The organism is Treponema sp. UBA3813, from assembly GCA_002368605.1.
Taxonomy (GTDB): Bacteria; Spirochaetota; Spirochaetia; order Treponematales; family Treponemataceae; genus Treponema_D.
The window spans coordinates 1,028-91,260 of the sequence record DFEB01000078.1; the positions used below are offsets into that span (position 1 = coordinate 1,028).

A 90,233-nucleotide genomic window follows, 5' to 3' on the forward strand; every position below is an offset into this window, starting at 1 on the left:
GACTTGATTATGAACAAGGAAGTATGTTTGGTAATCAACACGCCTAAGGCTAAACGCAACTACGCCGAAGACAGGAAGACGATTCGTAAGGCCTGCCTTAAGTACAAGGTTCCGTATATTACAACTCTCGCTGGTGCGCTGGCTGCGGTTAAGGGTATTGAGAGTGTTAAGAATGGAAATGGTGGTGAAGGTGGAGTTCGTTCACTTCAGGAGTACCATAGCATGATTAAGTAATATTCTTACCGAATTATTCAACATTAATAACAAAATGAAAATCGTCAGCCACGGCTGGCGATTTTTTTATATCATTTGCAGAATATCATCCAAATTACTACTTATTTTATTTATGATTTCCTTTTTTATATGATTTCGGATTCTTTCTTTGCGTTCTAGTTCTTTTTCATTTTCATTATTCGATAGGATATCTGTCTTTTCAGATGACGAAAATAACTCTAATACCGGCACATCTAAAGCTTCTGCAATTCGCTCAATTGTAGAAAGTTTTGGAATATTTTTATAAGTTTCCATAAGACCAATATAACTGGCAGAAGTACCGCAGAAAATTGAAAGCCTAAGCTGCGAAATTCCTTTCTCCTGTCTAATCCTTCTGATGTTATCTATTACAGTTTTCTCTAATTTTGTTGGCTCGTTATCCATACTATCAATTTTGATATGTTTCGGACACTTACAACTTGTCTAACTGATAGTGTTTGATATATAGTGTAATTGATAGTTTTGATTAATATCAAATTTAGGAGTATCTATAATGAAAAAATCTACAAAATCTCTTCTCTATCTTTCAATAGCCTTAAATTGCTTTTTTGTAATAGCTTTTACATTTCTATGTATATATAAATGGAATTCAATAACAACTAGATTAGAAAAACTATTTTCAAAGAATCAACCTTCTGAAAAAGTGCTTTCTCAATTCAATAAAGAACCTTATCGATTTTTAAATGAAGAAGAAATATACAGCGATTCATCAGAAACAATTACAATTTTGTTTTTAGGCAACAGCCTGACTTATACAGGGGTTCCAGAAGAAGAACCTGATAAAACTCCAAGAGGTTTAACTTCAACTTCTAAGGATAAAGATTATGTTCATTTACTTGTAAAACGAATTTCCAAAGAAAAGAAAGTAAACATTGTTTATTCATTAACAAATATTGCCGATTTTGAACGACATTTCACAGAAGACGAATTAGATTTTACCCGATTTTCGCAAGCAACAGTACAGAATCCCGATTATGTTATTTTTCAAATTGGCGAAAATGTTTCAAAAGAAGAAATGCTGCAAAATAAAGATATTTTTATAAATCGTTATAGTAATGCAGTTTCACATTTCAAAAATTCAGTTAAAATTGTATGTCTACCTTGGTGGCAGGATCCAGAAAAAAATAATCTTATTACTCAAGTTGCAATTAATTCAAAAGCTTATTTAGTTGATATAAGTCATTTAGGAAGTGGTGCAGATAAGCAAAACTATGCTGAATCATATAAACATTATAAGCAACCAGGTGTAGGAACTCATCCTGGAGATTATGGGATGCAGAACATTGCCGATTGTCTTTGGACTGTTTTTAATGCAGCGGTAAAATAATGGTGTTGAAATTGGAATACTGATAGGCATTTTGATTTTCATAACCTTATAATAAAATTCATAAAATTTTATGAAATCTCCAAAGGTCAGAAATTCAAGCAAGACCCAAACTGGACAATCATTAAAGGCAGTAATTTTATATTCATTGCGGTTTTTCTGGCTATTAGGTCAAAAGTCGAGTTTTTGCAAAAAGTATGTCATTGTCGTGCAATGTGCGGCAAGGCTCTTTTTTGTTACCAAAAACTAACTCAATTTCTACCGAATCGTTTCAATCACGCCGTCAAGTGTTTTTTCAATGATTGAATCGCTCAATTTGCTGACTTTTTCTAAAAGACGATTTTTATCAACATGTACGAGTAAATGCGGTTGCGTTACCGAATCTTTTGGCAAGCTTGTCAGTTCTTTTGAAAGAAACACATTGTTGGGAATTTCCGCGTAAACGGTGTTCGTCGTCAAAGGAAGCACAACCACCGTCCGAAGATTGCTTTCGTTTAAGACATCGCTTTGCAAAATGATTACAGGACGGCGGAATCCGACCTCGCTTCCGAACGGCATGCCGAAATCAACCCACCATACCTCACCACGAGTCATTTTTCAAAGCCTCCCTCACGCTCTCCAAGCCAGCATCACAATACTGCATTTGTTCCGAAACGGGGATTTTTTCAAGCACGGCGTTTATTTTTTCAACCTCAGTTTTGTCTGTCGGTTTTGCCTGCGCCTGTGGAAGCGATTTCACGAGAAATGTGATGAGTTCTATCCGCTCTGGCACATCAAGCAACACGGCTTGTTGTGCGAAAGTTTGAAATTCCGCATACGACATGTCTGCCTCCTTTTGGATTTATTATACCGCATTTTCGCGGAATTTACATTAAGTTTTTACTTTATTGACACGGTTTTCGCCGACTTTGCGCTTGACTGGGCAACAAATTTTTGTAAGGCGGCGGAAATTCCTTTTAATTCCATTCATTCATTTCTTCTATGGGAAAGGCAAGTTGAGATTAAGAAAAATGAATGTGAAACTTGATTGAAAAAATAAGAGGGAACTTTTAAATAAAAATATTAACCTTGGCATTAAGATTTATGGTATTATAATTCATAAATTCATAAGTCGTAGGTATCAAAATGTCGCTTGAAATATTCAAAAAAGATAATCTCCTTGTCTTGTATTTTTCAATTGAATACCCAGAAAATAGCAATATTGTATGGGTGTTTGATAAAATTGAAGAAAGAGGCTCTTGCAAACTAGCAAATACTTTTTTGCTAACAAAGAATGATATTCTCGATTATGATAAGGAAACATATTCTTATGGGGAATTTATTATAGCACAACTAGAACAAAATGGAGATGAAGAATACTATAAAATTAACAAAAGAATTCTTCAAATTTCATTTGACTTATATTTTGAAAAATCTTGTGATATTTCAAAGATGTATTTTCTGACCGCCCGAAAGACTTCAATTTTTAAAATAATAGACGAAATTGGAATAGACATTCCATTGGTCATTGGCGGAAATACAGATAATGCAATCTCAGAAGCTGATTATATAAAACTATTGCAAAGCTTGCCTAATGGGTATGAACACAGTCTCTATGATAAAGCACGAGTTTGCACGGCTTTGAAAAAATTCTTTTGCGTTGAAAAAGATAAAGAAACCACATTTCAAAAATATGTTAATTCAAAGAATTTGTCAGAAAACGATTTGTCAGATATTTATTTTGAAGATTTTGACATACAGCGTTATGAGTTTTTGTTAAAGAAACTAAAAAAGATGTTGAAAACTGAGAATGAATACAGTGAAAAAGATTGGCAAAATGAAATAATTAAATTCATAAAAATTATATTTCCAAAATATGTACTTAGCGAAAAGGAAGCCATTATTAAGAAAAATGATTATCATAATATGAAAAGAATAGACATAATTTTGGGTGACTATGACGGAAACATTGATATAGTTGAAATAAAAAAGCCAGAATCTGCGGAATTGTTAAGAGAATATAAAAATCGAGATAATTATGTTCCGAGCGTTGCATTGCAAGCGGCAATAATGCAGGCAGAAAAATATATTTATTATTTGTCAAAAGACGGTATTGAAGCAGAAGAAAATTTGAACAAACAGTTTAGTAAAAAAATACCATCTTGCTATGAATTTAAAATCAGAAATCCACGCGCAATAATAATTTTAGGAAGAAGTGAAAACTTTTCAGAAGAACAAAAAGAAGATTTTGAAATTATTAAACGGAAATACAAAAACATTGTTGATATTATTAGTTATGATGATTTGTTAAATCGATTAAAGACAGTGGTAAATCTCTTAAAAAATCAAAATTTTTCGTGACAGACATTTTGACAATTCTTTTTTGGAGATTCCAGTAACCGCAGAATTTTACAGACAGACGAGTGCGGACGGAAATTATTGGCTTGAATTTTCAGAACCATTTTTGCGCGACATAACTTTCATAAAGCACACGCTTGGAAACGGAAAGCCAGGCACGAAGGAATTCATAACTTGGTCAGAAGAAAAAATCACGCTGCTTTTTTACACGGAAGAGGAAAAAGAAAAGGCTTTTAAGGTTTTTGTTGAAGAATATGATGTACAGCAAGAGCAGAATACACGGATAGCGGAAACTAATCGCCTTGCGGAAGAAAATCAGAAAAAATTATTCAATGCCGCAGTCGCATCAAAAAGCCTTTCAAAACTCACGGATTACATAAAGAAAAACTGGGATGAGGCGCATTTCCAATATTCTGCATTTGAAGAGGTTGCAAAATTGCTCGCACAAGATAACAGCATAAAAATGAAAAAACTGCCGTACAGCATTACAAATCCATATAATTTAGACAGAAATTGCATATACATTGAAGACCAATTATCAGTTTATCAATGGACTGGGCGGGGAACTTTCTTGGCACAAACTTCAGAGGGAATTATGATTTATATCCGAAACGTTTACGATTTGTCTGCAATAGACAAACATGCGGACTGTGTGTATTTGCGATACGCAGGTACTTTTGAGTACAATTCAATTTCCGCAGGTGTGCAGGTCGTCCCGCAGTTTGACTTGATTTATAACATTGAAGATGTTGTTTTTCCTTCTTATGGGAAATAAATTTCGGGGGCGTTGCGGGCGGCGTTTGAGCCCGCAGAGGGGGTAGCGTAAAACGCCGAAGGCGGTTGGAGCGAGGGGGAGACTTCCCCCACCTGCTGAAATGTTTTCCACAATCCAGTATACTTTCCGCAGAAAGCAGGAGCAAATTATGACTTTTATTTCATGGAACATAGATTCAATTAATGCGGCGCTGACTTCTTCTTCGGACAGGGCAAAACTTTCGCAGGAGGTTTTAAAAAAACTGGGCGGCTACGATGCGGACATAATCGCCATTCAGGAGACTAAGCTTCCGGCGGAGGGGCCTTCGGATAAGCACCTTGAACTTCTGGCAGGCTATTTTCCCGGTTACAAAATTGAGTGGCTTTCTTCCGTACCGCCTGCAAAAAAAGGCTATGCGGGTACGATGATTCTCTATAAGGAAGGGCTGACTGCCCGCCGCGAAGTTGTACGACTGGGTGCGCCTGACACAATGGACGATGAAGGCCGCCTGCTTGTCCTTGAATTCGACGGATTTTATTTTGCTAATGTCTACACTCCCAATTCCGGGGACGGCCTCAAGCGGCTTTCCGAGCGCCAGAAGTGGGACGAGCTTTACGCCGAATACCTTTCCAGCCTTGATGCAAAAAAGCCTGTGATTGCCTGCGGGGACTTTAATGTTGCCCACAAGGAAATCGACCTTGCAAACCCGGCTTCAAATCATTTTTCAGCGGGCTTTACTGACGAGGAGCGGGAAGGATTTACAAAGCTTTTAGCCCGGGGTTTTACCGACAGTTTCCGATATGTGCATGGTGATGTAAAGGATATTTATTCCTGGTGGGGCCAGCGAATCAAGACTTCGAAGATTAACAATTCCGGCTGGCGGATTGACTACTTCCTCGTCAGCGACCGTATCAAAGAGCAGATTAAAAAGTCAGAAATGATTGACTCAGGCCCGCGACAGGACCACACGCCTATTCTTCTGGAAATTGACCTGGCTTGTTAGAAGACCTTTTCAGAACAAAAAAAGCTGCTCGTCACGGAAGGATTTTTGCTTTGCGTTTTTTATGATGTCGCCTTCTTTTGATTCGCCTAAAATGAAAGTGGAGTCAGGATTGTGCAGCGCCCGATTTTTTTCCACAAGGCGGGCATCATAGTTTGCGTAGCAGTATTTGCAGAGGTGAGGACAGGAATTGTAGGCTCCGATGTCGTTTGTGGGAAGGCAGAGGCAGTGCTTTCTTAGGACGGAAAGGCCGATTTTGGGCAAAAGGTGAATACCGGCCGCTTTTTCGACGATTTCTCTGGAAACACAGGCCCCCTGCTCAACTCCGCATGATGTTAAATCGACTTTTTCGGCACAGGACTCAATCTTGATTCCGTTCTCAAATGCGATTCGTGAAAGCGAAGATGCCAGGAATTTCTGGTCGGACTCGGAAACTTCTTTTACGCCGGGAAAATTTTTCTTGGTCTTTTCGTAAAGGTCGATAAAGCTGATGATGCAACGGTCGCTGTAACCGCGCAGTTTTTCTGCCATCTGACGAAAGGCTTTTATATGGAAGGAAACAGAATATTTTGAATCGACAAAAATCGGGTCGTATCGCCAGCAGACCCGGTCTTTTCCCAAAATTCTGCTTAATTCACAAAATGAATCCATGACACTGCCCTTTTCGGGAACATTAGGCTCGACATCCTTTTCGTAGGGCGTAATCGTCACAAAAAAGTAGAGGCCCAGCCCCATTTCTTTTAGTTCTTCAAGATGCGGAATCATGGGGGCTGGATTTTTCGTGCAAAAAACGATACAGTCCACGACATCGCGGGTGAGTTTGTAGCGCGCGACTTGCTCCCCATAGTAGGGATTTCGCACATCCACAAAGCCAGCGCGGACTCGGTTCATGAACCACTCTGAGTAAAAGGCAGGAATGTCTGTTCGTCCGCTCGCAAAAATCAGCATGGGGAGATTATAACAAAAAAGCCGGCTTCCATAAAGGATAACCGGCTGTTAAAAACGTTACAGCGTTACGCCGTCTTTGAAAATCGCAATCTCACGGTAGCCGTTCTTTTCGTTCTTGGTGACGGCTCTTCCCGAAACGATGTCGATAATCTGCTTCAAGAGGGCATCGCGGACTGAATCGCTTGGCTCGTCCAGAAGGCGGGCTGCGTCAAAGTCAATCCAGCCGTGCTTGTTCTGAGCCAGCGGATGGTTTGTAGCGATTTTGACAGTTGGAACTGGAGCTCCCAGCGGTGTTCCCCGTCCTGTTGAGAAGAGGATGATGTTTGCACCCGCTGCTGTCATGTCTGTCGTTGAAACGATGTCGTTGCCTGGTCCTTCAAGCAGGGTAAGTCCTGTAACATTCTGTGGGAGTCGCTCGCCGTACTTCAAGACGCCTGTGACAGGAGCCTTTCCGCCCTTCTGGACACAACCCAAAGATTTGTCTTCGAGAGTTGTGATTCCACCGGCCTTATTTCCCGGTGAAGGGTTTTCGTAGCAGACCTGATTGTGTCGTGCATAGTAGCCTTTAAATCCGTTGATAAGGTTTACGGTTTTGTCGAACCGGTCTTTGTCAACGCAGCGGTTCATGAGCATCTGCTCGGCACCGAACATTTCCGGCACTTCGGTGAGCATAACGCGGCCGCCCATTCCTGTCATGGCGTCGCAGATTCGGCCAATCAATGCGTTTGCGGTGATTCCGCTCATTCCGTCTGAGCCGCCGCACTTCATGCCAAGCACGATGTCTGTGAGTGGAGCTTCTTCACGCTTGAATTTTCCGGCGTATTCAGCGAGTTCGGTCAAAAGCTTTTTGCCTTCTTCCATTTCGTCCTCGAACTGCTGAGTGACCATGAATTTAACTCGCTTTTCGTCGTATTCGCCCAAGAATTCCTTGAAGTAAGGAACATTGTTCTCTTCACAGCCCAAAGATACGACCAGAACTCCGCCTGCATTGGGGTGATGAACAAGGTCAGAAAGGATTTTTGCAGTTGTTTCTTTGTCGCCGCCCATCTGAGAACAGCCGTAAGGGTGAGTCCATGTGAAGAATCCTTCCAAGCCGCCCTTCTCGCTTGGTTTTGGCTCGCCGCCACAGAATTTAGCGTTTGCCCACATGGCGAGATTTTCAGAAATTTTGTTTACACAGCCAACGAGAGGTATAATCCAGACTTCGTTGCGGCTTCCCACGCGGCCGTCTGCTCTTTTGTAAACATTGACTGTCGGTACATTTGCACGGAGTTTTTCTGTCTCCTTGTACCATGCGTCGTAAGCGGCCTTTGCTTTTGCCTCGTTGTAGGTGTAAGAGAGTTCGCCTTCAAGCAAAGTGTGAATGTTGTGTGTGTGAACATGCTTGCCGACGGCAATATCTTCTGTTGCTGAACCGATTGGATAACCGTATTTGATAACCGGTTCGCCTTTTTTGATTTCTTTGATTGCGAATTTATGACCCGCAGTAATATCTTCCTGAAGAGTGACATTTACTTCAGGAACATCGTCCATTGCCTCAAGAGTTACCTGAGTTCCTTTTGAAAGCGGTTCGAGTGCAACAGCAACTACATCCGCTTTGTTGATTCTGATGGCGATTTTGCTCATTAGATACCTCTAATTGAAAAAAATGATGTATCTATTATAATAGTAAATAATAAAATTGTATATGGAGAAAATTATGCAGATTTCAGACACAATCAAATATGTAGGTGTAGACGATCATAAAATCGATCTTTTTGAAGGACAGTTCGATGTCCCGAACGGCATGGCTTACAATTCCTATGCAATTCTTGACGATAAAATTGCGATTATGGACAGCGTTGACGCGGATTTTGGCGAGGAGTGGCTTTCGAACATCAAGAGCGCGCTGGGCGGAAAATCACCAGACTATCTCGTGGTTCAGCACATGGAAATGGATCACTCGGCAAATATCAAGCGATTTACCGAAACTTACCCGGATGCAAAAATCGTCTCTTCAAAAATGGCCTTCGTGATGATGAAAAGCTACTTCGGCTCGAACTTTGCAGAAAAACAGGTAGTCGTTGCAGAAGGAAGCAAGCTGGAGCTGGGAAAGCACACGCTCACTTTCATCGCCGCCCCCAATGTTCACTGGCCTGAAGTAATTATGACTTACGATTCTTTTGACAAAGTGCTTTTCTCTGCTGACGGATTCGGAAAATTCGGCGCGAACGACTACGATGACCCGGAAGGCTGGGCTTGTGAGGCCCGCCGCTACTATTTCGGAATCGTGGGAAAATTCGGGGCAAATGTGCAGGCAGTCCTCAAAAAGGCCGCAAATCTTGAAATCAAGACAATTGCTTCCCTTCACGGCCCTGTTCTCGCTGGAGACGATGTAAAAGAAGCCCTCCGCCTCTACGATATTTGGTCAAGCTACGGCGTTGAAAGCGAGGGAGTCTGCCTCCTTTACACTTCTGTCTATGGAAACACAAAGCGGGTTGCCGAAAAACTTGCCGAAATCCTAAAGGCAAAAGGCTGCCCGAAAGTTGCGATTTCCGAACTTGCCCGTGAAGACACCTACGAGTGTGTAGAAGATGCCTTCCGTTACGGAAAACTTGTTTTGGCAACAACAACTTACAACGGCGGCGTCTTCCCCACAATGCGGGAATTCATCGAGCATCTTACCGAACGCAACTACCAGAACCGAAAAATCGCCTTCATCGAAAACGGCAGCTGGGCACCGATGGCAATCAAGGGCATGACAGCCATGTTCGAGCAGAGCAAAAACATCACGATTTGCGAAAACAAAGTCACCGTGAAGATTGCGGAAAGCGCCGAAACAGAAAGCCAGCTTGAAAAGCTCGCAGAAGAGATTTTGAAATAAGGAGAATCTCCCATGAACAATTTCACCTACTACGCGCCCACAAAAGTTATTTTCGGAAAAGGCACGGAATCTCAGGCTGGAAGTCTTGTCGCTTCTCAAAAGTGCAAAAAGGTCTTGCTTCATTACGGAAGTGGCTCGGTCAAAAAGACTGGGCTCCTTGGCCGCGTAAAAAAATCTCTGGACGAGTCGGGTGTTTCTTATATTGAGCTGGGTGGAGTTGTTCCAAATCCTAGGTTATCGCTTGTTCGCGAGGGAATTGCGCTCTGTAAAAAAGAGGGAGTTGATTTTATTCTAGCTGTGGGTGGTGGTTCTGTAATTGACAGTGCAAAGGCTATCGGTTACGGCGTGACTAATGATTTTGATGTCTGGGATATTTTTGAGAAAAAGAATTCGCCCAAAAACTGCCTGCCGATTGGTGTCATTCTCACGATTGCAGCCAGCGGAAGCGAAATGAGCAACAGCGCAGTCATCACAAACGAAGATGGCTGGAAAAAGCGGGGCTCAAATTCCGACACTTGCAGGCCGAAGTTCGCGATTATGAATCCTGAGCTTACAATGACCCTTCCTGAATACCAGACCATGTGCGGCTCAACCGACATCCTCATGCACACTATGGAGCGATATTTTACCAGCAATGGAAATATGCAGATTACAGACAGTATAGCCGAAGGACTCATGCGGACAGTTATCGAAAACACGCTGATTCTGCTCAAAAATCCAAAGGACTACGACGCCCGCGCGGAAATCATGTGGGCCGGAAGTCTCAGTCACAACGATTTGACAGGCTTGGGTAACGGCGGAAATGATTTTGCAAGTCATCGCCTTGAACATGAACTTGGCGGAATGTTTGATGTGGCTCACGGAGCGGGGTTGGCTGCAATCTGGGGCAGTTGGGCGCGCTATGTCTACAAGGACTGCCTTGCCCGGTTCAAAAAATTCGCCATCAAAGTCTGGAATGTGGAAAATTCCGGCTCTGATGAAGAAATCGCCCTCAAAGGAATCGAGGCAATGGAAAATTTCTACCGTGAAATCAAAATGCCGACGAATCTTCGGGAGCTGGGAATCAGCCCTACTGACGAGCAAATCACCGAACTTGCGAAAAAATGCTCAATCGCGACCGGCGGCAAAGTCGGAAGCGCGAAAGTCCTCTACGAAGAAGACATGCGGAAGATTTTTGATGCGGCACGGGTGTAACTGCAAAATTTGCGCGATAATTACTCTAGATTCAATTTATTGCGCAGAATCAGTAAAGTGATTCCGGCACAAGCTACAGCAAAGAGAATGTCGAAACCGATTGAGGCATAGCACATAGTCGAAATGATATTCCAAACTTCGGCGGGCGAGTCAGAGTTAAAGTTTTCGATTTTAATCAGAAGGAAATTTGTTGTAAACTGGCCCTGAATTGTATTTATGATGGAAAGGCCGACAACTGCAACGATAAACTGAACAAGGGCACGACATTTTTTTGCGAGATGACCGACCGCATAAACCATATAAATGAAAGTCGCGATGAAGAAAATCGTAAAAATCCCTGCAACCCCAAAAAGAAAACAAGCATTTACAATCGAATGTCCGGTAAATTCAACGAATCTTTGAGCGAGATCGGCAAAATTCTTGTCTTCAAGCAATTTGTCTATGACATTTCGATATAAAAGAAAAGTCGAGACCCCTACGACGAGTGTATAAATCAAAAGCCAGACGAAAGCCGAAAGAATTCGTGCCAGCAAATGACCACAAAGGGAAACTGGAAGCGTAAGATTCAGATAAGCTTCGTTACCGAGCATTGATTTTTTGAATCTTCGTCCTAATTGGAGCAAAGTAATGATTGCAGAAGCAACGACAAAAATCATCATGACCGGATAAAGTACAAAATAGAAAAGCATGACTTTATCGCCGCCAAAATCATCGAAAAAATTCTGAGAAAAATATAAAATTCCCGCAATAAAAGCGATTGCAAGAATTACCGAATAGACAGGCACAAAAACTCTGGCCGTAGAGATAAACTCGTATTTGAAGACCTTTCCAATCATCGGAAGCTGGCTGACTTTATTTTCGTTTTCCATAATATTCTCCATTTAGCATCTGAATTCTTCGCGGAAAAGTTCGTCAATTGTTTTTCCGGTGGCATCCCGTGTTTTTTCGGCATTTCCCTGTCGGATAATTTCGCCGTCTTTCAAGAAAATAATTTCGTTCAAGATGCTTTCAATATCAGAAATCAAGTGTGTTGAAATAAGAACGGTTGAACCGGCCGGAGTATTTGTAAGAATCGTATTGAGGATATAATCGCGGGCAGCAGGATCAACTCCGCCAATCGGCTCATCAAGGATATAGAGAGGAACTTCGCGGCTCATCGTAAGAATCAGCTGAACTTTTTCTTTCGTTCCTTTTGACATTGCTTTGAGCTTGTCTTTGAGGCTGATTTTGAGACGGCTGAGCATATCCAGGGCTTTATCTCGGTTAAAATTTGAATAAAAATCTTGCATCATTTTGACAAGCTGCTCAACATTCATCCAATCGTTGAGATAAACACAGTCCGGCTGATAAGCAACAAGAGCCTTAGATTCAGGACTTACAGGAAGCCCGCAGATGGTGACTTTTCCGCTCGTAGGGTGAAGAAGACCTGATGCGAGTTTTAAAAGCGTGGTTTTTCCACTGCCGTTTGGACCTAAAAGTCCGACAATCGCACCGCTAGGTACAGAAAGATTGACATTTTTAAGTGCCGTTTTATTTTCATATTTTTTTGTAACGCCTGTATATTCCAGAACGGAATCCATGAAATTCTCCTTTTAAAATTATTATAGAAAATAATCGTCTGAATGTATATTGTTTGACGAAGAAGTAAAATAATTCTACTATATTGTTATTATTTCATTTTTTGATTTGCACAGGGGATTTTCATGAAAAAATTTATTTCACTCATTCTTACATCTTTGCTGGCTCTCTCTGCATTGTCAGCTCAGGATTCTGGTACTTATGCCGTGAAAGTTTCTGCTCCAAATGGCGCACCAGCTCTTTCTCTCGCAACTTTGGTTGCAAAAAATCCGGAAAATTACACTTTCGTTGCCGCTGAAACCATTTCTGCTGAATTCGCCAACAATAACGCAGATTTCATCATCGCTCCGATTAACGCCGGCGCAAAACTCTACAAAATGGGAAAGTCAACTTACAAACTCGCGGCTGTAGTCACTTGGGGAAATTTGTATTTCGCTTCTCAGAAAAAGAATTTTAAGCTCAAGGACATTAAAAAAGCTGAGCTCACCCTTTTTGGCGAGAACACAATCAATTCATCAATCGCCCTCGCTGCTCTCGAAAAAAACAAAATCAAGCCAAAATCAGTGAACTATCTCGCAGGCGCGGCAAATACTCAGGCGCTTCTTCTTTCTGACGCAGACTCAATCGTTCTTACGGCAGAACCTGCTCTTACTGCAGCTAAAATGAAGAATCAGAATATTACGGCATATCCGCTGAATGCGCTTTATAAAAAAGCAACAGGATTTGACGGATTCGCTCAGGCAGGTCTTTTCGTCCGGGCCGAGACAGTCGAAAAAAATCCACAAATTGTTGAAGATTTTCTTGTCCGTGCAGAAGAATCATGCAAAAAATGCAGTGCAAATCTTTCAGAAGTTGTTTCTGCAGCAGTCGAATTAAAAATTCTCCCAAACGCAAAAATCGCAGAAACGGCAATCCCGAATTGTGCGATTCGCTTCATGAGCGCAAAAGAAGCAAAATCACAGGTCGAAACAGCGGCAAACATCGACATCAAACAGTACGGTGGCGCGCTTCCTGCTGACGACTTCTACTATGGAAAATAAGATTGCCGAATAAAACAAAAAATACACTCTTTTTCTCCATCGGCATTATTCTCATCGGAGTTTTGATTCAAATTCTGGGAAAGGCAAAAGGCGATCCTCTGGTCTTTCCCGGAATTCTTGAAATTCTCAAAGCATTTTTCAATCTTTTAAAAACCCCCGAAACCTACAGGCTTATTCTCACCACATTCTGGCATTTGTTCGTCGCGCTGATTTTTTCTACGGTTTTGGGAGTGGCAATCGGCATGGCGGAGGGATTGAGCAATTGTGTCCGTCAGATTTTTAAGCCCCTGATGATTATGCTCCGTTCGATTCCTATGATTGTGCTTGTAGTGATTATCATGGTGCTTACGAAATATCCCAAAGTGCCATATATTGCCGCCAGTCTCGTTCTTATCCCCATGATTAGCGAAGCGACTTGCGAGGGCTGCATCAGAATCGACCGGGATTTAATCGATGTTTACAGATTGAACAGCAATTTTTCCCCGCGGATTTTATTTTCGGTATATTTGCCTTTGATGGCTGGATATTTGAAACAGGCCTTTATCAATGCAGTCGGCACGGGAATAAAAATCATCGTAACGACAGAATATCTTGTTCAGAGCAGAAATTCTCTCGGAAAGGCAGTTTATTCAAGCGCGTATTTTAATGAGTACGAAGAGATTTATGCCTACGCGCTGATTATGGTGATTCTTGTTCTTTTGGTGAGCGGACTTCCTCTTCTTTTCGTAAAAAAAGCAAAATCCTAGAATTTTACGCTTGTAATCGCCGAGTGAGGGCAGGCCGCCTTGCAGTCTCCGCAGCGAATGCAGTCCGCGCTGTCAGGCTTTTCGTAGACAGGAATGTTGAGCTTGCAGATTTTTTGGCAAGTTCCGCATTTTGTGCATTTTGAGTCATCGATTTTAAATCGGTAGAAGGAAATTTTATTGAAAATTCCGTAAATTGCTCCCAGCGGACAGACATATCGACAGAAAGGACGGTAGATTATAATAGAAGAAATAATCGTAAGAATCAGAATGGCAAGCTTCCACCGGAAGATAAATCCCGCCGCTCCCCGCATGGCTGAATTCAAAAGAACGAGGGGAATTCCACCTTCAAGCGTGCCTACAGGGCAAATCCACTTACAGAACCAGGGCTCACCGAAGCCCATAAAATCCGCCACAAAAGCCGGAAGTAAGATTACGAAAACGGCGAGAAAGACAAAGCGAAGATAACGCAGGGCTCTCTCACCGGGAAGAGAGCGAATCTTTTTTACGAAGGGGATTTTATAGAACAAATCCTGCACAAGACCGAAAGGGCACAAAAATCCGCAGACAAAACGACCGAGGAAAGTGCCGAAAATGACCAAAAGCCCGACGATGTACATGGAGATTTTGTAGTCCCGGCTGTTCAGAGTGGCTTGAAGGGAGCCGATCGGGCAGGCACCCAGCGCGCCAGGGCAGGAATAGCAGTTCATACCTGGAACGCATACATATTTCGATGCCCCTTCAAAAATCTGACCGTGAGCAAAGCCCTTGATGTAGCCGTTTGAGAGCGCGGTGAACAAAGCCTGGATTATGAGACGGATACGACTGTGTCGTGCGCGTTTTTCCGCGATTGAAGGTGCTTTCTTTTCCATCTCACCCAATCCCGATACATTCCATGCAGATGTGAGTCGCCTTGTTAAAAACAGCCTGTGCCTCGCCACGGAAAATGCCCGCAAAGACAAGGGCAATTCCAAGAACAAGGACAACAAGAGCGACAAGGCGACGATGTTTTTCGGTCAGTTTCATAAAAACCTCTGTGCAATCAGATTTAATCCGCGTTTATCTGCGTCCATCTGTGTCTAAATTACTTCTGCTTTGCCAGCAAGTCGTCGATGATTTTCTGCCAGTCTTTTTGGCTTCTGGCTCCCAAGTAGACCTGGCCGATGATTTTGCCATCTTTGTCTACAAAAATTGTTGCTGGAACGGCCTGAATATTGCGCAAAAGTCCGTTCATCATATCTTTGCTGGGAATGATGTGAGTGTAATTCGCCCCGGTTTTTGCGATGATTTCTTCACCGTCAGCTTTTGGCTTCGGGAGAATATTTCCCATGCGGTCAACGATGTCGATAGGAATCCCCACCACTTCAACGCCCTTTGACTTGTTGGCTTCGTTGAGTTTTGCAAGGTCAGGCATTTCTTTAATGCAGGGCGGACAGAAAGTTCCCCAGATGTTGACCATGGTGATTTTGTTTTTTGCGAAAATTTCGCTTGTAATGGCTGTGCCATTCATGTCTTTTGAAGTGAATGTGACTTTATCGCCGGCTTTTTGTGCAAAAGAGAGAGTCGCGACAGAAAGTAAAGCGAGAATTGTAAGAATCTTTTTCATAGTGTCCTCCTCCAAGAGTAGCTTTTGTTTTCATTATAACTATAGCACATTCTCTGGTAGAAGACCTTAAAAAAAGATTAACGAAAGATGAAAAAAAAATTCAGATTTCTATTTTTGTTGAGATTGGCAAAGAGATGTCAGAAGTTCATGAAAAGTCGGGTATTCTTTTTTTATCATGACGATTTTGCCTTCTGCATTTACGAAACAATGTTCACTGTTGCCTTCACATACAGATTCACCATTTTCATTTTGCATAGAGTATTTGAGTTTAAGTTTGATACCACTGTATTCTTCAACAGCAACGGAGATTGTAACTGTGTCAGAAAATGTAGTGCTATGTTTGTATCTGCAACTTACTCCGACAACAGGAGAGATAATTCCTTCAGATTCGAGGCGTGCATAATCCCAGCCAATTTGCTTCAAAAAATCAACGCGGGCTTCTTCCATCCAGCGTACATAATTTGAATGGTGGGTAATTCCCATTTTGTCTGTTTCGTAATATTGAACTGTGTGTTTGTATGCTTTGACTTCCATTTTTTTATTTTATCACATACTATTAAGATATAAAATATGACTTTCATAAAATCGATGATTTTGGCTTTCTCAACCTTCTCTTCCCTTCCCGCTCCCAGAGTTGAATGGAACGAAAAAAACATGCGCTATATGATGTGCGCTTTTCCCCTCGTGGGGCTTGTGATTGCGGTTTTCTGGCTTGCTTGGTTTGTTTTCGGGATTCAGCTGCTTTTTGTCTGGCAGCGAACGATTTCCCTTCATTTGATTGCCCTTGGCTTCACTTTGATTCCTGTTTTCATCAGCGGGGGGATTCACCTCGACGGTTTTATGGACACTTGCGATGCTTTGGCAAGTCACGCCAGTCGTGAAAAAAAGCTTGAGATTTTAAAAGACAGTCATTCCGGGGCTTTTGCAGTTTTGGCTTGTGTTATTTATTTTCTTTCTTATTATGTTCTTTCTTATGAAATCTGTGATTACTTTTTCGGCTCGGCTTCTTCTCACCGATTCGTAAATTTTTTCGTCCGCCTTATGAATTTTCTCCCGATTGTGAGTATTTTTATCATCAGCAGGCTTTTAAGCGCATTTGCCGTTGCCACTTTTCCCATTGCGAAAAACAGCGGTCTTGTCCACACATTCGCCTCTGCAAGCGCAAAAAGATTCACGGCGCTTTGGTGCTACATTTTCTTTTTATTGATTTCACTCGTTCTGATTTATTTTTACAGATTTTTGGGAATCGCTTTGGTGGGGGCAAGTCTTTCAGTTTTCTGCTTTTACTTCGTCGTCGCCGTAAAAAACTTTGGCGGAATCACCGGAGACACGGCAGGCTGGTTCGTTCAAATGTGCGAGATTCTCGGACTTGTCGTTTTAGTGATTTCAAATTGCTAATTGAAAAAAATCTTCTATAGTGATACTCTTTTTTCATTGAGCTTTAAGCGAGGTAAAAAAATGGCGAAAGATTTGGATTGGGCAAATTTGCCTTTCGGTTACATGGAAACTACAAAAAGTTTCGTTGCAAATTGGAAAAACGGTGCGTGGGACGAGGGAACTCTCACCAGCGACCACACAATCACAATGTCAGAATGTGCTGGCGTCTTGCAGTACGCTCAGACTTGTTTTGAAGGCCTCAAAGCCTACACCACCGCAGACGGAAAAATCGTCACATTCCGCCCTGATTTAAACGCTGACCGCATGAAGGATTCTTGCGAGCGTTTGGAAATGCCAGTCTTCCCAAAAGACCGCTGGATTAAAGCCGTCATCGACACAATCAAAGCAAATATCGACTGGGTTCCGCCTTACGGAAGCGGAGCAACTCTTTACATCCGTCCATATATGTTCGGTTCAAGCGCAGTTATCGGCGTTAAACCGGCAGACGAATATCAGTTCCGCATTCTTGTTACACCGGTCGGCCCATATTTCAAGGGCGGCGTAAAACCAATCACAGTGCGCATCTCTGACCTTGACCGCGCGGCTCCCCACGGAACCGGCGACATCAAGGCTGGTCTCAACTACGCAATGAGCCTTTACAACATCGTTGACGCTCACAAAAAAGGCTTCGCCGAGAACATCTACACAGACCCGGCAACACACACTTATATAGAAGAAACTGGCGGCGCAAACATCCTTTTCGTCACAAAAGACGGAAAACTGGTCACTCCGAAGTCAAACAGCATTTTGCCGTCAATCACTCGCCGCTCCCTTATTCAGGTTGCAAAAGACTATCTCCACATCGAAGTCGAGGAGCGAAAGGTCAACAAGAGCGAGCTTAAAGACTTCGTGGAAATCGGTCTCTGCGGCACCGCTGCTGTAATCAGCCCAATCGGCTGCATCGATGACCACGGCACAAAAATCAATGTCCCAAGCGGCATGGATGAAATCGGCCCTGTCCTCAAAAAACTCCGCGAAACTCTCACGGGCATCCAGATGGGCACCGAAAAAGCTCCTGAAGGCTGGATTTACGAAATAAAGTAATGGAAATTACTTACAAAACAAGCGGCACCTGCGCTCGCCTAATTCACTTTGAGCGCGATGCCGAAAATCGCATTCACAACATCTCTTTTGAAGGCGGCTGCAACGGCAATCTCAAGGCAATCGCCAAGCTCTGCGAAGGCATGAAGGCCGAAGAAATCAACGCGAAGCTTTTGGGAAATCTCTGCGGCAACAAGCCGACTTCCTGCGCCGACCAGCTGGCAAAAGCCGTAATGACTGCATAGCGTCTTCTATGGCATTCTTAGAATTTTCGCACCAATGAAAGATTTCTACAGAACTAAATCCCTTGCAGAGCTGACACCCGAAGAATGGGAATCCCTCTGCGACGGATGCGGCCGCTGCTGTTACCGGAAGTACATCACAGGCTACGGAAAGCGGGAAAAGACACATTACACCCGCGTGGCCTGTGACCTGCTGGACCTAAAGACCGGAAAGTGCCGCGACTACGAGAACCGCTTCAAAATCATCAAAGATTGTCTCCAGCTCACCAAAAACAATGTCTCCCAATTCGACTGGCTCCCTGAAACTTGCGCCTACCGCCTTGTCCACGAAGGAAAGCCACTTCCCGACTGGCATCCCCTGATTTCTGGCCGCAAAGAAAGCGTGGGTGAAGCGGGAATCTTGATTCAGAATGGAATCCACGAGCACGAAGTGGACGAATGTGACTGGGACGAATACGAGATTTGAAAAAGCAAAAACACTTGAAATTTCTGCACTTTTTGTGGTGAATTATTTTTCATCCCGCTCGCGATTCTATTTCCGAATCTTTTCCTTCAATTTAATTCCCAATTTTTCAAGCTCCTCGTCAATCACTGAGTCAATTCTGGCAAAAAGGCTGTCATCGCCTGAGAATTCTTGCGCCGTGTAAAAGAAACTTGCTGGCGTTGTATTAAAAATGACACAAAGCGCGTCCAGAAGTTCTGCCGTCACAAAAGATTTTCCGTTTTCTATGCGGCTGAGATGTGTCGGGATAATATCTAATTTTTCAGCCAGTTCTTCCTGTGTCAGTTTTCTTAGTTTTCTGAAATGCTTTAGATTCTCGCCAAAAATTTCTTTTACATTCATATAATGAGGATTTTATAGATTGAACTGATTACAAAACATAGCACTTAATGAAAATATTCTTAACACTTTTGGCATTTAATGCCAAATTTCGCTTGATTTATTGATTTTTAATGTTATAATTTTTGAGAAACAAAGCATTTTATGCTAAGTTTAAGGAGGAATTTTACTATGCGAAAAATTATTACCGTATCATCAGATGATGTAGAATCAAGAACTTCAGCCTTAAAGATTCTGTCATCATTGTTTTCTGAGACTTCTGAATTTGAAGAAATTTGGCGTGACTGGGGTACTGACAGTTGGGGCTGGTTTAAAATCAATGGCATCACGATTTTTGTAAGCACAACAGGTTCTGATGCAGCATCTTTCAAAAAGAATATCGAGTATATACAGAAATACGACTGTTCAATAGGTGTAATGGCAGCTCCAAAATCAGCGGCAGCAGCTACAGATGAAATAGAAATTGAGCACTTCGATATGGATAAATATAAAAAATCAATAAAAAATTCCGCGAAGGATAGCACTGAAGCAAAAAACAGAATTGTTGCGTCCGCACTTTTCACAAAAATATGTTGTGACTATGGTGTAATTCCTGTTGTATAAAGAAGGCATAAGAGAATAATTGAATGGATTTTATCCTTTTGTTTAGGAGAAAATAATGATGAATAAAACAATAATTATAATTTTTTCATTTTTCTGTTTTGTTTTAGCAGGATGTAGCTGTTCACCAACACTTACAGCAAATGGAATTACCGTTCCTTTAGAAAAAGCAGAGGAGCTTGTAAAAACAATAAAAGAAGATTCTGAAGTCATAGTAAAAGGAACTGTAACAAAAGAAGATTTGGAAGAAATTGCAAATGCTTTTTATGTACCTATGGGTATTCCAGATCCAACGGTGTTAAGGTACTTCCTTCCAAAAAATGTGAAAATTGTTTTGAATTTATCAAATGCAAAAGGAATTAGAGAAATAAGCGATGAATTTAGCGAGCTCTATAATCTAAAAAAAATAATTTTGCCGTTGGGTATCAAAAAATTAGGAAAAGGTTTTAATATGGGTACAGATGTTAAAAAGTTCATAGTTCCTTCGTCTGTGACAGAAATTAATAACGAGTTTGCACCTTGGAATCAGGAACTCAAATTTATAGAAGTTTCAGAAAAAAATAAAAATTACAGTAGCTATGACGGAGTATTATATAGCAAGGATATGCAGATATTGATTTGTTGTCCTGCTAGCCACAGTAGAGAACTAAAAATACATGATGGTACAAAAACAATTTGTACAGGAGCTTTTTTTGGTTGTAAAAATTTAGAAGATGTAATAGTTCCTGAATCGGTGACGAAAATTGAACAAAGTGCATTTTTTAATTGTAATAATCTCAGAAGCGTTACACTTCCATCAAGCATTCAGTTAACTGAAGACAACCTTTCAAATATTTTTTATGAATGTGAACGGCTTTCCACTATTTATTACGATGGTGAAACTTATAAATGGGAATAGTAAAGCAAATTTAGGTGTTATTATGAAACATTTAGCTTTTGCAATATGTGGTATTTTTATTCTTCTGCATCTTTCCTGTGAGAGTGAGCAAAGTAAACATGAAAAAATATCTGAACAATTACTGGAACAGGCAAATGAGGGGGATCTTTGGCTTTTATATGATGATTTGCTTGGTTATTTTGAAAAAGATGAAAATTACGCTTTTGTTAAAGAAGAGAATGGTTTTCGGTTAAAAAATGAACCTATAAAACATGTGATGTTAAGCCTTTATGATTTCCACAAGAAAAATCATCTTCCCATATTGCAAGATCAGGAGCATCCTGAAAATGCTGAAAACTGGTTTTACTTTTACAATTTGTTGCTCCAAAATGAAGATACTTTGTCAGAAGAACAAATTGAACACTATGATTCATTAACTACAGAATGTGATTATTGCCGTCTAGCATTTAAAAACAATTTAGATATAGCTTGGCCGGAAATAACATATGATTTGATAAATAATTTTCCTAAACTAAAAGAAGAAGCTCTTTATAATATTAACCGCTTAAACGCAGCAAAAGAAAAAGCAGATGCGGAAGAGGCAGAAAGACGGAGAATCGAAGCTAGTAGATTGACTGGAGTACAAGATTACAAATTTGGTATGTCTAAAGCCGAAGTGAAAAAAAAATGGAGTAAAGCCCATGAAAAAGAATGGGTGCCGGAATTAAAAATAGTCGACATAGGTATATTAGGTTCTGAACCGTATATTGCAGAAGTTTTAGTTGGTAACTCGATTTCCTACGGACAAATTTCTTTTGATGCTGTTAGTTTTCTTTTTATTAATGACAAACTTTATAAAGTATATTTGATTTATGATGGAAATACTTACAATACAAATACAATCGCTGCGATAAAATCATTGGTGAATTCTATTGTTTCGAAATATGAATTTAATGGCAGACCTGTCGATGGGTCTACTAATATAGGTCCCCTTAATATGTACGGAAAAACTTACAAGAAATTTGATAAAACTGAAGTTTTTTACGGCAGTTCAGAACAAGGTTTCGGTGCTTATAGTGCACTTATTACTTTTGAAGATATAAAAATTAGGGAAAACAATTATAATCAAGCTTTACAAAAATACAAAGATAGTATGACCAATCGCAATGATTTTTAACCTAGAGGACGAGGATAATGAAAAATTCTGATTCAAACAGCGCAAAGCTAAAATCTCTTCTTGTAAGCAATGGTCTTGAACACTGTATTCCGTTGCTTGAAGAGAAAAAACTGTTGGACAAATCGCTTCTTGCCAAAATGACAGAAAGCGACTATGAAAAAATCGGCATAACTGAAATCAGCGACCGAAAAAAATTGCTTACGCTATTCGGCAAAAAAGAAAAAGGCTGCCTGATTCCAATTCTGATTGTCATCGCTATAATTGCAGGTGTATTGATTTTACTTCATTATTTAGGCATATTGGGCTCGTTGGTCAAAATCGTGGAAGGCGCAGGTCTATTATTGCTTTTGGTTTTTATCCTTGCATGTGCTTTTTTGTTTAGTTGACAGCTAGAGAAGGTAAAGTGGTCTGTACAGAAGGAGACATGATTCTATTTAATTGAGTTATAAAAATTAAATCTATAATCACTTCTCATACTGCACCACGCTTTCTCCAGTAGAGAGCGTGGTTTTTTCTTTTCGTAACAATGTGTACTTAATCTGCCCGACAGTGTAATCTTTGTCAGTTTTGGGAAAGAACGAGCGACAGAAATAATTTTGGGCATGTTCCTTTTTGTCAAGAAAGATGTACACATCATTGCCTTGAAAATCAGCAGACAAAAGAAATTCCGCAATTATCGTTGAAGTCGGATTATTTTGTGGGCGGTAACGGAATGTCAGATAATTGCTGTCGAGTAGTTCTTCAAGGTGAGAAAGTGGCTCAAAACGATTTTCGATTTCTTGAATGGATTTGCTTTGCTTGATTGTGTCGTAAGTGATTTTTCCGCTCAAAATTTTTCTGAAAACTTCGGTGCGGTTATCTCGGTGAATTCGCAAATCTTTTAGTTTTCCTAAGCCCATCAAGTGGTGGAAGTCGATTGCATTAAAGTTGATTTTCAAATCGATTTGATTGTTCTTGTGTGCAATAAGGATGCGATATTCCGTATTAATTAAGGACTCAAAAGTTTTTGCACATGCAAGAAGTTTATCCATCAGCTCTCCGACAAAAAAACCCGTCGCAAGGACGGGCTTAAGGGGCATTTTCTTTCGGTTTGCACCTACTCCAGGTTGAGGTTATTGCACAACCCCTACTGAAAGCTCTGCACAGCAAGGCTTCCTGGTACGCTGCTATGCTTCATCGCTTGGACGAACACACGAGTTGTCCGCCACTAAATACAATATAAGTTACGCTTGGCGAAAAGTCAAGTGTAAGACTTGCCTTATTTCACAATCTCAGCCAGTGCTTTCTTCATACGTCGCACGCAAGCGTGCTTAACGAGTTTGCTTTCGCAAACTCGCGGCATTTATTTTACAATATTTGCCAACGCAACTTTCATTCCGTTTTTCTGGATTGATTCCAAGTGACCAGCCACAGCGGCTTCAAGTCCTGCGACCTTTGTCAAATCTTCTTTCCAGAAGTCAACATTGCTCAAGACCTTGTTTGCGATAACTTTTGCGTCTTTTGTCTCTTTGTTGAGAGCAGCGAAGAATTCGAGGACTGGAAGAGTATCCAGGTTCTCGTATTCGCCTTCTTCTCGTTTAGAAATAAGACATTTCTGGCCTTTTGCGTTCTCTTTGATTTCTGTACCGTTGTAGAAGGCGATGAGGGCTGCGATTGAGAAGCCAAGCAGTTTTGGAACTGAGCCGTTCTTCTTGACAGACTGCAATACAGAAGGCAAACAGCGTGTCCAGTATTTTGCCACAGAGTTCAAAGAAATCTCAATCAAGCGGTGTGGGTTGAATGGATTCTGGAAGCGAGTCCAAACATCCTGTGCGTATTTCTTCAAGTCTTCCTGATCGCCGTCGATTGAAGGAACGATTTCATTGAAGATGATGTCGTGCATGAATTTCTGTGCATCAGCGTTCGGTGTGTTGAATCCGCTTCCGACTTTTTCAGAACATACGATATCCTGAACATAGTTTGAGCCTGCCAAGAATGCTGCCAAAACTGAAGATGTGTGTGCGCCGTTCAAGATGCGGACTTTGCGTGTGTGGTAGTAGTCCATGTTCTGAACCCACTTAACCTGCAAGCCGGCCTTAACGAGTGGAAGCTCGTCTTCGTGTGATTTTTTAGATTCGATAACCCAGAAGTGGAAGAGCTCAGCTGAGTCAAGGAGTTTGTCCTCGTAGCCCAGTTTTTCGCAGAGGTTTTCTGCCTGAGTCTTGCCGTTCTCTTCTTTTGCGAGGAGTGGGAAGTAGCCCGGAACGATGCGGTCAACCAAGCATGAGCAGACATCACAAGCCTCGTCGAACCAGTTGATGAAGTCCGGTCCCAGCTGCCACATTTCAGCGTAGCGGAGGATGTTGATGCGAAGGTTAAGACCTGCCTGGTCAGAAAGTTCACAAGGAATCAAAATCAAGCCCTTAGAAGTGTCGCCCTTGAATGCCTGGAAGCGTTTGTACAGGAATGCGGTGACTTTTGCAGGATAGTTTTTCTGTGGCTTCTGGTCGAGAGTTACTGGAACGCCGTCGATTTCTGTGTCAAAGCGGATACCAGCCTCAGTTGTGTTAGAAACGAGGAAGCGCAAATCCGGGCTAGAAGCCAGGGCGATATAGTCGTCATAGTTTGTGTATGGGTTGATTGAGCGGCTTACAGAAGTGATTGCTCGTGTCTCAACAGTTGGTTTTCCGTCTTTCATGCCGCGGAGAACTGTTGTGTACAAGTTGTCCTGAGCGTTCATCGCGTCAATCATGCCTTTTTCAAGTGGCTGAACGATTACGATGCTGCCGTTGAAGTCTGTTTTTTCGTTGACGATATCAATCTGCCAATCTACGAATGCGCGCAAGAATCCGCCTTCACCAAACTGAAGGATTTTCTCTGGGCGTTTTACTGTCTTTACTACATCTTTAATTGACTTAAGAGCCATACTAATTGAACCTCCGGAAGTTCATTAAAAAAATTTGTTCTATTCTATCACTAATTATAATTTGTGTCATGTGTTAATGAAGAAGTGAATAATTAAATGCAGAATCATAAAAAAGTATTTGTAAAAAAAATATATAACTTGTAAAAATACCGTCATCGTTGTAGAATATAAAAAAAATGGATATTTCCCACAAAGAACGAAGACTTGGCTTTATTCTCTCAACAATTCACGCTGGCTCCGCGCTCAAACTTTGGCATGAGCTCGCGACAAGAGCAATGGAAGATGGCGGGGCTTTTTTCATTTTCCCTGGCGGAAAGTTAGAAGCCTCCGATAAGCCTGAGCATCTACGAAACGAAATATACAAGCTTGCGAATTCTTCAAATATTGACGGCCTTATCAGTTGGGCATCGAGTTTGAGCGGTTCAGTTCCTGTTTCTGATATCGAAAATTTTCACAAAACATTTAAAGATATTCCCTTTGTCACAATCGGTCAAAAAGTCGAGGGTCATCCCTGTGCTGAATTTGATGCTTACACTGGCATGAAGGAGTTGGTTCAGCATTTTATTAAGGTTCATAATGTAAAAAAAATTGCATTTTTGCGCGGTCCAGAGACACACACTTCTGCTGAAGAGCGATTCCGTGGTTATAAAGATGCCCTTTCCGAGTCTGGTATTGATATTTCTGCGAAACTTGTAACAAGGCCTTTGGGGTGGTATGACGGTGTTGCTGGCGCAATTCAGTTGGTCGAAGAACGGGGACTTGTTCCGGGGAAGGATTTTGAAGCGCTTGTAACAGCAAGTGATTTAATGACTTTTGCTGCGGAGGGCTATTTTAAACAGCATGGAATTCGCATACCAAAAGATTTGCTTATCGCTGGATTTAACGATACCGAAGAAAGTCGCATGTCGATTCCTGCTTTCACCACGGTGCACATGCCCCATTCGGAATTGGGCGTTGTTGCCTACGACAAAATAAACGAACTTTTAAACGGTGAACTGGGTGTTTCAGATATTAATTTGCCAGCCTATCCTGTGATTCGCGAGAGTTGTGGTTGTACACATGCAAAGATATGGTCTTCAGATGTTAAAATCAGAATCCGTACAAGAGAGCAATTTTCAGAGGAAGTTTACAAAATTTTCCGCACGGACCCTAAATCAAACAAATTTGAGCCGATGCTTGCGGCGTTATTCGAAAATGACAGAACCCGCTTTTATGATTTGTTGACTCAAAGTGTTACGGAATATTTTAAAAATGACGGGGACTTGCTTAATCTTTTTACGGTCCTTTCGTTATTCCGAAATCTTAACTGTCTTGCTCCAGATTACATCGAAAAGATTATTCGTCATATTACGGTTCTTATTCCTCGAATTCAAGAAAGGGTTCTTATTCAAAAAAGATACGAATCCGAAAAAACAAATTCAAGTATAAGCGCGTTAAAAAATGATTTGCTTTCTGTTTTTGAACGACATAAAGTTGTTCCAATATTAAAAAAACGGCTTGTCGAAATCGGAATTCACACATTTGCCCTTGTTCTCTATGAGGATGAAACATATTCTACCTATGTCGGCGGTTTTGGCGGTGCCGAGGATGTTCACTCTGATGAAATTCGCTTTCCGCGAAGCAATTTCGTTCCAGAGCGATACTCTTCTGATTTTGCTCACGGCGCTTTTATAATTCAGCCCTTGTTTGTGGAAGATTGCTCTTACGGATACATCATTTGTAATTATTCTGGTTGCCAAGGAATTGCTTATGAAGATATACGATCCTCTCTTAGTGCGGCTCTTCAGAGTATTTTGCTTTTTGAACAGACGAATGAGTCAAGAAGGATTGCCGAACAGGCAGAATTTGCAAAAACAGAATTCTTTGCGAATGTTGGAAGTGATTTGTGCGACCCGCTCAAAAATATTTCATCAAAACTCCAACAAATGGAGGAAAATGTCGAAAAAAACATTCTCGACAAAGATATTCTTGCCGAACAGCTTTTGTTCCTTCGCTCTCAGATTGATTCTCAACTCGAAAAAACCGAAACTCTCGTTGATTTGACTCGTTCTCAGGTTGATGATTTGCCGATGGATAAAAAACTCTTTGATATCCGGCAAGTTCTTCACGGAAGTGCTGTCGCAGATTTGAATCGTGATATGCCGCTTCTTTTTGGAGATGCAGAACGGCTCAAGCGGGCTCTTCAGACGATTTTTGAATTTGCAGAGAAGACTCCGTATATTTCAGAAAAAACAGATGGAATTCACATCGAATTTTACTCAAGTAGATTTGATTGGCAAAAACCGGAGTTGCTTCTTGCGGAAAAGATTATCCTCCTGCAATTTGGTGATGTAGAAAAATCAGAAAACTATGCTGAGGTTACCTTGCCCTGGCCGAACCTTGCGGGGCTTCCTCCGGAAGGTCGTTCTATTGAAAATCTTGAGATGTATTCAGTTTCAGACTCAACATGTGAAATGAGGCTTGGTCTTAAGCCCAAATATGTTTTTGAGACTGGGGTGGTTCCCGAAAACATCGAAAATGCCATTCTTGTTTGGGAGCCAGATTCTGCCCCTATAGATGAATGGATAAAAGTATACGGTTTACGCCATAATGACGCTTTGTTCCGTGCTCCACTTGTTTGCTACAGCCGCAATATGATTGGGCATACTTTTATTGAAATGCTTGAGCAAAAAATAAAATCTCAGCGTGCGGCTCCGGTACTCTTTGTAAATGCCAAGCATACTCACTATGGAACTTGGGCTACTGATTCAAACACTGTAAGCATCTCTTCCATGGAAGAATTTGATCATATCCTTGAAGAAATCACACCGTCTCTGATTGTTTTTGAAAAAATCGATGAAGATACAATCCGACGAATCCGACAGAATCAAAAAACCGTTCTTGTTCCAATCTTGGTTCTTCCTGACACTGTGTCTACCGACGAAGAAATAGAGCTGCTTTGTTCGCATCCTCGAATTATTTTGTGTAACCGCGGGGCCGCAGAATCTGAGCAGTTTAATGAGCGTGTAAAAGGAATCCTTGCCGGTGAAGAAATTCTTCCTCCGCACACTGGCGCACTCGTAAAAAAGGCTATATTATATTTAAATAGAAATGCTTCCCAGCAAATTGTCCGATGGAAACTTGCAGATACCGTTCATGTGAGTGAAGATTATCTTACACGAATTTTCCATAAAGAAATTGGATTAAGTTTGTGGGAATACCTAAATAGGTATAGAATATATATAGCAACGAAAATGCTTCTGGAAACGAACGACACGATTTATGAAATCGCAGAGAATTCGGGCTTTCAGGATCAGGCGTATTTCTGCAGGGTCTTTAAAAAGATTTATGGTGTTCCTCCGGGCAAAATTCGTTCAAAATAATCATAAGAGAGTTCGGTTTTGTCCAATAAGGCATAAGGATTTTTAAAGTATAATTAGGTTACCAAGTGGTAAAATAATATATTGAGGTTAGGTATGAACGCACAAGAAACAAATGTTTTAACTGCACCGAAAAAGGATCTCTGGAAAAATGTAAAGAGACACTTTTCGGTCTATGCTCTTCTTATCATTCCTGTTGTGTACTATGCTATCTTAAAGTATGGTCCAATCGTTAATGGTCAGATTGCTTTTAAAAACTTCGCTCCTGTTGATGGTGTTTGGGGCAGTGTTTGGGTTGGTTTTAAGAACTTCAGCACATTTATCCATTCATTCTACTTTAGCGAACTTTTAAGAAATACAATTTTGTACAGTTTGGCAAAATTGTGTATTTCTGTTCCACTTTCAATTATATTGTCAGTGGCCTTATACGAATGTACGCACAATGTGCTTCGTCGTGTTGTTCAGACTTTGGCTTATTTGCCACACTTCCTTTCTTGGGTTATCATGTATGGTATCCTTCTTATTTTGCTTGCTCCTGGTGACGGTCTTGTAAACGACATCATCAAAGCTGCAGGAGGTACTCCAAAAGACTTCCTTACAAATACTGGCGTGTTCCCGATTGTAGTCGTTCTTTCGGATGCATGGAAGGAAATGGGTTGGGCAGCTATCATCTTCATCGCCGCTCTTATGGGTATCGACCCGTCATTGTTCGAGGCTGCAATGGTTGAGGGTGCTTCCGCTGTTCAGCGCGTTTGGTATATCACTATTCCTTCAATCAAACCAGTTATCGTTACGGTTGTTCTTCTTAAGCTTGGTACCGTTCTTGACGCTGGATTTAACCAGATGTTCATGTTGTACTCTCCTGCTGTTTATTCGGTAGCTGATATCATTGATACATGGGTTTATCGTCAAGGTCTTCTTCAGTTCGAGTTCGCTCTTGCAACTGCGGTAGGTATCTTCAAGGGTGTTATCGGTATGATTCTTGTTATGGTTTCTAACAAAGTCGTCAAGAAGTTGACGGAATCTTCACTCTTGTAATTTGAGGTGGTGCATAAAATGGAAAAACCAAAGACAGTAAAATTAACATCAGGTGATCGTGCATTTTACATTGGTGTAAACAGTTTCCTTGTTTTCATCGGTGTAATCATTGCTATCCCTATTATCAGTACAATTTCTTCTTCTGTAACTCCAAACGGTTACATTGGAACTACATTTGACAAATTCATCCTTATGCCATGGAAGTGGGATTCTTCAGCATATAAGGCTCTTCTTGGAAACAATGGTTTTACTCTTGCGTTCTGGAACTCAATTAAAATCATGTTGTTCGGTGTTGTAACATCTTTGTCCCTCACTGTTCCAATGGCTTATTGTATGTCTGTTCAGGATTTGCCAGGTCGCAAAATCCTCAACTACTTCGTTCTTATTCCATATTTGTTCAACATCGGTGTTATCCCAACATTCTTGGTTGTAACAAATCTTCATCTTACTAACCACTTGTGTTCAATCTTCTTGCCAGGTGCAATTGGTACATACAACTGTTTGATTATGCGTGGCTTCTTCGAGGGCATCCCAGAGTCTCTCAAAGAGTCAGCTCGAATCGACGGTGCGGCAGAATGGTATGTTCTTGTTTCTATCATTCTTCCTTTGTCAAAGCCAATCATCATGACAATCGGTTTGTATTATGCGGTTGGCTACTGGAATGACTTCATGCACGCCTTGCTTTACTTAACAGAAGCATATCTCCAGCCACTTCCAATTCTTACTCGAAACATCTTGTTGGGTGCTTCAATGAGTGATACATTGGATACAGGAACTGCGTTCGGTGCGGCATCTATTTCATCTATCAAGGCTGCTTGTGTATTCCTTTCAGCTATTCCGATGATGCTTGCTTATCCGTTCATCCAGAAATACTTTACAAAAGGTACAATGCTTGGTTCTGTTAAGGGCTAAGTTTAAATAAAAAATTAATTTCATTTGTTTTCAATTAAGGAGGAAAAAATGAAAAAGTTAATGAAGGGTGTTGTCGTTTCGGCAGCCGCTCTTGCAGCTTTGGCCATGGTTTCATGTGGCAATGGTAAAGCAAAAGGCAATGCAGTAGACATCGAACTTTGGTATGGTGCAGCCGCATCTGAAGCAGGTCCGATTCCAGCTGATTGGGTTGGCTATCAGATTATAAAAGATAAGCTTAACATCAACCTCAAACTCACAAACTTGCCATCATCAGAAGCAGATCAGAACACAAAGATCAACGCTGCTGGTGCTGCAAACACTTTGCCAGATCTCTTCATGGTTTCAAATGAAGTTTATGCAACTCTCGTTCAGAAAAAGTTGCTTGCTCCAGTTGATTCTATTTACAACAAAATGCCAAATCGTACTGCAAAATTGTACGATAAAGACTCACGCGCATTCACAACTATCGACGGACACTCTTACGCTCTCGCTCAGCCAGGCTCAATCGTTCGCAACGAAGGCGTTCTTATCCGCAAAGACTGGTTGGATAAACTCGGTCTCGCTGTACCAAAAACAACTGAAGAGTTCTTCAATGTTATGAAGGCTTTCACAGAGAAAGATCCTGATGGAAACGGCAAGAACGATACATACGGATACGGCGGATACCTCGAAGTTTCTGCAACAAACGAAGGTCTCGGACGACGCTTCGACCCACTCTTTGGTGCATTCGGCGTTGCTGGTACTTGGAACTTGGCTTCTGCTAAAACAGCTGGTCTTAACATCTACAAACCAGAATACTATGACGCAATGGTCTATGTAAAACAGATTGTTGACGCTGGTGTTATCGATCCAAACTGGTTGGCTTATAAGAAAGATGACTTCCGCGCTGCTTGGAAACAGGGACGCTTTGGTATCATGCGTGAGCAGAACGCTGCTTATGCAAACGAAGGTAACTACAAACCATTCGATAATAACTTCCCAGATGGTGAATGGATTGTTGTTGAGCCTCCAGTAGGACCAAAAGGTCAGTCAGCTGCTGGTACATACTCACAGGCTTATCGTATGTATGCTGTTTCAGCAAAAGCTGCTAAAGACGGAAAACTTGACAAAATCGCTGAACTCCTTGAATGGATGTCTTCTGACGAAGGCTACTATCTCCTCGGATGGGGTCAGGAAGGTGTTAACTATGTATTCGACAAGAATGGCGTTCCAACAACAGCTGGTCTTGCTGATCCATCAAAGGGATACACAGAATCTGCTATGATTCCTCTTACACAGCTCCGCAACATGGTTTACTACAATGGCGATATCGAATTGGCTTCACGCTACCCGACATGGTACTCAAAGAACGGCAAAGAGATGTCTGCTCTTAAAACTCTCCGCGAAATGCAGGCTAAATCTTGGACAGCTTGTATCGGTCAGGACAAAATGCCACAGCCAAACGCAGATGTTAAACGATTCTACGAGCAGGGCGTTGTTGAGTTCATGACTGGAAACCGCACTCTTAACCCAACTGAATGGCAGAAATTCCTCGATGAATTCTCTAAGATCGGTGGTAAAGAATGGAACGATGCAGGTATCCAGACTGCTAAAGAAAAGAACCTCATCAAATAATTAATTAAACTTCGTGTTTAATGAAGAGGGCACTAGATAAATCTGGTGCCCTTTTTTCATTTTTAAATTGTGTATAAGTGAGATTGTTTTTGTGGAAAAAGTCTTTAGTTTTCCACAAAATATGCAAAATTTGTTAAAAACTTGTGGATAAATTGGTGAAAATTAGCTACTATTTCCACATGAAGAATGATTTTAGAAATGAACTTGCAGTTTGTGGTTTTGAAGCGGTTAAAGCTCTCGTGAAATGTAATCCGCAGAAAATTCGTCGTTTTTATTATACACGCGATCGAATGATGGATTTTAAGGATTTATTTAAGCAATTAGCCGAACGAAAAGTACCTTATAATAATATCCCGGAAGGGGAGCTTGAAAAATTGAGCGGCACAGTGCATCATCAGGGGGTAGTCGCCATGATAGAGCAGCCGGAAATCCCTCATTTGAACACCGACATAACTGACGGCTGGCTTCACAATAAAGAGAGTGCGATTTTGCTTGATCGCGTAGGAAACGCAAATAATCTTGGTGCGATTGTACGCAGCGCGGCTTTCTTTGGATTCAAGAATATTGTAATTCCGCGGGATGAAGAGCAAACTTCGGTAACGACGAGTTCTTATCGAGTAGCTCAGGGCGGAATGGAATATGTCAATGTGTATTCGATTCAGTCTATTGAGAAATTGCTTGTCTCTATGAAGGGGAAGATGATTCGCTTTGGAACAGATGTGCGAGGCGACACCCCGGTGGAAGATATTCCGGAATTATGTTCAGAAAAAACCAAGCCTGCTCTTATTGTTCTTGGAAATGAAGAGCATGGTATTTCAGGGCTTGTGCGAAGAAACTGTGACGCGCTTATTCGGATTCCATTTGCTGCAACGCTTGATACAGACAAGACCCAGCCAATTGAGAGCCTGAATGTGGCGCAAGCGGCGGCGATTATTCTGTATGAGTGTAGGAAATTAACGAAATAAAAGAAGAGGGGATGACCAATAATTATGAGTCATCCCCTTAACTTTATCGGTTCATTTCGGATTGTTTGCCTTTTGTTTTGTGAGCCTTAATGATTGAGCTTATTTCGGCAAAATCTGAAAGGGGAAGGTCACCGAAGATTGTATTCTTGGTGGCACAAGTTGCGTTTCCGAATTCAGTTGCTTTTTGAGGATCATCGTATTTGAGAAGACCGAAGAGAACTCCGGCACAGTATGCATCCCCGCTACCAATTCGGTCAACGACATCGATGTCTTTGTAAGGCTCTTCTGTGTAGAACTTGTCGTCTTTTTTTGAGTAAACGACAGATGTGAAAGAATGGACTTTCGGGCTGATGACTTCGCGCATTGAAGAGGCAATGTAGCTGATATTCGGGAAATCTTTGCAGAATTCTCTGTGCATATCTTCGAGGGAGCCTGTTTTTTGGAACATACGGCGGCAGCTTTCTTCGGAAATGAAGAGAATGTCAACGAAGGGGAGAATTGACTTGATTGTAGTGCGGGCTGTGTCTTCGTCCCAGAGATTTGCCCGATAGTTTACATCGAAAGCGATTTTTGCGCCTGCTGCCTTAAATTTTTTAATCATTTCGATGGCAAGAGTGCGTGTGTTTTCGCTGAGGGCGAGGGTGATTCCAGATGTGTAGAACATTCTTGTTTTTGTGTAAATGTCATCAGGAATTTCTGACGGAGAAATTTTTGTGATTGAAGAATTTTTGCGGTCATAAACGACTGTCGGTTTTCGCGGATATGCGCCGTTTTCGTAATAGTAAATGCCGACGCGGGCTTCTGGCGAATCATCAAAAATAATGTAGTCATCGCTGACGCTTGAAGCACGGATTCGATTCTTGATGAATGTACCCAGCTGGTTTTTTGGGAGGCGGGTGATAATACCTGTTCGCAAGCCTAAGAGAGAGACGCCTGAGGCAACATTGAGTTCTGCGCCACCAGCGTGCTTTTTGAAAGAATCGCTTTTGCTGATAAGTTCATTAACCGACGGTGAGAGGCGAAGCATGATTTCGCCGAATGTAATCAAATCAAATTCTTTGTGTTCCATATTCTTCTATTTTATCCTTTAATCGGTCTGTAAACAAGTGGAAATCGTTTCATTTTCGTCTTTATCTTCCGATAATAAAAATATGAGTGAAAAGGGAAAGAATAATAAGAAGAAAACCGGGCTTGGACTTGCAATCTGGATTCTTTTGATTTTGATTATATTGATTGTTTTTTTGGTTAAACAGGAAGAAATCAAGGAAAATTTTGATAAATCGGGAGCGACGGCTCTCATCGAAAAGAAAATCGGAAAAGAAATTTTTGATGATAAAAAAGACTCTAAGAAATCAGAGGACAGCGGCGAAATCATTATCGATTTGACGAAAAATTCTAAAAAGACTGAGCCAGTCGCAAAAACTGATACTCCTGCAAAAAAGGAAATTACCGAAGCAAAAAGCGAAAGCAAATCGGAAAATACAGTAGATTCTTCGAAAAAAGATTCAAATTTGAAAAAAGAGCAGGAATCAACGGAGACAAAAAAAGACAAGCCCTCAGCTAATACGATTAATGCAGAAAAGAAGCCGGTTGTAACGGCAAAATCTTCGCCAAGCGTAACTTCGGCTGAGAAAACCGTAACTAAGACTGTGACAAGTGCGCCTGCTAATACGACAAAAAGTAAAATCTGCTTCGTGGCGCTTGATTCTGATGGCCTTGTCGTGCGAAAGGAAGTGAGCAGAAGCGTTGCAAAAGACTCTCCATTGGCGGAAGCTCTGAAAGAACTTTTAAAAGGTCCTTCTGCCACGGAGGCAAAAACCGGCTGTCAGTCTTATATTCCTGAGGGCAGTAAATTGCTTGGGATTTCGATTAAAGACGGAATCGCGACATTGAATTTTAATGAGGAATTCCAGTTCAATAATTACGGCCCGGTGGGCTCGAATGTTCAGTTGATGCAGGTTGTTTATACGGCTACAAGTTTTTCAACTGTAAAAAAAGTGCAGTTCTTAATTGAAGGGAAAAAACTTGATTATTTGAGCGAGGGTGTTTGGGTTGGAAGTCCTCGCGGACGAAATGATTATTAGTTTACGGTAAAAGCCGCCCCGCTATGGAGCGACGCGCTTGCGCGGTTCGAAGCACTGAGCGTTAGCGAATCGCGGAACAGCGTCAGTGAGAAATAGCGGCGCAATTATAATTATTCAAAGCTTGCCAAAATCGCATTGAAGTATTTTTTGTTCGGCTCGTAGGCACCCGCAAAAACGGTGAGGGTATATAAAGCTACAGTTTTTGAATCGATTTCACGCAAGAATTTAAAATCATAGGTGTAGCTGTCGTTTTCGGCATGATAGGAAATCTGTGTGTAAAGAGTTCCATTTAATTTTTCTTCGATTTTTTGGTTTTGCCAATTCGGATAAATCATTTGATTTCCCAAAAGAAGACGACGCTTTAGTACATCGATTTGATTTTCTTTTTGAGAAGTGACTTCATTTACAGAGAATGCTGCCAAATTTCCCAAAGTGAGAAAATTTTCTGCTGCTGCGTTCCATGAAGAATCTAATTTTGCCTTGAGTTCTGTAGAGTTTTCCGTTGCCTTATAATTTACTTCAAGAGGTTTGGCCTTCTTGTCTTTTTTGAATTTGTGATTTTTATCGGTGAATTTTTCTTCAATTCCTGTGAACTTGGCGAAACTCTGGTCTTCGGCAGAAATTAGCTGACCTGCCGTTACGATTTGCAGAACAGTTTTTTTATCGACGGAGACGATTTTTTCGAGATTGAAAATCGGGATAAGCGGATTGAAATAAAGTGTGACTTTACCGCCAAACTGTTCATAATCCTGATAATCGTTCTTTTCCTTCGAGATATCACCGACATTTTGGCGGCGTTTTGTCATCTCGTAGAAAAAATCATGGATATAATTGATTAAATCCGTGTCGTCAGGCTGAATTGTGCTCATAATTCGCTCGCCGGTAAGTTCAAGGTCTTTTTTTTCAGAGTCAATGGTAAAGAGAATATGAATATTTTTTTCTGGTTTTAAGGATTTGCCCTTGCCTGTGACAGGAGCGTAATAGCGAAGGGCATAAGTTGATTCATCGTAATAGAGAATACCGATGTAAGATTCCCGCTCAAAACTCGTGTCCCGGTAGTAGACATACTGGCCGGAAAAATCTGGCACTGATGGCGTGACTGCTGGCAGAGCGAAGGAAAGCGAAAGATGAAAAATGAAAATTAAAAATATAACAAGTGATTTTTTGAAAAGATTCATGGATTGTCCTTTTTGGCGATTTAAGGGAGAGAAAGCCGTGCTCAAGGGCGACAAGTAATGTCCTTGAAACACGGCAATGACAGGCAATTTATGCGTTCAGCTGGGCGAGCGCGTCTTTTACGAACTTGATTGCCTTTGCGGCGGCTTCCGTGGCTGGAACAAGTTCGGCTTCGCTTGCGGCGCGGGGCTTGAACTCAATGTTCGGAAGATTTTTGTCGCCCACGGTGATTCGAAGCGGGATTCCGATAAGCTCCATGTCGGCGAATTTTACGCCAGGACGCTCATTGCGGTCATCCAGCAGAACTTCGATTCCGGCGGCTTTAAGTTCGTCGTAGATTTTGTCTGCGGCTTCTTTCATGGCGCCTTCGTATTTGATTGGAACGATACAGACCTGGAATGGAGCGACGGTCATTGGCCAGATGATGCCTTTTTCGTCGTTGTTTGCCTCAATGATTGAAGCGAGGGTGCGGTCAACGCCGATTCCGTAGCAGCCCATGGTCGGCTCGGTTGGCTTTCCGTTCTGACCAAGGAAGGTGACATGCATTGATTTTGTGTATTTGTGACCCAGCTTGAAGATGTGACCAAGCTCGTTGCCTTTTTTCTGATAGAAAACGCCTCCACAGCAGGCACATTTGTCGCCTTCTTTGACGGTGCGGACATCTGCGTTAATGTAGGGAGTGAAGTCACGGAGTGGTTCAACATGCTTTACATGGTAGCCGTTTTTGCCAGCACCGGTGATTGCGTCGTGCATTCGGGCCTGACCGTCCTTTACGACAGAATAATCCACTACAAGCGGGCATTTTGATGTCATTGGGCCGACAAAGCCGTGGCCTGCCTGAGCGTATTCGAGGATTTCTTCATCTTCTGCAAGAACGACTTCGCTTGCTTTGAGAGTTGCGGCAAGTTTTGCTTCGTTTACATCCAAATCAGAGCGGATACAGACGCAGGCGTAAGAAAGAGGATAGTAGTCACCGGCCGGATCCTTGACACGCTTCCAGTTTTTGGCGCAATTCAAGGCCGAATAGTCAAGGGAAGAGTTGATTACGCGGTAAATGAGACACTTGATGAACATTTTTGGCGACTCATCGAAGAATTTTTCCATGTCTTCGATTGAGAAAACATTGGGAGTCTCAACTTCTTCAAGAGCCTTGTCTGTTGCGGCGACTTTTTCGCCCTTTTTGTTTGTTGAGTCGTCCAAGGCGCACTCGGCCTTTTCCACATTGGCGGCATAACCGCACTTTTCGTTAGGACAGATGATAAGGGTGTCATCGCCGATTGGAGACTCAACCATGAATTCTTCTGAGCCGCTTCCGCCCATTGCACCTGAATCAGCCTTTACGGGAATGATTTTGAGCCCAAGCCGCTTGAAGATGCGGAAATATGCCTTTTCGTAGGCCTTGTATGACTCGTCCAAAGATTCGTCATCGGCGTTCATGGTGTAGCCGTCGGCCATGATGAATTCACGGCCCCGCATAACACCATATCGGGGGCGGATTTCGTCCCGGTATTTTGTGTTAATCTGATAGAGGTTCACGGGAAGCTGCTTGTATGAGTCGAGGCCGTCACGCACGATGGCAGTGTAGGCTTCTTCGGCAGTGGGGGAGACGACCATGTCCTGCTCGCCCCGGTTCTTTGCCTTGAGCATCTGAGGCCCCATTGTTTCCCAGCGGCCAGATTCTTTCCAGAGTTCGCCCGGTACAATTACGGTTGGCTTGAATTCCAAAGCGCCGGCGGTTTCGTTCCATTCCTCACGGATGATATTTTCGAGTTTATAAAGAGAGCGTACGCCCAGCGGAAGATATGTATAAAGACCGTTTCCAAGTTTGCGTGTGATTCCTGCCCTGAGCATGAGTTTGTGGCTCGCGATGACGGCCTCAGCCGGTGCCTCGCGTAGAGTTGAGATATAGAATTTTGAAGTTTTCATGGAAGATATTTTATTGAAAATTTGAGAGATATACAACAAGAAGGATTTTTTAATGCAGGGCGGTCCGGCACTTCCGTGCCGTCGCTATGTCCGCCCTTCGCTAGCGCTCATTCCTGCGCTCAGTCATTCCGACAAAAGTCGGAATCCCTTCGCTACGGAACTTCGGGGCTCCCAGCGCTACCGCAGCCCTACATCGATAAATGCAAATGCCGTGGTAAGCCGTCTACCATGATTGGTGAAAGCTCTGCCTGGATGAGCGGGTGGATGTAGTGAATCAAATCGTTGGTGACATAATCATCGTCGGTAATCCAGTCCATTGGAACCTTTTTTTCGACATTGGCGATTTTGCTTACATCCGCTGTTTCGGTGATGCACATGTAAGGATCGTCTGAGACTCGCTTTAAGACAACGACTTTGCCTGTTTCGCCTTCAAATGCCGCTTTGACTGCCGCACCGCCTACATTGTATGCCTCGGTGATGTCAGTTCGGCTGGACATGTGAGCCGCACATCGCTGGAGGGTAGAAAGTTCGATTGCACGAGCTTTAGTTCCTAATTCCGCGGTGATTTTGTTGGCTAGGAATTTTGCCGTACCGCTCATCTGCTTGTGACCGAAGGCATCGACGAATTCAACATGCTCAGCAAGTTCGAAAACGAAGCGACCGTCTGCAACCCGGACACCTTCTGAAACAGCGACGACGATTGATTTGCCTGTTTTTGAAAGCTCTTTGATTTTGTTGATGAAGTGGTCAACATCGAAGACTTTTTCTGGCAAGTAGATTAAATCTACGCCTTCACAGTCATCTGATTTTGCCAGAGCCGCCGCCGCCGTGAGCCAGCCTGCGTTTCGACCCATGATTTCAACGACGGAAATTGTAGGATAGTCGTAGACATGGCCGTCGCGGATGATTTCCTTCATTGTTGCGGCGATGAATTTTGCCGCGCTTCCGTAGCCCGGAGTGTGGTCAGTGATTGCAAGGTCATTGTCGATTGTTTTTGGAACACCCATGAAGCTGATGTCGCTGTTTACGGTTTTTGCGTATTTTGAGAGCTTATCGATGGTGTCCATTGAATCGTTGCCACCAATGTAGAAGAAGAATTTGATGTCGAGTTTTTTGAGGATTTCAAAAATCCGCTCGTAAGTTGCCTTGTCCTTTTCGACATCTGGGAGCTTGAAGCGGCATGAGCCAAGGAAAGATGACGGCGTGCGTTTGAGCAAGTCGATTGCCATTGTTGAGTTGAGCTTGTCGGTCAAATCGACATATTTTTCGTCGAGAAGACCTTTGATTCCGTTGCACATTCCGTAGATTTTCTTTGCGCCACGGTCAAGTGCCGTTTTGAAAACACCTGCCAAACTTGAGTTGATTACTGCTGTTGGACCACCTGACTGTCCGACGATTACATTTCCGTTCATATCTTGCTCCAAATTGAATAATTGATTACCTGAATTTTCAGATAAAATCACTAATTACATTTTACCACGAAATTCCATAAACACAAGGGTATCGAGAAAATTTGGAAATAAAAAAAATCCACTCCGATGTGGAGTGGATTTACCGCAAAAAAGCGTTTTTTACGACGGTTGTTTTCCGATGTAAGCGAGGATACCGCCGTCAACATACAGGATGTGGCCGTTTACAGCGTTTGAAGCGTCTGAAGCCAGGAATACTGCAGGACCTGCGAGTTCCTCTGGGTCGAGCCAGCGTCCAGCCGGAGTTTTTGCGCAGATGAACTGGTCGAACGGATGTCGGCTGCCATCTGGCTGTTTTTCGCGGAGAGGAGCTGTCTGTGGAGTAGCGATGTATCCAGGTCCGATACCGTTACACTGGATGTTCTGTCCGCCGTACTCAGAACAGATGTTGCGTGTGAGCATTTTGAGACCGCCCTTAGCTGCTGCATAAGCAGAAACTGTCTCACGGCCGAGCTCTGACATCATAGAACAGATGTTGATGATTTTTCCGTGGCCTTTTTTAATCATGCCCGGAAGAACTGCCTTAGAAACGATGAATGGTGCGTTCAAGTCAACATCGATAACCTGACGGAATTCCTCTGCTTTCATTTCGAGCATTGGGATTCGTTTGATGATACCAGCGTTGTTTACGAGAATATCGACTACGCCGACATCTTTCTCGATTTTTTTGACTGTTTCCTGAACAGCATTTTCGTCTGTAACATCACAGATATAGCCGTGTGCTTTGATTCCAGCCTCTTTGTAGTTTTTGAGACCGTTGTCGAGCTGTTCCTGTCCGCGGTCATTGAAAACGATTTTTGCGCCAGCAGCAGCGAAAGCCTTAGCGATAGCGAAACCGATTCCGTAAGAAGCACCTGTTACCCAAGCGACTTTTCCAGTGAGGTCAAAATCCTTCATTTTGAATTCTGCCATTTAAATCCTCCAAAAAATTATTTCGATTCAGGAAAATCCTAAAAATCTACCATTTAAAGATATTATATTTGGGCAAGGGAATCAAGATAGTTAGGATTCCTAATTCCCTAGTTTGTAAGCCCTTTTTTCGTTCATGGGCGATTTTTTTTTGTATATGAGGACAAATTTTGTAATTTTGAAATTGTTGAATGAAAAGTGTTTTTTTTGTTATCTTTAAGATATGCGAAAATTTTCTTTTTTATTCTTAATCTTCTGTTCGTTTGCATTTTTTTCATGCTCAAAACCTGGCGATTTGACTGTAGGACGGGCAATGAAATCTTATCAGAATCAGAATTATGATGAAGCACTCAAGCTTTTTAAGGCCTCCTTGGAAGAGGAGACAAATTATTCGCCTGAGTTGATTTATAATTTTATTGCTACAATCTATCTTCAGCAGGATGATTTGGAAAATGCACTTGTCTATCAAGAAAAGAGCACAGAACTTAGACCAGAATACCGAGGTCTTGTTTCTTTGGGAATGACAATGCATTTGTTGCAGCGAGATGCAGAGGCGGAAGGTGCATATCGAAAGGCGATTGATTTGAATCCACAGAAGGGCGAGGCTTATGCGAGTTTAGGCGCGCTTTATCTTGGGCAGGGAAGGGCAAAAGACGCAATCGTAAATTTAAAAAAAGCCTCTGATTTGGAGCCGAAAATTGCCATGATTCACGCGAATTTGGCGGTTGCTTATGCGGCGGACGGTCAGGCAGAACTTTCCGAGGCAGAATTCAAAATCGCTGAGGAACTTAAATGCGAGAATCTTGAGGAATTCCGTTCCCGCGCAGAAAATTTTTCTGAAAATCGCTAAATTCGTTGACATGTTACCGAATGTTCGGTATATTTTTGTTACCGTATGTTCGGTAACAAAATGGCTAAAAATTTAAACTCAAAACCAACAAAAGAACTGATTCTCGACGCCGCTTTTTCTTTCCTCGAAAGGCCTTTTTTTTCGTCTTTTTCTATGAATGAGCTTGCGGCAAAAGTCGGAATTTCAAAGCCTGCCATTTACCGCCATTTTAAAAACAAAGATGATTTGCTTGACGCAATGGAAAACCGAATCGTCGATAATATGGCAGATTTGCTCAAAGATATTGCCTCAAAAGATTTTGAAACTACAAAAAAATCCTTGGCGGGCCTGATTCGGTATTTCATTGAGAATCCCAGCCATATCAATTATTTTATCGCCCAGATGTCGCAGAATCCGAATTATGAGGATCGTCTTTTTAAAAGACTAAGCGAACGGAATGTTTCATTTACTGATATCGAAAAAGGTCAGCCCTTCTATCTTGATAATTTCAAAACTGACATGAGCCTTTTCGCCAAGCACATTTTTTCGGGCATGTCGCTTATGTATTTCGTCAAGTTGCAGGAAAACCTTCGCAGTGAGGGCAAAATCGCAGGTATGCCGCATGATTTTTCTGAAAAAGTCGTGAATCTTCTTTTAAATGGCTTTTCCGGAACTTGTGAAAAAGATAATCCGATTTATCCTCAGGAAATCACCAGGGAGCGTCAGAAAGAGCTGTTCGATTTGTGCAAAATTTCAGAAGATTCTTTCCCGGCAGAAAATCGGATTTTTACGGCACTTGCGGCTGTTATCGAAAAATACAAGATGGGCGGCGTAACTGTCGAGCGTATTGCTGATGAGCTTGGTATGGCAAAAAGCAGTCTCTACGAGTATTTCGACAACAAAAATCAAATGATAAAAACTCTGGTCAATAAAGAGCTTTTGCTCTTGGAAACAATTGCCAATGAAAATACGGTCGAGGCAAAGAATTTTACAGAATATATTCTGATTCAGATGTATTCGGAATTGGAGTATTTTATGCATCGTCCGTCAATCATTCCGATTTGCGGCTGGCTTTTGATGAGCAATGACAATTCCTTTGAGGAGAATCAAAAAAAATCCGAGGAGTGTAACGATTATCTGGAAGTTTGGGTAAAGTGGCTTCCTGAGCGGATTAACTCTCCTGATTTAGGATTTCCTTATTCGCCGAAAATGCTTACGACTTGGGCGGGGGTTTTGCCGGTCGCATTTCTTGTGGAGGCAAAAGGCAAAGATTTGAGCAAGGAAAAGTTCATGGAAGGTTTTAATTTCATGATTGATTATATATTTAATGGAATAAAATAACGGAGGAATAAATGAAAAAAATCGTAAGTCTGATTTTGATTTTTTTTACGGCAGTAACTTTTACTTTCGCGCAAGAAGATTCAAAATCTGAGACAAAAGAAGAAAAATCAGAAGTCATAAAGCTTTCGATTGAGGACGCTGTGAGCTACGCGCTTTCACACAACCGCACTCTCAAAAGCAACGACATCGATTTGGAAATAAAAAAACGGGCTTCCAGCAATTCTTGGAATGTGTTTTTGCCAAATGTTCAGGCTTCTGGAACGATGAGCCGCGCAAATGAGTATAACCCAGGAACAGCGGCTACAAACAAAATGATGAGCCAGCTCACTGGTGGCGCATATCCCGCTAAAACGGACTACGACAAAGAAGAGGACAGATGGTCTACGGTGGGAACGGTTTCTGCCAGCTGGAATTTTACGCCGGCATACATTGCCCAGATAAAAATTGCAAAAGCCCAGTACGAGGCAGGAAAAATCTCCTGGGAACAGAGCCAGCGGGAGACAATCACCAACATCAAAAAGATGTATTATGGCCTTCTCTTGCAGCAGGAAAGCCTGAAAATTCAAAAGACATCTCTGGAAAATGCCCGGCAGCGAATGATTCAGGCGCAAACAAACTTCAGAAACGGCGCTATCCCCGAAATCCAATATTTGCAGACTCAGGTAAACTATGAGAACGCAAAACCTGATGTTGACAGCGCAGAGCAATCACTGACCCAGCAAATGGATTTGTTTGCCTTTATGATTGGTATGCCGGTTGGAACAAATATAGAACTGACTGATTCAATCGAGCCTGTGTATGTTGATGTCTCGGCAGATGATTTGCTTGCGAAATATTCCGACAACGATCTCCAGATTCAGAATCTCGAAAAGAACAAACTTGCGGCAAAATTGGGAATTACGGCTTCTGAACTTGCGACATGGCTTCCTACCCTTGCCCTTAGTTATTCTTATCAGCCGGTGTACATCGGTTCGGAAGGAGCATGGCATTTTTCTAAAGACATTGGAGACGGTGAAAAATGGTATGATTCAGGCTCTTTCAGTGCAACTCTTGTTTGGAACATCACAAACATGCTTCCTTGGTCTTCTAACCGTCAGAAACTAAAGGACTACAAACAGCAGCTTGTCCAGCTTGATCTTTCAATCGAAAGTCTCAAAGAGAATCAAAAAGTGCAGGTCAGAAAGGCTGTTGACACCCTCACTCAGGCAAAAGAGCAGATTGATGTCATGGGAAGAAATGTTACCCTTGCTCAACGGGCTTATGATATGACGGCTCGTTCTTACAGAAACGGTACGACAGAGCTTCTTGATTTGCGTGACGCCGAGGCTTCCCTCAATCAGGCAAAGCTCGGTCAAATCAATCAGAAATTCCAGTACATCTCGGCTTTGATGGATTTGGAAAATACGCTGAATGTAAGCCTTACGGAATCAAAATAAAAGATATTCCGAAATCGTTTCGGAATCTAAACAGGAACTAATTGGAGGAAAATATATGAAACGAACAGCAAAATCAGTAACCACTGTGGCAGCGATAGCCGCAGTCCTTACACTCATCAGTTGTGGAAAAAAATCTGCTGCGAATACAGAGGATAACAAAGAGGTTGAGACCTTGTACGCCGTTTCAACATATAAAACTGTGGCGGGAAATCTTGACGATTACCTTGAATTTGGCGGTGATGTGGCTTCTGTGAATGAGGTTATGGTTTTACCGGATCAGGCAGGAAAAATTACGAATATCCTTGTAAAAGTCGGGGATATGGTAAAAAAAGATCAGGTAATTGCCTATGTAAATCCGCTTCGTGTTGGAGTTGTTTATAACGACAGTCCCGTTAAAGCTCCTATTGCGGGTCGAATCACTTCGCTCCCTGTAACGGTCGGCTCAACCGTCTCTCAGTCATCGTCTGTTGCAAAAGTTGCCCGCACGGATGACCTTGAAATCAGAATAAATATCGCTGAGCGTTTTATCAGTCGAATTTCAAATGGACAAAAAGCGACTGTTACATTTGACGCATATCCTAGCGTTGAGTTCGGGGCAAAAATCTTTGAAGTTAGCCCTGTTTTGGACACTTCAACACGCACGATGGGCGTAAAACTTCGGCTTAATCCGCCAGATCCACGGGTAAAAGTCGGTATGTACGGACGAGTACGCCTTGTCACGGACAGCGTAAAGAATGCGATTGTCCTTCCGTCTTCTGCATTGGTTACTCGTGATGGGAAAAATTATGTTTTCGTTATTTCAAGCCCAAAATCAGGAAAAAATGCAGCTGTAGTCAGTCTTGTCCCAGTTACAAAGGGAATTGCGGTTGACAACAAAGTTGAAATAACAAAAGGTCTTGAGGTCGGTGATGAGGTCGTCATAAAAGGACAGACTTTGCTTAATGACGGCTCAAAAGTCAACATAGCTTCGTCTAACTAGGAGAAAGTATGACAATTTCGGAAAGATGTGTTAATAAACCGACAACGACATTCCTTGTTTTTTTGATGTCGGTTTTGCTTGGTCTTTATTGTATGTTTAAACTTCCGGTTGATATGTATCCGGAAATGGACTTGCCTTACATGATTGTCTATACGACTTATAGCGGTGCGGGTCCAGAAGAGGTTGAGCAAAGCTTGACCCGAACAATGGAAAGTTCTCTTTCGGGACTTTCTGGTCTTAAAAAATTGCAGTCACGCTCAATGTCGGGCGTCAGTTTGATTATTCTTGAATTGAACTATGGCGTGAATCTTGATGCTACGGCAAATGAAATTCGTGACAAAATCGATATGGTACGAAGTTATCTTCCTGACGATGCGAGTTCTCCGATTACGATTAAGATGGATCCCGCAATGATGCCGATTATGATGCTTTCATTACGGGGCAGCCGAACTCCAGAGGAACTTCGTACTTATGCGGAAGATGTTGTCCAACCACGGTTGGAGCAGCTTGACGGTGTTGCTTCGGCAAATGTTTCTGGTGGTCGTGAACGCTCCATAAATGTTGATATTCCACGAGACCGATTAGAGGCTTACGGACTTTCAATCTCAACTGTGGCTCAGCTCATCGGTGCTCAGAATATTCAGTCTTCAGGTGGTACAATCACTTCGGGCGACACTAATTATACCATTAAAACTAGCGGTAAATATCAGTCAATCGATGATTTGAAAAACACTGTTATTTCTTACAAGCCTTCTTCAGAAGGTCAGATTCGCACAATTCGATTGCGTGATGTCGCTGATGTTTATGATGGCTACAAAAAAGAGTCAACGCTTGCATATATTGACGGTGAGCCATGTGTCGTCATTATGGTTCAGAAACAATCAGGCAAAAACTCTGTAACGGCGGCAAAAAATGTCCGGAAGACAATTCCGTCGATTAAGGCGGAACTTCCCAGTGATGTTGAGCTTGTGGAGACTTCAAACACAACTGATATTATTGAGCAGACAATCAATGAGGTTGTAAAATCTGTAATTCAGGGAGCTTTTCTTGCAATTGCCGTTTTGATTATCTTCCTGCGTTCTCTTAAATCCACTATTATTGTCGGTCTTTCAATTCCGATTTCGGTATTCATCACGCTCATGCTCATGTATTTCCAGGGGCTTACGCTCAATATGGTTTCATTGGCAGGTTTGCTGCTGGGTATCGGTATGTTGGTCGATAACTCCATCGTTGTATTGGAAAATATTTATGCTTATCGCCAGAGAGATGCAAAACCGCGCGTGGCTTCAATTCTTGGTTCTCAGGAAATGGTTATGTCAATCACCGGCTCAACACTCACATCAATCTGTATCTTTGCGCCGATGCTTATGTTCAAGAAAACTTTGGGAATCATGGGACAGATGTTCAATGATCTGGCATGGACAATCATCTTCTCGCTCACCTGTTCACTTCTCGTCGCAATGTGTCTCGTTCCGGTTTTGACTTCAAAATACCTCAAAATCGACAAAATTGACACGACGAAAAAAGGTGAGGGAAAAATTGGCGAAATTATGTATGCGATTAATGGTGCATTCAATACTTTCTTTGCCAAACTTGATGAAAAATACGCAAAAGGAGTATCATTTGTTCTTCATCATAGAAAGGCTAGTCTCCTTACACTCGTTGCCGCTTTGATCCTTTCATTTGTCTCAATTAAATTTATCGGTTTCATCTTTATGCCTTCTTCTGCCTCAAACTCTGTAGCCGTTGAATTCACGCTTCCTCAGGGAACTAAGCTTGAAATCACTGACGACACAATGCATGAATTTGAGAATATAGCGACACAGGAGCTAACAGGCGTTAAATATGTTACGATGACGGTTGGTGGAACTAGCGTATTCTCTGCCGGCTCTGAGACGAACAAAGGCTCTATTACATTTACCCTTTATCCTCCAAGCGAGCGACTTGATGGTTATGACAACGAGAAAACGGCAAAAGCCAAGCTCCGTAAGCATTTTAATGACTTCCCTGGCGTTGATATGGCTTTCTCGGCTGGCGCGAATCAGGCATCATCTTCAAGCGATATCAATATTACGGTTAAGAGTGATGACTTGAAACTCGTTCGCGAATATGCTGCGATTGTTGAAAAAATGCTCAAAGAGAAGGGCGGTGATTTTGTTCAGGAAGTTTCTTCTGATCAGGAAGAAGGTTTGCCTGAAGCTACGATTACTGTAAATCGTGAGAAAATGTATGAATTCGGCTTGAACATTCATTCTGTCGGTGCGGAGATTCAAGGTGCAATCAACGGAACTACGGCAAGTCGTTACACTGACCGCGGTAAAGACATTGATGTCGTTGTTCGACTTGCAGAAGCAGATAAAAAACGACTTGATGATTTGGACTCGATTTCTGTGTTGAATTCTCAGGGACAAAGGATTCCGCTTTCAAGTTTTGCAAAATATGAAGAGACGACGGCTCCTGTAACAATTTACCGTGAGAATCAGGCCCGAATTGTTCATGTTACGGCAAATCGTCTTGATGGAATGTCTCTCGGAGTTTGTCAGGAAGGTGTAAGAAAATTGCTCGCTGACAATATTCCAAAAGAAGATGGCGTTACGGTTCAGCTTGGTGGTTCTATGGAAGAATTGCTTGAGATTGGTCTTAACTTCGTTATCATCATATTGATGGCAGCCCTTTTGGTCTTTGTAGTTATGGCTTCACAGTTTGAGTCACTTTTGGATCCTTTCATTGTTATTCTTACGATACCTTTGTCATTCATTGGTGTCATCATGATTTACGGACTTACCAGAACACAACTCAATCTTATTACTATTATGGGTATGTTGGTTTTGGTCGGTACAATCGTAAACAACGGTATCGTTTTGGTTGACTATACTAACTTGCTCCGTAAGCGTGGTATGGAACTTGAAGAGGCTTGTGTTGAGGCTGCACGAAACCGCTTGCGACCGATTCTCATGTCAACTTTGACGACGGTTATTTCTCTTGCCCCGATGGCTTTCTTCCCTGGCGAAGGCTCACAGTCAATGCAGCCGATTTCACTCACCGTTTTCGGTGGTATGACATTCGGTTCTATGATGACTCTCTTTATCATGCCGACCATTTACTTCATCTTTAATAACCGCCGACTTAAAAAGGCTGAGAAGAAGCGAATGAAGCAGCTTATAAAGGAAGGCAAAATCAACAAAAACGAGGAAAAAATGCGTCTTCGTGAAGAAAAGAAACGGGCAAAACTTGAGGCAAAGGCCGCTAAAGCCGCAAAGAATCTGGAGGACTTCAAAAATGGGTTATCTTGAGAATATTAAAATTCACGCAGGCGTGCAGAAAAGAGTCGAGATTATTTTCTCACAGGCTGTCGAAGAGGACTTCATCGCTGAATTCAAAGAAGCTGGAGTCGGCGCAAAATATACTAAGATGGCAAATGTAATGGGTGCGGGTTTCTCAAATCCGCGTTTGGGGGATGCAATCTGGCCTCAGCTCAATATGATGTATATCATCTATTGCAGTGAGGAAGATTGCGCCAAAATCATCGCAATTGTTGAAAAACTCCGCGAACAGTACATGGGCGAGGGAATCGCCTGCTTCGTGAGCGAGTCAACAGAGGTGTAGCCTATGGCAATTATCACTCTTACAAGACAATCGGGATCATTCGGCGATGAAATCGGAATGTTGATTGCCCGCCGTCTCGGTTATACTTTTTATGATAAGAAAGAAATCGAAAAGCGTATTATCGCAAAAGGCTTGCCAAAGGAAGAGTTTATTAAATTTGATGAGCGAAAGCCAAGACTTCTAGATCGATTTACAAAAAACCGTGACAAATATCTAAATTATTTGAGCATGGTAATTCTTGAAATCGCTCAGGAAGGAAATTGCGTAATTATGGGGCGGGGGGCTTTTCTCTTTTTGAACAGCCTGCCAAATCATATTACGCTTCGTTTCGTTTCAACGCTAAAAGAGAGACTTAATCATATAAAGGAAATTACGGGGATTACGACTGATAAAGTTGCTCTCAAATTGATTGCTGATTCCGACAAACGGCAGGCTCAGTTTTATAAAAGTTGCTTTAAATACGATTTGCATAATCATGATGCGATTCAGGCAACGATTAATACGGCCTTGGTTCCGCCAGATATGCTGTCTGAAATGATTGTCGCTGGAGTCAAAAACAATCTTTCAGAACAAATAGAAAATGCTGGTAAAAAACGAGTTGATGAATTGATTCTCGCACAGCAGATGACTAATAAACTTATTTTCGAGCATGGTCTTCACATCGATGAGTTGTGGATTAGTGTAGAGGATAAAAAAGTTCTTTTGAATGGTCTGACTTCATTCCATGCGACAGTTGAGCGAGCGATTACAATTCTTGAAAGTGAATATGCTGGCTACAAAGTTGAATCAAAAATCAAATGTGTTCAAGATAATAGATTTTCAAAGGCTTGAAAAAAATCTGTTTCGTGTGAAAATGCGAAACAGATTTTTTTATATATATGGGCTATACTTACATAATCACGAAAACTTGTTATAATAAAAGAATAGAGAAATCTAAAAAAGGAATTTTATTATGGAAAAATTACGAATATTGTTGGCAAAAGGCAGAATCTACGAGTCTGTTTACGAACTTTTGAGCGATGTGGGCATTTCCCTCAAACTTGCTGACCGCACATATTTTCCTACGACCAATCAGGATGATTTGGCTTTTCAGGTCGTAAAACCTCAGATTGCAAGCGCCCTTCTGGCCTCAAACAAGGCAGATGTTGGATTTTCCGGCAAGGACTGGGTTTACGAGAACGGCGTTCAAGACGGAGTTGAGGAAATCATGGATTTGGGATTTGACCCCGTCCGAATCGTAGCGGCAATCCCCAATACCGTTGATTTTGAGGCTTTGGTTCAGAAACCGGTCACAATCGCCACCGAATATCAGACTTTGAGCAAAAAATGGCTCGCAGACAAAAAAATCGACGGAACGATTTTCCGCACCTGGGGAACCAGCGAAGGCTTCGTTCAGGACAACGAGGATTCTCTGGCCCAGATTTTGATTGACAACACTTCCACAGGCTCAAGCTTGCGTGCAAACAATCTCAAAATCGTGGACACCCTCATGACTTCTTCAACGAGGATGTATGCCTCAAAAGAAGCCCTCAAAGACCCGGAGAAAAAGCAGAAAATCATGGAGCTTAAAATGCTCTTCGAGTCAGTCTTGAACGCCCGCGGCCGGGTAATGCTTGAAATGAATGTGGCAAAAGACAAATTCGACGGACTGATTAAGGCCCTTCCATCAATGAAAAGCCCCACAGTCAGCCCTCTCTTCGGCGACGACGGCTATGCAGTAAAAATCGCAGTCAAAAAAAGCGAAGTCCCCACCCTGCTGCCAAAATTGCAGTCTCTGGGCGCCACAGACATCCTTGAATACGCATTGCGCAAAGTCGTGAGATAGCAAACTGAAAACGGAAAGTTGAAGATTGAAAGTTAGGGTTGGGGGAAGTCTCCCCCTCGGCTGCAATGGCTCCGCCATTTCCGCCTACCCCCTCTGCGGGAGGACCCGCAACGCCCCGATATGGCAGGAGAAATTTTTATGGCAAGAACGGCTACTATTGAACGAATTACCGGGGAGACTCAAATCTCTCTTACACTTAATCTTGACGGTACAGGGAAGTGCAGCGTGGAGAATCCTATCGGATTTTTTGACCATCTGTTGCGCTCTTTCTGCAAGCACGGACTTTTTGACCTTTCGGGCTCTATCAAGGGTGACTTGAATGTTGACCAGCACCATACAATCGAGGATACGGGAATCGTTTTGGGTATGTGCTTTGCAAAGGCTCTGGGCGACTGTGCCGGCATTTACCGAAGCGGCTCTTTCCTTTACCCCATGGACGAGGCTCTTCTCCGTGCGGCCGTGGATTTTGGCGGCAGGCCTTTCTTGGTCTGCGATGCTGAGCTTACGGGAATTCCTCTGGTGAGCGTTCAGGACGGAAAAGAAGGCACTTTCCAGACCGATTGCTTTGAGGATTTCTGGAATGGCTTTGTTCAGGCAGCAAAATGCAATCTTCACTTGGACACTCTCCGTGGCCGAAGCGACCACCACAAAATGGAAGGTCTTTTTAAGGCGGCGGCTCGTGCAATCCGTTCTGCTGTTGAAATTGATCCCAGGCGAAACGGCGAAGTTCCCAGCACGAAGGGCGTTATAGTATAAAACTGAAGGAGATAATTATGGACGGAAAGGAAGAAATCTTGGATTTGTTGCGTGAAAATGCGCGTCTTGCAGTAGAAGACATTTCGGCGATGACAAAAAAATCCGCCGATGAAGTAAAGGCAATCATCAAGTCTCTGGAAGACGAGGGAATCATCTTAAAATACGCCGCCATTGTGAATCCTGAAAAAGACATCAACACAAAGGACAAGGTTCGGGCTGAAATCGAGATTCAGTGCCAGCCGGAGCGTGAGCACGGATTTGATGCCCTTGCCGAGCGAATCTACCGCTTCCCCCAGGTCAAGTCACTTTATCTTATGAGCGGCGGTTATGACCTTAAAGTCGTAATCGAAGGCGATGATTTGCGCGAGGTCGCTCTTTTCGTGGCGCAGAAACTTTCTACTCTGGAAGGCGTGCGCTCAACAAAAACCCACTTCCTCCTTAAAACCTACAAGGAAAACGACGTTCTTTATGTGGAAGACGAATCTGACCGCCGCGAAGGAGTGATGGCTTAAAATGAATACTAGACCAGACAGACTTTCAAAATCAATGCAGAATATTCCGCCGTCGGGCATCCGTAAGTTTTTTGAGATGCTCATCGGCCATGACGATGTAATTTCCCTTTCGGTGGGCGAGCCGGACTTTCCTACGCCCTGGGTTATCCGCGAGGAAGCCTACTATCATCTTGAAAAAGGTCACACTTCTTACACATCAAACTGGGGCCTGATTGAGCTTCGTGAAGAAATCGCCAAATACATGGAGCGCTACCAGCTTTACTACAATCCCAAGAACGAGATTTTGATTACCGTGGGTGCCAGCGAGGGCGTTGACGCGGTTTTGCGGGCAATTTTGAATCCCGGAGATGAAATCATCGTGGTTCAGCCCTGTTATGTAAACTACACGCCGCTTGCCGAGCTTACGGGGGCAAAAGTCGTTCCAATCGACACCAGCGTAAACGGATTTTACCCTACGGCAGAGCAGATTGAAAAGGCAATCACTCCCAAAACAAAGTGCGTAATGATGTGTTCGCCCAACAATCCTACGGGAACCATGATTCCAAAGGAAGAGCTTGAAAAAATCGCCAAAGTCGTGGTCAAAAATCAGATTTGGTGCATTTCTGACGAGATTTACTGCGAGCTTGCCTACGATGACGCAAAGCACACATCAGTGGGTTCTTTCCCCGGCATGAAGGATTACGCCATTATCCTCAACGGATTCTCAAAATCTTTCGCAATGACAGGCTGGCGAATCGGCTATATTGCCGCTCCCGCAGAAGTCCTTGCTCAAATCGTAAAATTGCACGGCTACAACACAATCTGCGCCCCGATTTTCAGCCAGTACGCGGCAGTCGAGGGCTTGAAGCACGGCTGGAAAGATGTTGAGAAAATGCGGGTCTCTTACCAGCAGAGGCGAAATCTCATGTACAAGGCTTTCTGTGACATGGGGCTTGAAGTTCCTGAGCCGACCGGAGCCTTCTACATGTTCCCCAGCATCAAAAATCTCGGTATTTCCAGCGAAGAATTCGCCACTCAGCTTTTCCAGAAGCACAATGTTGCCGTCGTTCCGGGAAGCGTATTTGGTCTTGGCGGCGAGGGGCATATCCGCTGCTGTTACGCCACCGCCGTGGACAAAATGAAGGTCGCCCTGGACAGAATCGCTGAGTTTGTCGAAGAATTAAGGAAATAGGCATTTTTTGCCGATAATAAAGGCGATATGAGTAATTTAATTGCTGTTGTTATCATTGTGGCATTTGGTGCAATTGTCGTTTCTTTTGCCACCAGAAAAAAGTCTGGGAAGAAGGGCAAACAGAAGACTCGTGCCCAGATTATAAAAGAATCTACTCGTAAACTTGCTCAGGATCCTCACAATGCGGACGCACTCATTGCGCTTGGAGATTTATATTATAATGAGCGTGCCTGGGATAAGGCATTTCCGATTTATGAAACTCAGATGGGAATCGCTCCTGCTCATAGAGAAATTGATATTTTCAAGGCATCGCTCCGTCAGGGAATTTGTGCTGTTAAATTAGAAAAAATTCCAGAATCATTTAAGGGATTGAGCGCAGCGGCTCAGATAAATCCAAATGATTTTGAAGTGAATTATTATCTTGGTGTTGCTTTTTATAAAAACAATGAATTTGAAAAAGCCGTGCCAAGATTCAAAAAAGCCGTTGTTGTAAAACCAGAAGCAAGTGGAATTAACTCTCCGCTTGGACTGGCTCTTTATAAAGCTAAGCATTACAAAGAGTCTTTGCCGTATTTAAAGCGTGCCCTTGATGAAAATCCAGAAAATAAAGAGGCTCTTTTTGCCATGGCTGATGGCATGAATGAAAGCGGATATGGTGAAAAAGCAATCAAAGTCTTTATGCACTTGCGTCCAGATCCTGAATTTGGCGCAAAAGCTTGTCTTGCAGCCGGAATTTTCCATCTTAAAATGGGGCAACCAGATAAAGCTGTTCAGGATTTTGAAATCGGTCTCAAGCATCAAAATGCAACTCCTGAGATTGCGATAGAAACTCGCTATCGTTTGGCTAATGCTCATTTCGCGATGAAGGCAATTGGAAAAGGAATAGGTTATTTGCAGGAGATTCAGGCAGTCAATCCGCAGTATAAAGATGTTCCTCAATTGCTTTCTAGATATTCGGAATTAAATCAAAATAAGAACCTTCAGACCTATCTCATGGCAAGTTCAAGCGATTTTGTTGCGCTTTGCCGTCGAATCGTCATGAAATATTATCAGCGTGTTGTTGCAAAAATCATTGATATATCAGTTAAACCTGAAAATGTTGAGATTTTGATGAACATCGACTTTGTACGCTCAGAGGAAACTCATATTTTCCGTTTTTACCGAACAACTGGTGCAGTAGCTGATTTGTATGTCCGTGAATTCCATGCTCGTGTCTCAGAGGCTAAAGCGGATAAGGGCGTGTGTATTACGGCAGGCTTGTTTAGCGAAGAAGGTCGCAAATATGCAGAAGGCCGCCCTATCGATTTGGTAGATAAGAACGGCCTTGTTAAGATTTTAAAGAAGATTGACAGCTAGCTTTTAACGAATCTTTTCGATTTTTTCGTGCTGCTCGTCAAATATCTCCATGATATGATCGATGACCTTTTGCTTGGGATCTGCTTCGTCGGCAGGAAGTGAAGCCAAATAGTCTTTACGGAACTGTTTACAATCAATAACAGGGCTTGCGCCAAAAATCTGGACGGCTGGCTCAATCAAGTCTGCCAGCATGTCGTCTGGATTGTTCATATCGATGGTGAGGGCGCTTCCGTTAATCGTAACCAAAATCATGACATCAAACATTCGCAAGTAAGAGTCGATTTCTCGGAGGCCTCGTTTTGTCTCTGGATGGCCAGGTCGGTAGCGGGTTCCGCTGGGGAAGACCAAGATGACTTCACCGTCTCGCTTGCATTTGTCCATAGCGCGCATTGCGGCCAGGTTAATCGTGCGGGCGCGTTTTTCTTCTTCGAGTTTTTCTTCTTCGGTCTGAGCTTTTTCTTCAGCCTTTGTGAGCGAGCGGGTGGGGTAAATGACGACTCGCGTAAAACTTTCTGCAAAGGCGCGGACAAGGGGATTTGCCTCGTTGAGTTTCATTCCTGCGATTGCGACGATTCGTTTTGAAAGGTCTTTGCCTTCCTCGCCCAAATCATGCTCCAGAAGATAGCAGAGAGCGGGCAAGTCAGTGTTTGAGTAGTGCTCCATGAGAATGAGACCGTGCTTGCCAGATTTGACCGCATCTAAAAAAGCGCGGAAATTTTCTTTGCCTTCAAGACGGCTTCCTTCCGCCATATTGTCCTCAACGAGCTTGTCCATAAATTTGCGCGTCTGGGGATTTTCTTTTTGATAAACATTCGTCTCATCGATTTTGGCCGCTGCAACCGAAAGATTTGCCAGCGACTTGAACATGTCAGCGTATTTTTCACGAATTGAAAGTGCCATAGTTTCCTCTATAAATGTAGTAATCTCTATTTTAAGTCCTAGAAGAGAATTTAGCAAGTTGTTAGAATCATTTATATGGAAATCAAAAGAGTTACGATGATTGGCGTTGGTGCCGTGGGTGCGGTGCTTGCCTCAAAATTAACCGGCTATCTCGGAAAAGAGAATGTGGAATGTCTGGCGGACGGTGAGCGAAAGGCGCGTTATGAGCGGGACGGAATCTTCTTGAACGGCGAAAAACAGGATTTTAAATTCGTAGAAAGCTCAAATGCCCGTGAAAGCGATTTAATCATCATTGCGACAAAGAATTTACAGCTGAATCAGGCGATGGAAATGATGAAAAAGGCTTGCGGAAAAAAGACTTTGATTCTCTCGGTTTTGAACGGAATCCAGAGCGAGCGGGAAATTGCGAAAGTCTACGGCGAGGAAAACCTGCTCTACGGATTCGTAATCAGCCTTAACTCTATCCATGAAGGAAAGAATGTCCTTTGCTCTGACTTCGGAACTGTGGTCTTTGGCGAAAAAAATAATGCTAAAAACGAGCGGACACAGGCTTTGTGCGAGCTTTTTGAAAAATCAGGGATGCGCTACAAAAATCCCGATGACATTCATTTTGAAATGTGGAAGAAATTCTTCATAAATACGGTTTTCAACACTCTCTCAGCCATTACCCGTTCTCCCTATGGAGGATTTAAGTATGAGGTCATGCAGAATCTGGCCCGGAAAGTGGGAGATGAATTCCTTCGAGTGGCAAAAGCAGAGGGAATTACGCTGCCGGAGACGATTTGTGAGGACGCAATCAATATGATGTGTCACCATGACAGCAAGGGAAAAACGAGTATGCTTCAGGATATGGAAGCGGGCCGCAAGAGCGAGAATGACTTTTTCTGCGGAACGATTGTCCGTCTTGCAAAATCTCACGGAATTTCAACGCCTTATTGCGAATTTTTAAGGGATTTAATCGAGGGAAGCGAATCTGTAAGAAATATCTGAAAATGATGTATAAAGAAAAATCGCTTTTGTTCCATTGCACTCAGGCTAATCGAACGAGCAAGCCTTGCGCCATATCCTGTCGAACTTGAATTCTTTTTAGATTTTCACTAAGATAGAATCCGATTTTGGGGGCGTAGCTCATCTGGTAGAGCATTTGGTTCGCAATCAAAGGGTGGTCGGTTCGAGTCCGATCGTCTCCACAAAGTTCCGCAAAAACAGCGGAACTTTTTTTGTTTTAAACGAGATTTTAGAGCTTCATCAGACAGTTATGCTCTAAATCAATTATTCGCTGGTTTCTGCTACCGCGGAAATTAAGTGTGAGGTCTCTCTGGCTTTCGATGTAGGGGCCATCAACAAGAACATCTATGCAGGCCAACATTCGGTTAGTAAAGGCCGTGTGCTTGCGTCCGTCCGCGGGGAGCAAATCTTTGTCGTAGATATAGCCTGTGTAGCACCAGATATTTTTTTTTGGAAAGGCTTTTTTTACTGTTTCGAGAAATGGTGCGAGCACTTCTTGATTTTCTTCTTCAAAAGGCTCGCCTCCTAATACGGTTAGCCCATCGATATATGATGGAGCAAGCGCATCGAGAATTTCCATTTCTGTCATTTCAGTAAAGATATTGCCGAATTTAAAATCCCAGGTAATCTGATTGTGACAACCTTTACAGTGATTCCGACAGCCTGAGACGAAGAGAGAAACTCTTACGCCTAGACCGTTGGCAATATCTGTTTTTTTAATTGTTCCGTAATACATGGACGCCTTCGTTTACAAGTGGAGAACGCGCTCCTTGATTTCTTGCGTGCGACCCTGATTCCAGTATTGTGTGCCGATGTAACCGCAAGTGCGGCGAGCGACATTCATTGTTGCCTGATCCTTGTTGCCGCAGTTGGGGCATTGCCAGATCAGTTTGTTGTCGCTGTCGGTGACGATTTGAATTTCACCTGTATAACCACATTTCTGGCAGCAGTCAGATTTTGTGTTGAGCTCGGCGTACATGATGTTCTCGTAAATGTGTTTGAGAAGAGTCATAACAGCCGGAATGTTGTTCTCCATGTTTGGAACTTCAACATAGCTTACCGCACCGCCCGGAGAAAGCTCCTGGAACTGGCTTTCAAAGGTGAGCTTTGAGAAAGCGTCCATTGGTTCAGTAACATGAACATGGTAACTATTCGTGATGTAGTTTTTGTCGGTAACGCCCTTGATTTCGCCAAATCGCTTTTTAAGGCATTTTGCGAATTTGTATGTCGTTGACTCAAGAGGAGTGCCGTAGAGAGAGAATGCGATGTTTGAAGCAGCCTTCCACTCTGCACATTTTGCGTTGAGGTGTTTCATGATTTCGATTGCAAAGGGCGTTGCGTCAGGGTCAGTGTGGGGCTTTCCTGTCATGTAGCGAACGCACTCACACAAGCCTGCATAGCCCAAAGAAATCGTTGAGTAACCGCCAAAGAGCAGTTTGTCGATTGTCTCACCTTTTTCGAGGCGGGCAAGGGCTCCGTGCTGCCAGAGGATTGGAGCCACATCGCTTGGAGTGCCGAGCAATCGCTGGTGACGGCGCATAAGTGCCTTGTGGCAGAGTTCAAGACGCTGATCGAAAATTTCCCAGAAGACCTTGTAGTCGCCGCCAGAAGAGCAAGCCACATCGACCAAGTTGATTGTGACGACGCCCTGATTGAAGCGGCCGTAATATTTTGGTTTGCCATGCTCGTCGAGATATGGTGTGAGGAATGAGCGGCAGCCCATGCAAGGATAACAGTTTCCTTTGCCGTTTGCATCGACTTTAAGCTCAAGCATCTTTTTTTCGGAAATGTAGTCCGGAACCAGGCGGCGGGCCGTACATTTTGCGGCAAGTTCTGTGAGTGAATAATATTTTGAGCCCGGTTCAATGTTATCAGGTTCGAGGACATAGATGAGTTTTGGGAATGCCGGCGTGACCCAGAAGCCCTTTTCGTTTTTTACGCCCTGGTATCGCTGTTTGAGCATTTCCTCAATAATCATTGCAAGGTCGGCTTTTTCCTGCTCGCTTTTTGCTTCGTTGAGATACATGAAGACAGTGATGAAAGGAGACTGACCGTTTGTTGTCATGAGGGTGACGACCTGATACTGGATTGTCTGAACACCTCTTTTGATTTCGTCCTTGAGCCGCATTTCAACGATTTTGTTGAACTGGTCATCGCTGAATTTAACGCCTGTCTGCTCTTCAATTTTTTCGGTTTCACGCATGATTTTGCGTCGGCTTACTTCAACGAAGGGAGCGAGGTGGGTGAGGGAGATAGACTGACCGCCGTACTGGCTAGAAGCTACCTGAGCGATAATCTGTGTGGCGATGTTACATGCCGTTGAGAAAGAGTGAGGCGTATCGATTTTTGTGCCTGAAATGACAGTGCCGTTCTGCAGCATGTCTTCGAGGTTGACCAAATCGCAGTTATGCATGTGCTGGGCGAAATAGTCTGCATCGTGGAAGTGAATGATTCCCTCTTCGTGAGCCTTTACGATATCTTCATCCAGCAAGAATCGTTTAGTGATGTCTTTTGAGACTTCACCTGCCATATAATCGCGCTGAACCGAAACGACGGTTGAGTTTTTGTTGGAATTTTCCTGTTTAACTTCCTCGTTGTTACATTCGAGAAGAGAAAGAATCTGTGAGTCAGTTGAGTTTGCCCGGCGCATGAGCTGATGCTGGTAGCGGTAAGTGATGTATTTTTTTGCAATGTCGAATGCGCTTGCTTTCATGATGGCCTTTTCGACCAAATCCTGAATAGCTTCGACATTCATCTCGTGATTTTCAGCAGCACATTGTTTTTCGATTGATTCTGCAATGCTTGTGATTGTTGCAGAGCTCATCTGTTCCGACGGTGGAACTTCTTTGTTCGCTTTTGAAATAGCCGTAATGATTTTGTTGATGTCAAATACGACTTCTTCACCGTTGCGTTTGATAATTTTCATGTCGTTTCCCCTCCAATGACTTACATGATAATGATTTGCGATTTTTTTTATTTTTTTCGCAAAAAACACTTGACATTTTGGAAAATCTCATAGTGTTTCTTGCTGTAATTATCGGTTGAAAAGACACTATCTGTAGTGTTTTCTTTCTTAATTAACAAAATCATAGATTCGCAATCGTTTTATGTCAATCCATTTTTTGCAGAAAGTCGAAAAAATCAAAATCATGTCTGTTTTGTCTAATCAAGTGCAAAATGAAGGGAAATGTAAAAATATCTGAAAAAGTTAGCATTTGACAACAAAGGTTAGATTTAGTATATTTTTATTACGATAACAAAAATTAGACGAGACTAACAAAATGAGTTTTGACGAGACGATAATCCACTGTTCTGCACCCGCTTTGTGCGGAATCAAACCGGCGAATCTTTTCTCAATGGACGCCGAAAGTTTTATGAAAGGTCGGAAAAAGCTTTTAAAATGGCAGGGAGATTTCTGCAAGTCAAAGCGATATTTCGTGCCGCTCAAAAAAGACGACTCTCGCTTTTTGTTCTTTGTCTATGACCGCGAATTGCTGGAAAAAATCATTTCTTGTGCAGAAAATATCCGCTACTTGGAATCAAAAGGATATTCCTTTGAAAAGGGCCTGAACGGAATTCTCTGCGAGCTTTTGCACCGCCTTATGTACAAATCATGTAGTGAAACCTGCATGAAATGGCTCGATGAAGGACTGTCAGTTCCAGTCGTTGCCAAAAAATATTCAAATCAAAAAAAAGGAGCGTAAAATATGGTAGCTATCGTATACGCATCAACAACAGGAAACACGGAGGCTCTTGCAAATGCCGCAAAAGAAGCAGCAGGCGCAGACGCATATTTCTCAACGGCAGATTCTGCTGACAGCGCGGAAGTTCTCAAGGCAGATTTGATTGCTTTGGGAAGCCCTGCAATGGGAGCAGAGCAGCTTGAGGATTCAATGGAATCATTCTATTCATCAATCGAGGGAAGTTTGAGCGGAAAAACAGTCGTTCTCTTCGGTTCTTATGACTGGGGCGACGGCGCTTTCCTTGAAGATTGGAAAGGCCGGCTTGAGGGAGCAGGCGCAAGTGTGAAAGCTGTCGTTAAAGCCCAGCTTACTCCAGATGACGCCGCTCTTTCAGAAATGAAAGCTGCAATCGCGTAAGTTACGCAAATAAATCTGTTTTTTTAAGCCATTCTGCGACGGCCGTTGCCTCTTTATCCAGAGGGCGGTCGTCCTCAACAAATGCACTCATCTTTCGAACTTCCTCATGCACTTTCTGCGTGAAGGGGGCGAAATCTTCTTTTCCAGCCAAATCCACTGCCTGCATTGCGGCCAGCAAGTGAGTCGCGAACTGCAAGAAAACAAGCTCAATCTGCTCGGTGAATTTTCGTGCTGAAATCGTTCCCATTGAAACTTTGTCCTGATTGAGGGCTTCTGTCGGAGCCGAGGTAAGGGAAACCGGAAAACAATAGGTCGCAACCTCTCCGCGGATTGCGCTGATTGTAATTTGGGCGGCTTTAAATCCGAGCCGAAGTCCTGCGCGAGGGTGGTCAGCCGGAGTAAAAGGAATAAGGTTTTCGGTAAGGCCGTTGAATTTTCCGTCGATGATAATTTCTGCCTGCTTGTCGCTTAAATCCGCTATGTTGGCAAGAGCCGTCCTCATGTAGTCACAGGCTGCGCAAATGTGACCGCCGTAGAAATTTCCCGTGTTATAAAGACGCTCTGCATCGATGTCAACGAGGGGATTGTCATTTGCGCTGTTCAGCTCTTCAGTAATCATTTCCCTTGCAAAACGAAGGGTGTCCCTGTAAACGCCGGTAATCTGTGGGGCGCAGCGGATTGAATATCTGTCCTGAATTTTATTCTGCTGGGCGACAAAGCCTTTTCCGTCAAGCTTTTCAATCTGATTTTTTAAAAAGTCCTCGTATTTCCAGACCCGCTTTGACTCCGTGATGATATTGTGGACATAAACCGCCGATTCCATCTGTCCCCGGTGATTTTTAATCTGGCTTACCTTCGTGACGAAAGGAGTGTCCTTGCCGCGAGTGATTTCTGATGTGACCGCCGTGAGGAAGTCAGAGATATTGGCCAGACGCTGGGCTTTTTTCCAGGCAAGGGAAGCCACCGCCGTCATTACGGAAGTGCCGTTCATTAAAGCCAGGCCTTCTTTTGCCTCGATGGGAAGCGGCTCGATTCCCTCTGCCTTGAAAGCCTCGGCTGCAGGAACAATTTTTCCTTTATAGTAAACATCCCGCTGCCCCATAATGACCGCCGCAAGGTAAGAAAGTGGAGTGAGGTCTCCAGAAGCACCCACAGAGCCTAGCTGGGGAATTACCGGGATGATGTCTTTGTTCAAAAGAGTGACCATCATGCGAGCAAGTTCCGGCCGAATGGCTGAATGACCGCCCTTTACATTTCCGTTCAGGCGTGCAAGAACTACAGCCCGGCCTGTCTCGTGGTCAAATTTTGGCCCCAGTCCGATTCCATGATAAGCGCAAATGACCCGCTGCAACTCTCCGGCTTTTTCCACGCTAATCTGATTGTGGCAGGAATCGCCAAAATCCGTGGTGACTCCGTAAGTCGGAACGCCAGTTGCAATATAGTCCATTAAAAATTTTCGTGATTTTTTTAATGTATCCCAGAATTTTTCGTCTGTGGGAAGTGCGACTTCTTCATTTTTGTAAGCGACATCGCATACATCTTCTATTGTAAGTTCATTTCCGCTGATAATTTTCATAATGGTTAAGTGTATTCTTTTTATGAGATGTCGTAAATAATGATAGAAAAAAAATTTTTTTTTTGGTATAACAAGATATATAGGAGTATAAGCTATGAAAAAACTTTTGGCATTGGTTACTGTTGTTGCAATTCTTGGTTCAACATCCCTGTTTGCTTCAGGAAAAAAGGATTCGTCTTCAAATGAGACTACGGAAACAACCGAGCGCACAAAGTCAGAATCAGAAGAAAAACTTGAGGCAGCGGCAAAGGATGTAAAAGAATCTACAAAAAATGCTGTTGAGGTTACAAAAGAAGCTGGAAAAACAGTAGGGGATTCTGCAAAAGAAACTGGTAAAGAAATCGGTGAGGCTGCAAAAGCTGCAGGAAAAGAAATTAAAAATGCAGCCCAGAATTTTAAAAATGATGTAAAAGAATCTCTTAATAAAGATTCATCTTCAAAAAACTAAAAATTAGGGTACTAAAAATGGATATTCGTTATTCAACAGGAAAAGAGCCGTTCAAAAGAATGACTACCGAAGAAATGCGTGAGGAATTCCTCATCCAGAACATTTTCATCAAAAATGATGTCACAGCTGTTTACAGCCACATCGACCGAATCGTCACATTGGGCGCAATGCCGACAGACGAGACAATCCGCCTTGACAAAAACATCGACGCAATGAAAGATTTCGGCGTTGACTTCTTCTTGCAGAGACGAGAGCTTGGCATGATTAACATCGGCGGCGACGGAGTTGTCGTTGCAGACGGCAAAACTTACGAAATCAAGCACTACGACGCACTTTACTTGGGAGCAGGCACAAAAGAAGTCACGCTTGCTTCAAAAGACGCAAAAAATCCGGCTAAGTTCTACATGAACTCAACTCCGGCTCACTGCACTTACCCAAGCCGCATCATCACTTACGAGCAGGCAAACCATATTCACATGGGAAGCGCCGCAGAATCTAACGACCGCACAATCAACCAGTACATTCACCCGTCAGTCCTGGACACCTGCCAGCTTTCAATGGGCATGACTCACTTGGAGACAGGCTCTGTCTGGAACACAATGCCGGCTCACACTCACGAGCGACGCATGGAAGTCTACTTCTACTTCGACTTCCCAGAAGATCAGGTTGTTTTCCACATCATGGGCGAACCCCAGCAGACCCGCCACCTCGTAATGCACAACAACGAGGCCGTAATCAACCCAAGCTGGTCAATCCACTCAGGCTGCGGTACAAGCAACTACACCTTCATCTGGAGCATGGGCGGCGAAAACCGCACCTACACCGACCAAGATTGGATCCGCACGCCAGATCTGCGTTAGCAGTCTGGCGAAGTTAAATAACTTCCTTGCAGGACGAGGCGGCTTGTCCGCCTCATAAGAACACCGGATCTGCGATAGATTTTTTCTATAGTCAGAAAAACTTCTTTCCGATATTCTATATAAGCCCTTGTTTGCTTGTGGGGCAGGCAAGGGTTCTCTGGAGAGTCCTCACGATGGAGTGGGGCGCCGAAGGGTTAAGATTATTACAATCGATATCTCAGGCACAAAGGACAGGGCGAAAGAAGTTCCAATCCTACTCTTTGGAGAGTTTGTTTCATTCTTTTTGAATGTGGCAAACTCTATTTTCTTTTTAAACGGGGATTTAAAAATGTTTGACCAAATCCTTAACTTAATCGACGATGTTGTCTGGGGAATTCCTACCATCGTTCTAATCTTGGCTACGGGCTTAGTTTTGACGATTCGTGCCCGCGGATTACAGTTTACAAAACTCGGCCGGGCTTTCCGCTCAATTTTCAAAGAGAATGAAGGTCACGGTGAGCTTTCAGGTTTTTCTGCCCTTTGTACTGCACTTTCTGCAACTATCGGTACAGGTAACATTGTCGGTGTCGCAACGGCTATCGCTGCCGGCGGTCCTGGCGCTCTCTTCTGGATGTGGATTGCGGCAATTTTGGGAACGGCGACAAAATTCGCTGAGTGTATGCTTGCAATCAAATACCGTGAAGTAAAAGAAGACGGTCATGTCTTGGGCGGCCCATTCTACACAATCGAAAAGGGCATGGGAAAAAGCTGGAAGTGGCTTGCGATTCTCTTCGCTGTTTTTGGCGTTCTTGCAGGTCTCTTGGGTATCGGTACAATGACCCAAATCAACGGAATCACATCTGCCGTCAACATGGCATTTGACCCGAAAAACGCAAACATCGCTTTCACAATCGGCGAAAACTCATACACTTGGGCCACGGTTATCGGCGGCGCAGTTGTCACAATCTGTGCGGCTCTTGTAATCTTGGGCGGGCTCAAACGAATTTCAAAAGTTGCAGAAAAAGTCGTTCCAGCAATGGCAATCATCTATGTATTCCTGGGACTTTCAGTAATTCTCATGAACGCGACAAAAGTTCCGGCCGCCTTCGCCCTCATCTTCAAATCAGCATTCGGTTTCAAGGCAGTGGCAGGCGGAGCAATCGGCTGGACAATCAAGCAAATCACCGAGTCAATGCAGAAAGGTATCGCACGAGGAATTTTCTCAAACGAGGCGGGCTTGGGTTCTGCTCCAATCGCTGCGGCTCCGGTTCAGACAAACGAGCCTGTAGAGCAGGGCCTGGTAAACATGACGGGAACAATCATCGACACGCTCATTGTTTGCACAATGACAGGTTTGGCAATCGTCATCGCTCTTTGTAATCCATCTTTCAATGCAACAGACTTGAAAGGCGTTCAGCTTACGGCGGCAGCCCTCTCGTTCGACTTGGGCGGCGACGGCGTTTCTGTTCAGTTCCTTCTCATGCTCTGCTTGGCATTCTTCGCATTCACCACGATTTTGGGCTGGGACTACTACTCAGAAAAGTGCTTGGAATATCTCACCAATGGCCGCATGAAGCTGGTCTTCATCTATCGCCTGGTTTACATCGCCGCAATCGCAATCGGCCCCTACTTCACAGTTAACGCTGTATTCACAATTGCCGACATCACAAACGGACTCATGGCAATTCCAAACTGTGTCTCGCTGATTGTTTTGAGCGGAGTCGTTGCAGAAGAAACAAAGAAATACTTTGCAAAATATCCGACGCTTTAATTAATGCATAATTCATAATTTTGCAGTGAAAAATTGGTACCGGACGGGCACATGGCTTGTCCGGTGTTTTTTATGAGGGGAATTAGTGGAAAGTGTATCTGTAGCCGGCTGACATTAAGAAAACTTTTCTTGTGCCGACTTTATCGCCGTCAGATTTCAGCTCGCCTAAGTCAATCATGTAGCGGGCATTCAGCAAAAGTGCGGAAGTTTTATTGAAGTTGAAGGCGAAATCTGCGCCGAAGGCCGTTCCGAAAATGCAGGCATTGTCGATTTTGTCTTTTGAACTTCCTGACTTGCTAGCAAGTGTATTTCCATTATATTTTGCTGTCACATCAATTTCCTGCTTTATCTTTCCAATTGGGAATGAAAGGTAAAATCCTGCCTGCGGGATAAATTCAAAAAAGCCGCCTTTATTGACCGTGTATGTCACGAGGAAAGGAAGTTCCATGGTGGTATAAGTAATCTTGTCTTTAACTTCCATTTTTACTCCGCTGGATTTTGATTCTATCGTCAGTTCTGTACCGTTATTGAATAAAAATCCTAATTCTGCCTGTAAACCGAGGGCTGGAATTTTTTCAAAACTGTAGTTGCCCCAAAGTGCAAAACCGCCGCACAAAATCGTTTTGTTATCGACAGAATATGAAGCAGGATTTCCTGTTATAGAAGAAAGCTCACTTGCGACAGAATTTCCCAGTCCTCGTTTTATGTCATCTGCAATAGTCATGTCGCTGACACCCAGTGAACCACGGACACCGAAAGACATTTGTGAGAGTTGTGCGAAAGAGCTTGAAAGCAGCAGTGCTCCCACAGCCAAAGTCGTAATCAATTTTTTCATATAAAACTCCTTTTTGTTATAATTTGCGTAATATGTCTGAATATTACTTAAATATAACAATCTGTTATAAGGGTAACACAGATTTAACAATCGTTCAATCAGATATTACGCACTTTAGCGTATTATGAAAATATGAGTTTTAGAGAGAATCTAAAATCTGAATTAGTTTTCCGCGGTATTCTGGTAAAAGAGCTTTCTGCCAAAACAGGAATAAATAAAAGGACTCTGGACAATTATCTGCGGGAAAAAAGCAGTACGCCTCCCGCAGACATAGCCGTAAAAATCGCCGATGCTTTGGGCGTTTCCGTGGAATTTTTAGTTACAGGCACGGATAAAAAGTCTTCGCTCAGCCCGGAAGAACGCTATTCGTCAGATGTGCGAATTCTCGCCAAAAAACTTTCAGCAATGACCGAAAACGAGAAAAAATTAGTCACTGCCCTTGTCGAAGAAATTGAACGGCAGAGAATTTGCTAGTAATCTCCGCTAAAATTCGCTATATTATTCCTATGATAAAAATACAGTCCTACGCTGAAATTGAGCCGGAATTCTTTACAGGCCGTGATTTCGGTGCTTCTATTGATATTGTAAAAGATGTGCTTTCCGATGTTAAAAATCGGGGAGACGCGGCTTTATCTGAGTACGGTGCAAAATTCGATGTGTCGGCGCCTTCTTCCCTTGAAATCCCGCAGTCTGAGCTAAAGTCGGCTGCTGAAAAAATGCAGAGGGAAAATCCTGAGCTTTACAAGGCGATTGAATATTCTCACGATTTGGCCCTTCGCTTTGCAAAAAAACAGCGTGAGTCTTTTGATGATTTTGAAGTTGAGCTTACCGAGGGCGTTTTTACGGGGCAGAAAAATATCCCTGTTGACCGTGCGGGCGTTTATGTTCCGGCTGGCCGCTTTCCTCTCGTTTCGACCGTTGTGATGACCATTACTCCGGCGGTGGCGGCAGGCGTTAAGGAAGTAATTCTCTGCACACCGCCCCGTGTTCACCCGGAGGACAAGGCTGCCGCCGAAAAAGCTGGCACTGGCATTCCCGGAAAGCCTTTCCTTGGCGGAAAACCCTATGCTGACGAAAATATTATGGCGGCGGCTTACATTTGCGGCGTAACAAAAGCTTTTGCTTGCGGAGGAGCTCAGGCAATCGGAGCGATGGCTTTCGGAACTCAGTCAATTCCCCGCACTGATGTAATCGTAGGCCCCGGCAATAAATTCGTCGCAGAGGCAAAAAAGCTGGTTTACGGCACTGTCGGAATCGATATGGTGGCAGGCCCCACAGAAGTCTTCATCATCGCGGACAAATCGGCGAATCCTTCTTGGGTTGCCGCTGACCTTTTGGCTCAGGCAGAGCACGACATTGTAGCCCAGCCGGTCATGGCCACTGATTCAGAAGCATTGGCAAAGGCCGTGGCAGAAGAAATCGAAAAACAGCTTGCCACGCTTCCCACAAAGGCAACGGCAAAGCAGAGCATAAAAAATTGCGGAAGAATCATCATCTGTAAAAATCTTGAAGAGGCGGCTGAATGTGCCAACAAAAAAGCCCCTGAGCATCTGGAGCTTGCCATGGAAGAGGGAGCGGTGCGGGATAAAATCGCTTCCCTCGTCCACAATTACGGCTCCCTTTTCATCGGTCACGGAAGCGCGGAAGTTTTCGGCGACTATGCGGCCGGCCTCAATCACACTTTGCCAACCAGCGGAAGCGCGCGATTCACCGGCGGTTTGAGCGTCCGAGTCTTCTTGAAGACCGTAACTACTTTGCGCACAATCCCCGGCTCAAAGGGCGCGGTGGCTTCGGCAGAGGCTTCAGGCGTTCTTGGAGATGCGGAAGGACTGGCCGGTCACGCGCGGGCAGCACGAATCAGATTGTAAGATTCAGAAAGAGGAATTGGAGAATATTATGAAAATTTACAAATTAGGCGAAGAAGTTTTAAGAAAAAAGGCTCTTCCGGTTAAGGAAGATGAAATCAATGATTCTCTCCGCGAGACATTCAACGAAATGTTTGAGACTATGCTGGAGGCAGACGGCGTTGGTTTGGCCGCTCCTCAAATCGGAGATTCCCGCCGTTATTTCGTAATCATTTCTGACGATGAAGTGCGCCGGGTTTTCGTAAATCCTCAGATTGTCGCCACAAGCAATGATTTGTGCGATTATGACGAAGGCTGCCTTTCTTTGCCAGGTTTTAACGAAACGATTAAACGCCCGTCAAAAGTTACGGTTCAGGCTCTCAACGAAAACGGAAAGCCCTTCACCCTTGAAGCAGACGGACTTTTAGCTCGAATCATACAGCACGAGTACGACCATCTTGAAGGAATCGTTTATATTGACCGTGGTGACCCTCAGATTGCCGCTGAAATCACCGAAAAAATGAAAAAACGCCTGGAGCGTTCCGCTAAAAAAGAAGCCGAAAAAGCTAAAAAAGCCGCAAAAATCGCAGCTAAAATTGCCGCAAAAGAAGCAAAAAAGGCTTCAAAATAAAAGCCCATGCAAAGTTTAAAAATCATTTACGCAGGCTCACCCCTTGCCTCTAGTATCGTTCTGAAAAATCTCATCGCCGTTCAAAAAGAATGCGGATTTCAGATTGCGGGAGTCCTTACAAATCCTCCTGCAAGCCGGGGCCGACACTCTGAGCTGATTCCCACGGAAGTCGCTGTGGTGGCGCGGGAAAATAATATTCCTGTCTTTGAATTTGACCACCTTATGAGCGAGGCCAGGGATTCAATTTCTCCATTGGGCGCGGATTTGCTCGTCTCTTTTGATTACGGCCGCATTTTCGGGCCGAAATTTCTCGCTCTTTTCCCTTTGGGCGGAATCAACCTGCATCCAAGTGCCCTTCCAAAATACCGCGGCTGTACTCCGGTTCCGGCGGCTCTTCTCAATGGCGATAAAAGTCTTGGAGTCACTGTGCAAAAGCTGGCTCTGGCAACTGACGAAGGCGACATTCTCGCACAAACAGAAATTCCTTTGGACGGCAGCGAAACAACTCTTTCTCTGATGGACGGCGATGGCAAATCAAGCGCAGTCACGGACGCGGGAGTAAAACTTCTCAAAAAAGTCCTCAAGGAAATTTCCAATTCTGATTCAGAACTTGTCGGAAAAAAGCAGTCTGGCGAAACAAGTTACACGGAATTCCTCAAAAAAGATGACGGAAAAATCGACTGGAATGAAAGTGCAGAGCTAATTGAGCGAAAAATCCGGGCATTCACGCCCTATCCACTTTGTTTTTCTTCCTTTAACGGTGTTCGGGTCACGATTCTTAAAGCAAAAATCGGAGATGCAGAATCTTCCGAAAAGCCGGGCACGGTTCTTCCTTACCGAAAGGCCGTGGGAATCGAAATTGCCTGTGGCGGCGGCTCAACTCTCGTGGTGACGGAATTGCAGCAGGAGAAAAAAAAGGCCATGGATTACAAGTCTTTTCTCAATGGTGCTAGAAATTTTGTTGGTTCTATATTAGAGTAATAGGAACTTTTTATGAACAAAAGACGGACTAAAAGAAATGAAAATTAAGAATCTTAAGCCCAAAGAACTTGCGGAAAATCTTAAAAGCGAAGGAATAAAAACAGTTTCTGCAATCAATGAGAATAGAAAGCCATTTTTGCTGGTGGTAATTATCGCTCTTGTACTCATGTTCTCAATCTGTTGGATTACTTTTTTTGCTACAGTTCGGGAAGCAGAGCAGGTTATGGTTCCAAATGTGGAAGGAAAGGAACTTACAACGGCTCTCCTTGAAATGCAGGTCAAAGAGCTTTATCCAAAAATCCAGCTCAAATACACAGACAATCCTGACGATGCGGGTAAAATCCTCGCACAAAATCCAGAGGGTGGCTCAATTGTAAAGGCAGGGCGAAGAATCACACTCACTGTCAGCCGAGGTACCATTCTTGATCATGTAGAAAATTACATTGGTCAAAATTACGATAATGTCAAAATCAACTTGCAGACTATGTTCACTGGCTCAAGCAAGCCTCTTATCGTACTAGCAGAGCCCTCTTATAAGTCTGATCAGAGTGATGCCGGAACAATTCTTGCTCAGGATCCGCCTGAAGGCACGATTATTTCAAGTCCCGTTACAGTAAAGTTGATTGTCAGCCGGGGTCCAGAATTTGAAAATACGCGAGTCCCGAAAATCACAGGTCTTGATATTGCGAAATTGCTCCAGACTATGGCTTCTTCAAAAATTGTTTTCGACTTTACAAGTCATATTGCTGGCGATAACGAAAAGGAAGGCACGGTTACAAGTCAGCAGGAACTTTCAAATCAGTATGTTCCGAATTATACGCGGGTAACGGCAGAAATTGCCCTTCCCAAAAAACAAAAAGATGACAATGTTATGGGCTTATTCACGGCAAATCTTCCGAATTATCCCTATGCCGTTGAGATGACGCTTGAATCTTCAAAAGACGGAATACACAATCAGATTATTACTATAAAACATACGGGCGGCTTGGTCACCATTCCTTACATTGCGCAGAAGGACAGTGAATTGATTCTTTCTATTGCTGGAAGAACTGTCGCACGCCAAATGACCGAATAGCGAGATAAAGAGATGATACTGAACCTAATCAATTTTGCTGGTAGTTTGTGTTTCTTGCTTTACGGCATGAAACTTATGAGTGACGGAATCCAAAAGAGCGCGGGTCAAAAGTTGCAGGCTGCCCTTGCTTTTATGACAGGAAATCGCTTCGTGGGGCTTCTTACAGGCTGTATCCTCACCATGATTATCCAGTCTTCGGGCGCAACTACGGTTATGCTGGTCAGCTTCGTAAACGCGGGGCTTGTTTCGGTCACTCAGGCAATCGGCGTTATCTTCGGTGCCAACATCGGTACTACGGTCACGGGCTGGATTGTCGCTTTGGGCTCTAGTTTTGAAATCAAGGACTATGCTGTTCCAATTTTCGGTCTTGGCTATCTTCTTTACATTCTCAAACGCTTAAAATCAAGAGAAGGCTTATGGCTCGCTATTATGGGCTTCGGTCTTCTCTTTTTTGGTCTCGGCGGACTTTCAGACTTTTTCGCCGTTCCAGATGTTAAATCCTTTGTCATTCATTTTATCGATGCCGTGAACGGTTTTGGCGCAATCAGCTATGTCATCGGTCTTTTCATCGGAATCTTTCTTACCGCCCTTATTCACTCTTCTTCCGCAATGTCGGCCATCGTCATCGGTATGGCAGTGGCAATGTCAAAAGAAGGAAATGCAAGTATCGAGGAACTCAATGAATTCTGGCGCTTCGGCGCGGTAATGATTATCGGAAGCTCGGTAGGCTCAACAGTGGACGCGATTCTTGCGGCTATCGGTGCCAACGCAAACGCAAAGCGCACGGCGGCAGTTCATGTTCTTTTCAATGTGGCTACGGTTATTATCGCCCTTATTTTCTTCAATCCTTTCATGAGTTTTGTGGAATTCGTCTCGCCGGGTCACAACATCGTTTTCCGAATCGCTATGCTTAACACGGCTTTCAAAGTCATGGGTACGGTGATTTTTATTCCTTTCGTCAATCAGATTTCAAAATTCGTCAGTATTCTTATTAAAGACGATAAAATTCCTGAAGGCACGGTCTACAAGCTTGAATTCAACGAGCGCATGGCTATTGAGTCTCCTGAAGGTTGTGTTTTCCGGGCTCAGAGTGAAGTCAAGCTCTTTTCCGATAAGGTTGCCCAGATGTTCGATGAGTTGCAGGCAGGATTCTCAAATTTCAATTCTGATTTTGTCACTGGCGGCTACGAGGAAATCGTCAAAACCGAAGATTATTGCGACCAGATGAACGAGCAACTTACCCAGTATCTTGTCCGTTGTACCCACTTGCACTTGAGCGATGAGGCAAAAGACAATGCCGCTCTTATGATGCAGCTTATCTCCGAAATGGAAGCTATGGCCGATGGTTGTCTCAATATCGCTTACCAGCTTAAAAAGGCAATCGAAAAGGAAATGAAGTTCAACAAAGAAGATTTCGATCGCTTGCTCCCTTACTTTGAGCTTGCCCGACAGCTTATGTTCTTCATCTACAAGAATGTGTCAAAAATCCAGCGGCTTACCCCGGAACAGTTCCAGTTTGCCAGCGAGCTTGAGCAGCAGATTGACGATGAGAGAATCGCCCTTCGTAAACTTGCCCGAAGCCGCCTTGAGACTGGCGGGGACGTCCGCTCAGAGCTTTTGTACATGGACATTATCCGCCAAATCGAGAAAATCGGTGACCGCTGTTTCGACGCAGCCGGCGATTTGAGATAAAGTTTGCACGAAAACAGATTCTCGGTTATAATAAGCTAACTGTCTTTTTTGGAGGATTTTATGTACGAGTCGGGCGAAGATTACCTCGAAGCAATATTAAGATTACAGTTAGAAAACGGATTTGTTCGCTCCGTAGATGTGGCAAATAAACTGGCTGTTTCGCGCCCCAGTGTCAGCCGGGCAATGGGCTTGCTCGAAAAAGACGGCTTTGTTGAATTCGGCATGGGAAACATGCTCAAACTCACCGAAAAAGGCAAGGCAAAGGCCGAAGATATTTACAATCGCCACAAATTGCTCACGGTTTTCTTGCAGAAAATCACCGGGCTTCCAGAAGATCAGTGCGAAGAGAATGCCTGCCGCGTTGAGCATCAAATTGATGCCGATGTAGTAAAGGGAATTCAAATCTGGGTCGATAAAAACTAAAAAAAATCCTGAAAAAAGTTGCATAAAGCTAACAAAAGTTGTTGACAAAAAAAAGATAAAATGCTTTAATGAATATGAAAGTTAGCTATACCTAACTATTTTAGTACCTCTTTAAGAAATTGCTTTTAGTGATTTCGGTGGAGTTGAGTTTATCGGGTGCTGTAGGTAGAGATGCAACATCCAATGATACCGGGGTCTTGAAATTTTGACTGTTTCTTCAAGATACCCGGTATTTTTTTCTTTTCCCTTGTCTTCAATCAAAATTTTCTATTATATTTAGCTTATGAAAAAATTACTTCATTTTCTTGCAATTATTGGAATTGTTATTGTCGGCGTCATTGCGGTCGTGTCCCTTTTTGCCATTGTTTTCTTAAAAGCATGGAAGCCTTTTGGCGGTAAAGCCAGCAAGGCTGACCGAAAGAATTACGCCGAGCGAGCCGCCAATTTTGACGGGAAAAAATTCCACAATGAAGAAGATTTTTCTGCCGTAATGGACAAAAACGCTGCTCCAGACCCCCTTACTTTCTCAAAACGGCAGCCACGCCCTGATTTTGAATTTCCTACGAAGATGCCGGATTATCTTTCTGACCCAGAAAACCGCCTGCCTCTTGAGGAATTCCGCGTCACCTGGTTCGGGCACTCTTCACTTTTGCTTCAAATGCACGGCATGAATATTTTGATTGACCCGGTTTTCTCAGAGATGATTTCCCCGGTCAGCTGGGTTGGAAGCAAGCGTTTCTCTCATCCGCCGGTAAGCGTTGCCCAATTGCCTGAAATCGACATTTTGATTCTTTCCCACGACCATTATGACCACTTGGATTACGATGTGATTTGCCAAATCGATCCGAAAGTCAAACAGTATATCGTGCCCTTAGGCGTTGAAAATCACCTCAAACGCTGGAAAGTAAAGGCCGAAAAAATCACGAACATGGCATGGTGGGAAGAAACAGAAATCAACGGGCTTACGATTGCCTGTACGCCTTCACAGCATTTTTCTGGCCGCAAACTCGTTGACAACATGACGACCCTTTGGTGCAGCTGGGTTTTAAAAGACGATTATCACAAGATTTTTGAAAACGGAGATTCAGGATTTGCCCCGCATTTCGAGAAAATTCACGAAAAGTACGGAGATTTTGATTTTGCCCTTATGGAATGCGGCCAGTACGATGTGCAGTGGCCGAAAGTGCACATGTTTCCGGAGCAGTCGGCTCATGCCGCAAAAATTTTGGGGGCGAAAGTCGTGCAGCCAATTCACTGGGGAGCGATTGTTCTTTCCCGCCACGGTTGGGACGACCCGGTGGAGCGCTTTTTGCTTGCCGCAGAAAAAGAAAATCTCACGGTCATCACGCCCTGCATTGGACAGACCGCGAGATTGGAAACGCCGTCCTTGTTCATGGAAAGATGGTGGCGAAGAGAAGTTCTAACGCTATTGCGCTGATTTTACATATTCGATTGCACTGTCAGCGGCGATTTTACCGAAAATACAGTAGTCCGCGACGGCATTTCCGCCTAAGCGGTTTGCTCCGTGGATTCCGCCAGTTACTTCCCCTGCTGCAAACAAGCCCGGAATCGACTGTCCGCTCTTGTTAATAACCTCTGCCTTTGTGTTGATTTTGAGACCACCCATTGTGTGATGAACAGCCGGTTCAACTTCAATCGCATAGAAGGGACCTTGTGAAATTGGTCTTTCCATGCTACTCGGATTTCGACCGAAGTCCCCATCTTTTTTTTGCTCAACGAATCGGTTATATTCTTGAATCGTGTATTCTAGCGCGACTGCATCGATTTGAGTTTTTTCAGCAACTTCTCTGAGAGTGTTTCCTTCTGTAAGCAAACCTTGTTTTGCATAATCTTCAACGGCTTTTAATGATTCTCGGATTTTTTGGTCAAAAATAATGAAAGCAGATTTTTCTGGACACTTGAGAATTGCCGCAGAGACTATATCGCGGGTTTCAATCTCATTAACAAATCGCCTTCCTGCCTTGTTTACGAGAATTGCTCCGTTTCCTCGAATTGCTTCTGTTATCATAATACCGGTACCTTTTACGACGGTAGGATGTGTTTGAATTTGCTCCATTTGAACAAGCTCAGCATTGAATTTTTCGACCATTGGAAAAGCGTCACCTGTTGCCCCCCTCTGATTAGTTGTGCCAAAACCTTCAAGAGCAGCCTGATAAAAAACCACCAAGTTAGGATTTGCGCCAAATCCGCCTGTGGCAATGATTATGGCTTTTGCTCGGACTGTGTATTCACCGCCAGCGTAAGAAACTCGCACTCCGCAAGGATTGCCGTTTTCTTCAATAATATCTATAACCTTGTTTTTGAGTCGGATATCTGCTCCCTGTGCTAAAGCAGCTTTGTGAAGAAGGGGAACAAGGTGTGCTCCAATAGCACTTCCGCCTTTCGGACGATGAATTCGCTTGTTTGTTGCGCCACCGAACATGCCGACATCACTTAAATCAGCTCCAATAAGCGGAGACTGAAGCCATTCGATAATTCCGGCAGACTCATCGACAAGTTTGTGAACAAGATCAGGGTCATTCAGGAATTTACCGCCTTTCATCGTGTCGTTAAAAAAAACTTCTTTTGAATCTTTTATTCCGAGTCTTTCCTGTTCTTTTGTGTAAGCGGCATTGATTCCACCTGTTGAGAAATTTGAATTTCCTCCGACAAAATTCATTTTTTCAAGGACGATTACTTTTGCCCCCTTGCTTGCTGCTTCTGTTGCTGCTGTAAGGCCTGCTCCTCCTGCTCCTATAATTGCAATATCACATTCTGTATCAGAGTAGCTTGTTTCGATAGGATTTTCGTTTTTTGATTTTGCGAGAGCGGCGTCGAGTGCGTCTAGCAGGGCATTGGAAGTTATAGTCGCACCAGAAACAACATCTATATTTTTTGTGTTACCTTCTTCAATAAACTGATTGATAATTTGAATTTTTGCGTTGTCTGCGATTCCGTCAGTTTCCTTTTCGTTTAATATTTCCGCATTGGTAACTTTGCCGCCTGTTATAGTGACGGAAACTTCTACAGTTCCGTTTCGGCCTTCGCCTTCTCCAGAAAATGTGCCGTCTTTTAAGGAATAAGTTTTGCTCCCGCAAGAACATACGGCAAACGAAATTAATAAAACTGAAAATGCTGAAAAGAATTTTGTATATTTCATTATGAGTCCTTAAATTGTGAAATTAATCTGAAATATAATAATACAGAATTAATTTTGGAACAATGAAATTTCGTCTACTTTTATTACATCTTTTAGAACATAATTGAATGACGGTGCGGAAGAATTTGCGTTTTCCTTGAAGCCTTTCCTTAAATCATAAATATCGTTTTCATCATAGGGGTTGACGCCGATGTAGTCTCCAACATATACATTGGTCTTTCCGCGTTTGAAATTTTGAATTGCTTTTGCGATTTGTTCTTCCGTACCTTTTGCGGTGATAATTGAATTTAATTCGAGAATCTGAACCCAATTTAAGTCGATTCCTGCGCCTACATCATTTCCGTGAACATGGCCTTTTACAGTTTTTTCAATGCTTTTTTTGTTGAGGACTGCTTCGACTGCTCCTGTGATATATGGAGTCCAGTTAATTCGTGTGCTCATGAGAGAAGTCATGGGAGCTATATCTATCATATTTTGATTGTAACCGATATGGAAAATATTTTTTTCAAAGGCTGCTTCACAGGCAACGGCTGGCCCGACTGTATCGGAATGTTGTGAAATGATGATGCAACCATTGTTTATGAGATGCTCAGCACAAGCCTTTTCTTGTGAGAACGAGCTCCAGGTGTATGAATAAATGACTGTCATTGTCGTAGAGGGAACTATAGAGCGCGCTCCAAGCAAGAATGCCGTGTAACCAGAAATAACTTCCGGGAATGGATAGGAACCTACATATCCGAGTTTTGCCTGCTCAGCGGTGATAACGCCGTTTTCGATTAATTCTTTGAGCTTCATGCCTGCGACGATTCCTGAAATGTAGCGCCCCTGATAAATTTCACCCATAAAAGTGTGGTAATTGCTGATGAAAGGCTCTTCCTGTGCATTGTCGCCAGTGGCCTGACAGATTTGAATTTCCGGGTATTTTTCGGCACATTCTTTTGCTACTATAGAATGTGCGTAACTTGTCGTGAAGATAATTGAGCATTTTTCCCGTGCCATTTCGTCAATTGCCGCCTCGATTTGGTCTGGGGAAACATTGTTCCTTACGATTATGCTTATTTCGTCATTGTATTGTTCCTCAAGCAAATGCTGAGAGCGTATAAAATTGTTTGTGTTAGGAATACTTTCATCGCCATCATAAATGAAACCGATCTTCATTTTTTCACTTCGTTGTCCAGTTGGTTTTGTCATGACTTGATGAAGAAAGAAAAAGGCTAGGAAAAAGAATGAGGCAAATGCCGTGATTTTTGTTTCTCTTCTCATGACTGCTTACCTTCTTGTTTGTGTTTTGATTCATTATAAAGCTCTTCAACATCTATCTTGCCCTTGTCGATAAGGCTCAGCAAGATGTCTGCGATTTTTGGATCAAACTGTGTTCCGCGGCATCGCTTGATTTCCGAAACTACAAAATCAAAATCCAGTTTTTTTCGGTAGACACGATTTGCCGTCATTGCGTCAAAGGCATCTGCAATTCCGATGATTCGCGCGTAAAGAGGAATTTCCTCACCTTTTAAGCCGTCCGCATAACCGCTTCCGTCCCATCTTTCATGGTGATAGCGTGCGCCTTCGTCTACATGGTCAATCATTGTGAATCCTTTTAGGATTTCTGCGCCTCGTGTGACATGAGTTTTCATAATTTCATATTCGTCATCGTCAAGTCTTGAAGGCTTATTTAAGATTCTGTCAGGAATGCCGATTTTTCCAATGTCGTGAAGAAGGGCGGCTTTGCGCAGATTCTCACATTCTGCTTTTTTAAATCCGAGCTCTTCAGCAATCATGACTGAGTATTCGGAGACTCGCATTGAGTGTTGTGAAGTGTTTTCGTCTTTTGCATCGACAGTTTTTGCAATAGCAAGAATGGTTTCGTTTCCCATTCGAATTTGTTCTCTTGCGAATTCAATTTCTTTTTTCTGCAAGTCAAAACGATGCTGCAACTGACTGCGAACCGCAAGGAATGTAAGCCATGCAACTGCGATTACAGCAACAAGGAACAGATAGACTTTAAAATAAGTGTTATCGTAAATTTCTTTTTCTTTTATGAAAGAATAAAAGCTTTCCTCAAGGATATTCTGGTCTTTGTCAAACACCGAAAGATGGAAAGAGTAGCTTCCATAAGGAAGATTCGTGTAGACTATGCTTGAGAGTTCGCTTTGGTAAACAATGTTTTCTTTTTGGTCAAAGCCTTCGAGCCAATAACCGACTTGAGGGTCAAGGACAGTAAAATTAATGACTTCTGGGAAAATTTCGATTTTGCTTATGTTTCTGCCGATAATAAGCGGTTCGTCACGGTCGATGGGGAAAGTCACAGAATCCAATTTGACAGAAGATACCATCATGCGGTATGAAAGTTTTGAAAAAGAATAATTGCTTGTGTCGAGGCTATATACACCAGTTCCAGTTGAAAGGTAAAGAGTTCCCTCTTCATCGATGTAATTCCAGGCGTTTGCCGTAAGTGAGGATGTGAGGCCGCTTTTTGAGTCAAGCAGGTCGAAGTGAATTTTGTCCGCAGCAGATAGAATTGAAGAGCTGCTCACGATATAAATACCTGCGCTTCCGAGAACAAATAACTTTCCGTCAGCGCCGATTTGAATGTCATAGTTGTTGAAATAGGGAAAATTTTCGATGGCGCGGATAGAGAATCTTTTGTCCATGTAGCAAAGACTGTTGCTCGTGATGATGTAAACGCCAGAATTTATTGGGTCGCACACGGTTCTTAAAATAACTCCGCTTGTGAGGCCTTCTGTTTGCGTGAAAATCCTCTTTACTTCTTCATTTTGAATAACGATTAGGCCGTCTCCGTCAGAGCCTGCGAGAATCGTTCCATCAGGCATTTCCATGAGGCTTAAAATGACAGCGTTGCTCAGATTCTCGCCATATTTCAGAAGTTTTGTGACTTTTTTGTTTTTTATGAAAGAGATTCCCTTTTCACCTGCGGCAAGCATCGTTCCGTTGCTCAATTCTATGACGACGCGCATCCAATTTCCGATTTTGCCCAAAGAACTGTCGTAAACCGTGATTTTTCCGTTTTCTTCGACTTCCAGCAAGCCTCTGCCGTAAGTGCAAATCCAAAGGTGATTGTTTGAATCTTTCTTGATACAGCGGATACGAACGGATGCGAGCTGAGAAGAAAGCTCCGTTTGAATTTTTTTGCCGTCTTTGATGATGTCGAGGCCTTTGTCCGTTCCTATATAAAGAGAATCCTGCCATTTTGTAACGGTATTTACGACTTTTGAAGGAAGATTGCTCGATGCGTACAAATTCGTGAAAGCCGAGGCAGAAAGTCTCATCAAACCTTGTCGTGATGATGTAAACCAGTAATTTCCCTGATAGTCAACGCACATGTTATCTATAGAATTGTTGAATCTACCAGTCCCGATTATGACAAAATTGTTTTCGTTGTCGTAGTAGCCGATTCCGTTGTCAGCGCAGACAAATATGCGATCCTTGTCAAAGTATATTGTTTTGAGATATGTGAGGTTATCCGTAGAGCTAAAGCCCTGGGGTTCTGAAAATTCCTGACCTACTTTATAGCGGTAAATATGATTTTTTGAGGTTCCTACATTCAGAATTCCGTCTTTGCCGAAAGAACAGCAGGTGTAAATTTCTTTTTCACTTTCTAAAACTTGCGAATAACGGATTTCGCTTTCATTTAATATGAAGAGTTTGCCCCCAGAACTGACTGCCGCTACAAATCCGTTGTTATCGGCACTTAAGCTCATTATGTATCCCGCTTCTTTTATGATGTTGCAGATTCTAAGCCCGCTGTTGAGTTCCAGAACCAGGATTCCTACAGAAGTTCCCACATAATAATAACCGTCTGCGCCCTTTACGATTTTGCGAACGGAATTTGAAGGAAGCCCTTTATTTCTGTCCAGAGTGTTTACGATTTTTCCGTTGATGCAGATTGAGAGTCCGTTGTCATTTGTTCCAATCCAAAGGCGGCCTTCTTCGTCCACATACAAACAGTTTATGCTTCGTACTGACTTAAAATCTGTCATGCAACGGAATTCACTTCCGTTGTAGCGGTAAAGCCCCGCATAAGTGCCGATCCAGAGAATGCCGTTGGGAGTTTGGGCAATGTCATTTGCTTCTCCGCAAGGGAGTCCTGTATTGTTTGAATATATGGTTTGAACATAGGCATTGAAATTTGAATCCTTTTGTTCGGCGATGGATTTCTGACTGGCAGAAAAAATCAGTGGAAAAAGCATAAGAAAAATGAAATTCTTTTTTGTGAGAAATAAATTTCGCTTTTTCCAGATTTTTAGGGCGAAATAAAGAGCAATAAGAGTTACGGCCTTGTCGAGAAAATCGAGGTAGAACTGACCCAAAATGGAACTTGGAAGTTCCGGAAGTCCTTGTTCTTCGAGGTAGCGGATAACTCCGTCGCCCCAAATATTGTTAGTCATGCCGTCTGCAAAAAACCAGCTGACTGATACAGAAACGAAAACAGAGCAGACCGTAAGAAGTACACTGATATTCATTGTTTTGTAAAAAGACGAGAGCCATTTTTTACGGGCGGAAAAGCCAATTATTATGGCTATGGCTATGCTGGTCAGGCTATATGCTGCCGACAAGGGGTTTTTGATGCTATATAAAATATTCATGGTGATTCCAACTATAGCTCCGGGAATTGTTCCCAAAGTGTATGAGGCTGCGACCGTTCCAAAAGAATCAAGCCAAAGAGGAAGATGAAAAGATGCTGCGAAAATCTTTCCCGCTAGATTAGTAAAAATGCATAAGATTACGAAAAAGAACAGCTTAATATCTTTTTTACATAGCATACTGATTTAATTATAATACATAATTATAAGAAATCAAATTTTTCTCAATTTGCGACTCGTTCCCATATTGACACTTTTCAGGCAATCTGTATAATTTGGGAACAATTCTTAAATTGCAAAGAATTTTGTGAGAGGAATTTAAAATGACTTACAACACGGAGCAAAGGACGGCTCTTCTCTCCTTTCTCACCGAAAATCCCGACAAAACCTTTTCTGCCAAAGAAATCGCTCAGGCTCTGGCGGGCAAAAATATCAGCAAAAGTTCCGTCTACCGCAATTTGGCCGAGCTTGAATCAGAGCAAAAAATCAAGCGGGTCACAAAGGCGGGGAGTCACGAGTCTTTTTATCAGTTTTGCGACAATTCTTCCTGCAAAAATCACATTCATCTTTCCTGCACCAAATGCGGCAAAATCTTCCACATGGAGCACTCGCAAACCGAGCGGCTGGTAAACGAGCTGGAATCCAGCGACGGCTTTGAGGTGAGCGTAGGGGAGACCACCCTGTATGGAGTTTGTAAAGAGTGCATAATTCAGAATGCATGATTTAATGCATAATTTGGAGTTTTATTTTATGAGAAAATTGTTTTTAGTCTTTGTAAATCTGTGTTTGATTTTATCTTGCTTCGGCTTTGTTTCCTGTCGTGAAAAATCGGCTTCGGCCCAGGCTTCGAAAGCGGAGAAAATCACCGTGCTTGCCAGTGTTTTCCCGGCTTACGACTGGGCTAGGAATCTTGCGGCAGGCAGCGATAATGTCTCTGTTGAGTTGCTTTTAAAGGACGGCGTTGACTTACATTCTTATCAGCCCTCGGCAAAGGATATAGTAAAAATCTCTACGGCTGACATTTTCATTTATGTGGGCGGCGAGTCTGACCAATGGGTGGGCGATGCCCTCAAAAATGCCGGGAACGAAAATCAGATTGTCATCAATCTTATGGAAGTGCTAAAAGGCTTCGTCAAAGAAGAAGAAGTCGTGGAAGGAATGCAGGCAGAACACGAAAATGAGCACGATCATGATCATGAAGAAGCTGAATTCGATGAGCATGTCTGGCTTTCCCTTAACAATGCAATTGCATCTTCAAACGAAATTGCCCGCGCACTTATGGAAAAGGACGAAGTAAACGCTCAAATCTACATGGCAAATCTCGTAAGCTATGTTCAGGCTCTTTCTTCACTCAAAGAGGCTTATGCCAACGAATTCGGCGGAAAGACCATCATCGTCTGTGACCGTTTCCCCTTCCGCTACCTGACCGACGAATTCGGGATTAAATATTATGCGGCTTTTGCCGGATGCTCTGCCGAAACCGAGGCCAGCTTTGAGACAATCGCTTTCTTGGCAAAGAAATGTCAGGAATTGGACGCAAAGGCGGTCTTCGTAACCGAAAGCGCAGACAAAAAAATCGCCCGGACTGTCATTTCAAGCGCAAATCGGGAAGGGCTTCCGGTCATAACGCTGGATTCCATGCAGTCTGTCACGCTGAAACAAGCCAAAAAAGGCGCAGACTACCTGAACATCATGCGAAGCAATCTGGAAGCATTAAAATAATCCACAGATTGGCACAGATGAACACAGATTATAATTTTTCTTATATGAAAATCTGTGAAAATCGGTGGAAATCTGTGGATAGAATTATGGAGAAGAAAATTGTCACAGTTGACTTGTGAAAATCTTACCTTGGGCTATGACTCTAAGGTTATTGTTAAAAATCTCTCTTTTTCGGTGAATGCGGGGGACTATCTCTGCATTTTGGGCGAGAACGGCTCAGGAAAATCCACTCTCATGAAGACAATCCTCCACCTGATTAAGCCTCTGGACGGGAAAATCACCACGGGCGACGGACTCCTGGCAGACGAAATCGGCTATCTTCCCCAGCAGACCATGATTCAAAAAGATTTTCCTGCCAGCGTGCGTGAAATAGTGCTTTCTGGCTGCCAGTCTCGCTGTGGTCGCAGGCCTTTCTATATCAAAAGCGAACGGCTCCTTGCCGCCCGTGCCATGGCAAAAATGGGAATCACCGACCTTGCAAAAAAATGCTACCGGGAACTTTCAGGCGGTCAGCAGCAGCGGGTTTTACTGGCCAGAGCCTTGTGCGCCACACAGAAAATGCTCTTTTTGGACGAGCCGGTTTCTGCCCTTGACCCAGCCGCTCAGGAAGAAATGTACGCCCTCATCGAAAGCCTTCACAAAGAGGGAATCACAATAATTATGATTAGCCACGATGTGGAAGCAGCCCTCCGCTACGCAACTCATGTTCTTCACATCGGCGAGAGTATTTTCTTCGGAACAAAGGCCGAGTTCATCCACAAAACCACTTGCCCGGACTGCAACGGACAAATCAAAAAAATTATCGGAAGAACGCCGGTGTCATTGTCGGGCTTGAATCGATAATCTGGGAGGACAGATGTTACAGGATTTAATCACTTTCTTTCACTTCAATTTTCCCTTCGTGCAGCGGGCTTTTATCGTCGGTATTTTGGTGGCTCTCTGCTCTTCCTTGCTGGGCGTTACCCTTGTTCTCAAACGATTCAGCTTTATCGGCGACGGATTGAGCCATGTGGCTTTCGGGGCTATGTCAATTGCCGCCGTGGTCAATCTTTCCAATAATATGTATCTCGTGCTTCCGGTCACTGTAATCGCCGCGATTTTGCTTCTCCGCACTGGAAAAAACACCAAAATTCAGGGAGATGCCGCCGTAGCCATGATTAGTGTGGCTTCCCTTGCTTTGGGCTACCTGATTATGAACATCTTCAAGCCCTCAAACAATCTTTCCGGTGATGTCTGCTCCACCCTTTTCGGCTCTTATTCGATTCTTACCCTTACAAAAGGTGAAGTCTGGCTCTGCGCCGGCCTTTCCCTTGCCGTGATTGCCGCATTCATCGTTTTTTACAACAAAATTTTCGCCGTTACTTTTGACGAAGCCTTTGCCCAGGCCGTGGGAACTCATGCCTCTGTCTACAATCTCGTGATTGCAATCATCATCGCCGTGATTATCGTCCTCGCCATGAACTTAGTCGGCTCACTTTTGATTTCAGCCCTTGTGATTTTTCCGGCTCTTTCGGCCATGAGGGTCTTCAAAAGTTTCAAGAGCGTAACAATTTGCTCTGTCATCATCAGCGTCACTTGCGCTCTTACGGGGCTTTTGATTTCCGTACCCGCTGGCACTCCGGTCGGCTCAACAATAGTAGCCGCCGACCTTTTGGCCTTCATCATATTCTACATCGTGGGAAAAGTAAGGAGTTAAAAATTGAAAAAAATTTTTTTAATCTGTGTAAATCTGTGTAATCTGTGGCTTTTTATTTCCTGCAAAGAAAAAGCTCCTGTAGCGACCAGCTTTGCCATTCCTGAAAATGCACTCACCATGGAAGAAGCCGCTGTCGCCGCCAACAATGCAACTTCTGCCAGTGCCGCCACATCTTCTGACGGCTCAAAAATCGACTACGATCTTTCATCAATGAACGCGAATATGGTCTATGCCGAAGTCTTTAACATGATGGCTGAACCTGAAATTTATGACGAAAAAACCGTCAGAATGAAAGGAAAATTTGCTGCGTATCCGAATTCACCCACTGCAAACGGTGGGACGGCTTATGCGGTAATAATTACGGATGCACTTGCCTGCTGCCAGACTGGAATCGAGTTCAAATATGATTTTGGCGGAGAAGTTCCAAAAGAAGGCGATGAAATCACCGTTACGGGAAAGTATGTCACCGCATTTCTTGACGGAGATGTCGCCTACAATTATGTAAAAGCCGATTCTGTGGAAATGTAAATTTAGCAGTAGAAGCGTAATTCACCGAAAGTTTCTTTCCAAAGTGAAAGAATTTCCATGTATTGGCTTTCAAGCAGACGAACGATATTTCCAAGTGTTTTTGCAGGTATGTTGGACTTGTTATTTGCAACTGAACATTTTCCCGTGCTTGTAATCCAAATTTTGGTTGAATTTTCAGAAGGCGTGCCTTGTGAGACATGGACATGAACGGGTTCAACAGGTTTTCCTTCATTGAGCCAGAAATAGATTCTATATGAGCCGAATTTAAAAATTTGAGGCATTTTCGAAACCGCCTGTCTGTGAGAATTCCAAAATCAGATGAGCCATTGATTCTACAAGGTTTTTTAAATATCTTTGTTCTTCAGCCGAGTAGCCGACAATATTTTCCCATTTGTAATCAGGGAGCCAGCAATCTGCGCTTTTGAAACCGATTTTTTCATCAGGAGTTTCAATTTTAACAATAACTCGACCGTCTTCTTTCATTTCTGAGTGGACGATTTCTGTCCCATCATTCAAAGTCATTAATGGATACAACATAAAAACTCCTTTATTCATAATGAACGATTTAGAACGATTTTTCAATACTGCCCCAAATCTGCCGATAATTTCAGCATGAAGAAATCTGCTCTTATTATCGGAATAATCTCGTTTTTTCAGGCCTTTGTTTTTTCTCAGACGAAACTGACTTATTCAGGCGACTCCAGCTATAAAATGGTGGAGAGAACCAATCTGCGCCGCTATGTGAACGGAAAATATTCTGGCCTTACCAGCCGTGAAGTACGTTCTTTTATCAGCCGAAGCGATGCGCCTGACGGAATCCGCTCTTCAAAATCAGACCGCTGGTATGACGGCAATTTCTTTGTCGTGGAAGAGACGCTCCGCAATTCCCAGTCAACGATGGCCGGCATTCATGATGCAATTCCTTCTGTTTTTAAAATCTCTGCTGACGGAAAAATGACCATGATTTCCGATAACGGCTATCCCACATTCCGAAGTTTTCCTTCTTACACCACCGAGCAGCTAAAATCGGGCGATTCATGGAAAGGGGAGGGAGAGAGGGCTGTTGACCCTATGAACAAAGGCATTTTCACCCGGATTCCGATTTTGGTTCGCTACACTTTTGAGGGAGCGGAAGTCTACAAGGGCGAGAATGTATATAGAATAAAAGCGATTTGGCAGACGAATTACGGGTTTTCAAATTTTGACCGCGACCCAAAGGGCGATGACTCTCTCAGGCAGGCAAGAGGCGGCCACAAAGCGGACATAATCGTGCGGCAGAGCACAGGCGAGGCGATTCTTATCAGCGACAATGTTGATGAGACTTTCACCTACACCGACGGAACGCAAGTAAATCTCAAAGGAACGATTACCATGTTCACCGAATATCCGCCTGCAATCGACCGCGACAAGCTGATTTTTGCCCTCAACCGAATCGCAAAAGCCGATGACAAGCCGAAAGCAGGAAAAGGCACGACAGGCACAAGTGGCACAGGCGGAAAATCTTCCCTCTCGGAAAAAATCGCCTCTTCAAAAGGCAGCGGCACAAGCCCTGACGGAAATTCTAAAAACAATATGGTCTTTGAGGAAACTCCTGCCGGAATCCGACTTTCCGTGCGTGACATAAAATTCAAGGCGGACAGCGATGAAGTTCTCGCCACGGAAAAATCCCGCCTTGATGAAATAGCAGAAGTCTTAAAACTGGCGCCAAATTCCCAGTTCTTGATTGAAGGACATACGGCGGCCGTGGGAAAACCCCAGGGGGAGCAGGCACTTTCTGTTCAGCGCGCCCGCCGAATCGCCGCGGAATTGTCAAATCGGGGAATCGCCGCCGACCGCTTTATTTGCAAAGGACTGGGCGGCACAAAACCCGTCGCAAGCAACTCCACTGACGAAGGCCGCGCCCAGAACCGTCGCGTAGAAATCACGATTCTGGAGTGATTTACTTTACTCCCACGACATCGCGCATCATCTCGTTCATGTCGTATTCGATTCTCACATTGCGGAAACCAGCCTGCCTAAAAAGTTCCGCCGTTTCCTGGGCATTGTATTCGCCGGTTTCCATAATCAGCACTCCGTTTCGGTTCAAATGCTCATAGCACTGGGGAAGAAGCCGCCTGATTAAAGAAAGGCCGTCCTCTGTGCGGGCATATTCGCCGTTTTCTGTCACATCGCCGTCCAAGGCAAGAAGCGGCTCGCTCCGTCCGTCCTTCAAAAGCTCCAGACTTTCAGAATGAGGCACATAAGGCGGATTGGTGACGATTAAATCAAAAGTATGGGGAATATTCTCAAAAAGATTTGACTGGACGAATGCACAATTCATAATGCTTAATTCATAATGTGGCACAGGACATTGGTCGCTTGGCTCCCCCGTCCCTAAAAGTCTCTGCGCGTTTTTCTTCGCAACTTCCAGAGCTTTTTCGCTGATGTCAACGAATGTCATTTTTAATTCTGCATTCTGCATTCTCAATTCAGCATTGATAGAAATCCCAACGCAGCCGCTTCCAGTGCACATATCGCAGACAGTGGGAATCGAGGCCGGATTTGCCCGGAATTTATCTTCCAATGCGTCCAAGGCCAGCTCCACCAAAAGCTCGGTGTCAGGTTTTGGAATCAAAACATCCGGCGTGACTAAAAAATCCAAGGCGAAAAATTCTTTGTGACCGGTGATGTAGGCGACAGGAAGGCCGGTCTTTCGCTTTTCAATAGCGGCGAGAAAATCAGCTTCCTGACCGCCAGACAATTCAAAATCCCGGTTTAAAAGCAAATGAGTTTTATCAAAGCCTGTGATGTGCTGCAGCAAAACCGCCGTATCAAGCTCTGGCGTTGGAGAATCGGGAAGATTTATCTTTCCATAAAGTTTTGCTTCTTGAATGGTCATAAATTACAACTCCGTTCCCCGCCGCAAAATTGCCAGATAATCCGTGTAGGAATAGAGACTTGCCTTTCCCCGCTTTGCCGACGGCTCAAGAATCATCTGCAAGAAAAAGAAAATCCACTGCTCGTAATTTCCGCTGCGACGCACTTCACTCAGCCGGTCGTAGTATTCCACTCGGTTTATTTTGAGAAAGCATGAAATGTATAAAATCGGCTTTGAGATGATTTTCTTCTGCAGCAAAAAAAGCGTTATGAGAAGCCTGCCGATTCTGCCGTTTCCGTCCAAAAATGGATGAATGGTCTCAAACTGATAGTGAATAAGTGCCGCCTGAATCAAAGGATCGAGCCGGTCATCTGAATTCATAAACTGCTCCAGCTGATTGAGGGCGATTTTCATGTCGTCAACGCTGGGCGGAATATAGCGGGCATTTTTGAGACTGCTTCCCTGACCGCCGATCCAGTTCTGGCTTGTGCGGAATTCGCCGGGCGTTTTGTCACTACCGCGCACGCCTTTTATCAAAACCGCATGAGTTTCTTTTAAAAGCCTCATGCAAAGAGGCAGCTTTTCCAAGCGGTCAATGGCAAAATCAGTTGCGCCGATGTAATTGATGACTTCGCCTACATCGATATTTGCGTTTTCTTCGTTTTCGGGGTCAAGGACATCATCAAGGTAAGCGACTTTTCGGTTCGCCTCGATAAGAAGAGCCAGCATTTCTTGAAAATTCTACAGTGATTTTAACAAAGTATTTTCACAAATTCAAGGTTTCTTGAAAATTCTTCCTCTAAAACAAGGGAGAATTTTCAACTTTTTCCGCATCCATGCAGCGTATTAACTGTCCAGAGCCTTGAACTCTTCCTCTTTGGCGTAGACATTGAGGGCGTCAAGCATTTCGTCCATGTTGCCCATCATAAAGCTGGGCAAGTTGTGGAGGGTAAGGTTGATTCGGTGGTCTGTTACGCGATCCTGAGGATAGTTATAAGTGCGGATTTTCTCCGAGCGGTCGCCGTTTCCGACCATGCTCTTTCGGGCAGAAGAACGCTCTGCGTCCAGTTTGCTCTGCTCAAAGTCAAAGAGGCGGGCGCGGAGAACTTCCCAAGCCTTTTCTTTATTCTTAATCTGAGATTTCTGATCCTGCTGGATGACGACGATTCCCGTTGGAATGTGAGTGAGCCGAACGGCTGAGTCCGTGGTATTTACACACTGACCGCCAGGACCGCCCGCACGCATTACGTCGACGCGGACATCCCCCGGATTGATTTTAATGTCGGCTTCTTCGGCTTCAGGCAGAACAGCAACGGTAACGGTAGAAGTCTGCAATCGTCCCTGGCTTTCCGTGGCAGGAACTCGCTGAACCCGGTGAACGCCAGATTCCCATCGCAAAGTTCCGTAGACGAATTTTCCTGTAATCTGAGTGACGATTTTGTTAAAGCCGCCGACTTCAGTTTCCTGAGCCTCCACATTCTCGTACTTCCAGCCCTTTCGCTCGCAGAGGTGGATATACATTTCCCACATGTCGCGCACGAAGAGTGATGCCTCATCGCCGCCCGCAGCCGAGCGAATCTCAAGGATAATGTTCTTTTCGTCAAGGGGATCCGGTGGAATCAGCTTTAGCTTAATCTGCTCTTCCAGCTGGGGAACCTTTTCTTCAAGTTCTTTAAGCTCCTCACGGGCCATTTCCTTCATTTCGGCATCGTCTTCAGCCGTAATCATCATTTTTGCGTCTTCAATGCCTTTCAGACATTTTCTGTATTCGTTTCCGACTTCAAGCACGTCTGTCAAATGACCGTGCTCTCGCATCACGTCCTTGTATTTTTTCTGGTCTTTTACCAAATCCGGGTCTTGCACCAATTCGCTCACTTCTGCAAAACGAGCGTCCAATTCTGTAAGTTTTTTCAATAAATCCATAATCTATAATTTACCAAATTTCAGCATTTTATACAAATGAGACAGTTCTAGGCAGTTATTGTTTTTCAAAAAACATACAGTAATAAATGGGCATGTAGCATATTCCTTCTTTTACAACGACAGATGAATCGTTTGAGAATACGAAAGCTTTTTTTATTTCGTAGTCTGTATTTACCATAAAATTAGTCAAAGCACTGTGAACCGAATAATTTTTCCCAGATTTAATTCTGAATGGGATTACAGATTCTGATTCATAGTCATCTATAAGAAAATCCACTTCACCTTTCAAGCGATCATCGTAATAGAAAAGATTAAATCCATGAGCGCGTAATTCCTGTGCTACGGCAGATTCATACACAGAGCCTAATTCAATGCTTTTTTTGTCATCCAAAATTGCCCTGATATCATTTTTATAGAGAATATTGGTCAGAATCCCGACATCGTTAAGGTAAAGTTTTAGAATCTTTTTCCCAGAATTCTCGTTAAGAGGAAAAGAAGGCTTTGATGTTGCTTGTACTTCAAGGGCCGTTCCTGAATTTAAGAGATAATCGAATTCTTTCTGATAGTCCGAAAATCGTTTTCCTTTTTTATTTTCGATTGCCTGTACAACGATACGCTTTTTTTTGTTTTTAAGATTTGAGGGAATCATTTCATAAATTCGTTTTGTTTTTAGATTTTTTTCTATGTCGAATTTAGCTGCATCCGTACAGTAAAGCTTATGAATTTCATCCTGAATTTTACGCACATCCATGACATTCATTTCACCAACGAAAGCTTTTACGGCATCTGGGAGACCGCCCACAAGCAAATATTTCTTAAACATATCCAGCATTTTCTCATGGACTTGAGGCGAAAGCTCCTCGAATGATTGGAATTTTTTTCTGATTGAATTTATCGTGCTTTGTTGAAACGAATTCGCGATAAGGAATTCCTCAAAATCCATTGGATACATCTGGCAAATTTCAAGACCGTCTAATTGAAGTGATGAAACCTGACCAAGCGTCTTTTCAGATAAAGAAGAGCTGGCAATATATGTGAAGCGGTCGTCATTTTTTAGAAATTTGAGAAGAGCGAAAAGGTGTGGATAAACCTGAATTTCGTCAAGAAATATGAGCGTAGTTTTTTTTCCGTGCATTCGGTCTCCGGCAAGCGTACTAAGCTGAAGATAAAAATCATCAACAGTATGAGTGTCATCAAACAGTCTGTTCCTAAGAGAGTCCTCAAGAAGATTGATTTCGATATAATTTTTGAAGAGTTTTCGACCTGTTTCTCTAATGATAAAGGTTTTCCCGATTTTTTTAGCACCGTTAATAACAAGAACTTTACCCGACCCTGATTTAAGAAATTTCTCGATGAAACCGCTTATTTTACGAAACATAAATTCCTCCCACTTTTCAATAAATTTTGCTAACGAAAATATACACTTTTCAATATAAATCCGCAAGAAAAACAGACACTTTTCAATATATTTTTGACCATAAAATCCACACTTTTCAAAGAATTTCCCCCAAAAATCCCCTTTTTTTGCCCCCAGAAATGTCGGAATCGTACTATGAAATTTAAACCTTGGTTTGTTTTTC

88 protein-coding genes, 1 tRNA gene, 1 pseudogene and 1 riboswitch are annotated in these 90,233 nt (G+C 43.2%); of the genes and pseudogenes, 56 read left to right on the top strand and 34 right to left on the bottom strand.

All coding sequences use genetic code 11. The features are described from left to right. A partial coding sequence (locus tag B2089_RS11410; protein WP_296687360.1) for a hypothetical protein occupies positions 1 to 234 on the top strand: 234 nt, incomplete at its 5' end. Between the two features lie 66 nt (positions 235 to 300). On the opposite strand, the gene B2089_RS11415 is transcribed toward B2089_RS11410, so the two are convergent. After that, entirely contained in the window at positions 301 to 657 is a 357-nt protein-coding gene (locus tag B2089_RS11415) for a helix-turn-helix domain-containing protein (RefSeq protein WP_296687361.1), read from the bottom strand. A 109-nt stretch (positions 658 to 766) separates the two neighbouring features. Between B2089_RS11415 and B2089_RS11420 the strand changes: the two genes are divergently transcribed. After that, positions 767 to 1,600 (top strand): SGNH/GDSL hydrolase family protein, encoded by an 834-nt coding sequence (locus B2089_RS11420; RefSeq protein WP_296687363.1) that lies wholly within the window; start codon positions 767 to 769, stop codon positions 1,598 to 1,600. Here the strand turns inward: B2089_RS11420 and B2089_RS12115 are convergent. The 3 genes and pseudogenes from B2089_RS12115 to B2089_RS11430 all read right to left on the bottom strand — a co-directional run. Further along, positions 1,493 to 1,741 (bottom strand): annotated as a pseudogene (locus tag B2089_RS12115) (Abi family protein); the annotation flags it as partial. The gene B2089_RS11420 and the pseudogene B2089_RS12115 overlap by 108 nt on opposite strands. Before the next feature lie 114 nt (positions 1,742 to 1,855). After that, positions 1,856 to 2,191, bottom strand: coding sequence for a type II toxin-antitoxin system PemK/MazF family toxin (locus B2089_RS11425; protein ID WP_296687366.1), 336 nt, complete (start codon positions 2,189 to 2,191; stop codon positions 1,856 to 1,858). Then, positions 2,178 to 2,420 (bottom strand): hypothetical protein, encoded by a 243-nt coding sequence (locus B2089_RS11430; RefSeq protein WP_296687368.1) that lies wholly within the window; start codon positions 2,418 to 2,420, stop codon positions 2,178 to 2,180. Before B2089_RS11430 ends, B2089_RS11425 begins: the two co-directional genes overlap by 14 nt. A gap of 341 nt (positions 2,421 to 2,761) precedes the next feature. Here B2089_RS11430 and B2089_RS11435 point away from each other — a divergent pair, with 341 nt between their 5' ends. The 3 genes from B2089_RS11435 to B2089_RS11445 all read left to right on the top strand — a co-directional run bounded on the left by B2089_RS11435 (position 2,762) and on the right by B2089_RS11445 (position 5,691). Further along, positions 2,762 to 3,937 (top strand): Shedu immune nuclease family protein, encoded by a 1,176-nt coding sequence (locus B2089_RS11435; protein WP_296687369.1) that lies wholly within the window; start codon positions 2,762 to 2,764, stop codon positions 3,935 to 3,937. Between the two features lie 22 nt (positions 3,938 to 3,959). Further along, positions 3,960 to 4,709: a hypothetical protein gene (locus B2089_RS11440; protein ID WP_296687370.1), complete on the top strand. Its 750-nt coding sequence runs from the start codon at positions 3,960 to 3,962 to the stop codon at positions 4,707 to 4,709. 148 nt (positions 4,710 to 4,857) lie between these two features. After that, positions 4,858 to 5,691: an exodeoxyribonuclease III gene (locus B2089_RS11445; RefSeq protein WP_296325998.1), complete on the top strand. Its 834-nt coding sequence runs from the start codon at positions 4,858 to 4,860 to the stop codon at positions 5,689 to 5,691. Positions 5,692 to 5,700: 9 nt separating this feature from the next. On the opposite strand, the gene B2089_RS11450 is transcribed toward B2089_RS11445, so the two are convergent. Continuing rightward, positions 5,701 to 6,636 (bottom strand): DUF1848 domain-containing protein, encoded by a 936-nt coding sequence (locus B2089_RS11450; RefSeq protein ID WP_296325995.1) that lies wholly within the window; start codon positions 6,634 to 6,636, stop codon positions 5,701 to 5,703. A gap of 57 nt (positions 6,637 to 6,693) precedes the next feature. Further along, the gene (locus B2089_RS11455; RefSeq protein WP_296687372.1) at positions 6,694 to 8,262 is read right to left on the bottom strand and encodes a UxaA family hydrolase; all 1,569 of its coding nucleotides are present in this window, start codon (positions 8,260 to 8,262) and stop codon (positions 6,694 to 6,696) included. Between the two features lie 73 nt (positions 8,263 to 8,335). On the opposite strand from B2089_RS11455, the gene B2089_RS11460 reads away from it, so the two are divergent. Continuing rightward, positions 8,336 to 9,499 (top strand): FprA family A-type flavoprotein, encoded by a 1,164-nt coding sequence (locus B2089_RS11460; RefSeq protein WP_296320193.1) that lies wholly within the window; start codon positions 8,336 to 8,338, stop codon positions 9,497 to 9,499. Between the two features lie 12 nt (positions 9,500 to 9,511). Continuing rightward, positions 9,512 to 10,693, top strand: a complete 1,182-nt coding sequence (locus B2089_RS11465) for an iron-containing alcohol dehydrogenase (protein WP_296320191.1) — start codon at positions 9,512 to 9,514, stop codon at positions 10,691 to 10,693. Between the two features lie 20 nt (positions 10,694 to 10,713). Here the strand turns inward: B2089_RS11465 and B2089_RS11470 are convergent, their stop codons facing one another. After that, positions 10,714 to 11,562 carry a hypothetical protein gene (locus tag B2089_RS11470; RefSeq protein WP_296320188.1) on the bottom strand — a complete coding sequence of 283 codons (849 nt, stop codon included), beginning with the start codon at positions 11,560 to 11,562 and terminating at the stop codon, positions 10,714 to 10,716. 12 nt (positions 11,563 to 11,574) lie between these two features. Next, positions 11,575 to 12,273 (bottom strand): ABC transporter ATP-binding protein, encoded by a 699-nt coding sequence (locus B2089_RS11475; protein WP_296320184.1) that lies wholly within the window; start codon positions 12,271 to 12,273, stop codon positions 11,575 to 11,577. Between the two features lie 123 nt (positions 12,274 to 12,396). On the opposite strand from B2089_RS11475, the gene B2089_RS11480 reads away from it, so the two are divergent. Both B2089_RS11480 and B2089_RS11485 read left to right on the top strand, forming a co-directional pair. Beyond that, entirely contained in the window at positions 12,397 to 13,311 is a 915-nt protein-coding gene (locus B2089_RS11480) for an ABC transporter substrate-binding protein (RefSeq protein WP_296320181.1), read from the top strand. A 2-nt stretch (positions 13,312 to 13,313) separates the two neighbouring features. Then, entirely contained in the window at positions 13,314 to 14,057 is a 744-nt protein-coding gene (locus B2089_RS11485) for an ABC transporter permease (RefSeq protein ID WP_296320178.1), read from the top strand. Here B2089_RS11485 and B2089_RS11490 read toward each other — a convergent pair. The 4 genes from B2089_RS11490 to B2089_RS11505 all read right to left on the bottom strand — a co-directional run bounded on the left by B2089_RS11490 (position 14,054) and on the right by B2089_RS11505 (position 16,194). Continuing rightward, the gene (locus B2089_RS11490) at positions 14,054 to 14,926 is read right to left on the bottom strand and encodes a 4Fe-4S binding protein (RefSeq protein ID WP_296320175.1); all 873 of its coding nucleotides are present in this window, start codon (positions 14,924 to 14,926) and stop codon (positions 14,054 to 14,056) included. The genes B2089_RS11485 and B2089_RS11490 overlap by 4 nt on opposite strands. Position 14,927: 1 nt before the next feature. Continuing rightward, positions 14,928 to 15,080 (bottom strand): CD1871A family CXXC motif-containing protein, encoded by a 153-nt coding sequence (locus B2089_RS11495; RefSeq protein ID WP_296320174.1) that lies wholly within the window; start codon positions 15,078 to 15,080, stop codon positions 14,928 to 14,930. A 58-nt stretch (positions 15,081 to 15,138) separates the two neighbouring features. Further along, complete coding sequence (locus B2089_RS11500; RefSeq protein ID WP_296320171.1) at positions 15,139 to 15,660, bottom strand: TlpA family protein disulfide reductase; 522 nt, start codon at positions 15,658 to 15,660, stop codon at positions 15,139 to 15,141. A 108-nt stretch (positions 15,661 to 15,768) separates the two neighbouring features. Then, positions 15,769 to 16,194 carry an acyl-CoA thioesterase gene (locus B2089_RS11505; protein WP_296320168.1) on the bottom strand — a complete coding sequence of 142 codons (426 nt, stop codon included), beginning with the start codon at positions 16,192 to 16,194 and terminating at the stop codon, positions 15,769 to 15,771. Positions 16,195 to 16,230: 36 nt separating this feature from the next. Between B2089_RS11505 and B2089_RS11510 the strand changes: the two genes are divergently transcribed. Genes B2089_RS11510 through B2089_RS11525 form a run of 4 tightly spaced genes read left to right on the top strand, consistent with a single transcriptional unit; the run spans position 16,231 to position 18,846 of the window. Next, on the top strand, positions 16,231 to 17,058 hold the full coding sequence (locus tag B2089_RS11510) for an adenosylcobinamide-GDP ribazoletransferase (protein ID WP_296320165.1): 828 nt from the start codon (positions 16,231 to 16,233) through the stop codon (positions 17,056 to 17,058). Between the two features lie 60 nt (positions 17,059 to 17,118). Beyond that, positions 17,119 to 18,141, top strand: coding sequence for a branched-chain amino acid aminotransferase (locus B2089_RS11515; RefSeq protein WP_296320162.1), 1,023 nt, complete (start codon positions 17,119 to 17,121; stop codon positions 18,139 to 18,141). After that, positions 18,141 to 18,383, top strand: a complete 243-nt coding sequence (locus tag B2089_RS11520) for a TIGR03905 family TSCPD domain-containing protein (RefSeq protein ID WP_296320158.1) — start codon at positions 18,141 to 18,143, stop codon at positions 18,381 to 18,383. The genes B2089_RS11515 and B2089_RS11520 overlap by 1 nt, the downstream gene beginning before the upstream one ends. A 34-nt stretch (positions 18,384 to 18,417) precedes the next feature. Continuing rightward, positions 18,418 to 18,846: a YcgN family cysteine cluster protein gene (locus B2089_RS11525; protein WP_296320154.1), complete on the top strand. Its 429-nt coding sequence runs from the start codon at positions 18,418 to 18,420 to the stop codon at positions 18,844 to 18,846. Positions 18,847 to 18,912: 66 nt separating this feature from the next. On the opposite strand, the gene B2089_RS11530 is transcribed toward B2089_RS11525, so the two are convergent. Continuing rightward, positions 18,913 to 19,224, bottom strand: a complete 312-nt coding sequence (locus B2089_RS11530; RefSeq protein ID WP_296320151.1) for a helix-turn-helix domain-containing protein — start codon at positions 19,222 to 19,224, stop codon at positions 18,913 to 18,915. A gap of 168 nt (positions 19,225 to 19,392) precedes the next feature. Here B2089_RS11530 and B2089_RS11535 point away from each other — a divergent pair, with 168 nt between their 5' ends. From B2089_RS11535 to B2089_RS11550, 4 genes are read left to right on the top strand one after another with little or no spacing between them, the layout of a single operon-like run. Further along, positions 19,393 to 19,824 (top strand): hypothetical protein, encoded by a 432-nt coding sequence (locus B2089_RS11535; protein WP_296320148.1) that lies wholly within the window; start codon positions 19,393 to 19,395, stop codon positions 19,822 to 19,824. A gap of 55 nt (positions 19,825 to 19,879) precedes the next feature. Beyond that, positions 19,880 to 20,719 carry a leucine-rich repeat domain-containing protein gene (locus B2089_RS11540; protein WP_296320146.1) on the top strand — a complete coding sequence of 280 codons (840 nt, stop codon included), beginning with the start codon at positions 19,880 to 19,882 and terminating at the stop codon, positions 20,717 to 20,719. Next, on the top strand, positions 20,661 to 21,875 hold the full coding sequence (locus B2089_RS11545) for a hypothetical protein (RefSeq protein WP_296687390.1): 1,215 nt from the start codon (positions 20,661 to 20,663) through the stop codon (positions 21,873 to 21,875). The genes B2089_RS11540 and B2089_RS11545 overlap by 59 nt, the downstream gene beginning before the upstream one ends. Before the next feature lie 17 nt (positions 21,876 to 21,892). Then, positions 21,893 to 22,261: a hypothetical protein gene (locus B2089_RS11550; RefSeq protein ID WP_296320143.1), complete on the top strand. Its 369-nt coding sequence runs from the start codon at positions 21,893 to 21,895 to the stop codon at positions 22,259 to 22,261. Between the two features lie 78 nt (positions 22,262 to 22,339). Here the strand turns inward: B2089_RS11550 and B2089_RS11555 are convergent, their stop codons facing one another. Both B2089_RS11555 and B2089_RS11560 read right to left on the bottom strand, forming a co-directional pair. After that, a complete protein-coding gene (locus tag B2089_RS11555) occupies positions 22,340 to 22,906 on the bottom strand; it encodes a PBECR4 domain-containing protein (RefSeq protein WP_296687394.1) in 567 nt (188 codons plus the stop codon). Positions 22,907 to 23,217: 311 nt separating this feature from the next. Further along, positions 23,218 to 24,780, bottom strand: coding sequence for a tagaturonate reductase (locus B2089_RS11560; RefSeq protein ID WP_296320001.1), 1,563 nt, complete (start codon positions 24,778 to 24,780; stop codon positions 23,218 to 23,220). Between the two features lie 176 nt (positions 24,781 to 24,956). Here B2089_RS11560 and B2089_RS11565 point away from each other — a divergent pair, with 176 nt between their 5' ends. From B2089_RS11565 to B2089_RS11585, 5 genes are all read left to right on the top strand, one after another. After that, positions 24,957 to 28,142 (top strand): helix-turn-helix domain-containing protein, encoded by a 3,186-nt coding sequence (locus tag B2089_RS11565; RefSeq protein WP_296320004.1) that lies wholly within the window; start codon positions 24,957 to 24,959, stop codon positions 28,140 to 28,142. A 93-nt stretch (positions 28,143 to 28,235) separates the two neighbouring features. Further along, entirely contained in the window at positions 28,236 to 29,177 is a 942-nt protein-coding gene (locus B2089_RS11570; RefSeq protein WP_296320007.1) for an ABC transporter permease, read from the top strand. An 18-nt stretch (positions 29,178 to 29,195) separates the two neighbouring features. After that, positions 29,196 to 30,089, top strand: coding sequence for a carbohydrate ABC transporter permease (locus B2089_RS11575; protein ID WP_296320010.1), 894 nt, complete (start codon positions 29,196 to 29,198; stop codon positions 30,087 to 30,089). Between the two features lie 48 nt (positions 30,090 to 30,137). After that, positions 30,138 to 31,703: an extracellular solute-binding protein gene (locus tag B2089_RS11580; protein WP_296320013.1), complete on the top strand. Its 1,566-nt coding sequence runs from the start codon at positions 30,138 to 30,140 to the stop codon at positions 31,701 to 31,703. 179 nt (positions 31,704 to 31,882) lie between these two features. After that, complete coding sequence (locus B2089_RS11585; protein ID WP_296320017.1) at positions 31,883 to 32,668, top strand: TrmH family RNA methyltransferase; 786 nt, start codon at positions 31,883 to 31,885, stop codon at positions 32,666 to 32,668. Between the two features lie 43 nt (positions 32,669 to 32,711). Here the strand turns inward: B2089_RS11585 and B2089_RS11590 are convergent, their stop codons facing one another. After that, complete coding sequence (locus tag B2089_RS11590) at positions 32,712 to 33,737, bottom strand: sugar kinase (protein ID WP_296320021.1); 1,026 nt, start codon at positions 33,735 to 33,737, stop codon at positions 32,712 to 32,714. A gap of 82 nt (positions 33,738 to 33,819) precedes the next feature. Between B2089_RS11590 and B2089_RS11595 the strand changes: the two genes are divergently transcribed. Then, on the top strand, positions 33,820 to 34,752 hold the full coding sequence (locus B2089_RS11595; protein WP_296320023.1) for a GerMN domain-containing protein: 933 nt from the start codon (positions 33,820 to 33,822) through the stop codon (positions 34,750 to 34,752). A 110-nt stretch (positions 34,753 to 34,862) separates the two neighbouring features. Here the strand turns inward: B2089_RS11595 and B2089_RS11600 are convergent, their stop codons facing one another. From B2089_RS11600 to B2089_RS11615, 4 genes are all read right to left on the bottom strand, one after another. After that, positions 34,863 to 35,930, bottom strand: coding sequence for a hypothetical protein (locus B2089_RS11600; RefSeq protein WP_296320026.1), 1,068 nt, complete (start codon positions 35,928 to 35,930; stop codon positions 34,863 to 34,865). Between the two features lie 88 nt (positions 35,931 to 36,018). Further along, positions 36,019 to 37,854: a proline--tRNA ligase gene (locus tag B2089_RS11605; RefSeq protein ID WP_296320038.1), complete on the bottom strand. Its 1,836-nt coding sequence runs from the start codon at positions 37,852 to 37,854 to the stop codon at positions 36,019 to 36,021. Between the two features lie 188 nt (positions 37,855 to 38,042). Then, positions 38,043 to 39,266: a 6-phosphofructokinase gene (locus B2089_RS11610; RefSeq protein ID WP_296320041.1), complete on the bottom strand. Its 1,224-nt coding sequence runs from the start codon at positions 39,264 to 39,266 to the stop codon at positions 38,043 to 38,045. Positions 39,267 to 39,425: 159 nt separating this feature from the next. Further along, positions 39,426 to 40,235, bottom strand: a complete 810-nt coding sequence (locus tag B2089_RS11615; RefSeq protein WP_296687404.1) for a gluconate 5-dehydrogenase — start codon at positions 40,233 to 40,235, stop codon at positions 39,426 to 39,428. A gap of 310 nt (positions 40,236 to 40,545) precedes the next feature. Between B2089_RS11615 and B2089_RS11620 the strand changes: the two genes are divergently transcribed. From B2089_RS11620 to B2089_RS11675, 12 genes are all read left to right on the top strand, one after another. Next, positions 40,546 to 41,082, top strand: coding sequence for a tetratricopeptide repeat protein (locus B2089_RS11620; protein WP_296323786.1), 537 nt, complete (start codon positions 40,546 to 40,548; stop codon positions 41,080 to 41,082). Between the two features lie 60 nt (positions 41,083 to 41,142). Continuing rightward, entirely contained in the window at positions 41,143 to 42,402 is a 1,260-nt protein-coding gene (locus tag B2089_RS11625) for a TetR/AcrR family transcriptional regulator (RefSeq protein WP_296323783.1), read from the top strand. Positions 42,403 to 42,413: 11 nt separating this feature from the next. Beyond that, positions 42,414 to 43,838, top strand: coding sequence for a TolC family protein (locus B2089_RS11630; RefSeq protein WP_296323781.1), 1,425 nt, complete (start codon positions 42,414 to 42,416; stop codon positions 43,836 to 43,838). Positions 43,839 to 43,893: 55 nt separating this feature from the next. Continuing rightward, positions 43,894 to 44,817: an efflux RND transporter periplasmic adaptor subunit gene (locus B2089_RS11635; RefSeq protein ID WP_296323777.1), complete on the top strand. Its 924-nt coding sequence runs from the start codon at positions 43,894 to 43,896 to the stop codon at positions 44,815 to 44,817. 8 nt (positions 44,818 to 44,825) lie between these two features. Beyond that, positions 44,826 to 48,110, top strand: coding sequence for an efflux RND transporter permease subunit (locus B2089_RS11640; RefSeq protein ID WP_296323774.1), 3,285 nt, complete (start codon positions 44,826 to 44,828; stop codon positions 48,108 to 48,110). Further along, a complete protein-coding gene (locus B2089_RS11645) occupies positions 48,097 to 48,423 on the top strand; it encodes a PG0541 family transporter-associated protein (RefSeq protein WP_296323770.1) in 327 nt (108 codons plus the stop codon). The genes B2089_RS11640 and B2089_RS11645 overlap by 14 nt, the downstream gene beginning before the upstream one ends. A gap of 3 nt (positions 48,424 to 48,426) precedes the next feature. Beyond that, positions 48,427 to 49,254, top strand: coding sequence for an AAA family ATPase (locus tag B2089_RS11650; protein WP_296323766.1), 828 nt, complete (start codon positions 48,427 to 48,429; stop codon positions 49,252 to 49,254). Positions 49,255 to 49,375: 121 nt separating this feature from the next. Beyond that, positions 49,376 to 50,248, top strand: coding sequence for an ATP phosphoribosyltransferase (gene hisG / locus B2089_RS11655; RefSeq protein WP_296323764.1), 873 nt, complete (start codon positions 49,376 to 49,378; stop codon positions 50,246 to 50,248). A gap of 138 nt (positions 50,249 to 50,386) precedes the next feature. Continuing rightward, entirely contained in the window at positions 50,387 to 51,004 is a 618-nt protein-coding gene (locus B2089_RS11660) for an imidazoleglycerol-phosphate dehydratase (RefSeq protein ID WP_296323762.1), read from the top strand. 17 nt (positions 51,005 to 51,021) lie between these two features. Beyond that, the gene (locus B2089_RS11665; RefSeq protein ID WP_296323760.1) at positions 51,022 to 51,516 is read left to right on the top strand and encodes an Lrp/AsnC family transcriptional regulator; all 495 of its coding nucleotides are present in this window, start codon (positions 51,022 to 51,024) and stop codon (positions 51,514 to 51,516) included. 1 nt (position 51,517) lies between these two features. After that, the gene (locus B2089_RS11670; RefSeq protein ID WP_296323758.1) at positions 51,518 to 52,687 is read left to right on the top strand and encodes a pyridoxal phosphate-dependent aminotransferase; all 1,170 of its coding nucleotides are present in this window, start codon (positions 51,518 to 51,520) and stop codon (positions 52,685 to 52,687) included. 27 nt (positions 52,688 to 52,714) lie between these two features. Continuing rightward, positions 52,715 to 54,043, top strand: a complete 1,329-nt coding sequence (locus tag B2089_RS11675) for a tetratricopeptide repeat protein (RefSeq protein ID WP_296323756.1) — start codon at positions 52,715 to 52,717, stop codon at positions 54,041 to 54,043. 3 nt (positions 54,044 to 54,046) lie between these two features. Here B2089_RS11675 and B2089_RS11680 read toward each other — a convergent pair whose 3' ends face one another. Further along, entirely contained in the window at positions 54,047 to 54,943 is an 897-nt protein-coding gene (locus tag B2089_RS11680) for a 1-acyl-sn-glycerol-3-phosphate acyltransferase (RefSeq protein ID WP_296323753.1), read from the bottom strand. A gap of 75 nt (positions 54,944 to 55,018) precedes the next feature. Between B2089_RS11680 and B2089_RS11685 the strand changes: the two genes are divergently transcribed. After that, positions 55,019 to 55,933: a ketopantoate reductase family protein gene (locus tag B2089_RS11685; RefSeq protein WP_296323750.1), complete on the top strand. Its 915-nt coding sequence runs from the start codon at positions 55,019 to 55,021 to the stop codon at positions 55,931 to 55,933. 127 nt (positions 55,934 to 56,060) lie between these two features. After that, positions 56,061 to 56,133: transfer RNA gene (locus B2089_RS11690), tRNA-Ala, on the top strand. Between the two features lie 47 nt (positions 56,134 to 56,180). Here the strand turns inward: B2089_RS11690 and nrdG are convergent. Both nrdG and nrdD read right to left on the bottom strand, forming a co-directional pair. Continuing rightward, complete coding sequence (gene nrdG, locus B2089_RS11695; RefSeq protein WP_296323747.1) at positions 56,181 to 56,687, bottom strand: anaerobic ribonucleoside-triphosphate reductase activating protein; 507 nt, start codon at positions 56,685 to 56,687, stop codon at positions 56,181 to 56,183. A 12-nt stretch (positions 56,688 to 56,699) separates the two neighbouring features. Next, positions 56,700 to 58,877 (bottom strand): anaerobic ribonucleoside-triphosphate reductase, encoded by a 2,178-nt coding sequence (gene nrdD, locus B2089_RS11700; RefSeq protein WP_296323744.1) that lies wholly within the window; start codon positions 58,875 to 58,877, stop codon positions 56,700 to 56,702. A gap of 355 nt (positions 58,878 to 59,232) precedes the next feature. On the opposite strand from nrdD, the gene B2089_RS11705 reads away from it, so the two are divergent. Beyond that, positions 59,233 to 59,655 (top strand): DUF3793 family protein, encoded by a 423-nt coding sequence (locus B2089_RS11705; protein ID WP_296323741.1) that lies wholly within the window; start codon positions 59,233 to 59,235, stop codon positions 59,653 to 59,655. 3 nt (positions 59,656 to 59,658) lie between these two features. After that, positions 59,659 to 60,051 carry a flavodoxin domain-containing protein gene (locus B2089_RS11710; RefSeq protein ID WP_296323738.1) on the top strand — a complete coding sequence of 131 codons (393 nt, stop codon included), beginning with the start codon at positions 59,659 to 59,661 and terminating at the stop codon, positions 60,049 to 60,051. A 1-nt stretch (position 60,052) separates the two neighbouring features. Here the strand turns inward: B2089_RS11710 and B2089_RS11715 are convergent, their stop codons facing one another. Further along, on the bottom strand, positions 60,053 to 61,627 hold the full coding sequence (locus B2089_RS11715; RefSeq protein WP_296323734.1) for an HAL/PAL/TAL family ammonia-lyase: 1,575 nt from the start codon (positions 61,625 to 61,627) through the stop codon (positions 60,053 to 60,055). Between the two features lie 94 nt (positions 61,628 to 61,721). Here B2089_RS11715 and B2089_RS11720 point away from each other — a divergent pair, with 94 nt between their 5' ends. The 3 genes from B2089_RS11720 to B2089_RS11730 all read left to right on the top strand — a co-directional run bounded on the left by B2089_RS11720 (position 61,722) and on the right by B2089_RS11730 (position 64,685). Further along, a complete protein-coding gene (locus B2089_RS11720) occupies positions 61,722 to 62,075 on the top strand; it encodes a hypothetical protein (protein ID WP_296323725.1) in 354 nt (117 codons plus the stop codon). 17 nt (positions 62,076 to 62,092) lie between these two features. After that, positions 62,093 to 62,935 (top strand): 5-dehydro-4-deoxy-D-glucuronate isomerase, encoded by an 843-nt coding sequence (gene kduI, locus B2089_RS11725; RefSeq protein ID WP_296323723.1) that lies wholly within the window; start codon positions 62,093 to 62,095, stop codon positions 62,933 to 62,935. Between the two features lie 147 nt (positions 62,936 to 63,082). Continuing rightward, positions 63,083 to 63,179, top strand: a riboswitch (glycine riboswitch). An 84-nt stretch (positions 63,180 to 63,263) separates the two neighbouring features. Continuing rightward, positions 63,264 to 64,685 (top strand): alanine/glycine:cation symporter family protein, encoded by a 1,422-nt coding sequence (locus B2089_RS11730; protein WP_296323720.1) that lies wholly within the window; start codon positions 63,264 to 63,266, stop codon positions 64,683 to 64,685. 82 nt (positions 64,686 to 64,767) lie between these two features. Here B2089_RS11730 and B2089_RS11735 read toward each other — a convergent pair whose 3' ends face one another. Beyond that, on the bottom strand, positions 64,768 to 65,520 hold the full coding sequence (locus tag B2089_RS11735; protein ID WP_296323717.1) for an outer membrane beta-barrel protein: 753 nt from the start codon (positions 65,518 to 65,520) through the stop codon (positions 64,768 to 64,770). A 132-nt stretch (positions 65,521 to 65,652) separates the two neighbouring features. Here B2089_RS11735 and B2089_RS11740 point away from each other — a divergent pair, with 132 nt between their 5' ends. The 8 genes from B2089_RS11740 (at position 65,653) to B2089_RS11775 (ending at position 73,604) form a co-directional block, all read left to right on the top strand. Beyond that, positions 65,653 to 65,994, top strand: a complete 342-nt coding sequence (locus B2089_RS11740; RefSeq protein ID WP_296323713.1) for a helix-turn-helix domain-containing protein — start codon at positions 65,653 to 65,655, stop codon at positions 65,992 to 65,994. Between the two features lie 32 nt (positions 65,995 to 66,026). Continuing rightward, on the top strand, positions 66,027 to 67,388 hold the full coding sequence (gene hisD, locus B2089_RS11745; RefSeq protein ID WP_296323710.1) for a histidinol dehydrogenase: 1,362 nt from the start codon (positions 66,027 to 66,029) through the stop codon (positions 67,386 to 67,388). Positions 67,389 to 67,416: 28 nt separating this feature from the next. Next, the gene (gene def, locus B2089_RS11750) at positions 67,417 to 67,995 is read left to right on the top strand and encodes a peptide deformylase (protein ID WP_296323707.1); all 579 of its coding nucleotides are present in this window, start codon (positions 67,417 to 67,419) and stop codon (positions 67,993 to 67,995) included. Positions 67,996 to 68,001: 6 nt separating this feature from the next. Continuing rightward, positions 68,002 to 68,976, top strand: coding sequence for a methionyl-tRNA formyltransferase (gene fmt / locus B2089_RS11755; protein WP_296323703.1), 975 nt, complete (start codon positions 68,002 to 68,004; stop codon positions 68,974 to 68,976). 37 nt (positions 68,977 to 69,013) lie between these two features. Further along, complete coding sequence (locus tag B2089_RS11760) at positions 69,014 to 70,051, top strand: PASTA domain-containing protein (RefSeq protein WP_296323700.1); 1,038 nt, start codon at positions 69,014 to 69,016, stop codon at positions 70,049 to 70,051. A 12-nt stretch (positions 70,052 to 70,063) separates the two neighbouring features. Then, entirely contained in the window at positions 70,064 to 71,743 is a 1,680-nt protein-coding gene (locus tag B2089_RS11765) for a Na/Pi cotransporter family protein (RefSeq protein WP_296323697.1), read from the top strand. Between the two features lie 60 nt (positions 71,744 to 71,803). Next, positions 71,804 to 72,166 (top strand): metal-dependent transcriptional regulator, encoded by a 363-nt coding sequence (locus B2089_RS11770; protein WP_296323694.1) that lies wholly within the window; start codon positions 71,804 to 71,806, stop codon positions 72,164 to 72,166. A 283-nt stretch (positions 72,167 to 72,449) separates the two neighbouring features. Further along, positions 72,450 to 73,604, top strand: a complete 1,155-nt coding sequence (locus B2089_RS11775) for an MBL fold metallo-hydrolase (RefSeq protein WP_296323691.1) — start codon at positions 72,450 to 72,452, stop codon at positions 73,602 to 73,604. Here the strand turns inward: B2089_RS11775 and B2089_RS11780 are convergent. The 3 genes from B2089_RS11780 to B2089_RS11790 all read right to left on the bottom strand — a co-directional run bounded on the left by B2089_RS11780 (position 73,593) and on the right by B2089_RS11790 (position 80,107). Continuing rightward, positions 73,593 to 75,326, bottom strand: coding sequence for a flavocytochrome c (locus B2089_RS11780; RefSeq protein WP_296323688.1), 1,734 nt, complete (start codon positions 75,324 to 75,326; stop codon positions 73,593 to 73,595). The two genes, B2089_RS11775 and B2089_RS11780, sit on opposite strands and share 12 nt — an antisense overlap. 48 nt (positions 75,327 to 75,374) lie before the next feature. Further along, positions 75,375 to 76,484 (bottom strand): BMP family ABC transporter substrate-binding protein, encoded by a 1,110-nt coding sequence (locus B2089_RS11785; protein WP_296323681.1) that lies wholly within the window; start codon positions 76,482 to 76,484, stop codon positions 75,375 to 75,377. 101 nt (positions 76,485 to 76,585) lie between these two features. Then, positions 76,586 to 80,107 (bottom strand): HD domain-containing phosphohydrolase, encoded by a 3,522-nt coding sequence (locus tag B2089_RS11790; RefSeq protein ID WP_296687425.1) that lies wholly within the window; start codon positions 80,105 to 80,107, stop codon positions 76,586 to 76,588. A 143-nt stretch (positions 80,108 to 80,250) separates the two neighbouring features. Here B2089_RS11790 and B2089_RS11795 point away from each other — a divergent pair, with 143 nt between their 5' ends. From B2089_RS11795 to B2089_RS11815, 5 genes are all read left to right on the top strand, one after another. Beyond that, a complete protein-coding gene (locus B2089_RS11795) occupies positions 80,251 to 80,649 on the top strand; it encodes a Fur family transcriptional regulator (protein WP_296323675.1) in 399 nt (132 codons plus the stop codon). Positions 80,650 to 80,677: 28 nt separating this feature from the next. After that, positions 80,678 to 81,649 carry a metal ABC transporter substrate-binding protein gene (locus B2089_RS11800; protein ID WP_296323672.1) on the top strand — a complete coding sequence of 324 codons (972 nt, stop codon included), beginning with the start codon at positions 80,678 to 80,680 and terminating at the stop codon, positions 81,647 to 81,649. A 99-nt stretch (positions 81,650 to 81,748) separates the two neighbouring features. After that, the gene (locus B2089_RS11805; protein ID WP_296323668.1) at positions 81,749 to 82,492 is read left to right on the top strand and encodes a metal ABC transporter ATP-binding protein; all 744 of its coding nucleotides are present in this window, start codon (positions 81,749 to 81,751) and stop codon (positions 82,490 to 82,492) included. 13 nt (positions 82,493 to 82,505) lie between these two features. Continuing rightward, on the top strand, positions 82,506 to 83,345 hold the full coding sequence (locus B2089_RS11810) for a metal ABC transporter permease (protein WP_296323664.1): 840 nt from the start codon (positions 82,506 to 82,508) through the stop codon (positions 83,343 to 83,345). A gap of 3 nt (positions 83,346 to 83,348) precedes the next feature. Then, entirely contained in the window at positions 83,349 to 83,873 is a 525-nt protein-coding gene (locus B2089_RS11815) for a hypothetical protein (RefSeq protein WP_296323661.1), read from the top strand. 2 nt (positions 83,874 to 83,875) lie between these two features. Here B2089_RS11815 and B2089_RS11820 read toward each other — a convergent pair whose 3' ends face one another. After that, positions 83,876 to 84,154: a DUF4160 domain-containing protein gene (locus tag B2089_RS11820; protein WP_296323658.1), complete on the bottom strand. Its 279-nt coding sequence runs from the start codon at positions 84,152 to 84,154 to the stop codon at positions 83,876 to 83,878. Then, positions 84,138 to 84,410 (bottom strand): hypothetical protein, encoded by a 273-nt coding sequence (locus B2089_RS11825; RefSeq protein ID WP_296323655.1) that lies wholly within the window; start codon positions 84,408 to 84,410, stop codon positions 84,138 to 84,140. The genes B2089_RS11820 and B2089_RS11825 overlap by 17 nt, the downstream gene beginning before the upstream one ends. 75 nt (positions 84,411 to 84,485) lie before the next feature. On the opposite strand from B2089_RS11825, the gene B2089_RS11830 reads away from it, so the two are divergent. Further along, a complete protein-coding gene (locus B2089_RS11830; protein ID WP_296323652.1) occupies positions 84,486 to 85,811 on the top strand; it encodes an OmpA family protein in 1,326 nt (441 codons plus the stop codon). 1 nt (position 85,812) lies between these two features. On the opposite strand, the gene prmC is transcribed toward B2089_RS11830, so the two are convergent. The 4 genes from prmC to B2089_RS11850 all read right to left on the bottom strand — a co-directional run bounded on the left by prmC (position 85,813) and on the right by B2089_RS11850 (position 90,031). Next, on the bottom strand, positions 85,813 to 86,751 hold the full coding sequence (prmC, locus tag B2089_RS11835; protein WP_296323650.1) for a peptide chain release factor N(5)-glutamine methyltransferase: 939 nt from the start codon (positions 86,749 to 86,751) through the stop codon (positions 85,813 to 85,815). Positions 86,752 to 86,754: 3 nt separating this feature from the next. Further along, on the bottom strand, positions 86,755 to 87,459 hold the full coding sequence (locus B2089_RS11840; protein WP_296323647.1) for a Fic family protein: 705 nt from the start codon (positions 87,457 to 87,459) through the stop codon (positions 86,755 to 86,757). 117 nt (positions 87,460 to 87,576) lie between these two features. After that, positions 87,577 to 88,653: a peptide chain release factor 1 gene (gene prfA, locus B2089_RS11845; RefSeq protein WP_296323645.1), complete on the bottom strand. Its 1,077-nt coding sequence runs from the start codon at positions 88,651 to 88,653 to the stop codon at positions 87,577 to 87,579. A 55-nt stretch (positions 88,654 to 88,708) separates the two neighbouring features. Next, complete coding sequence (locus B2089_RS11850; protein WP_296323642.1) at positions 88,709 to 90,031, bottom strand: ATP-binding protein; 1,323 nt, start codon at positions 90,029 to 90,031, stop codon at positions 88,709 to 88,711. Between the last annotated feature and the right edge of the window lie 202 nt (positions 90,032 to 90,233).

Bases quoted from the DNA above. Each gene is read 5' to 3' on its own strand.
- B2089_RS11415 (WP_296687361.1), bottom strand. From the start codon at position 657: ATGGATAACGAGCCAACAAAATTAGAGAAAACTGTAATAGATAACATC.
- B2089_RS11420 (WP_296687363.1), top strand. From the start codon at position 767: ATGAAAAAATCTACAAAATCTCTTCTCTATCTTTCAATAGCCTTAAAT.
- B2089_RS11425 (WP_296687366.1), bottom strand. From the start codon at position 2,191: ATGACTCGTGGTGAGGTATGGTGGGTTGATTTCGGCATGCCGTTCGGA.
- B2089_RS11430 (WP_296687368.1), bottom strand. From the start codon at position 2,420: ATGTCGTATGCGGAATTTCAAACTTTCGCACAACAAGCCGTGTTGCTT.
- B2089_RS11445 (WP_296325998.1), top strand. From the start codon at position 4,858: ATGACTTTTATTTCATGGAACATAGATTCAATTAATGCGGCGCTGACT.
- B2089_RS11450 (WP_296325995.1), bottom strand. From the start codon at position 6,636: ATGCTGATTTTTGCGAGCGGACGAACAGACATTCCTGCCTTTTACTCA.
- B2089_RS11455 (WP_296687372.1), bottom strand. From the start codon at position 8,262: ATGAGCAAAATCGCCATCAGAATCAACAAAGCGGATGTAGTTGCTGTT.
- B2089_RS11460 (WP_296320193.1), top strand. From the start codon at position 8,336: ATGCAGATTTCAGACACAATCAAATATGTAGGTGTAGACGATCATAAA.
- B2089_RS11465 (WP_296320191.1), top strand. From the start codon at position 9,512: ATGAACAATTTCACCTACTACGCGCCCACAAAAGTTATTTTCGGAAAA.
- B2089_RS11470 (WP_296320188.1), bottom strand. From the start codon at position 11,562: ATGGAAAACGAAAATAAAGTCAGCCAGCTTCCGATGATTGGAAAGGTC.
- B2089_RS11475 (WP_296320184.1), bottom strand. From the start codon at position 12,273: ATGGATTCCGTTCTGGAATATACAGGCGTTACAAAAAAATATGAAAAT.
- B2089_RS11480 (WP_296320181.1), top strand. From the start codon at position 12,397: ATGAAAAAATTTATTTCACTCATTCTTACATCTTTGCTGGCTCTCTCT.
- B2089_RS11490 (WP_296320175.1), bottom strand. From the start codon at position 14,926: ATGGAAAAGAAAGCACCTTCAATCGCGGAAAAACGCGCACGACACAGT.
- B2089_RS11495 (WP_296320174.1), bottom strand. From the start codon at position 15,080: ATGAAACTGACCGAAAAACATCGTCGCCTTGTCGCTCTTGTTGTCCTT.
- B2089_RS11500 (WP_296320171.1), bottom strand. From the start codon at position 15,660: ATGAAAAAGATTCTTACAATTCTCGCTTTACTTTCTGTCGCGACTCTC.
- B2089_RS11505 (WP_296320168.1), bottom strand. From the start codon at position 16,194: ATGGAAGTCAAAGCATACAAACACACAGTTCAATATTACGAAACAGAC.
- B2089_RS11510 (WP_296320165.1), top strand. From the start codon at position 16,231: ATGACTTTCATAAAATCGATGATTTTGGCTTTCTCAACCTTCTCTTCC.
- B2089_RS11515 (WP_296320162.1), top strand. From the start codon at position 17,119: ATGGCGAAAGATTTGGATTGGGCAAATTTGCCTTTCGGTTACATGGAA.
- B2089_RS11520 (WP_296320158.1), top strand. From the start codon at position 18,141: ATGGAAATTACTTACAAAACAAGCGGCACCTGCGCTCGCCTAATTCAC.
- B2089_RS11525 (WP_296320154.1), top strand. From the start codon at position 18,418: ATGAAAGATTTCTACAGAACTAAATCCCTTGCAGAGCTGACACCCGAA.
- B2089_RS11530 (WP_296320151.1), bottom strand. From the start codon at position 19,224: ATGAATGTAAAAGAAATTTTTGGCGAGAATCTAAAGCATTTCAGAAAA.
- B2089_RS11535 (WP_296320148.1), top strand. From the start codon at position 19,393: ATGCGAAAAATTATTACCGTATCATCAGATGATGTAGAATCAAGAACT.
- B2089_RS11540 (WP_296320146.1), top strand. From the start codon at position 19,880: ATGATGAATAAAACAATAATTATAATTTTTTCATTTTTCTGTTTTGTT.
- B2089_RS11545 (WP_296687390.1), top strand. From the start codon at position 20,661: ATGAATGTGAACGGCTTTCCACTATTTATTACGATGGTGAAACTTATA.
- B2089_RS11550 (WP_296320143.1), top strand. From the start codon at position 21,893: ATGAAAAATTCTGATTCAAACAGCGCAAAGCTAAAATCTCTTCTTGTA.
- B2089_RS11555 (WP_296687394.1), bottom strand. From the start codon at position 22,906: ATGGATAAACTTCTTGCATGTGCAAAAACTTTTGAGTCCTTAATTAAT.
- B2089_RS11560 (WP_296320001.1), bottom strand. From the start codon at position 24,780: ATGGCTCTTAAGTCAATTAAAGATGTAGTAAAGACAGTAAAACGCCCA.
- B2089_RS11565 (WP_296320004.1), top strand. From the start codon at position 24,957: ATGGATATTTCCCACAAAGAACGAAGACTTGGCTTTATTCTCTCAACA.
- B2089_RS11570 (WP_296320007.1), top strand. From the start codon at position 28,236: ATGAACGCACAAGAAACAAATGTTTTAACTGCACCGAAAAAGGATCTC.
- B2089_RS11575 (WP_296320010.1), top strand. From the start codon at position 29,196: ATGGAAAAACCAAAGACAGTAAAATTAACATCAGGTGATCGTGCATTT.
- B2089_RS11580 (WP_296320013.1), top strand. From the start codon at position 30,138: ATGAAAAAGTTAATGAAGGGTGTTGTCGTTTCGGCAGCCGCTCTTGCA.
- B2089_RS11585 (WP_296320017.1), top strand. From the start codon at position 31,883: ATGAAGAATGATTTTAGAAATGAACTTGCAGTTTGTGGTTTTGAAGCG.
- B2089_RS11590 (WP_296320021.1), bottom strand. From the start codon at position 33,737: ATGGAACACAAAGAATTTGATTTGATTACATTCGGCGAAATCATGCTT.
- B2089_RS11595 (WP_296320023.1), top strand. From the start codon at position 33,820: ATGAGTGAAAAGGGAAAGAATAATAAGAAGAAAACCGGGCTTGGACTT.
- B2089_RS11600 (WP_296320026.1), bottom strand. From the start codon at position 35,930: ATGAATCTTTTCAAAAAATCACTTGTTATATTTTTAATTTTCATTTTT.
- B2089_RS11605 (WP_296320038.1), bottom strand. From the start codon at position 37,854: ATGAAAACTTCAAAATTCTATATCTCAACTCTACGCGAGGCACCGGCT.
- B2089_RS11610 (WP_296320041.1), bottom strand. From the start codon at position 39,266: ATGAACGGAAATGTAATCGTCGGACAGTCAGGTGGTCCAACAGCAGTA.
- B2089_RS11615 (WP_296687404.1), bottom strand. From the start codon at position 40,235: ATGGCAGAATTCAAAATGAAGGATTTTGACCTCACTGGAAAAGTCGCT.
- B2089_RS11620 (WP_296323786.1), top strand. From the start codon at position 40,546: ATGAAATCTTATCAGAATCAGAATTATGATGAAGCACTCAAGCTTTTT.
- B2089_RS11625 (WP_296323783.1), top strand. From the start codon at position 41,143: ATGGCTAAAAATTTAAACTCAAAACCAACAAAAGAACTGATTCTCGAC.
- B2089_RS11630 (WP_296323781.1), top strand. From the start codon at position 42,414: ATGAAAAAAATCGTAAGTCTGATTTTGATTTTTTTTACGGCAGTAACT.
- B2089_RS11635 (WP_296323777.1), top strand. From the start codon at position 43,894: ATGAAACGAACAGCAAAATCAGTAACCACTGTGGCAGCGATAGCCGCA.
- B2089_RS11640 (WP_296323774.1), top strand. From the start codon at position 44,826: ATGACAATTTCGGAAAGATGTGTTAATAAACCGACAACGACATTCCTT.
- B2089_RS11645 (WP_296323770.1), top strand. From the start codon at position 48,097: ATGGGTTATCTTGAGAATATTAAAATTCACGCAGGCGTGCAGAAAAGA.
- B2089_RS11650 (WP_296323766.1), top strand. From the start codon at position 48,427: ATGGCAATTATCACTCTTACAAGACAATCGGGATCATTCGGCGATGAA.
- hisG (WP_296323764.1), top strand. From the start codon at position 49,376: ATGGAAAAATTACGAATATTGTTGGCAAAAGGCAGAATCTACGAGTCT.
- B2089_RS11660 (WP_296323762.1), top strand. From the start codon at position 50,387: ATGGCAAGAACGGCTACTATTGAACGAATTACCGGGGAGACTCAAATC.
- B2089_RS11665 (WP_296323760.1), top strand. From the start codon at position 51,022: ATGGACGGAAAGGAAGAAATCTTGGATTTGTTGCGTGAAAATGCGCGT.
- B2089_RS11670 (WP_296323758.1), top strand. From the start codon at position 51,518: ATGAATACTAGACCAGACAGACTTTCAAAATCAATGCAGAATATTCCG.
- B2089_RS11675 (WP_296323756.1), top strand. From the start codon at position 52,715: ATGAGTAATTTAATTGCTGTTGTTATCATTGTGGCATTTGGTGCAATT.
- B2089_RS11680 (WP_296323753.1), bottom strand. From the start codon at position 54,943: ATGGCACTTTCAATTCGTGAAAAATACGCTGACATGTTCAAGTCGCTG.
- B2089_RS11685 (WP_296323750.1), top strand. From the start codon at position 55,019: ATGGAAATCAAAAGAGTTACGATGATTGGCGTTGGTGCCGTGGGTGCG.
- nrdG (WP_296323747.1), bottom strand. From the start codon at position 56,687: ATGTATTACGGAACAATTAAAAAAACAGATATTGCCAACGGTCTAGGC.
- nrdD (WP_296323744.1), bottom strand. From the start codon at position 58,877: ATGAAAATTATCAAACGCAACGGTGAAGAAGTCGTATTTGACATCAAC.
- B2089_RS11705 (WP_296323741.1), top strand. From the start codon at position 59,233: ATGAGTTTTGACGAGACGATAATCCACTGTTCTGCACCCGCTTTGTGC.
- B2089_RS11710 (WP_296323738.1), top strand. From the start codon at position 59,659: ATGGTAGCTATCGTATACGCATCAACAACAGGAAACACGGAGGCTCTT.
- B2089_RS11715 (WP_296323734.1), bottom strand. From the start codon at position 61,627: ATGAAAATTATCAGCGGAAATGAACTTACAATAGAAGATGTATGCGAT.
- B2089_RS11720 (WP_296323725.1), top strand. From the start codon at position 61,722: ATGAAAAAACTTTTGGCATTGGTTACTGTTGTTGCAATTCTTGGTTCA.
- kduI (WP_296323723.1), top strand. From the start codon at position 62,093: ATGGATATTCGTTATTCAACAGGAAAAGAGCCGTTCAAAAGAATGACT.
- B2089_RS11730 (WP_296323720.1), top strand. From the start codon at position 63,264: ATGTTTGACCAAATCCTTAACTTAATCGACGATGTTGTCTGGGGAATT.
- B2089_RS11735 (WP_296323717.1), bottom strand. From the start codon at position 65,520: ATGAAAAAATTGATTACGACTTTGGCTGTGGGAGCACTGCTGCTTTCA.
- B2089_RS11740 (WP_296323713.1), top strand. From the start codon at position 65,653: ATGAGTTTTAGAGAGAATCTAAAATCTGAATTAGTTTTCCGCGGTATT.
- hisD (WP_296323710.1), top strand. From the start codon at position 66,027: ATGATAAAAATACAGTCCTACGCTGAAATTGAGCCGGAATTCTTTACA.
- def (WP_296323707.1), top strand. From the start codon at position 67,417: ATGAAAATTTACAAATTAGGCGAAGAAGTTTTAAGAAAAAAGGCTCTT.
- fmt (WP_296323703.1), top strand. From the start codon at position 68,002: ATGCAAAGTTTAAAAATCATTTACGCAGGCTCACCCCTTGCCTCTAGT.
- B2089_RS11760 (WP_296323700.1), top strand. From the start codon at position 69,014: ATGAAAATTAAGAATCTTAAGCCCAAAGAACTTGCGGAAAATCTTAAA.
- B2089_RS11765 (WP_296323697.1), top strand. From the start codon at position 70,064: ATGATACTGAACCTAATCAATTTTGCTGGTAGTTTGTGTTTCTTGCTT.
- B2089_RS11770 (WP_296323694.1), top strand. From the start codon at position 71,804: ATGTACGAGTCGGGCGAAGATTACCTCGAAGCAATATTAAGATTACAG.
- B2089_RS11775 (WP_296323691.1), top strand. From the start codon at position 72,450: ATGAAAAAATTACTTCATTTTCTTGCAATTATTGGAATTGTTATTGTC.
- B2089_RS11780 (WP_296323688.1), bottom strand. From the start codon at position 75,326: ATGAAATATACAAAATTCTTTTCAGCATTTTCAGTTTTATTAATTTCG.
- B2089_RS11785 (WP_296323681.1), bottom strand. From the start codon at position 76,484: ATGAAGATCGGTTTCATTTATGATGGCGATGAAAGTATTCCTAACACA.
- B2089_RS11790 (WP_296687425.1), bottom strand. From the start codon at position 80,107: ATGCTATGTAAAAAAGATATTAAGCTGTTCTTTTTCGTAATCTTATGC.
- B2089_RS11795 (WP_296323675.1), top strand. From the start codon at position 80,251: ATGACTTACAACACGGAGCAAAGGACGGCTCTTCTCTCCTTTCTCACC.
- B2089_RS11800 (WP_296323672.1), top strand. From the start codon at position 80,678: ATGAGAAAATTGTTTTTAGTCTTTGTAAATCTGTGTTTGATTTTATCT.
- B2089_RS11810 (WP_296323664.1), top strand. From the start codon at position 82,506: ATGTTACAGGATTTAATCACTTTCTTTCACTTCAATTTTCCCTTCGTG.
- B2089_RS11820 (WP_296323658.1), bottom strand. From the start codon at position 84,154: ATGCCTCAAATTTTTAAATTCGGCTCATATAGAATCTATTTCTGGCTC.
- B2089_RS11825 (WP_296323655.1), bottom strand. From the start codon at position 84,410: ATGTTGTATCCATTAATGACTTTGAATGATGGGACAGAAATCGTCCAC.
- B2089_RS11830 (WP_296323652.1), top strand. From the start codon at position 84,486: ATGAAGAAATCTGCTCTTATTATCGGAATAATCTCGTTTTTTCAGGCC.
- prmC (WP_296323650.1), bottom strand. From the start codon at position 86,751: ATGACCATTCAAGAAGCAAAACTTTATGGAAAGATAAATCTTCCCGAT.
- B2089_RS11840 (WP_296323647.1), bottom strand. From the start codon at position 87,459: ATGCTGGCTCTTCTTATCGAGGCGAACCGAAAAGTCGCTTACCTTGAT.
- prfA (WP_296323645.1), bottom strand. From the start codon at position 88,653: ATGGATTTATTGAAAAAACTTACAGAATTGGACGCTCGTTTTGCAGAA.
- B2089_RS11850 (WP_296323642.1), bottom strand. From the start codon at position 90,031: ATGTTTCGTAAAATAAGCGGTTTCATCGAGAAATTTCTTAAATCAGGG.